The organism is Acinetobacter sp., from assembly GCF_039596015.1.
GTDB lineage: Bacteria > Pseudomonadota > Gammaproteobacteria > Pseudomonadales > Moraxellaceae > Acinetobacter.
In genome coordinates, this window is sequence record NZ_JBCNKN010000002.1 from 288,357 (window position 1) to 401,034 (window position 112,678).

At 40.5% G+C, this 112,678-nt stretch carries 95 protein-coding genes, 2 pseudogenes and 1 riboswitch (1 of these 98 running past the window's edge); of the genes and pseudogenes, 39 read left to right on the forward strand and 58 right to left on the reverse strand.

The window, feature by feature from the left end; all coding sequences use genetic code 11:
* Positions 1-114, forward strand: partial view of a class I SAM-dependent methyltransferase gene (locus ABDV70_RS03100; RefSeq protein WP_343595325.1) — the final stretch only. It extends 906 nt beyond the left edge of the window; the window shows 114 of its 1,020 coding nt (coding positions 907-1,020); its start codon lies beyond the left edge, outside the window; its stop codon occupies positions 112-114.
* 15 nt (positions 115-129) lie between these two features.
* Positions 130-1,593, forward strand: coding sequence for an amino acid permease (locus ABDV70_RS03105; protein WP_343595327.1), 1,464 nt, complete (start codon positions 130-132; stop codon positions 1,591-1,593).
* Positions 1,594-2,015: 422 nt separating this feature from the next.
* Here the strand turns inward: ABDV70_RS03105 and ABDV70_RS03110 are convergent.
* Together ABDV70_RS03110 and omp38 are read right to left on the reverse strand one after the other, a co-directional pair.
* Positions 2,016-2,138, reverse strand: a pseudogene (locus ABDV70_RS03110) (IS3 family transposase); the annotation flags it as partial.
* A gap of 166 nt (positions 2,139-2,304) precedes the next feature.
* Positions 2,305-3,375, reverse strand: coding sequence for an outer membrane protein Omp38 (gene omp38, locus ABDV70_RS03115; protein ID WP_343595329.1), 1,071 nt, complete (start codon positions 3,373-3,375; stop codon positions 2,305-2,307).
* A 362-nt stretch (positions 3,376-3,737) separates the two neighbouring features.
* Between omp38 and ABDV70_RS03120 the strand changes: the two genes are divergently transcribed.
* Positions 3,738-4,262, forward strand: coding sequence for a GspH/FimT family pseudopilin (locus tag ABDV70_RS03120; protein ID WP_343595331.1), 525 nt, complete (start codon positions 3,738-3,740; stop codon positions 4,260-4,262).
* A gap of 97 nt (positions 4,263-4,359) precedes the next feature.
* On the opposite strand, the gene ABDV70_RS03125 is transcribed toward ABDV70_RS03120, so the two are convergent.
* From ABDV70_RS03125 to ABDV70_RS03140, 4 genes are all read right to left on the reverse strand, one after another.
* Positions 4,360-4,845, reverse strand: coding sequence for a DUF934 domain-containing protein (locus ABDV70_RS03125; RefSeq protein WP_343595333.1), 486 nt, complete (start codon positions 4,843-4,845; stop codon positions 4,360-4,362).
* Complete coding sequence (locus ABDV70_RS03130; protein WP_343595335.1) at positions 4,838-6,481, reverse strand: nitrite/sulfite reductase; 1,644 nt, start codon at positions 6,479-6,481, stop codon at positions 4,838-4,840. Before ABDV70_RS03130 ends, ABDV70_RS03125 begins: the two co-directional genes overlap by 8 nt.
* Before the next feature lie 168 nt (positions 6,482-6,649).
* A complete protein-coding gene (locus ABDV70_RS03135; protein ID WP_343595337.1) occupies positions 6,650-9,058 on the reverse strand; it encodes a glucose/quinate/shikimate family membrane-bound PQQ-dependent dehydrogenase in 2,409 nt (802 codons plus the stop codon).
* Positions 9,059-9,289: 231 nt separating this feature from the next.
* A complete protein-coding gene (locus ABDV70_RS03140; RefSeq protein ID WP_343595485.1) occupies positions 9,290-10,483 on the reverse strand; it encodes a carbohydrate porin in 1,194 nt (397 codons plus the stop codon).
* A gap of 562 nt (positions 10,484-11,045) precedes the next feature.
* On the opposite strand from ABDV70_RS03140, the gene ABDV70_RS03145 reads away from it, so the two are divergent.
* Both ABDV70_RS03145 and ABDV70_RS03150 read left to right on the forward strand, forming a co-directional pair.
* Complete coding sequence (locus ABDV70_RS03145) at positions 11,046-11,996, forward strand: AraC family transcriptional regulator (RefSeq protein WP_343595486.1); 951 nt, start codon at positions 11,046-11,048, stop codon at positions 11,994-11,996.
* A 938-nt stretch (positions 11,997-12,934) separates the two neighbouring features.
* Positions 12,935-14,662, forward strand: a complete 1,728-nt coding sequence (locus ABDV70_RS03150) for a GGDEF domain-containing protein (protein WP_343595339.1) — start codon at positions 12,935-12,937, stop codon at positions 14,660-14,662.
* A gap of 42 nt (positions 14,663-14,704) precedes the next feature.
* On the opposite strand, the gene ABDV70_RS03155 is transcribed toward ABDV70_RS03150, so the two are convergent.
* Positions 14,705-15,922, reverse strand: coding sequence for a methyltransferase (locus ABDV70_RS03155; RefSeq protein WP_343595341.1), 1,218 nt, complete (start codon positions 15,920-15,922; stop codon positions 14,705-14,707).
* Between the two features lie 103 nt (positions 15,923-16,025).
* Here ABDV70_RS03155 and ABDV70_RS03160 point away from each other — a divergent pair, with 103 nt between their 5' ends.
* Entirely contained in the window at positions 16,026-16,670 is a 645-nt protein-coding gene (locus ABDV70_RS03160; RefSeq protein ID WP_343595343.1) for a hemolysin III family protein, read from the forward strand.
* A 160-nt stretch (positions 16,671-16,830) separates the two neighbouring features.
* Here ABDV70_RS03160 and ABDV70_RS03165 read toward each other — a convergent pair whose 3' ends face one another.
* Genes ABDV70_RS03165 through ppx form a run of 5 tightly spaced genes read right to left on the reverse strand, consistent with a single transcriptional unit; the run spans position 16,831 to position 21,950 of the window.
* Positions 16,831-17,400, reverse strand: coding sequence for a YggT family protein (locus ABDV70_RS03165; RefSeq protein WP_343595345.1), 570 nt, complete (start codon positions 17,398-17,400; stop codon positions 16,831-16,833).
* Positions 17,401-17,413: 13 nt separating this feature from the next.
* Complete coding sequence (gene proC / locus ABDV70_RS03170; protein ID WP_343595347.1) at positions 17,414-18,256, reverse strand: pyrroline-5-carboxylate reductase; 843 nt, start codon at positions 18,254-18,256, stop codon at positions 17,414-17,416.
* A 20-nt stretch (positions 18,257-18,276) separates the two neighbouring features.
* Positions 18,277-19,632, reverse strand: a complete 1,356-nt coding sequence (gene tilS / locus ABDV70_RS03175; protein ID WP_343595349.1) for a tRNA lysidine(34) synthetase TilS — start codon at positions 19,630-19,632, stop codon at positions 18,277-18,279.
* Positions 19,569-20,393, reverse strand: coding sequence for an acetyl-CoA carboxylase carboxyltransferase subunit alpha (locus ABDV70_RS03180; protein ID WP_343595351.1), 825 nt, complete (start codon positions 20,391-20,393; stop codon positions 19,569-19,571). The genes tilS and ABDV70_RS03180 overlap by 64 nt, the downstream gene beginning before the upstream one ends.
* A gap of 36 nt (positions 20,394-20,429) precedes the next feature.
* Positions 20,430-21,950 (reverse strand): exopolyphosphatase, encoded by a 1,521-nt coding sequence (ppx, locus tag ABDV70_RS03185; RefSeq protein ID WP_343595353.1) that lies wholly within the window; start codon positions 21,948-21,950, stop codon positions 20,430-20,432.
* 365 nt (positions 21,951-22,315) lie between these two features.
* Between ppx and trxA the strand changes: the two genes are divergently transcribed.
* The 3 genes from trxA to ABDV70_RS03200 all read left to right on the forward strand — a co-directional run bounded on the left by trxA (position 22,316) and on the right by ABDV70_RS03200 (position 24,885).
* Positions 22,316-22,639, forward strand: coding sequence for a thioredoxin (trxA, locus tag ABDV70_RS03190; RefSeq protein WP_343595355.1), 324 nt, complete (start codon positions 22,316-22,318; stop codon positions 22,637-22,639).
* A gap of 325 nt (positions 22,640-22,964) precedes the next feature.
* Positions 22,965-24,227 (forward strand): transcription termination factor Rho, encoded by a 1,263-nt coding sequence (gene rho, locus ABDV70_RS03195; protein WP_324625883.1) that lies wholly within the window; start codon positions 22,965-22,967, stop codon positions 24,225-24,227.
* Between the two features lie 409 nt (positions 24,228-24,636).
* Complete coding sequence (locus ABDV70_RS03200) at positions 24,637-24,885, forward strand: hypothetical protein (protein WP_343595358.1); 249 nt, start codon at positions 24,637-24,639, stop codon at positions 24,883-24,885.
* A gap of 302 nt (positions 24,886-25,187) precedes the next feature.
* On the opposite strand, the gene ABDV70_RS03205 is transcribed toward ABDV70_RS03200, so the two are convergent.
* Genes ABDV70_RS03205 through pheS form a run of 3 tightly spaced genes read right to left on the reverse strand, consistent with a single transcriptional unit; the run spans position 25,188 to position 28,885 of the window.
* A complete protein-coding gene (locus ABDV70_RS03205) occupies positions 25,188-25,487 on the reverse strand; it encodes an integration host factor subunit alpha (RefSeq protein ID WP_343595359.1) in 300 nt (99 codons plus the stop codon).
* A complete protein-coding gene (gene pheT, locus ABDV70_RS03210; RefSeq protein WP_343595360.1) occupies positions 25,484-27,865 on the reverse strand; it encodes a phenylalanine--tRNA ligase subunit beta in 2,382 nt (793 codons plus the stop codon). Before pheT ends, ABDV70_RS03205 begins: the two co-directional genes overlap by 4 nt.
* Positions 27,866-27,904: 39 nt before the next feature.
* On the reverse strand, positions 27,905-28,885 hold the full coding sequence (pheS, locus tag ABDV70_RS03215) for a phenylalanine--tRNA ligase subunit alpha (protein WP_343595361.1): 981 nt from the start codon (positions 28,883-28,885) through the stop codon (positions 27,905-27,907).
* Between the two features lie 157 nt (positions 28,886-29,042).
* Here pheS and ABDV70_RS03220 point away from each other — a divergent pair, with 157 nt between their 5' ends.
* Together ABDV70_RS03220 and ABDV70_RS03225 are read left to right on the forward strand one after the other, a co-directional pair.
* Positions 29,043-30,044, forward strand: coding sequence for a hypothetical protein (locus tag ABDV70_RS03220; RefSeq protein ID WP_343595362.1), 1,002 nt, complete (start codon positions 29,043-29,045; stop codon positions 30,042-30,044).
* A 29-nt stretch (positions 30,045-30,073) separates the two neighbouring features.
* Positions 30,074-30,547 (forward strand): hypothetical protein, encoded by a 474-nt coding sequence (locus ABDV70_RS03225; protein ID WP_343595363.1) that lies wholly within the window; start codon positions 30,074-30,076, stop codon positions 30,545-30,547.
* A gap of 40 nt (positions 30,548-30,587) precedes the next feature.
* Here the strand turns inward: ABDV70_RS03225 and rplT are convergent, their stop codons facing one another.
* The 3 genes from rplT to ABDV70_RS03240 form a co-directional block, all read right to left on the reverse strand.
* On the reverse strand, positions 30,588-30,947 hold the full coding sequence (gene rplT, locus ABDV70_RS03230; protein ID WP_343595365.1) for a 50S ribosomal protein L20: 360 nt from the start codon (positions 30,945-30,947) through the stop codon (positions 30,588-30,590).
* 12 nt (positions 30,948-30,959) lie between these two features.
* Positions 30,960-31,154, reverse strand: a complete 195-nt coding sequence (rpmI, locus tag ABDV70_RS03235) for a 50S ribosomal protein L35 (RefSeq protein WP_001096359.1) — start codon at positions 31,152-31,154, stop codon at positions 30,960-30,962.
* A 124-nt stretch (positions 31,155-31,278) separates the two neighbouring features.
* Positions 31,279-32,145, reverse strand: a complete 867-nt coding sequence (locus ABDV70_RS03240) for an alpha/beta fold hydrolase (RefSeq protein ID WP_343595367.1) — start codon at positions 32,143-32,145, stop codon at positions 31,279-31,281.
* Between the two features lie 193 nt (positions 32,146-32,338).
* On the opposite strand from ABDV70_RS03240, the gene ABDV70_RS03245 reads away from it, so the two are divergent.
* Positions 32,339-33,592 carry an MFS transporter gene (locus tag ABDV70_RS03245; protein WP_343595368.1) on the forward strand — a complete coding sequence of 418 codons (1,254 nt, stop codon included), beginning with the start codon at positions 32,339-32,341 and terminating at the stop codon, positions 33,590-33,592.
* A gap of 33 nt (positions 33,593-33,625) precedes the next feature.
* On the opposite strand, the gene ABDV70_RS03250 is transcribed toward ABDV70_RS03245, so the two are convergent.
* The 6 genes from ABDV70_RS03250 to thrS form a co-directional block, all read right to left on the reverse strand.
* Entirely contained in the window at positions 33,626-34,054 is a 429-nt protein-coding gene (locus ABDV70_RS03250; protein WP_343595370.1) for a YqaA family protein, read from the reverse strand.
* Between the two features lie 68 nt (positions 34,055-34,122).
* Positions 34,123-34,743, reverse strand: a complete 621-nt coding sequence (locus tag ABDV70_RS03255; RefSeq protein ID WP_343595371.1) for a glutathione binding-like protein — start codon at positions 34,741-34,743, stop codon at positions 34,123-34,125.
* A gap of 200 nt (positions 34,744-34,943) precedes the next feature.
* Positions 34,944-35,360 carry a hypothetical protein gene (locus ABDV70_RS03260; RefSeq protein WP_343595373.1) on the reverse strand — a complete coding sequence of 139 codons (417 nt, stop codon included), beginning with the start codon at positions 35,358-35,360 and terminating at the stop codon, positions 34,944-34,946.
* A 32-nt stretch (positions 35,361-35,392) separates the two neighbouring features.
* Positions 35,393-35,728, reverse strand: a complete 336-nt coding sequence (locus ABDV70_RS03265) for a hypothetical protein (RefSeq protein ID WP_343595375.1) — start codon at positions 35,726-35,728, stop codon at positions 35,393-35,395.
* A gap of 241 nt (positions 35,729-35,969) precedes the next feature.
* On the reverse strand, positions 35,970-36,521 hold the full coding sequence (gene infC / locus ABDV70_RS03270) for a translation initiation factor IF-3 (RefSeq protein ID WP_343595487.1): 552 nt from the start codon (positions 36,519-36,521) through the stop codon (positions 35,970-35,972).
* Positions 36,522-36,526: 5 nt separating this feature from the next.
* Positions 36,527-38,449: a threonine--tRNA ligase gene (gene thrS / locus ABDV70_RS03275; RefSeq protein ID WP_343595376.1), complete on the reverse strand. Its 1,923-nt coding sequence runs from the start codon at positions 38,447-38,449 to the stop codon at positions 36,527-36,529.
* A gap of 316 nt (positions 38,450-38,765) precedes the next feature.
* Between thrS and ABDV70_RS03280 the strand changes: the two genes are divergently transcribed.
* Positions 38,766-40,409: an acyl-CoA synthetase gene (locus tag ABDV70_RS03280; RefSeq protein WP_343595377.1), complete on the forward strand. Its 1,644-nt coding sequence runs from the start codon at positions 38,766-38,768 to the stop codon at positions 40,407-40,409.
* A gap of 37 nt (positions 40,410-40,446) precedes the next feature.
* Here the strand turns inward: ABDV70_RS03280 and yjgA are convergent, their stop codons facing one another.
* From yjgA to cysM, 12 genes are all read right to left on the reverse strand, one after another.
* Positions 40,447-40,995, reverse strand: a complete 549-nt coding sequence (gene yjgA / locus ABDV70_RS03285) for a ribosome biogenesis factor YjgA (RefSeq protein ID WP_343595379.1) — start codon at positions 40,993-40,995, stop codon at positions 40,447-40,449.
* A 2-nt stretch (positions 40,996-40,997) separates the two neighbouring features.
* On the reverse strand, positions 40,998-41,267 hold the full coding sequence (locus tag ABDV70_RS03290; RefSeq protein ID WP_343595381.1) for an HPr family phosphocarrier protein: 270 nt from the start codon (positions 41,265-41,267) through the stop codon (positions 40,998-41,000).
* Positions 41,264-42,118, reverse strand: coding sequence for an RNase adapter RapZ (gene rapZ / locus ABDV70_RS03295; protein ID WP_343595382.1), 855 nt, complete (start codon positions 42,116-42,118; stop codon positions 41,264-41,266). The genes ABDV70_RS03290 and rapZ overlap by 4 nt, the downstream gene beginning before the upstream one ends.
* 34 nt (positions 42,119-42,152) lie before the next feature.
* Complete coding sequence (gene panC / locus ABDV70_RS03300; protein WP_343595383.1) at positions 42,153-42,998, reverse strand: pantoate--beta-alanine ligase; 846 nt, start codon at positions 42,996-42,998, stop codon at positions 42,153-42,155.
* 3 nt (positions 42,999-43,001) lie between these two features.
* Positions 43,002-43,811 (reverse strand): 3-methyl-2-oxobutanoate hydroxymethyltransferase, encoded by an 810-nt coding sequence (gene panB / locus ABDV70_RS03305; protein ID WP_343595385.1) that lies wholly within the window; start codon positions 43,809-43,811, stop codon positions 43,002-43,004.
* Positions 43,808-44,338, reverse strand: a complete 531-nt coding sequence (folK, locus tag ABDV70_RS03310; RefSeq protein WP_343595387.1) for a 2-amino-4-hydroxy-6-hydroxymethyldihydropteridine diphosphokinase — start codon at positions 44,336-44,338, stop codon at positions 43,808-43,810. Before folK ends, panB begins: the two co-directional genes overlap by 4 nt.
* The gene (gene pcnB, locus ABDV70_RS03315; protein WP_343595388.1) at positions 44,335-45,795 is read right to left on the reverse strand and encodes a polynucleotide adenylyltransferase PcnB; all 1,461 of its coding nucleotides are present in this window, start codon (positions 45,793-45,795) and stop codon (positions 44,335-44,337) included. The genes folK and pcnB overlap by 4 nt, the downstream gene beginning before the upstream one ends.
* A gap of 462 nt (positions 45,796-46,257) precedes the next feature.
* Entirely contained in the window at positions 46,258-47,013 is a 756-nt protein-coding gene (mazG, locus tag ABDV70_RS03320; RefSeq protein WP_343595390.1) for a nucleoside triphosphate pyrophosphohydrolase, read from the reverse strand.
* Positions 47,014-47,105: 92 nt separating this feature from the next.
* On the reverse strand, positions 47,106-49,406 hold the full coding sequence (locus ABDV70_RS03325) for a bifunctional (p)ppGpp synthetase/guanosine-3',5'-bis(diphosphate) 3'-pyrophosphohydrolase (RefSeq protein ID WP_343595392.1): 2,301 nt from the start codon (positions 49,404-49,406) through the stop codon (positions 47,106-47,108).
* A gap of 20 nt (positions 49,407-49,426) precedes the next feature.
* Positions 49,427-50,830 (reverse strand): 23S rRNA (uracil(1939)-C(5))-methyltransferase RlmD, encoded by a 1,404-nt coding sequence (rlmD, locus tag ABDV70_RS03330; RefSeq protein WP_343595393.1) that lies wholly within the window; start codon positions 50,828-50,830, stop codon positions 49,427-49,429.
* On the reverse strand, positions 50,827-51,669 hold the full coding sequence (locus ABDV70_RS03335) for a 3'-5' exonuclease (RefSeq protein WP_343595489.1): 843 nt from the start codon (positions 51,667-51,669) through the stop codon (positions 50,827-50,829). The genes rlmD and ABDV70_RS03335 overlap by 4 nt, the downstream gene beginning before the upstream one ends.
* A gap of 9 nt (positions 51,670-51,678) precedes the next feature.
* A complete protein-coding gene (cysM, locus tag ABDV70_RS03340) occupies positions 51,679-52,608 on the reverse strand; it encodes a cysteine synthase CysM (RefSeq protein ID WP_343595395.1) in 930 nt (309 codons plus the stop codon).
* 148 nt (positions 52,609-52,756) lie between these two features.
* On the opposite strand from cysM, the gene ABDV70_RS03345 reads away from it, so the two are divergent.
* The 5 genes from ABDV70_RS03345 (at position 52,757) to rsfS (ending at position 58,664) form a co-directional block, all read left to right on the forward strand.
* The gene (locus tag ABDV70_RS03345; RefSeq protein WP_343595397.1) at positions 52,757-55,576 is read left to right on the forward strand and encodes an ATP-binding protein; all 2,820 of its coding nucleotides are present in this window, start codon (positions 52,757-52,759) and stop codon (positions 55,574-55,576) included.
* A gap of 128 nt (positions 55,577-55,704) precedes the next feature.
* Positions 55,705-56,493, forward strand: coding sequence for a crotonase/enoyl-CoA hydratase family protein (locus ABDV70_RS03350; protein ID WP_343595399.1), 789 nt, complete (start codon positions 55,705-55,707; stop codon positions 56,491-56,493).
* A gap of 9 nt (positions 56,494-56,502) precedes the next feature.
* A complete protein-coding gene (locus tag ABDV70_RS03355; protein WP_343595400.1) occupies positions 56,503-57,396 on the forward strand; it encodes an NAD(P)-dependent oxidoreductase in 894 nt (297 codons plus the stop codon).
* The gene (locus ABDV70_RS03360; protein ID WP_343595402.1) at positions 57,389-58,177 is read left to right on the forward strand and encodes a TIM barrel protein; all 789 of its coding nucleotides are present in this window, start codon (positions 57,389-57,391) and stop codon (positions 58,175-58,177) included. Before ABDV70_RS03355 ends, ABDV70_RS03360 begins: the two co-directional genes overlap by 8 nt.
* A 79-nt stretch (positions 58,178-58,256) precedes the next feature.
* A complete protein-coding gene (gene rsfS, locus ABDV70_RS03365; protein WP_343595403.1) occupies positions 58,257-58,664 on the forward strand; it encodes a ribosome silencing factor in 408 nt (135 codons plus the stop codon).
* Between the two features lie 137 nt (positions 58,665-58,801).
* Here the strand turns inward: rsfS and ABDV70_RS03370 are convergent, their stop codons facing one another.
* The 4 genes from ABDV70_RS03370 to ABDV70_RS03385 all read right to left on the reverse strand — a co-directional run bounded on the left by ABDV70_RS03370 (position 58,802) and on the right by ABDV70_RS03385 (position 64,123).
* The gene (locus ABDV70_RS03370) at positions 58,802-60,889 is read right to left on the reverse strand and encodes a TonB-dependent siderophore receptor (RefSeq protein ID WP_343595404.1); all 2,088 of its coding nucleotides are present in this window, start codon (positions 60,887-60,889) and stop codon (positions 58,802-58,804) included.
* Between the two features lie 309 nt (positions 60,890-61,198).
* Positions 61,199-62,656, reverse strand: a complete 1,458-nt coding sequence (locus tag ABDV70_RS03375; RefSeq protein ID WP_343595405.1) for an NAD(P)(+) transhydrogenase (Re/Si-specific) subunit beta — start codon at positions 62,654-62,656, stop codon at positions 61,199-61,201.
* Complete coding sequence (locus ABDV70_RS03380; RefSeq protein WP_343595406.1) at positions 62,657-62,983, reverse strand: proton-translocating transhydrogenase family protein; 327 nt, start codon at positions 62,981-62,983, stop codon at positions 62,657-62,659.
* A gap of 12 nt (positions 62,984-62,995) precedes the next feature.
* On the reverse strand, positions 62,996-64,123 hold the full coding sequence (locus ABDV70_RS03385; RefSeq protein ID WP_343595407.1) for a Re/Si-specific NAD(P)(+) transhydrogenase subunit alpha: 1,128 nt from the start codon (positions 64,121-64,123) through the stop codon (positions 62,996-62,998).
* A gap of 220 nt (positions 64,124-64,343) precedes the next feature.
* Here ABDV70_RS03385 and ABDV70_RS03390 point away from each other — a divergent pair, with 220 nt between their 5' ends.
* Both ABDV70_RS03390 and greB read left to right on the forward strand, forming a co-directional pair.
* Positions 64,344-65,273: a DMT family transporter gene (locus ABDV70_RS03390; RefSeq protein ID WP_343595408.1), complete on the forward strand. Its 930-nt coding sequence runs from the start codon at positions 64,344-64,346 to the stop codon at positions 65,271-65,273.
* A gap of 151 nt (positions 65,274-65,424) precedes the next feature.
* Complete coding sequence (greB, locus tag ABDV70_RS03395) at positions 65,425-65,922, forward strand: transcription elongation factor GreB (protein ID WP_343595409.1); 498 nt, start codon at positions 65,425-65,427, stop codon at positions 65,920-65,922.
* A 65-nt stretch (positions 65,923-65,987) separates the two neighbouring features.
* Here the strand turns inward: greB and gcvT are convergent, their stop codons facing one another.
* The 3 genes from gcvT to gcvH are packed head-to-tail and all read right to left on the reverse strand — an operon-like array spanning position 65,988 to position 70,343.
* On the reverse strand, positions 65,988-67,103 hold the full coding sequence (gene gcvT / locus ABDV70_RS03400) for a glycine cleavage system aminomethyltransferase GcvT (RefSeq protein ID WP_343595410.1): 1,116 nt from the start codon (positions 67,101-67,103) through the stop codon (positions 65,988-65,990).
* A gap of 2 nt (positions 67,104-67,105) precedes the next feature.
* A complete protein-coding gene (gene gcvP / locus ABDV70_RS03405) occupies positions 67,106-69,952 on the reverse strand; it encodes an aminomethyl-transferring glycine dehydrogenase (protein ID WP_343595491.1) in 2,847 nt (948 codons plus the stop codon).
* 16 nt (positions 69,953-69,968) lie between these two features.
* Positions 69,969-70,343, reverse strand: a complete 375-nt coding sequence (gene gcvH / locus ABDV70_RS03410; protein WP_343595411.1) for a glycine cleavage system protein GcvH — start codon at positions 70,341-70,343, stop codon at positions 69,969-69,971.
* Positions 70,344-70,728: 385 nt separating this feature from the next.
* A riboswitch (glycine riboswitch) is annotated at positions 70,729-70,819 on the reverse strand.
* Between the two features lie 93 nt (positions 70,820-70,912).
* Here gcvH and ABDV70_RS03415 point away from each other — a divergent pair.
* Positions 70,913-71,312, forward strand: a pseudogene (locus ABDV70_RS03415) (iron-sulfur cluster-binding domain-containing protein); the annotation flags it as partial.
* Between the two features lie 21 nt (positions 71,313-71,333).
* Here ABDV70_RS03415 and ABDV70_RS03420 read toward each other — a convergent pair.
* From ABDV70_RS03420 to mhpT, 3 genes are all read right to left on the reverse strand, one after another.
* The gene (locus ABDV70_RS03420) at positions 71,334-72,044 is read right to left on the reverse strand and encodes a GntR family transcriptional regulator (RefSeq protein WP_343595412.1); all 711 of its coding nucleotides are present in this window, start codon (positions 72,042-72,044) and stop codon (positions 71,334-71,336) included.
* Between the two features lie 102 nt (positions 72,045-72,146).
* Positions 72,147-72,590 carry a MarR family transcriptional regulator gene (locus tag ABDV70_RS03425; protein ID WP_343595414.1) on the reverse strand — a complete coding sequence of 148 codons (444 nt, stop codon included), beginning with the start codon at positions 72,588-72,590 and terminating at the stop codon, positions 72,147-72,149.
* A gap of 55 nt (positions 72,591-72,645) precedes the next feature.
* The gene (gene mhpT, locus ABDV70_RS03430) at positions 72,646-73,869 is read right to left on the reverse strand and encodes a 3-(3-hydroxy-phenyl)propionate transporter MhpT (RefSeq protein ID WP_343595416.1); all 1,224 of its coding nucleotides are present in this window, start codon (positions 73,867-73,869) and stop codon (positions 72,646-72,648) included.
* Positions 73,870-74,136: 267 nt separating this feature from the next.
* Between mhpT and ABDV70_RS03435 the strand changes: the two genes are divergently transcribed.
* The 6 genes from ABDV70_RS03435 to ABDV70_RS03460 all read left to right on the forward strand — a co-directional run bounded on the left by ABDV70_RS03435 (position 74,137) and on the right by ABDV70_RS03460 (position 81,613).
* Positions 74,137-74,970, forward strand: a complete 834-nt coding sequence (locus ABDV70_RS03435; protein WP_343595417.1) for a p-hydroxycinnamoyl CoA hydratase/lyase — start codon at positions 74,137-74,139, stop codon at positions 74,968-74,970.
* Positions 74,971-75,004: 34 nt separating this feature from the next.
* A complete protein-coding gene (locus ABDV70_RS03440; protein ID WP_343595418.1) occupies positions 75,005-76,456 on the forward strand; it encodes an aldehyde dehydrogenase in 1,452 nt (483 codons plus the stop codon).
* A gap of 82 nt (positions 76,457-76,538) precedes the next feature.
* The gene (locus ABDV70_RS03445; RefSeq protein WP_343595419.1) at positions 76,539-78,425 is read left to right on the forward strand and encodes a feruloyl-CoA synthase; all 1,887 of its coding nucleotides are present in this window, start codon (positions 76,539-76,541) and stop codon (positions 78,423-78,425) included.
* A gap of 74 nt (positions 78,426-78,499) precedes the next feature.
* Positions 78,500-79,639: an acyl-CoA dehydrogenase family protein gene (locus ABDV70_RS03450; RefSeq protein WP_343595420.1), complete on the forward strand. Its 1,140-nt coding sequence runs from the start codon at positions 78,500-78,502 to the stop codon at positions 79,637-79,639.
* A 258-nt stretch (positions 79,640-79,897) separates the two neighbouring features.
* Positions 79,898-81,148: an OprD family porin gene (locus ABDV70_RS03455; RefSeq protein ID WP_343595422.1), complete on the forward strand. Its 1,251-nt coding sequence runs from the start codon at positions 79,898-79,900 to the stop codon at positions 81,146-81,148.
* 33 nt (positions 81,149-81,181) lie between these two features.
* Positions 81,182-81,613: a PaaI family thioesterase gene (locus ABDV70_RS03460; RefSeq protein ID WP_343595492.1), complete on the forward strand. Its 432-nt coding sequence runs from the start codon at positions 81,182-81,184 to the stop codon at positions 81,611-81,613.
* Here ABDV70_RS03460 and ABDV70_RS03465 read toward each other — a convergent pair.
* From ABDV70_RS03465 to ABDV70_RS03490, 6 genes are all read right to left on the reverse strand, one after another.
* On the reverse strand, positions 81,579-81,989 hold the full coding sequence (locus ABDV70_RS03465) for a hypothetical protein (protein WP_343595423.1): 411 nt from the start codon (positions 81,987-81,989) through the stop codon (positions 81,579-81,581). The two genes, ABDV70_RS03460 and ABDV70_RS03465, sit on opposite strands and share 35 nt — an antisense overlap.
* Positions 81,990-82,454: 465 nt before the next feature.
* Entirely contained in the window at positions 82,455-82,919 is a 465-nt protein-coding gene (bfr, locus tag ABDV70_RS03470) for a bacterioferritin (protein ID WP_343595424.1), read from the reverse strand.
* Between the two features lie 243 nt (positions 82,920-83,162).
* Positions 83,163-85,196 carry an NAD-dependent DNA ligase LigA gene (gene ligA / locus ABDV70_RS03475; protein WP_343595494.1) on the reverse strand — a complete coding sequence of 678 codons (2,034 nt, stop codon included), beginning with the start codon at positions 85,194-85,196 and terminating at the stop codon, positions 83,163-83,165.
* Between the two features lie 73 nt (positions 85,197-85,269).
* The gene (locus ABDV70_RS03480; RefSeq protein WP_343595425.1) at positions 85,270-86,268 is read right to left on the reverse strand and encodes a cell division protein ZipA C-terminal FtsZ-binding domain-containing protein; all 999 of its coding nucleotides are present in this window, start codon (positions 86,266-86,268) and stop codon (positions 85,270-85,272) included.
* A gap of 1 nt (position 86,269) precedes the next feature.
* Positions 86,270-89,722 (reverse strand): chromosome segregation protein SMC, encoded by a 3,453-nt coding sequence (smc, locus tag ABDV70_RS03485; protein WP_343595427.1) that lies wholly within the window; start codon positions 89,720-89,722, stop codon positions 86,270-86,272.
* 322 nt (positions 89,723-90,044) lie between these two features.
* A complete protein-coding gene (locus ABDV70_RS03490) occupies positions 90,045-90,584 on the reverse strand; it encodes a MepB family protein (RefSeq protein WP_343595429.1) in 540 nt (179 codons plus the stop codon).
* A 410-nt stretch (positions 90,585-90,994) separates the two neighbouring features.
* Here ABDV70_RS03490 and aspT point away from each other — a divergent pair, with 410 nt between their 5' ends.
* A complete protein-coding gene (gene aspT / locus ABDV70_RS03495) occupies positions 90,995-92,680 on the forward strand; it encodes an aspartate-alanine antiporter (protein WP_343595495.1) in 1,686 nt (561 codons plus the stop codon).
* A 54-nt stretch (positions 92,681-92,734) separates the two neighbouring features.
* The gene (locus tag ABDV70_RS03500; protein WP_343595431.1) at positions 92,735-94,333 is read left to right on the forward strand and encodes a bifunctional aspartate transaminase/aspartate 4-decarboxylase; all 1,599 of its coding nucleotides are present in this window, start codon (positions 92,735-92,737) and stop codon (positions 94,331-94,333) included.
* Between the two features lie 232 nt (positions 94,334-94,565).
* Here the strand turns inward: ABDV70_RS03500 and ABDV70_RS03505 are convergent, their stop codons facing one another.
* The gene (locus ABDV70_RS03505) at positions 94,566-95,369 is read right to left on the reverse strand and encodes a sulfite exporter TauE/SafE family protein (RefSeq protein WP_343595433.1); all 804 of its coding nucleotides are present in this window, start codon (positions 95,367-95,369) and stop codon (positions 94,566-94,568) included.
* Between the two features lie 30 nt (positions 95,370-95,399).
* Between ABDV70_RS03505 and ABDV70_RS03510 the strand changes: the two genes are divergently transcribed.
* A complete protein-coding gene (locus tag ABDV70_RS03510) occupies positions 95,400-96,161 on the forward strand; it encodes a biotin--[acetyl-CoA-carboxylase] ligase (protein ID WP_343595435.1) in 762 nt (253 codons plus the stop codon).
* A 5-nt stretch (positions 96,162-96,166) separates the two neighbouring features.
* A complete protein-coding gene (locus ABDV70_RS03515; RefSeq protein WP_343595436.1) occupies positions 96,167-96,892 on the forward strand; it encodes a type III pantothenate kinase in 726 nt (241 codons plus the stop codon).
* Positions 96,893-97,037: 145 nt separating this feature from the next.
* On the opposite strand, the gene ABDV70_RS03520 is transcribed toward ABDV70_RS03515, so the two are convergent.
* The 3 genes from ABDV70_RS03520 to ffh form a co-directional block, all read right to left on the reverse strand.
* On the reverse strand, positions 97,038-97,796 hold the full coding sequence (locus tag ABDV70_RS03520) for an SDR family NAD(P)-dependent oxidoreductase (RefSeq protein ID WP_343595438.1): 759 nt from the start codon (positions 97,794-97,796) through the stop codon (positions 97,038-97,040).
* 186 nt (positions 97,797-97,982) lie between these two features.
* Positions 97,983-98,372, reverse strand: a complete 390-nt coding sequence (locus ABDV70_RS03525) for a tautomerase family protein (protein ID WP_343595440.1) — start codon at positions 98,370-98,372, stop codon at positions 97,983-97,985.
* A gap of 61 nt (positions 98,373-98,433) precedes the next feature.
* On the reverse strand, positions 98,434-99,843 hold the full coding sequence (ffh, locus tag ABDV70_RS03530; RefSeq protein ID WP_343595441.1) for a signal recognition particle protein: 1,410 nt from the start codon (positions 99,841-99,843) through the stop codon (positions 98,434-98,436).
* A gap of 144 nt (positions 99,844-99,987) precedes the next feature.
* Here ffh and ccsA point away from each other — a divergent pair, with 144 nt between their 5' ends.
* The 4 genes from ccsA to ABDV70_RS03550 all read left to right on the forward strand — a co-directional run bounded on the left by ccsA (position 99,988) and on the right by ABDV70_RS03550 (position 103,926).
* Positions 99,988-100,794: a cytochrome c biogenesis protein CcsA gene (ccsA, locus tag ABDV70_RS03535; RefSeq protein WP_343595443.1), complete on the forward strand. Its 807-nt coding sequence runs from the start codon at positions 99,988-99,990 to the stop codon at positions 100,792-100,794.
* Positions 100,795-100,934: 140 nt separating this feature from the next.
* A complete protein-coding gene (locus ABDV70_RS03540; protein WP_343595445.1) occupies positions 100,935-101,693 on the forward strand; it encodes a hypothetical protein in 759 nt (252 codons plus the stop codon).
* A gap of 14 nt (positions 101,694-101,707) precedes the next feature.
* On the forward strand, positions 101,708-102,760 hold the full coding sequence (locus ABDV70_RS03545) for a linear amide C-N hydrolase (RefSeq protein WP_343595447.1): 1,053 nt from the start codon (positions 101,708-101,710) through the stop codon (positions 102,758-102,760).
* 233 nt (positions 102,761-102,993) lie between these two features.
* Positions 102,994-103,926 (forward strand): tRNA-dihydrouridine synthase, encoded by a 933-nt coding sequence (locus ABDV70_RS03550; protein WP_343595449.1) that lies wholly within the window; start codon positions 102,994-102,996, stop codon positions 103,924-103,926.
* Here ABDV70_RS03550 and ABDV70_RS03555 read toward each other — a convergent pair.
* The gene (locus tag ABDV70_RS03555; protein WP_343595451.1) at positions 103,898-104,809 is read right to left on the reverse strand and encodes a LysR substrate-binding domain-containing protein; all 912 of its coding nucleotides are present in this window, start codon (positions 104,807-104,809) and stop codon (positions 103,898-103,900) included. The two genes, ABDV70_RS03550 and ABDV70_RS03555, sit on opposite strands and share 29 nt — an antisense overlap.
* Positions 104,810-104,908: 99 nt before the next feature.
* Here ABDV70_RS03555 and ABDV70_RS03560 point away from each other — a divergent pair, with 99 nt between their 5' ends.
* The gene (locus ABDV70_RS03560; RefSeq protein ID WP_343595453.1) at positions 104,909-105,505 is read left to right on the forward strand and encodes a glutathione S-transferase family protein; all 597 of its coding nucleotides are present in this window, start codon (positions 104,909-104,911) and stop codon (positions 105,503-105,505) included.
* 68 nt (positions 105,506-105,573) lie between these two features.
* Here the strand turns inward: ABDV70_RS03560 and ABDV70_RS03565 are convergent, their stop codons facing one another.
* A complete protein-coding gene (locus ABDV70_RS03565; RefSeq protein ID WP_343595454.1) occupies positions 105,574-106,773 on the reverse strand; it encodes a multidrug effflux MFS transporter in 1,200 nt (399 codons plus the stop codon).
* Between the two features lie 134 nt (positions 106,774-106,907).
* On the opposite strand from ABDV70_RS03565, the gene yccS reads away from it, so the two are divergent.
* The 3 genes from yccS to ABDV70_RS03580 all read left to right on the forward strand — a co-directional run bounded on the left by yccS (position 106,908) and on the right by ABDV70_RS03580 (position 112,487).
* Positions 106,908-109,079: a YccS family putative transporter gene (gene yccS / locus ABDV70_RS03570; protein ID WP_343595456.1), complete on the forward strand. Its 2,172-nt coding sequence runs from the start codon at positions 106,908-106,910 to the stop codon at positions 109,077-109,079.
* A gap of 74 nt (positions 109,080-109,153) precedes the next feature.
* Positions 109,154-109,714: a hypothetical protein gene (locus ABDV70_RS03575; RefSeq protein ID WP_343595458.1), complete on the forward strand. Its 561-nt coding sequence runs from the start codon at positions 109,154-109,156 to the stop codon at positions 109,712-109,714.
* Between the two features lie 169 nt (positions 109,715-109,883).
* Positions 109,884-112,487: a sulfite reductase flavoprotein subunit alpha gene (locus ABDV70_RS03580; RefSeq protein ID WP_343595460.1), complete on the forward strand. Its 2,604-nt coding sequence runs from the start codon at positions 109,884-109,886 to the stop codon at positions 112,485-112,487.
* Positions 112,488-112,678 lie beyond the last annotated feature (191 nt).

Below are 112,678 nucleotides of genomic sequence, written 5' to 3' on the forward strand. Positions count from 1 at the left end.
GTGGCAAACCGTTTTTTAAATTACCCCATTTTAATTGAACAGCATTTCGGACATTGTACTGTCAAGGCTGACCAGCAAGGCTTTAAAGTATTGCATGCCTGCGCAAAACAGTAACGAAAAGGAAACTGGATGAGTGACACAAATCAAACTGAGCACCTACAACGAAGGTTAGGTGCTCGCCATCTGAATATGATTGCTATCGGTGGCTCAATTGGCACAGGCTTATTCTTGGCTTCTGGGTCAACAATTGCAACCGCAGGTCCTGGTGGTGCATTACTGGCATATGCCTTAATTGGTCTCATGATTTATTTCTTAATGACTAGTTTAGGTGAATTAGCAACACATAACCCGACATCTGGTGCATTTTTTACCTATGGTAATAAATATGTTGAAGAAGGTTTTGGTTTTGCTTTAGGCTGGAACTATTGGTACAACTGGGCGATCACGGTTGCTTTTGAGCTCGTCGCTGCACAATGGATCATGGGTTTTTGGTTTCCAGATATTCCAGGTTTTTGGTGGAGTGCCCTATTCTTAATTATCATCTTTATGATCAATGCCATGTCCGTTAAGGGCTTTGGTGAAAGTGAATTTTTATTCTCACTGATTAAAGTTTTGGCAATTATCACTTTTATCATCATTGGTTTAGCAACAATTGTAAAAATCTTTCTCACGCCAAACATGCATGCTTTTGCAAACTGGACATATAAAGACGCACCTTTTGTCGGTGGTTTCCAAGCCATGATTGGCGTGGCAATGATTGCCGGTTTCTCTTTCCAAGGGACAGAAATGGTTGGTGTGGCCGCAGGTGAATCAAAAGACCCTAAAAAAACCATTCCACTTGCCATCAAACAAATTTTCTGGCGTATTCTTTTATTCTATATCGTTTGTATTTTCATTATCGGTACTTTAGTTAGCTATGATGATCCACGTTTAATTCAGGCAGCAACAAATAACAATATTGCGCTTTCACCCTTTACATTACTTTATGAAAAAGTTGGATTGGCATTTGCTGCAAGTCTAATGAATATCGTCATTCTTACTGCCATTCTGTCGGCAGGTAACTCGGGAATGTATTCTTCAACCCGTATGCTTTGGGATATGGCAAAAGAAAAACGAGCGCCAAAGTGGTTCTCACAACTCGATAAACGTGGCGTACCGATGCGCGCCTTGTATGCTACAACAACGATTGCAGCTTTGTCTTTGCTCACTAGCTTTATTGGTAAACAAGAAATTTACAACTGGCTACTAAACATGTCAGGCATGTGTGGTTTTATCGTTTGGCTTGGTATCGCGATTTCACACTATCGTTTCCGCAAGGGATACATTGCCCAAGGACATAAACTCGAAGATCTTGCATACCGTGCAAAATTTTTCCCTTTTGCACCTTGGTTTGCTTTTATTCTATGTACAATCATCATGCTGGGGCAAAATTATCAAGCTCTACTTGGCTCAAAAATAGATTGGCTAGGATTACTTGCAACTTATATTACACTTCCATTGTTCCTAATCATTTGGTTAGGCTATAAGTGGAAATATAAAACCAAGCTTATTCCATACACAGAAATGGATGTTAAACCACAAAAAGATGACTAAACCAAAACTTTGATGTCATACGAAACGCAATCTACGGATTGCGTTTTTTTATTTTCGACAACACACCATGTCGATATATCACGACTTATAATGTAATTTATGTATTGTATAAGGCAAAACTTTTAAATATTTCAAAATCGAAATAAAAGCCAAGACCCAGCATTTTACTCACTCAACAATGAATGATCTCCATCCATTTGCAAAAGCATAAAAATCTTAATCACCTTTAAATTTACAATTTTGAGTACATAATCGATATGCTTTTTTGGGGAAATCGCTCCCACATTTGTTATCTAGATGATAGAGACACCTTCCACAAATTCAGTCTTTAATTTCCCTTTTGCCAATTATTTTTCTAATTGAAGAATTTTTTGTTGTGGAGTGAATTGACGTTTAGAGGATTTTGGCATGATTTTAGAAGTCCAATCTTGCTGTCCAAACCTACGAAGCCAGACAAGAACTATTGATCTTCCTTGCATACCATATTTTACTTGAACTTGCTTGTAAGTAAGTTACCCTTTTTCAACTTCCTGTATCACCATCATTTTAAAGGCAAAGGAATAATTTCTCTGAGTACCTTGAACCCTCTGGCTTTGTTCACGTTCAATAAAATAAGTCTTCTATGTGTAAACTCACTTCAGAACGGTAGATAACCCACATAAAAAAAGCGACCCATCAAGAGTCGCTTTTTTAAGCATCAACGATCAATAATTATTGAGCAGCTGGCGCTTGTTGAGTAGGTTGAGCTAGAACTGTACGGCTACCAGTGATAGTAGCGAATACACGACGGTTCATTGCACGACCTTCTTTTGTATTGTTGTCAGCGATTGGTTGATCCCATGCAAAGCCTTGAGTAGACAAGCGAGATGCATCAACGTTGTATTCGTTTACAAGAGCTGATTTAACAGAGTTAGCACGAGCTAAAGATAAACGTTCGTTTAACTTACGTGGACCAGTGTTATCAGTGTGACCTTCGATACGAGCAGTTGCATTTGGATATTCAGCCAATTTTTCAGCAACTTTTGCGATTTCAGGTTTGTACTGAGGTTTGATGTTAGATTTGTTTGTATCAAAGAACACACGAAGTTCCATGTTCAAATCTTCAGTCAATTCTTGAGGAGCTGCCTGAACTGGTGCTGGTGCAACAGGTTGAACGTCAACAACTGGAGCAGCAGGTTTCAAGTGACCACCGATCACTACGTTTAAACCAGCAAGTGCTGTGTAGTTCCAGAATTGCTCATCAATGTTATAAGTCGCACGTGCTTCTGTACGAAGAGACAAAGCATCGTTCAAGCGCCAGAAAGCACCTAGACCAACGTTACCTAGAGTACCTTGTTCAGTCAAACCACGACCTGTACGACCGAATTGATCAGGAGTAGCGCCATCAAATTTGTATTTATAGTGACCAGCACCTAACAATACATATGGTTTGATTTTGCTGTCATAGTTTTTAGTGATCAAATCAGAAGTAACATAGAAGTTACCGTTGATTTGTTGTTGCTTATATTGAGCACCAGAAACAGTACGATCAACGTCACCTTTTACTTGCATGTATTCGGTTTCGAAACCTAACCAAGGAGTTAATTCAACACCAAGTGCTGCACCAACTGCAAGGTCATTTTGCATTTCTGCAGGGCCTGTTGATAGGTGATCACGGCCATTATTGTGTTGAGTGTCTTGGAAAGTGTAACCAAGTAACAATGGAGTTACTGTAACACCTGCATTTGCAACAAATGGAGAAGCTGCAAGCACTGTAGCAAGAGCAATACGACTCAATTTCATGGATATCCTCCAGAGATAACAATTTGTTTTTAAGCGTAGCTTAAAATTTTTGTCAATTTACTGAAATAATACTTTATTCCAGTTTGTTCTTTTTAAGCCATCATTTTGCATGAATCAATCACAATAAACAACAACACAAGTGACTGATAATTCTAAGTAAGCGAATTATTGACAAAAATTCTTACAATTTCCGTTGTAATTCGGTAACTTTTCACTCAACTCTTACAAAAGAAAAGCTTATGGCTATTTTGATTCACATTTTAACAGCAATCTATCATTTTTCGTATTTTTTTATCATTTAAAATTTCAATATACAACCTTATAATACAAAAATATTATATATCCAATATTATTAATCATTTATGCATTTTAAAAGAAACGATGGTATTACATTATTTGAATTAACAATCACGATCGCAATTTTTACTATTTTATATTCGTTAGCAGTTCCTTACTATCACGACTTTAAAGCTAAGCAAGAAGCGCAATATCTCCCATCCCTTTTGCAGCAATATCTTTCTCGGGCCAAACACCTCGCTTTAACTCATCATAATAACCTTGTGATATGTTCTAGCCCCGACTTAGAACAGTGTGGGCAAGATCATTGGGGTTATGGCTTTATTCTATTTTTTGATAAAAATCAAAATAAAATATTAGACAATAATGAATCATTGATTGCCAAACATCGTACAAATATCACATATGGCACGTTGTCTTGGAAAGGAAGCTTAAAAAACTCATCTATTACATTTCAGGGAGATACGGGTTTACCAAGAGGTTCTATTGGCAGTTTTTATTATTGCTCATCATCGCTTAATATACAGCACAGAGTCATTTTAAATATGGTTGGTGGTGTTCGACACGAATCTCAATCTACCACATGCTAATAACAAATACGCAGTACGCTACCTAGAAACACTTAAATAAAAAACCCTTCAAAAAAGAAAGAAGGGTTTTTTATTAACATAATTTATTTACAACACATCAAACACCGGTTTGGTAACCTGCTTGCTGATTTGCAGTAGAAATCTGGTAAGGGTTTACAAAATCATTCAGCCCTGCCGCAGCCTCATGGATATCCTTACCTTCTTTAATCACAAAACTATCAAAACCTGAGCGTTTTAAATAATTTAAAATATCTTTAAACACATCGCCGACTGCTCGGAGTTCACCTTTAAAGCCTTGTCTACGCAATAAAGCAGCAAAGGAATATCCACGCCCATCATTAAACCCTGCGAAATCAATAAAAATCGCATCAAGTTCATTCAAAGGGAAGTCATGATCCTCTGGTGAGACATCAACAGTGACAAAAAGTGCCTTTTTACCTGTAATTTGGCTCAATAGTTGTAATTGATCTGCTTTTACAACCACATCGCCTGCTGGAATAACACCCTCTTCGCTCACAACCTGATAATGATTGTCTGCAATCGTGCCATCTTTATAAAGCACTTGTAATAAAGGATTAAGCATATGCGCGCTCCTTAAATGGCTGGATTCCAACTCGACGATAGGTATCAATGAACTCTTCACCTTCTTGACGTAAATCAAGGTATGTATTCAAAATTTCGTCGACAACATCTGGCACAACTTCAGCAGCAAACGATGGCCCTAAGATATCACCAATTGAGGCATCATGGTCTGAATTACCACCAAGTGTTATTTGATAGAATTCTGCACCTTTTTTATCGACACCTAAAATACCAATATTGCCGACATGGTGATGCCCACATGCATTCATACAACCTGAAATATTTAAATCTAGATGACCTAAATTATAAATCGTATCCAAATCATCAAAACGGCGCGAAATGGCTTCAGAAATTGGAATTGATTTTGCATTCGCCAATGAGCAGTAATCACCACCAGGACAACAAATGATGTCGGTAATAAAGCCAATGTGTGGACGTGCCATATTGGCTTTGTCTAATGCCTGCCATAACTCAAAGAGATCTTTTTGTGGTACATCAGCCAAAGCAATATTCTGCTCGTGCGTTGTGCGTAACTCACCAAAAGTGTATTGATCCGCAAGATCTGCAATAAAGTTCATTTCTTCGGTGGTCATATCACCCGGTGCAACGCCAGCACGCTTCAAGCTAATAGTAACAATACGATAGCCTTGTACTTTATGTGCATGTGTATTGACATTAAACCATTGTTTGAACTTGGGATGCTGCGCAAAAAGTTCTGTAAAGTCTTGGTCTTTTAAATCTTTATAATCAAAAGGTGTAAAGACATGATCCATTTTTGCTAAAAGCTCTGGCTTCACTTGTAAGTTTTGGCGTGTATATGCAAATTCAGCTTCTACTTTCTCAGCAAAAACTTCTGGTGTCATTGCTTTTACCAAAATTTTGATTCGTGCTTTATATTTATTATCACGACGTCCATGCAAGTTATAAACACGTAACACCGCTTCTAAGTAAGCAATTAAATCTTCTCTTGGTAAAAATTCACGAATCACACTACCAATGATTGGTGTTCGTCCAAGTCCACCACCCACTAAAATTTTATAGCCCATTTCGCCAGCAGCATTTTTCACAATGTACACGCCAATATCGTGAAATGCTGTTGCTGCACGATCTGTTTCTTCTAATGCTGAAACGGCAATTTTGAACTTACGTGGCAAGAAAGCAAATTCAGGATGGAAGGTACTCCACTGACGGATAAGTTCACACGTTGGACGTGGATCCGCAATTTCGCCAGCAACAACACCTGCATATTGATCTGTTGTTGTATTACGAATACAGTTTCCAGAAGTTTGAATTGCATGCATTTGTACAGTTGCAAGTTCTGCAAGAATATCGGGCACATCTTCTAATGCAGACCAGTTTAACTGGATATTCTGACGTGTTGAAACATGTGCGTATCCACGGTCATATTTTTTAGATATTTCTGCGATCTTGCGCAACTGCTTTGAATTCATCAAGCCATAAGGCACTGCCATACGCAGCATTGGTGCATAGCGTTGTACATATAGACCATTTTGCAAACGTAAAGGACGATATTCATCCTCTGTCAGCTTGCCCGCTAGGTAGCGTTCTGTTTGGTCACGGAATTGTGCAACTCGTTGATTCACCAGTTGCTGATCGAAATCAGTGTATAAATACATGGCTTTTAGCTAGTAAGTTTAATTTTAACTGATATAGCATAAAGTGGTTTGTTTCATCAATAAAATGTTTTTTTTACATATTTAATAGCGGTTTTATTGATAAAGATTTATTTCAGATATAAAAAAGCCCAGCCGAAGCTGAGCTCTCTTACAAAGTTGAATCAAAAATTACTTTTTATCAGGTAATGCATAAGCAACAAGATAGTCGCCCATTTTTGTACCGAATGAACCATGACCACCAGCCATAATCACAAGGTATTGCTTACCATTGATTTCATATGTCATTGGTGTTGCTTGACCGCCCGCAGGTAAACGAGCTTCCCACAACTTATCACCATTGCTTACATTGAATGCACGGATATAGTCATCTTGTGTCGCAGCAACAAACATCACATTACCAGCAGTTGAAATTGAACCACCTAAACCAGGGACACCAATTTTCAATGGTGGCAATTGGAACAGATTTGGCAAGCTATCACGAACCGTACCAATACGTTTTTTCCAAACGATTTGATGTGTATTTAAATCAACACCTGCCACAAAGCCCCAAGATGGTTGTTTACAAGGTAAACCAATTGGCGATAAGAATGGTTTAATTTCTACACCGTATGGTACGCCATACATTGGTTGAATACCTTGTTCTGTACCAGAACCTTTGGCTGTTTCAGGACGATTTGGATTTTCAGGAATCAAACGGCTCACAAACGGTAAACCAATCGGGTTCATTACAGCAACCTGACGGTCTGTATTTACAGACATTCCACCCCATTCAAACACACCAAGGTTTCCAGGGAATACCAAAGTACCATTTTCAGACGGTGGTGTATAAATACCGTTGTAGTTCAATTTTTTGAAGTAGATACGACATGCTAACTGGTCAAACATTGTGGCACCCCACATTTGTTTATCAGTCAATTTGTCTTTTGGTGCTAAATCAAGGTCAGAGAACGGTTGAGTTTTTGAATACCACTCACCTTTTGTTTGCGGACCATGTTCAACTGTTTGAGGAACTGGACGCTCTGTAATTGGTACAATTGCTTTACCATTACGACGGTCTAGAACAAAGACATTACCTGTTTTTGTTAACACGTAAATAGCTGGAACCATTTGACCAGACTTATCTTTCACGTCAGCCAAAGAAGGTTGTGATGGTACATCCATATCCCACAAGTCATGGTGAGTTGTTTGGAAGTTCCACACCAATTTACCTGTTGTACCATTTAATGCCAACATTGAGTTTGCATAACGCTCTTTCAGCTTATCGCGGTCACCACCCCAAATATCTGGTGTACCCACACCTGTCGGCACATATACGATATCTAATTTAGAATCATACGCTAATGGTGCCCAAGCATTTGGAGAGTTATGAACAAATTTTTGACCAGGTCCAGGAATCGCATTCGGATCTTGCGCACCTGTATCAAATACCCATAACAATTTACCAGTATTCACATCATAACCACGGATAACACCTGATGGCTCTTTTGTTGAATAGTTATCTGTTGTAGAACCTGCAATGATAATTGTAGTTCCTGTCACAACAGGCGGAGAAGTTGGGTTATATCCACCGTCATAGGCATATGGCATATCTTTTTGTAGATCAACTTCACCATTGTTACCAAAGTCGGTACAACGCTGACCATTGTCTGCATTAACTGCAACCAAACGACCATCGTTCACAGGTAAAATTACTTTACGTGGACATTGTGTTGACGTAGATTGTTTATGTTGCAAACTTGCAGCAAATTCAGTCGTATTATTTGCATCAAAATAAGACACACCACGACAAGTTAAATGCTGGAAGCTTGGATCTGATTTCAACTTCGGATCAAAACGCCATTTTTCTTTACCAGTCGCAGGATCAAGTGCCACTAACTGTTGATGTGTTGTACACATGAACATATTGTTGCCAATTTTAATTGGTGTAACCTGATTAGTCACTTCACCCGGATCATTTGCTGTTTTTAAGTCGCCTGTACGGAATGTCCAAGCAACTTTCAAATCTTTGACGTTTTGATCATTGATTTGCGTTAATGGTGAATAACGAACACCACCCTGTGTACGGCCATACGCAGGCCAGTCACTCTCTGATACGCCTGCAACAGCTTGTGCTTTTTCAGGCTGTTTACTGGTGATCGTACCATTGATTTCTTGTGGATCATTAAAGATCGAATACACCATGACTAAAATAGCAAAAGCCAAGGTTGCACCGAGTGCCATGCGCGCACTAGATGCAGGTTGTTGAATACCACGTGTCGCAACTGGCACTAACAACCAAATACCCAAAACACCCAACACGCCTAAACGTGGTGTTAATGCCCAAAAGTCTGTACCAACTTCCCATAATCCCCAAATGGTTGTACCTAAAATTAATACGGCATAAATCCATAAAGCGGTTGTAGAACGTCGAAATAATAAGATTGCTGTAACGAGCAGGAGGATACCTGTAATTACATAATAAATTGAACCACCGAGAATACCGAGCCAAAGCCCGCCACCCAGAAGAATCAAACCAATTACTGCTAGAACAATAGCAGTAAAGGTTCTTATGCCTGAACTCTGTGAGGGTTGAGTCATAAAAACACCTCTGTATTTGCAATAAATAAAATAATTCAACACAAAAAAGCAAGACTCTTTTTTGTGTTATATCATTCAAAAAAATGAGTTATCTTTTCATAAAAAGAACACATCACCACGAACTAGCAAAGCACTAATTTGTTTGTTTTTTGTTCAGAACAAAAAACAAACCGTGGTGATGATAAGTTTAGAGTTGTGAGTTTAATCACGGAGATAAGAAAACACTTTCACTTAGAATGCAGTGATAAATTTCACACCACCAACCCAAGCATTATTTCCATCTTTTAACGCACCAACATGACGAACATATTGTACATTTGGACGTACTGTTAACCAGTTAGTTGCAGCAATACCATAGTAAATTTCTGAGTTATACTCAGTATCTACGTCTTTGCCTACATAAGCATCTTTATTCACATTAATTTGAGAAAAACCAATCGCTAACTCGTCTTTTGGACGTGCATCAAACAAACCTTTGTATGCTACTGATAAGCTTTGCATGTTTTTCACACGGCTTGTATCTGCATCAAAGAATGCAGCTTGACCAGTCACACTTAAACCACGTGAAGCATCACCATTTACACTGGTTAATTGCTGTGTAAATGAAACCCAACCACCTTGGCCATGATCTGTTTTTGTCGTATTTTTAACGACAGAAGCATCAGCTGTGCTGTAGTAATAACCTGCACGGTATTCACCAGGAAGCCCATTCACAGTCGATTTTGGCTGCCAAACAAGTTCTACAGGTAAAATAGCACCGTGAGAACCATCTGTACTTAAATTAAAACCTTTACTACGTTTTAAGTTTTCAGGGTTATATTCATACACCCCAACTTGAGCAAAAACTTCAGGTGTAAAGTTATATTTTACCCGTGCCGCCCACTGGCTGACTGGCCAGTTATGGATTTGATCCCCAGCATCCCAGTTACCAATCTGACCGCCACAAAGTGCAAGGTTTTGGAAGTCACAGGCTGCGCTGTTAAAGTCTTCACCTTCACCAAAACGACCAACTTTTACATCTAACTTTTGATTAAGAAATTTTTTCTTGATCCACATGTCAGTTAAACGTGTCGTTTGACCGCGACCATAAACTTCTTGACTTGAACTTAATTGACCATCTAAAGCGTCAGCCTCATTCTTCACATCATGCCCATCACGATTGGTGATGGTAATTTGCGCTTCAGTGTCTTGCCAACCTAAGATTTTTTGTAAATCAAAGTGCGCGCCCACAGCAACTTGGCCTGTGTAAGCCGTACCATGATTTGAGGTATTTTTAGAATCAAGAATATTGGCAACTTCACCAGTATAACCAAATGAAAAATCATAACCTTGATTTTTCAATGCTGTGCGCTGACCATTCCAGTCACCTAGCATATATGGGCTATCGGCATCAAATGCATTTGCAGCATGGGTTTGACCAGCCATTGCAAGTGCCAATGCACACAGGGATAAACGAAAAGATGGAGAGAATTTAGTCACAACTGTAATCCTTTGAGCTTGCGAACGCGCGTAGGATACTATTATTTTTGTAAAAAATGTTAGGTATTTTGTTAATTTATTGATTTGCTTTTATTTAATCCTGATTATTCTATAAAAAAATACCCAATATTCCAAGTATTAAGCTTCAAGTTGTTTATTATGCACGCAATTTTAAATTAAAAGACTAAAAAACAAACAAAGTATATATCATTTAAATAAATATCAATGCACTAACATGTGTCGACTTTTATTTTAGCAAAATATCTATAAAACCGGTGTTGGTCTGTTCAAATATGTACAAAATAATGTCATATTCCGCCATTTTAGTCGCAATTCCCTACATTTAAAATGCTTGAAAGCTTTACAGACCATGTAAATTACCTTAATAATTCTTTATCTCCATTTAGGTCAATTATTTGTGAATATCAAAACGATTGAAGGAATCAATGTCAGCCGTGACACCATTAGCATTCATTTTGTGAATGCAGCGCTCACTGGTGTAAAAAAAATGGGCATGGATATTGAATCCTTACTTTCACATGTTGGAATCGAAGCCGAATTACTAAAACAACCCAAGGCACGAGTTTCTCCTGAACAATACACGCGTTTTATTCAAATGTTGTGGATGGTAACTCAGGATGAACATGCTGGTTTTTCTCCAGAGTCTCGACGTCTCGGTAGCTTCGCGATGATGTGCCAGCTGATTATTCACGCAAAAACACTTGGTCAAGCTTTAGAACTATCTGAACAGTTTTATCGTTTATTCAGAGATGACTGGTTTATTGCTATTGAGCGCGATAAACACGAGGCACGTTTAATTCCACTCATTCCAAAATCACAAGATCCAGATCATTTTATGACAGAGAGTATGTTGATGATTTGGCATGGTCTGGCTTCATGGCTAATTGATCGTCGAATTTCGCTGGAACGTGTCAATTTTGACTACCCTCGCCCTGAACAGGCAGATGAATACGATGCTTTATTTTTTGCACCATTAATGCAGTTCGATACAGCTCGTACAGAAATCACTTTTGCAGCAGACTACCTAGATCTTCCTATTCGTCAAAATGAAGAAACGCTAGAAGAATTCTTAAAAGCAGCACCTGCACAACTTTTAGTTAAATTTAAGAATACCAATTCATTAACTTCACGTATTCGTGATGTTCTAAAAAGCCACATTGGCGAAGAAATGCCAACATTAAATGATGTTGCATCCATGTTATACCTTTCACCACAAACTTTACGTCGTCGTTTAGCGTCAGAAGGGAAAAGTTATCAAGGTGTAAAAGATGCGCTTCGTCGGGATGCTGCCATTCATTTACTCTTACAACCTAAACTCACATTAGAAGATGTCGCTCAACAAGTCGGTTTTAGTGAAACCAGCACTTTCCATCGCGCATTTAAAAAATGGACAGGTGTAACACCAGGTCTATATCGCCAGTTGCATGGTGCTTTATAAATCGACGCAAATTGGTGCATGATCAGAATCATTCTATCATGCATCTTAATCCCCCTTCCGATTCGTCGATATCTTAAAAAATTATTCCAAGACCTTCTTAAACTTCATTTTATGCCTGATTCAAGTTGCTCAAAACAATAATATATATAAATATTTAATTTAATTGACCAAAAAACAATCAAATTATTTTTTTATTTTTCCTATCGTAAATGAACTTTTTTAATATTTTTTTTATCTTAATAATGACAATTATTGTCACTCAAAAACCTATATTAAAATTAAAATCTATTAAATATATATCCAGCATCATTTCACACTTTATCTTTTGATCAAGAAAAACTGTCATATTCTTAAACTTTAAATACTATACATTAAAAGAATATATTAAACCATGATTTAATCACACTATATAATTGAATTTTAAAAATTTTCCATGATTGACATCATCATTTTAAACTCTATAATCCAAACACAAGTTCAAGCAATCATTTAGATTTAAATGATATAAAGATTTTATATTTTGTTTTTAATTATGCTTTTATAGCATTACAGAATAGTCTTCGGTGGGTACTATGGGGCCTGGAAATTTATCAGCTATAAAAATTTCATCTGATATTCCAGTTGTACCTACCGAAGCCTTAAATACCGATCATTCAATGGATAATTCAACACTCCAAATTAAGAAATCCCAACCAATCAAATCTGGCAATATCACACTATGAATTTGTATTTTTAAAAGAGAACTAAATTTTTCTTAAGTTCTCATATTTACATCAAGTGAGTAGAACTCACCCCTATTCACTCTTCACATTATCTATCTGGATTTAATTTTGATCGCTAAATTTCAGTTCAATAGAAGTAAAGGTTTATTGACAAACAACCTTGATTCAAAACAACTGAATTGGCTATCATTGCGAAAAGATTAAAAAGAAGTAGCCATGCCTAAGTTGTTCATCGGGAAAATTAGTAAGCAACTTTTTGCTGCTATGCTTGTTATTGTTCTTACTTTATTTATTATTGCGATCCCACTGATTTTAACCAGCTATAAAAACTACCAACTAGCAATTCAATCTCTACAACAAATCAAAATTTTACAATCTCTTACGCTACTTTCTAACAAAATTAGCCGTGAACGTGGCCCCAGTAATTTCGCTATGTCACAGCCAAACAACCAGAAACAGCCTTCTATTATTGCTCTGAATAAATATAGGCATGAAGTCGATTTACAATTTGATCAGACCATTACTGAGCTTAAAAACCAAGGTTATGATGATTTAGCGGCCAATATTTCAATTCAAGTACGCCCAAGTCTACTTAAAGCGCGCCAACATATTGATGCTTACCTTGCATTACCAGATCATCAACGTACTTCTGCACAAATGTATCATGCAATTATCGATATGTTTAATGTTTGGAATAGCAACTATACTGTTTTAAAACAATATTATTATCAAACCAATCATTATAGCCAAAATATTTCGGACAGTTTTACACTGATTTTTATACTTGCAGATTTAAGAGACCAATCGGGTCGTATTGCCTCAAATATTATTGCACCTGTGACATTTAACGAACCTATTCCGGAAATAAATAAAGAACGTGCCTCTAATAATCGGCAAAATATTTTATATCTCTGGAATATTATTCAAGCTATTAATGCTCAAAAACGACTTCCAGCTGAATATTATCAAAAACAAAAAATTGCTGAATATAGATACCTGCGTAAAGGTTTAACAATGATTGAGCAGGAAATTAAACAAGGTAATCATCCTAAATATATTTTTAATGGCCCTCAGCTTACTGAATTATTTGTCGATAAGCTTGGTAGTATTGTCGACCTACAAAGTTATATTTTAAAATATAGTATCGATACAGTAAATAAAAATATCCATTCTGCAAAATTACTCTTTTTAATTACCTTATTTCTTTTATTGGTTGCATTAAGTATTTTAGTTTTTATTATTTTTTATATTCATGCACATGTATTTTCACCATTATTAAAAGTCAAAGACATTGTTTTATCACTTGCAGAACAAAAACAGCCCATTACACATATCGAGTTCCCAAAAATCTCACAACATAATGAGTTCTATTCATTATTTGAAGCACTTGTAGAACTTGAGCATAGGCTAGAACAACGTAAAATTTTAGAACAAGAACTTAATCAAATTGCCCATACCGATTCGCTCACCAATATCAATAATCGCCTTGCTCTTGAAAATTACATTAATTTTTTAGAAAAACACCCTGCACAATTTTTAAAAACGGGACTAATTATTATCGATGTCGATAACTTTAAAGATATTAATGACTCTTATGGACATGTTATTGGTGATCAAGCTTTAGTTTTCGTTGCAACTCAGTTGAAAAAATATATTCGACCTGACGATCAGGCTTTTCGCTATGGCGGGGATGAGTTTTTAATTTTATGTGATCAGGTTGATGCTCAAACTCTACTCTGTTTAGCCAATAAAATAAAGCAGGCTTTTTCGGACAAATATTTAGAAGTTGATACTCAACCACACAAATTGCAGTTGTCAATTAGTATGGGCATTGCACTTAACTGTACGTCTTGGATTGATTTAATATCTAAAGCAGATCAATCTTTATTTGTTTCAAAAACACAAGGTAAAAATCGGATTACCTTTTTACCCACGGACATATAATTATCACGATATTGGCATCACCAATACCGTGATTTTAAGCGTTTAACAACGGCAGCCTAGACGTTCCTGATCGACTTGTTCATCTTCTAATAGGCGCTGTAAACTTTGTTTTTCAATGCCATACATTGCTTTAAGTGCTTCAATTTGTGCCATGATTTTTGGATCTGGCTGATCCAGTTGTTTACGCTTAATTGCCAAAATCATTTTGTTTTTACTGGTATGCTCAAGTCCAATAAATTCAAATACTTTCGTTTCATATCCATACGCATTTAACAATAAAGCACGTAAGGCATCTGTCAACATTTCCGCTTGTTGTGTTTGATGAATACCATATTGCAACATGGGTTTTAGAACTTCTGGACTTTTAAATTGTGGACGCAATTCTTTATGACAACATGGCGCACACATAATCATAGAAGCATTTAATCGAATACCACAATGAATTGCAAAATCTGTCGCAATATCACAAGCATGTAACGCAACCATCACATCTAGTTTTTCAGGTTGGTAACTGCGGACATCGCCCTCAAAAAAACTTAAAGACTGAAAGCCATTCTTTTGTGCAACATCCTGACAAAATTCAACTAAATTATGTCTTAATTCAACACCAGTAATATGTGGTTGCCAACCTTGTTGCTGTAAATAATCATACATCGCAAAGGTGAGATAGCCTTTTCCAGACCCAAAATCAACAATTTGAAGCTCTTTTTGCTGTGTCGGCAAATCTGCAATTGCATTTGAAAAAATTTCAGTAAATTTATTAATCTGCTTCCACTTTTTCGCCATGCTTGGAATTACTTTGGCTTGCTGGTCAGTAATCCCCAAGTCTTGTAAATATGGCTGTGTCAATTGTAAATAACGCTGCTTTTCACGATTATGTGTATTGGCTTGCTGCTGATTCACCTGCTGTCTTTTGCTCTGGATAAGCTGTACTTTCTTCTTATTCTTTTTGAGCTGTAACTCAGCATCATTCAATAATAAATTTGCTTGCTTACACTCAGACAATAGCTGCTGGATCTGCTGTAGCGCCTCTTCAAAGCTATAATTTTTTGTAATATCTTGTGTTTTATATCGATAAATACAACTCAACTTCGCTTGTTGCTGTAATGCGACAGGTTTAAAAATAATTTTCTCAAGGTCGGTTTGTTCACCATGATACTGGCTCAAGATTAAGCGTTCAAAACGCTGCTCTGCCAAAGCCTGTTCCAATGCTAAAAACCATTCTTGTTCTTGCTCAGAACTTTGTTGCCATATCGACATAAAAACCACAACCTGTATCAATTTACAAATCAATTGTAAATGTTCTTACTTTAAAAGCAAAATTAAATTAATATACAAGTGTATTTTTAATATAAGTTTTCATATGAAGGCCACCACCTTAGCATCCTATGATGCAACAGAAGAAAAACTCAATGTCCTAACCCATGGTTTGGGCTGTCTGATTGCCGTGGTCGCAAGTATCTTTTTGCTTGCACAATCGATCTCTCTTCCACTTGGTCAATGGCTCAGTCTGTGGGTATATGGTGTAAGTCTGATTCTTATGCTTGCTAGCTCTACGCTTTATCACTGGTCTAAAACCGAACAAAAACGCCACTGGTATAAAAAACTCGACCATATTGCCATTTATTACCTGATTGCAGGGACATACACACCTTTTTTAAGTATTAATATTCCAACAGCAAAAGCACATTATTTACTGATTGCCCTTTGGAGTATTGCTGCAATTGGAACCATCTTTAAACTTGGCTTTGCACATCGTTTTGAGAAAGTATCTCTTATCGCTTATTTATTAATGGGATGGTTTGCTGTTCTGATGATAGATGACATGCAGCGTTATCTTGCCTCAGACTGCCTAAAACTTTTAGTAATTGGGGGCTTGGCTTATACCATTGGTGCTATTTTTTATGCTTTAAAAAAAATTAAATACACCCATGTGATTTGGCATGTTTTTGTATTGATTGGCGCAGCAGCGCACTTTTTAGCTGTGTTTTTATATGCAAAACCATAATTAAAATCGGCAATTTTTACAATGGATCTCAGAGATCTGCTGATAAAATAACGGCCATGCACATTCATCATTGGTGTGAAATTATGAATTACCTCAAGATAAAACCATAAAAAAACCAGCAATCATGAATGAGTTGCTGGTTTTTCATTTATTCAAACACTTATAAACCGATTAACAATACTCTTGCCACTTCATTCATCAACACTTCAGCAATATATAATGCTAAAAATGCTAAAATTGGTGATAAATCAATCATCCCCATATTTGGCATTAAACGACGAAATGGTGCAAGTAGAGGTTCTGCAAGCTCCTGAACCACCTCGATATAAGGTGAACGGGACTGGGTAAACATCACCACCCAACTTAAAATAATGGTCGCAAAAATCAGATATCGACAGATGCGAATTAATGCCTGAATCATACCCACGAAGGTATAAATAAGCAGGTAAAGAGCACTTCCTGGAGGGCTACCCGCCAAATACATCTCACCAAAATTCTTTAAAAGGCATAGAACAATAAGTAAAACCAATGCCGCCAAATTAACTCGCCCTTTACCTAAGGTTGGGAAAATTCGGCTAAAGATATCCACAATTTTTGTGGACTTCATTGTGGATAAAACGACTGGGTTATATGGATTTACTGCCGCCAATTGCATTAAGAAGCGAAAAAACACTAATAATATTGCGACATTCATCAAAATATTAAAAATTAGCGCAATATTTGCACTCATCAGCTCATTTCCTCTAATTTTTAAATTGCTGGACTTTATCGCTCAATTCCTGAGCCAACTCCTGACTCCGTTTCTGAGCAGCAGCCAATGCGGTTTGGATATTTTGAGAAATTTGCGCCCGATCAAACACTTCCAAGGCGGCCTGTGTAGTCCCATTCGGAGAGGTCACATTTTGACGTAATTCCGATGGAGATTTATCACTACTAATTGCCATTTGCGCTGCACCAAGTGCAGTTTGCAAGGTCAAGGCTGTTGCAACTTTTTCATCCAAACCTAAGTTTTTTCCTGCTCGAATCATACTTTCCATCAAATAGAAAAAATATGCAGGGCCTGAACCAGAAACAGCGGTGACTGCATCAATTTGGGACTCTCGCTCAACCCATAAGCCCAATCCTGTTGCAGCCAAAATTTGGGTTGCAAGCTGACGGTCTTCTTGAGACACGCTGCTTTCTGCATACATACCATGCGCACCAGTTTGAACCAATGCTGGTGTATTTGGCATGACTCGAACAATACGCGTAGCGCCTGTAAGTTGACGAATAAGATCAACCGTCACACCTGCCACAATCGAAATAATCAGTTTATTTTCAAATGCCCCATGTAACGGTTGTAATACATTTGCCAAAACTTGTGGTTTCACCGCTAAAATAACAACATCTGCGGGCGCAATTGCTTCAGCATTCTCAGAAAAAACCTCTATATTTTTTTCTCGTAAAATATTACGTGTTTTTTCCGATGGTGCAGAAACCCGAATTTGAGACTCAATAAACCCTCTCGAAATAAGCCCGCCAATTAAGGCCTGAGCCATATTCCCACCACCAATAAAACTAATATTACAATTTAAAGCGACACTCATATTCACGCTCGACAATGTTTTTATGACTCAGGTATCCGTTTCGGTTGCCATCCACCCAACTGACAATAAGGCGATTGAGCCAACCAGAATCCTTGAGGGGTAAATACTCCTAGAATAACATCATCTTTCAATAAAATTTGAACTTGATGACGCAACCATGGAAAAATTTGTGCCTCTTGAATTGCTTTCTTTAAAGGCCAAGTCCCAACACGACCATAGAGATGAATCTTCTCTCCACCTTGGCGTGGCTGAAGCCTTAAAGACTGTTGCAATAAGGTCGTTTCAAGCCCCATACCAGAAGTCCGTTCAATCTGATACATCCCCGAAGCAACAGAAATGTGTTGATCCAAGGAACAAAGCAATTGTATTTCTTCTGGCTTATGTCGCTGTTCTGCCAAATATTGCTGTGCTGTTAAGCGATAAACTTTTTGCTGATAACGTACAAAATAAAAAGGCTTTAAAAAGAGCATAGCTTTCGCATCTGCTTTAGATTCAATTACTTCTATTTTTAACCGTTGTACAGCATCCAGACTTGGCCGATAAACCGACTCGCCTTTCATCCAAAGCGATAAGAGCTGTCGCTGTCGTGCCTCAGATAAAGTCGCAAGTCTTGTCAGATCAAGATATTCTGTATTTCCACATTGGCGCCAGTCTTGTTGTGCAACATCAAGTAAAATTTCATTTGCATCTTGCATCAGCAGTGCTGTACGAGCCAAAGCATCCTGCATTTGAGGGAACCGCTGCTGCAAAACAGGCCATAATGTTTCCCGACACCACGCGCGGTCATAATGCTGATCTGCATTTGTCGGGTCAATAACATAAGGTATATCGAGCTGCAAAATCCACTGTTCAATTTGTTGTCGACTCATTTCCAACAACGGACGCCAAATCAGCACATCATCACGGATATCGTGACCTTGCATAGCAGACAATCCTGTAACGCCAGCACCTGAAAGTAGCCGCAATATGACCGTTTCTGCCTGATCTTGTTGATGGTGAGCCAAAACAAGTACTTCATCTTCTGCAATAATTTGCTTATATGCAGCATAACGAGCATAACGTGCTTGCTGCTCTAAATTACCTTGCGCAATTTGCACAGGCATTATCGAACATGGAATTTGAGATTGAAGACAATATTGATTGACCAGATTTCCCCAAGATGCACTCGGTACCTGAAGTTGATGGTCGATATAAACTGCGCGGACACGCTTGGGAAATAATAAAGACATCAAATGCAATAGCAACATGGAATCCATGCCGCCACTGCATCCAATAAGAAAGTTTTTTTGGGAATAACGAAGTTCAGCTTCTTTTAAGAAGCTAAACCTAAATTGCTGCTGCCAAATTTCATTAAACGTTGATAACGTGCTTCGCATCGTGCTTCTGCATCCATAGCTTGTAATTCGGCTAAAGTTGTTTTTAGCACTTCACGAAGATCATTCATGACTTGCTCAGGATGCAAGTGAGCGCCCTCACCTTCGTTTACCACAGATTCAACAATACCAATTGCTTGAAGTTTATCCGCAGTTAATGCTAACGCCTCACTTGCCTGTTCTGCTTTTTCGGCAGTTTTCCACAAAATAGAGGCACAGCCTTCTGGAGAAATAACCGAATAAATACTGTGTGACAACATAATCACACGGTCAGCAACACCAATACCAAGCGCACCACCAGAACCACCTTCACCCAACACTGTTGCAATAACAGGTACTTTTAAACGTGAAAGTTGTGCAAGGCTCGTCGCAATTGCTTCTGCTTGACCACGTTCTTCTGCACCAACACCAGGGTATGCACCCATTGTGTCAATAAAGGTCAATACAGGTAAATTAAAACGCTCTGCTAAATCAAGTAAGCGTTGCGATTTACGATAACCTTCAGGGTTTGCCATACCAAAGTTATGTTGTAAACGTTCACGAGTAGTACGACCTCGATGCTGCCCAACCACCATTACGGGTTGACCTTCAAAGCGAGCAAGACCACCAACCATTGCACCATCATCACCGAAAACACGGTCACCATGTAAAACATCGAAGTCATCAAACAGTTCACTCGCATAATCTAAGAATTGCGGGCGTTGAGGATGACGTGCGATTTGCACAGTTTTCCATGCTTTAGACTGAGCAGCTTTATTTTTCATAGGTCGAGTATTATCCTTCAATTAATCAACGAGGCGTTAATCAATAAATTTTTCCGACTGAATGACCAAATCAATATCCCAATGCTTAAATTGCTCTTGCTCATCATGCAAATCAGCAATTAACAACGGCCATTGTTTCGCATCACCAGAAACAGTTAGATGCCATTGTTGCTCATTCACAACCTTCAATTCAATGGCAGGAAGCATCTGATCACTACGACTATGATTGAGTAAAACTGCCAATCTTAAAAGTAGACTTAAATAAACTAAAGACAGCCCACCCACCTTTAAAACATCATTTTTAGTTTCAATTCGAAGCTTACGACGATGGTGTGCCACTAAATGAGATAGGTGATTTTGATCAATTTGTGAGAAACCAGGAATATCAGAATGCTGCAATAAATAAGCACCATGACGATGATAACCACCATGACTAATCGCTAAACCGATTTCATGCAAATAAGCAGCTCGACGCAATAAGTCACTGTCTTCATTCGTTAATTTCAAATCTTTAGCAACAGAATCAAACAGTTTCTGAGCCGTTGTCACCACACGTTCAGCCTGTTTTCCATCTGCATTGTAACGGCCAATTAATGCCTGAACACTACGGTCTCGAATATCTTCATGTTTAAAACGTCCCAGTAAATCATACATCACGCCCTCTCTTAAGGCGCCATCTGAATACATGAGTCGATCAATATCCAAAACTTCAAAAACAGCGTACAAAATTGCCATACCAGCTGGCAAAACTGCTCGCCTATCTTCTTTTAGCCCATCAAAATCGATGTCAGAAACATGCTTGAACTTAAGCAATCTATCTTTTAATTTTTCTAAACCTTCACGTGTGACACTTTCTTGTTCATCACTCAATCCCATATTCACCATAATCTGGCGACAAGCTTTAATTGTTCCACTCGAACCAACAACAGTGTCCCAACCTTCTTGTTTATAGGTATTTGCAATCGCAGATAATTCTTTGCAAGCCGCAACAAATGCCTTATTAAAGTTCTTAACGTTAATTTCACCATCAGGGAAATACGTTTTTGTAAATGAAACACAGCCCATTTGTAATGATTCAGTATAAATGGGTTCAAATTCCTCACCAATAATCAACTCGGTAGAACCACCACCAATATCCACCACCAAACGACGACCACCATTGGCCATAGTATGTGAAACACCTAAATAAATGAGGCGGGCTTCTTCACGTCCTGCAATAATTTCAATCGGTTTTGGTAAAATCTCGGCTGCTTTTTGGATAAATTCATGTCCATTTTTAGCCTGACGCAAAGCATTGGTTGCAACTATTCGTAAACGGTTCGGTTGAACTGAGCTTAAACGCCCCACAAAACGTGCAAGGCAAGACAATCCTCTTTGCTGTGCAGCTTCTGTTAAGTTCTTATTCTCATCCAAACCTGCTGCAAGCTGCACTTTTTCCGACATTGAAACAACTTTTTTTACTTCGCCATGATCTACACGGGCAATTGCAAGGTGAAAGCTGTTTGACCCCATATCAATGGCAGCGAGCAATTCTTCATCAATCAAAAAATCAGACATTGTGCACAAACGAATCAAATTTAATTGCCTCTAGAGTAATTCACTCGTCTGCAATTGAAAAGCGCTTTTCCCTACGAATACTAAGATTTTCAGTCGAAAAAAACAGATTATCCATATTTTCACATTTTAAATTGTTATAATATATCACCAAGCCAGCGAAAAGATATAACAGGCTCAACAACGCCATAACAAATCAAAGGGTTAAGCAAGAACCATAGCTGGAAACGATTGAGAACATCGCAATACTCCATTAGACAAAGCGTCCCTCTCTGTAGATAATCACGCAATTCTACTATGCTGTTGAAATTTGCTATGTAATACTTATATATAAGACAAGCATTTTTCAAATATACTGGAGTTCATTCATGTCAAATCTTATCAATACATCAGATGCCGACTTCCAAAATGATGTTCTAAATTCTGAAACACCAGTTCTTGTTGACTTTTGGGCAGCTTGGTGTGGTCCTTGTAAAGCCATTGCACCTGTACTTGAAGATTTATCTCGTGAATACGATGGTAAAATCAAAGTCGCAAAAGTTGATGTTACTGCAAACGAAGAAACTGCTGTGAAATACAATATTCGTAACATTCCAGCATTACTTTTGTTTAAAAATGGCGAAGTCGTTGCTCAGCAAATCGGTGCTGTACCTCGCTCAAAACTCGTTTCTTTTATTGACGAAAATATCTAATTTTCATCAATGTATTAAAATTGACGAAATACACCTATTTTTTGGTGTATTTTGTCTATCTTAAATTGACAATTTCTTCTGTGTCGCTTATATTCCAAAATCAAGAGAGCTGAAGCCTTCGGCACACGCTTTCTTAAAACACACAACACATAAGATCGCCGCTCGGCACTGCAATTGTTATCTTAACCTTCGAAACAATTAACCAGATATCTGCGTTTGTATTGTGCAATTTATTTTGCTCAGTCCTCACAGCATGCGGCTGACTTTTGCATTTTTTTATTCTCTAGATCGATACTCCAGACGTTCTTATATCAACTGACCACCTATGAATCTAACTGAACTCAAGAAAAAACCGATTGGCGAACTCATTAAAATTGCTGAGTTTATGGGCCTTGAGGGGATGGCACGTAACCGTAAACAAGATATCATCTTTGCAATTCTAAAACGTCATGCCATGAATGGCGAAGAAATCTTTGGCGATGGTGTTTTAGAAATTCTTTCCGATGGTTTCGGTTTCCTACGTTCTGCCGCTGGCTCTTATCTTGCTGGGCCTGACGACATTTATGTAAGCCCTTCTCAAATCCGTCGCTTTAACCTTCGCACAGGCGATACCATCACGGGAACTATTCGCCCGCCAAAAGAAGGCGAACGTTATTTTGCTTTATTGAAAGTTAATCAAATTAACTACGATACCCCTGAAAACTCACGTAATAAAATCTTATTTGAAAACTTAACCCCACTCTTTCCAACTGAACAATTGATCATGGAATTGGGTAATGGTTCAACTGAAGACTTAACTGCTCGTGTCGTTGACTTAATTGCACCTATTGGTAAAGGTCAGCGTTCGATTATTGTTGCTCCGCCAAAAGCGGGTAAAACCATGCTGTTACAGAACATTGCGCAATCGATTGTTCGTAATAACCCAGAAGTATTCCTTATAGTCCTTTTAATTGACGAACGTCCAGAAGAAGTGACCGAAATGGAACGTACTGTTCGTGGTGAAGTGGTTGCCTCAACTTTTGATGAAGCACCAGCCCGTCACGTTCAAGTTGCCGAAATGGTTATTGAAAAAGCCAAGCGTTTGGTTGAACACAAAAAAGATGTCGTGATCTTACTTGACTCAATCACCCGTTTAGCACGTGCTTATAACACTGTCATTCCTTCCTCTGGTAAGGTTTTAACAGGTGGTGTTGATGCACATGCACTTGAACGTCCAAAACGCTTCTTTGGCGCAGCACGTAACATTGAAGAAGGCGGCTCACTTACCATCATTTCTACTGCATTGATTGAAACAGGCAGTAAAATGGATGATGTCATTTACGAAGAATTCAAAGGTACAGGTAACCAAGAGATTACACTTGATCGCCGTATTGCTGAAAAACGTGTCTTCCCTGCCATGAACCTGAAAAAATCAGGTACACGTCGTGAAGAGCGCTTAATGAGTGAAGACAACCTCCGTAAAGTATGGATCCTGCGTAAGCTGTTACATCCAATGGATGAACTGGCAGCAATGGAGTTCTTACTTGACCGTATGAAAGAAACCAAAACCAATGACGATTTCTTTGAACAAATGAAACGTAAACAATAAATTGGGTTTTACCGTCGGTCATTTTCTATAAATGATCGGCGGGTTGACATAATTTACACTAAAATAACAAACACTTAGTTCTGATGTTACTTTCTATTTCTTGATTTCATTCCTTTATTTTTAAGCAGAATAAAACTTTTTTTATTTTGAAGTATTTAGTTCATCATTTATCCAAATATAAAATCATTTTTAATTGTTATTTTCTGTTAAAAATAAGCCGAAAATTTCGTTTTTTTTCGTTTTTTTTTGATTCTCTAGTAGTAATTCGATATGCGCAGTGATAGCATATTGACATGCCAGTTAATCTGCTCCAAGCGTTGTTACCTATCGAACGTGTAGGGATAATTAAAGCACAAACAGGTTAGCTTTGGTTTTTTTATGTCTTATGACTTAATTTGAGAGTGATGCCATGTTATTCAAAAAATTCGCTATCGTAGCTGCAGTTGCTACAACTTTAGCTTTCGTTGGTTGTGCAAAAAAATCTGCTGAAAGCACTGCTGCTTCTGCTCCAGCTTCTGAAGCTGCTGCTGCTGCATCTGAAGCGACTACTGCTGCTTCTGAAGCTACTGCTGCTGCATCTGAAGCTACTGCTGCTGCATCTGAAGCTGCTCCAGCTGCGTCTGATGCTGCTCCAGCTGCATCTGAAGCTGCTCACTAATCGATTACTCGATTTAGTAGAAAAAGGGAACCTTTTAGGTTCTCTTTTTTTATGCCCAAAATAAAGTAATCAACTTATATATTACTTTACTTTCTTACATAGCTGAATACTGCTCATTACCCTACATTACCTGTCACATCCACCTAGCTGCGTTTTCCTATCCCCTTTACCCCACATCCCATAGAATACCGCTTTACTGCTTAGATTAATGTGCCCATACGTTACGCCACTTCCTACTTTTTTTAAAAGCAAAAAAATAAGGGGGATTCATCAATCCCCCCTTATTCTCCCAAAACTAAATTTTAGTCTTGTTCAATCTCGTTACCCACACGCTGTCTAAACTTTTGTCCTGCTCGGAAAGTTACAACGCGACGTGCTGAAATCGGAATCTCTTCTCCAGTTTTTGGATTACGACCAGGACGCTGACGCTTATCACGTAGTTCGAAATTACCAAACCCCGATAGTTTAACCTGTTCGCCTGAAATTAAAGCTTGACTGATTTCATCAAAAAATAGTTCAACCATTTGTTTTGCTTCACGACGGTTTAAATTCGTTTCTGCACTTAAATGATCTGCCATTTCTGCTTTTGTTAATGCTGTCATGACGCCCTCAATGTTGCCTGATAAGTGTTTTCCAACACTTCAATAATATGATCCATACCTGACTTAATTTCAGCATCTTCTAATGTACGTGAAGGATGTTGCCATAGTAATGCAAATGCCAACGATCTCTTACCAGCCTCAACACCTTGTCCTGTATATACATCAAACAACCATGTTGAATCGAGAAGATCTCCACCAGTTTTTTGAATAAGTTGCTGAATCTCTTTTAACTCAATCTTATCACTAATTAAAAGCGCAATATCACGTCTAACCGACGGAAAACGTGATAATTCTGTAAAATTAGATACATAAGATTGCAAAACGGCCTCTTGGTCAAGTTCTGCAACCCAAGTTATGCCCAAATCAAGCTCACTTTCAAGTGATGGATGTAAGCGACCTAAATAACCGATTATTTGTCCATCGACAATAATATCAGCAGATTGTCCAGGATGTAGCCATTCACGTGTTGAGCGCTGATATTCAACTTTCACACGACCTGCTGCCAAAATCTGTTCAACCTCTCCTTTTAGATCAAAGAAGTCCATTGGTTGAGTTTTTTCATGCCATTGTTCTGGGTCTTTTGAACCCACAGCAATCAGCGCCAATGTCGGAATTTGTTTTAGATCATCAATGCTCTGTGCATTCTGATAGTCAAAACGCAAACCTAGCTCAAAGAAACGAACACGCGACTGTTGACGGTTTAGATTGTATTGCACACATGGAATCAAACTGGATAACAAGGTGCTACGCATCACCGCCAAATCACTTGAAATTGGATTTGCCAATGCCAATGGGTTTACTTGTGGATTTAACTGCTTTTCGAGTTTTAAATCGGCAAAGCTAAAGCTAATCGCTTCTTGATAGCCGAGTGTTGTAATGGTTTGACGTAATTCAGCCAAGTCAAAATGATCTTGATATTTTGCCAATTTCACATCAATTTTTGGCAAACTCATCTGGATATTGTCATAACCATGAATACGTGCAATTTCCTCAATCAGATCTTGATAAATTACCATATCATAACGGTGTGATGGCGGAACAACCAACCACTCACCAGCAGCCTTAACTGTCACGTCACAACCTAAACGCGTTAAAGCATCGGTAATAAAGTCGCTTTCAACTGCATAACCAAGTAATTGATCAACTTGATGTTGTGCCAATGTAATCGCTTCACGTTTTGGTAATTGGTCTGCTTGTTCTGCAACTGTTACAGGGCCAAATTCACCGCCTGCAATTTCTTGAATCAATTGTGATGCACGATTCATCGCCAACATTGGCAATTCAAAGTCGACACCACGTTCAAAGCGTTGTGATGAGTCTGTATGCAAACCAAAACGACGCGCACGTCCTGCAATGGCAAGCGGTGCAAAGAATGCGCTTTCAAGGAAAATATCTTGCGTATCATCTGTTACGCTTGAGTCTAGTCCCCCCATAATCCCTGCGATTGCAAGTACTTTGGCATCATCAGCAATCACCATCACATCTTCAGACAGTTCAACTTCCTGTTCATTTAACAGGGTAAGTTTTTCTTGTGCATTTGCCTGACGAACCTGAATATTGCCTTGCAGTTTTGCCAAATCAAATGCATGCATCGGTTGACCTAGCTCCATCAACACATAGTTGGTTACGTCAACCAATACGCTATGTGTACGGATACCAGAACGTGTTAATGCCTGTTCCATCCATTCAGGTGTCACAGCTTTTACATTTACATTTTTAATTACACGACCCAAATAACGTGGCGCGCCTTGTGTCGTCACCACAACTGCTTTTTCATCTGCAATCGTAGCAGTAACTTCTGTTACGTCAGGTTGAGTCACCGCAAGCTGGTTAATCACACCAATTTCTCGTGCTACTCCACGAACGCTAAAGCAGTCACCACGATTTGGCGTGATTGAAATATCAATAATATGGTCATCTAATTTCAAATATTCACGGATATTCACGCCAACAGGTGCATCTTCTGGAAGTTCGAGTAAACCATCAATTTTGTCTTCAAGATCAATCTCTGAAGCACCACACAGCATACCGTGAGATTCAACACCACGAAGTTTGCCTTTTTTGATTTTAAAATCACCCGGTAAAACAGCCCCAACGGTTGCCATAGGTGCTTTCATTCCAACACGTACATTCGGTGCGCCACAAACAATTTGTAATGGTTCGCCCGTACCGATATTGACCGTCGTTACACGTAAACGGTCTGCATCTGGATGTTGTTCAACAGTGAGAACTTCACCCACCACAACCCCCGTAAATGGTTTGGCAACAGGTGCAAGTTCATCCACTTCCAGACCTAACATGGTCAATTGTTCTGACAATGTTTCACTATCAATGGCTGGATTAACCCACGTGCGTAGCCAATTTTCGCTAATCTTCATCTCTATAAACCTTAAATCACTAAATCTTGAAAAAAATGGTTAAGCAAATTGGCGTAAGAAACGCACATCGTTTTGGTAGAACATACGCAAGTCGTTAATGCCATAACGTAACATTGCAAAACGCTCTACACCTAAACCAAACGCAAAACCTTTATATTTTTCAGGATCAATACCTGCTGCACGTAATACATTTGGATGCACCATGCCACATCCTAAAACTTCTAACCAACGACCACGCTCATCCATAATATCCACTTCGGCACTTGGTTCTGTAAATGGGAAATAAGATGGACGGAAACGTACTTTTAGATCTTTTTCAAAGAATTCATTTAACAGATTAACAAGTAAGCCTTTTAACTCAGCAAAACTGGTATTTTCTGCAACGTATAAACCTTCAATTTGATGGAACATTGGCGAATGAGTTTGGTCTGAATCGCAACGGTACACACGTCCCGGACACACAATACGAATTGGTGGCTGTGTCGTTTCCATCGTGCGGATTTGCACACCAGAGGTATGAGTACGCAACAAATGACTCGCATCGAAATAGAAAGTGTCGTGCATGGCACGTGCAGGATGGTGCCCCGGAATATTCAATGCTTCAAAGTTATGATAGTCATCTTCAACTTCAGGCCCTGTTGCAACCGTAAATCCAGCTTTAGTAAAGAACTGGCAAATACGCTCTTGCACCTGAGTCACGGGATGGATACTTCCCATACTCTGACCACGACCCGGCAAAGTAATATCAATTGTTTCGCTTGCCAGTTTTGCAGCTAATGCTTGTTGTTGTAATGTTGCTTGTCGTTCAGTTAACGCATTGTTAATTGATTCACGAACAGCATGAATTTTCGCTCCCTCAACTTTACGTTGTTCAGGATCCATTTTTCCTAAAGCTTTTGACTGCTCTGCAAGTTGGCTCTTCTTACCTGTAAACTGCACCCGTACTTGGTCAAGTGTAGCCATATCTTGTGCCGCAGCAATCGCGGCCAGTGCTTCAGTGGTCAGGGCTTCCAGTGACATAATTACTCTCAAAGCATGAATGTTAAAAAAATTTAATAAACTTTCCATTCTACCAGTTTTTAGTCGCGTTGATGAAGCTTTCCCTATGATGAAAATTGTCTAGCATACTGATTTATAAACGAGATAAAATATTCAGAGCTTAATGCAGAGAATAACTATGGCGCTTGATCCAATTTGGCAGCAACAACTGACACTTGTTTGTTATGGTAATGAGTTTTTATCTCGTGAATTCAGCATACAACAATGGAAACAACACTCCATTTTTAATCAAAACGTATTGCGGTTTAGAGATCTTCTTTCTCAGCATTTACTGGCACAACACTTTCAGGTTTGGCTCGAACATTTGAAACAACAAGGCGTGACACGTTTAAGCCTACATAGTTCTAGTCTTTTAAATGAAGAGAAAAATCCAAACCCAAATGTAGAACTGTTGCCATACGCTCATTTTATTATTAGCCATAGCCCACAAAAGGCGACAGCATGGATTTGCGGTAATGAACTTGCCGAATGGTACAGTGCAGATAATGAATATGAGTTTCCGACAGAACAGCAAATCAAGCTTCGAGTAGAAACATTATGGAGTTTTGAACTCTCGAGTAAATTGGCAAAAAAAGCTTCGGCGGACTTACAAGCCCCCGACTGGGAAAAAATTGAAGGCTATTTAAATGATGAACTCTTTCATACAACTTATGCAGCTCAATTAGAATTTCCTCAAAATCAAGATTATATTGGCAATGCTACCCTGCTACCTTCCGAGTCAAATATCCCCCAAGCATTGTTACCGCCACAGTACCATGCACAACTCGCCAATGATTTATTTTTTAAATTAAGTGCATTACAAGAACGGCTGGCTCAACAAAAACAGATTCAGCGCACTGAAGGATCGACATTGTCATCAACCGAAGAACAACGGGAAATCCAGCACTTCTCAGAAAAGGTCGATGACTTATTTGCCAAACTGATTGTCAAAATTGCAAACCATTATCAGTCGGCACAACGAAAAGTCGTTGCAACGCCGCTCGATCAAGATACAGATAATATTGTGAAGTTTAAGTCTAAACCTAGCCAAGGGCAGCATCATGTTTCAGCAAAAAATGTCATCACGCTGATTCTAGTCACGGTCATCATTTGTGTGGCTGCTTATTATTTTGGATTCTAAAAAACTCCAGAACATACAAGGATGTAGTTATGAAATCACCGTACTTTTTGTCTCTTGTACTTGGGCTAAGTTTGGGTTTTACAAACATGGGGTTTGCCCAAACGACAATCAAAGCCTCGCCAGACAACACCGAAGATGTCAATCAACACTTAAAATTTCTGTATGGAAGTTACCAACCTTATCAAAAATTTTTAAAAGATCTGCAAACAGCACTTGATCAGGACAATCGAGCAAAAGTGGCATCCATGATTCACTATCCGATTCAGATCAATATCCATAATCAAAGACATAAAATTCGATCTACTCAAGAATTTTTAAGTTATTATGACGAGATATTTGATCCGATGCTCACCCAAACCATTAAAAAACAAAGTTATAGTAATTTATTTGCAAATACGAAAGGGATTATGGTGGGGGAAAATGGTGAACTATGGTTTACAGGGTTTTGTCAGGATAAAGCCTGTAAAAAAGTAGTCGTTAAAGTGATTGCCATAAACAAATAAAAAAAGACCGCAAATGCGGTCTTTTTTCGAATCTCTAAGCTTATGCAGCTAAAGCAGATTTAGCTTTTTCAGCCAAAGCAGCGAAAGCAATTGCATCATGCATAGCGATGTCAGCTAATACGCGACGGTCGATGATCACTTGAGCTTTTTTCAAGCCATCGATCATGCGGCTGTAAGACAAGCCGTTTTGACGAGCACCAGCGTTAATACGCGCAATCCATAAAGCACGGAATTGACGTTTTTTCTGACGACGGTCACGGTACGCATATTGACCAGCTTTGATTACCGCTTGGAACGCTACGCGATAAACGCGTGAACGAGCACCATAGTAACCTTTAGCACGAGCAAGAATTTTTTTGTGACGACGATGAGCCACTACACCACGTTTTACACGAGCCATTTATAAATCTCCTTAGATGTATGGGCACATACGACGAACTGAAGCAACGTCACTTACGTGAACCATTACACAGCCGCGCAATTGACGAATACGCTTAGCAGATTTTTTGGTCAAAATGTGGCGTTTGAACGCTTGTTTGCGTTTGAAACCGTTTGCAGTCGCTTTGAAGCGTTTAGCTGCACCACGGCGAGTTTTTAGCTTAGCCATAGTAACCTCTTTTAAGCACCTGTTCGGCATGTTTGCACCATTGCAAATCAACCTGCAGGTAAGGAAGGCGACATTTTATAGTAAACGAGCATAAAAAAAAAGCATTTTGCTGTTTAATTTAAAATTAGACTAAATCGAGTTCTTTGCGGATCAACTGCCATAAATTTTGATGAGATCTTTTAAAAAATCCCATATGTCCAATATATGGATGCCGCCATGCTTCAGGCTCAAGTCGAATCGTCTTTTTCTGTGCTTGTGGATATAAACGTAATAAATCTTCAACATTAGCCTGCGTTGCAATTTCATCATCCGAGGCGTAAATGATTGTCATGGGGATTGTAATTTGAGAATGAAAATCCTCAGAAATCGTTTTTCCTATTGCATTTTCAATATATCCCGCATGCTTACAAAACGCTCGCCATTGATTTGCAACATTTTTAGGTAAATTCTCCCCCATACCCAAGATCTGTATTGCCCCATATCCCATAAAATAGTTAGAAATTGGAAAAATAAAATCAAACATGACAGGCGCTAAAATTTTGGTCTTGCCTTTTAATTTTTTGACATAACCTGTTGATGCAGCAACCCCGATGAACTTAGCCACTTTGCCATAATTGGGCACAACGCCCAGTAGCTGCCCACCAGCACTATGTCCAATTAAAATTACTTGTGTTTGTTGCGTTTTCGCCAATACATAGTCAATTGCAGCAGGAATATCCAGCATCCCCCAATCTTGAATACTGGCTTGGGAGTTTTTAAGCTTTCCATGTAAAGATTTTCCAATTCCCCGAAAATCAAATGTCAGAACATCAAAGCCTTGTGCTGCAAGCCAACAAGCAAAATGCTGATAAAATTTTTGCAAAATGCCAGTTGCAGGACAAATCAAAATTGGTAATTTTTGTGAAAATTCGCCCGCATGTGGATAAAAACAACCACCAAGCTGATAACCATCCTGACAATAAATTGAAACTGACTCTGAATTCCCTTGCATTGTACGTTCCAAACAAAACAATGATCATCAATATACAACGATAGATAAAATCATTGTTTGATAAAGCCTGACCGATCTGGTCATATTTTTAGCTGCCAAAAATCATTATTTTTATGCAAAAATCTCAAATTATGAGAGAAATTAAACCTATACAACGCTATACTCATTTTCTTTATCGCCAGATTCTACTCTTATGCATTCAGAACAGAGTCCTTTTGCAGCATTACGTTATCGAGATTTTTCGATTATTACGCTGAATCAACTTTGCTTAACGCTAGGCATTCTGATTCAGGAAGTCATTGTTGGATATAGTCTTTATCAAATCACCAAAGACCCTCTAACCCTCGGGATGATTGGTTTAGCCGAAGCCATTCCATTTATTGGATTGTCATTATGGGGCGGTTATTTTGCTGATAAGTTTAATAAGCAAACCATTATGAAAATTTGCCTATTTTTCTCGTTCCCTCTCCCGATTGTGCTATGGCTTTTGTTTCATGCTTATGGGCTTCAACATATTTCTGTCAATGGATTAAGCTGGGGAATTTATGCCGTTATTTTCTGTTTTGGGTTAATCCGTGGTTTTTACTCGCCTGCGGCAACATCGCTAAAACCATTTTTAATTCCACGCGAGTTGTATACCAACGGTGCAACATGGACAACGATTGGTTGGCAAAGTGGCGTGATTTTAGGCCCAATGCTTGGCGGTTTTATGTTGGCTTTTTTAGGCAGAGAAACCAGTTTATGGGCGGTTGCGATTCTTCTATTTATTTGCTTTTGTCTGGTTAATCTTTTACAAAAACGTGAGTTTCCGACATTACAACATGAAAATATTTGGGAAAGTATTCGTGAAGGATTCCAGTTTATATGGAACACCAAAATTGTCCTTTGGTCTATTTCACTTGATTTAGCATCGGTTCTTTTTGGTGGTGTGGTTGCACTTTTGCCAATTTTTGCTTCAGATATCTTAAAAATAGGCCCAGAAGGTCTCGGTTTGCTTCGTGCTGCACCATCTATTGGTGCGCTTCTGACCATGCTAGCATTAACCCGTTTTCCACCAACTCAACATGCTTGGCGGAATATGTTGCTCGCTGTTGTTGGTTTTGGTTTATTTACGTTAGTCTTTGCTTTTTCCCAACATCTTTGGTTGTCACTGTTTTCTTTAGCAATGACAGGCGCATGTGACAGTGTATCGGTTGTGATTCGCCAAACCATTTTACAGCTTTATCCGCCTGAAAATATGCGAGGTCGAGTGGCCGCTGTAAATGGCATGTTTGTTTCATCAAGCAACGAGCTTGGTGCGTTTGAATCGGGTCTGGCGGCAAAATATATGGGAACAATCACAGCAACCATTTTTGGTGGCTGCATGACCTTATTGGTTGTGGCATTTTGCTACTTTAAAACCTCAGAGCTATTTAAAGTCGATGTCACCAAAAACTCAGAACATTAATCAAAATCAAGGGGCGACCATAGTGTTACCCCTTCATTGATAAAGTAAGAATGCAGCATAAATAAATAGATAACGCCCTAGCTTAGCGATAGTCACCAAAACTAAAAAACGCATAAAGTTTTCTTTTAAAACGCCAGCAACCAGTGTGATCGGGTCGCCAATCACGGGCAACCAACTCAATAAGAGGGAATAAAATCCATAACGATGATAGATATTTTGTGCCTTTAGCAGATGTTTTTCGGACACAGGAAACCATTTTTTATGCTTATAATGCTCAAGTTTTATGCCTAACCACCAATTCACACAAGAACCCAATACATTTCCAATGGTTGCAACCAGTAATAACCCAACGGCAGCATGGGGCTTTAAAACAAGAAGTGAAAATAAAACCGCCTCTGATTGAAGCGGTAATAGTGTTGCAGCACCAAACGCACAAATAAATAAAGTGATATACCCCATCATGGAAAAAACATCAGCACTATCATTTCACCCTTCACTTTATTTGTAGCTTCAGCCAGATTGTTAAAACATTATGCAAGCTGAATAGACAATGCTTTTTGCACCGCAGGTCTGGCCTGAATACGTTCGATATAGGCTTTTACATTTGGAAATTCATCCAAATCGATACTCTGCCATTCATAGCGCAATAACCACGGGACTATCGCCATATCCGCAATGGAATAATCACCGGCGACATAGTTTTGTCCAACAAGCTGTTTGTCTAAAACACCATATAAACGCTTTGTTTCAGTCACATAACGCTGAATGGCATAAGGAATTTTTTCTTTGGCAAATTTATTAAAGTGATGGTTCTGCCCAAGCATCGGCCCCAGCCCTCCCATTTGCCACATCAACCATTGTTCAACCTCAACACGAGATTGCTCATCTGTTGGATAAAATAAGCCTGTTTTTCGACCTAAATATTGCAAAATTGCGCCCGACTCAAACACAGAGATGGGTTTTTGTTGCGGCCCGTTCTGATCCACAATGGCAGGGATTTTATTGTTTGGGGAAATATTTAAAAAATCTGGCTGAAACTGGTCATTTTCTAAAATATTGATAGGGAAAATCTGATATTCAAGACCCATCTCTTCAAGTGCAATCGTGATTTTATGGCCATTGGGAGTTCCCCAATAATAGAGGTCAATCATGTCAATTCCTTTATTTTATTTTCAAACCGATTGAAAGTCTTCGCTGTTATATCATGAATTTTTCAAAGCAATCAGCCATCTCACTAAAAAATACAAAAACTCAGATTTGATGCTTAATTAGAAGATACATGTTTTGACTTAAATTTGCCTGAAATAAAAATAATATGGTCTATTAAATATCAATACTTCTACCTGTATTCTTAGAAAACAGTTGGCTGTATCTTATGCGTTGCATTGCCATCAAAACCGACTCTGAATGTCGCAGTTTTTTTTGAGGTTAGATCAATCTGTAATTCAACAATTCCACCACCACAAATACCTTGAGGCACAGAACTAATAATATGTTGCTCAGGTGATAGATATATCATGATCTTTTCAGACATCCTTAAGTTCGCAACAGGGCTTCCATCAATTAAGATTTGCGTTGTACACGCTGATCCAACATAGCCTTGATCTCGTTTTATTATTACAAATACTTTGCTGTCATCTTTAATAAGATAACGACTATTTAAAATTCTTTTATTCGGGACGTTTTTTGCATTTTCATTAGTTACAGGTTTAATTGCACACCCAGTTATCAATAAGATAAACAAGGCTAAGTAAATATTTTTTAGCATAACTAAAAACCCAAACTATATTTTTATTAAAACTATTTTTTACATACAAACGTATAGAGATCATATTTACTAGAACCAACAACCAGATCATACCATGCAGTTGGATTAGGCTTAATTGCTTTTGCTGATACCTCACTATATCCAATTTCTTGAATTTGCTTAGTTTTACAATTTACTTTTGCGGAGGTATATCCCACACTATCAACACCGACTCTTTTATGTAGGGTAGAAACAATATTTCCAGATTTTGATTGTCGAATTAAATAATATCGACCTTTGTCACCAGGAACACTTCTTGGAATCAAAACATCAGCAAATAACTGACTAGAGATAAAAAACATAGTAAATACAAACAATATTTTATTCATACAATTTCCTACTAAAAAGTTTTAATATGCCAGTTAATAATTTAATTTTTTTAAATATATCATTTATTAGCTGTGATAAAACAGGTAATTCAAAACCCTCCATTGAACTTAAGAAGTTAGCATAAGATAGAAGTTAAAGTTTATGTAATGATAATAAAAATAAATCTATTTATATTAATAACTTACATAATAAAAAAGCACTGTCATGACTGACAGTGCTTTTTTACATCAAACAGAGATATTACTTTTTCTTTTTAGGTCCAAGTAACATACCCATTTGGCGACCTTCCATTTTTGGCGCTTGCTCTACGACACCGTATTCAGATACATCACCCTCAACTTTTTGTAATTGAGCGAGACCTAACTGTTGGTGTGCCATTTCACGACCACGGAAACGTAAAGTAATTTTTACTTTGTTTCCTTCTTCCAAGAAGCGAATGATCGCACGAAGCTTAACTTGGTAATCTCCGATATCTGTTGCAGGACGCAACTTGATTTCTTTCACTTGCACCTGATGTTGCTTTTTCTTCGCTTCTTTTTGCTTTTGTTTCAGGTCAAACAAGTGTTTGTTGAAATCCATGATTTTACAAACAGGTGGCTCTGCATTTGCAACAATCTCAACAAGATCAAGATCGACTTCTTCTGCAGCTCGTAATGCTTCAGCAAGTGAAACAATTCCTTTTTGCTCCCCATCTGCATCAATGAGCCGTACTTCTTTCGCACGAATCTCAGTGTTTAATGCAGGACGATTGTTCTTACCACCTTGTTGTTGGTTACGTTCAGGCTGTTTAATCTTTCTTACTCCACAATGTACCGGCCACGTTCGGCTACGGCAGACTTCACTAGGTCAACGAATGCGTCAATTGACATAGTACCTAAATTTTTTCCTGAGCGAGTACGAACATTAACAGTACCTTCTTCTACTTCACGGTCACCAAGAACCAAAAGGTACGGAATACGCTCAAGTGTACGCTCACGAATCTTAAAGCCGATTTTCTCATTTCTCAAGTCTGAAATTGCACGAAGGCCATTTTCTTTGAGTTTCGCCACAACTTGTTCACATGCTTGTGCTTGAGAATCTGTAATATTCATGACACACGCTTGAATTGGTGTTAACCAAGGTGGCATAAAACCGGCATAATGTTCAATAAGTATACCAATAAAACGCTCAAAACTGCCAAGAATTGCACGATGCAACATAACAGGTTGATCTCGTTCATTATCTTCTGTCACAAAAGAAGCATCTAAACGCTCTGGTAAGTTAAAGTCACATTGAATTGTACCGCATTGCCATACACGTCCAAGACAATCTTTTAAAGAGAATTCAATTTTTGGACCATAGAACGCACCTTCGCCTGGTTGTTCTTGCCATTCCAGACCTGCTGCATCTAACGCATCTGCCAATGACTTCTCTGCGATATCCCAAAGTGCATCATCACCCACACGTTTTTCTGGACGAGTAGAGAGTTTCATTTGGACTTCTTCAAAGCCAAAGTCTTTATAAACATCCAAAGTCAATTTAATGAAGTCTGCAACTTCCTGACCAATTTGTTCTTTGGTACAGAAAATATGTGCATCATCCTGAGTAAAGCCACGAACACGCATGATCCCGTGTAAAGAACCTGATGGTTCATTACGATGACAAGAACCAAATTCGGCTAAACGAATTGGTAGGTCACGGTAAGATTTTAAGCCCTGATTGAACACTTGTACGTGACATGGGCAGTTCATTGGTTTTACTGCATAGTTGCGGTTTTCTGAATGCGTTGTAAACATGTTTTCAGCATAGTTTGCTGCATGTCCAGAGCGTTCCCACAAAGAAAAATCAACAATTTGCGGTGTACGAACTTCTTGGTAACCATGATCCTGTTGTACTTTACGCATATATTGCTCAAGTACTTGATAAATCGTCCAACCATTTGGATGCCAGAACACCATACCTGGTGCTTCTTCTTGCATATGGAACAAATCTAAGGCTTTACCAATTTTACGATGGTCACGTTTTTCAGCTTCTTCAATACGTGTGATATACGCAGCAAGCTGTTTTTTATCGGCCCAAGCAGTACCGTAAATACGTTGTAACTGTTCGTTTTTCGCATCTCCGCGCCAGTAAGCACCAGAGATTTTTGTTAATTTAAAGTTTTTTAAGAATTTGGTATTTGGAACATGTGGGCCACGACACATGTCCACATATTCTTGATGATAATACAGCCCCATTGCGGTTTCATCTGGCATATCATCAATTAAACGTAATTTATAGCTTTCACCACGTTCTGTGAATACTTTGATTACATCTTCACGTGGTGTCATTTTTTTGATGACATCATAGTCTAGATCAATCAATTGTTTCATACGTGCTTCAATCGCTGCCATGTCATCTAATGTGAATGGTTTCGGACTGAAAATATCGTAATAAAAACCTTCTTCAATGACAGGTCCAATCACCATTTGTACGTCTGGGAACAATTGTTTTACTGCATGTCCAACCAAATGTGCAGATGAATGGCGAATGATCTCAAGACCTTCTTCATCTTTTGGTGTAATAATTTGAACTGTAGCGTCTTCGGTGATTAAGTCACATGCATCAACCAAGCGACCATTTACACGACCTGCAACCGTGTTTTTCGCAAGTCCAGGCCCAATACTTTGAGCGACTTCCATAACAGATACAGGTTGATCAAAAGTTTTTTGATCGCCATTTGGCAATGTGATAATTGGCATAATTAAATCCTTAAGGAGTGATGCCCCATACATCGGAGCATATCACCGCGAGATTAATATCGAGGAAAACCTCAAAATAAAAACGGTGGGGTAAAAAATCCCCTACAATTTTACACGTCTTAACCAATTTAAGGAACCTCTGTCACAACATAAGCGACGAATCAATCACTTCATTTCATTATTTTTTTGCATTTTTAAAAATAATGACTCATCGACAGTTTAAGACTAAAGCACAACAGATTTTTGTTCATTCATTCGCCTACTCTTGGGTAAAGGATAAATTTCATAAAACAAGAAGACCAATAGGAGTAATGACATGGCTGTCAGTGCATATGATACGTTACCAAAAACTCAGGCAAATTTTGTCGCATTATCCCCGCTGCGTTATTTAGAACGGGCTGCCCATATTTACCCACAGCAACCTGCAATTATTCACGGTTCAAAGCGCATTACATGGCGGGAAAAGTATAATCGTTGTCGGCAATTTGCAGAACAGCTACAAAAACTGGGTGTCGGTAAGAATGATACTGTTTCGGTGCTGCTTCCCAATACGCCAGCCATGATTGAAGCGCACTTTGCTGTTCCTATGACAGGTGCTGTTTTAAATACCTTAAATACTCGGCTAGATGCAAAAACCTTGGCTTTTATGCTTGATCATGCCGAAAGTAAAGTACTCTTGGTCGATAGTGAATTTTCAACTTTGGCACAAGAGGCGCTGGCACAAATCCATCATCCAGTGATCATTATTGATGTTCATGACAATGAATATCAGGGGATGGTTCAGGATATTGGATTTATTGAATATGAAGCATGGTTAGCTGAGGGAAACCCTGACTTTGAATGGCATTTACCCCAAGATGAATGGGATGCCATCAGCCTCAATTATACCTCTGGTACGACAGGAAATCCGAAAGGTGTGGTCTATCATCATCGCGGGGCATATATTAATGCTGCAAGCAATATCATTGCCTGTGGGATGACCCCACGCGCCACTTATCTATGGACACTTCCGCTATTTCACTGCAATGGCTGGTGTTTTGCATGGACAATGGCCGCCAACGGTGGTACCAGTATTTGCCTACGCAAAGTAGATGCTGAACTGGTGTTTAAGCTTATCGCTGAACATAAAGTCGATTATTTTTGTGGTGCGCCGATTGTCCTGTCAATGCTCATTAACACACCTAAAGAAAAACAAATTACATTTGAGCATCGTGTCGAAGTAATGGTGGCGGGGGCAGCCCCACCTGCTGCAATTATCGAAGGAATGCACGATATTGGCATCAGTCTCACACATGTTTATGGTTTGACTGAAACATACGGCCCTTCTGCCTTATGTGCATCGCAAGCGGGATGGCATGATCTGTCCATTCAGGAACAAGCTCAACTTCACTCCAGACAAGGCGTGCCTTATCCGTTACAAGATGGTATGAAAGTTCTTGATCCTGAAACCATGCAGCCCGTTCCTCATGATGGTCAAACCATGGGCGAAATCATGTTCCGTGGCAATATTGTCATGAAGGGCTATCTTAAAAATCAGGAAGCCACTGAGCAGGCTTTTGCGGGAGGATGGTTTCATACGGGTGATTTGGCTGTTTGTCAGCCTGATGGTTATGCAAAAATTATGGATCGTTCAAAGGATCTGATTATTTCAGGTGGAGAAAATATTTCATCATTGGAAATTGAAGATGTTCTGTATCAGCATCCTGCTGTTTTAATTGCTGCCGTTGTGGCCAAACCAGACCCTTATTGGCAAGAGGTTCCCTGTGCATTTATTGAATTAAAAACGGGTTATGAAGCAACGCCTGAACAGCTCATCGAACACTGTAAACAGCATCTTGCACGTTATAAACTCCCTAAAGATGTTGTGATTGCTGAAATTCCCAAAACATCAACAGGAAAACTACAAAAATTCATCTTGCGAGAATGGGCAAAACAACGTGCTGAACAGCAAAACCAATAAATTAAAATAAAACAGCGACCAATTTGGTCGCTGTTTTTTATCTCGCTTTGCCCTGATCTGACAATAACGCAACTTGCTGAACATAGTTCATAATTCTCTGACGTGCTACGTACAGCTCTTCAGGTGTTGCTTCCAAGCCTTTATCACGATGATAGCGCAATACATGCTGACGCAAGGTATGTTTATCCGTTGCATTATATTGTTTGCTAAATTCGTGAAGTGCACTGTCCCCCTGTTCGATCATACGATCAACCCAGCGTTCTAATTGTGCTTGCTTTTTAATGCCTTGTTGCGGTGTCAAATAAGACAAAATAACGGTTTCATCTTCATTCCGTAAGAGTTTTCCAATACGCTGGAATTGTCTACGGCGCGCTTCAAAAGATGAAATTGATTGAACATCAAGCAAAGCATCAATCAAGCGTTCTTCAACAGGAAGCTGTTGAATTTGCTTGGTTGAAAGTTTGGCTAACTGTTCACCTAAAGCTGCCATGCGTTGCACCGCTTTTTTTTGTTCGGTTTTACTCGCACGACCTTCTAAGGCGTCAAAATCATCATCGGTATAGCGTTGTTGCGGACGTCGTGCCACGTTTAATCTGCCTCATAAAATTTTGCGACAAAAAGCGCCTGAACTTCCTCGAGCGCTTTTTCTTCATCTGAACCATCAATCACTAGGCGTAAAGTTGTTCCTTTACCTGCACCTAGCATCAGCAAGGCCATGATATTCTTAGCATCGATTAACTTATCACCCTTACCAATTTGGATAGAAGAGCGAAATTTTGTGGTTACTTCAATGAGTTTGCCAGAGGCACGTGCATGTAAACCAAGTTTGTTAATTACATCTACTGTTGTGTCAATCATGACCAATGCTTCATTTCTCTATGTAAAACCTGAATCGACCAATCATCCGCCTCAAGCGCTTTTTTAAGTCGATCCACCATATAAACCGAGCGGTGTTGTCCACCTGTACAACCGATTGACACTGTAATGTAATGTCTATGCCCTTCTGCAAAAGCAGGTAGCCATTTCGCTAAAAACTGGTAAATATCTTCAAACATATGGGTCGTCTGTTCAAAGTCACTTAAAAATTTCTGTACAGGCGCATCCAAACCCGAAAGTCTACGCAATTCCAAATCCCAATGTGGGTTTGGTAAATGTCGGACATCAAATACATAATCGGCATCTAATGGAATGCCATGCTTATAGCCAAAAGATTGTAAAATCACAATCAAATTGTCACTTTGCCCAAGCCTAGATAATAATGTGTGTTTTAAGTCATGTACACTTTTATCTGTCGTATCGATATTCACTGTCGCACGGAGTTGAATCGGAAGCAGTAATCCTTTTTCTTCCTGAATACATTCATGCAAGCTCGTCCAGCGCCCTGCAAGTGGATGCGGGCGACGTGATGCACTAAAACGTGCAATCAATTCCTGATCTTGCGTGGTCAGATAAATAATATCGACTGAACCATATTTTTGTAGTTGTTCAAAAACCTGATCAAATTCCTGCAAATCAGCTCGGGTACTGCGTACATCCACCCCCAATGCCAGTTGCTCGAGGTTATTTTCCTGATCAAGCTTCCCTACAATTTCGGGCAGTAGCGCCAACGGTAAATTATCAATACAATAATAACCCAAATCTTCAAGAACCTGTAAAGCCGAAGATTTTCCAGAGCCAGATTGACCTGTGACAATTAGAATCCGTTTCATGACGATACTACTCTCATTGTATTATAAAGGGAGTTTACTCGATATATTTGACAAGTAAGTTATCAATTAAGCGCGTTGAACCTAGTTTTGCGGCAACAAATAACATCGTATCTTGCTCAAATGCCGTTACTGGTTGCAACTGAGGAGTACGTGCTTCAACATAATCCTCTTCAAAACCTGCTTCGGTTAAACTGGTTTTGATGGTTTGCAGAACATCACTTAATGCCTGCCCTTCATGCAAATTTTGTTCCGCCTGTTTCAAACTACGATAAATGGCTGGAGCAGCAGCACGTTGTGCTTCTGTTAAATAACCATTACGTGAACTGAGTGCCAAACCATCTGCCGCACGAGTAATCGGTACACCAATCACTTCTAACGGAATATTAAGATCTCGCACAAACTGACGGATAACAGTCAATTGTTGATAGTCTTTTTCGCCAAAAAAAGCATAATTTGGCTGAACAATATTAAATAATTTGGTTACAACCACCGCAACGCCATCAAAATGTCCAGGGCGTGAAGCGCCACAAAGATCTTGAGTGATGTCAGCTACAGAAATGTTGGTTAATCTTGGTTGTTTACCATACATTTGTTCTACTGTCGGCGCGAAGATAATATCGCATCCCACATCGGCAAGTAATCGGCTGTCTTGCTCTAGTGTTCTTGGGTAGTTTTCAAAGTCTTCATTTGGTCCAAATTGAATTGGATTGACAAAAATACTGACCACAACCACATCACATAATTTACGTGCTTCACGCACCAAATTAAGGTGACCTTCGTGCAAATTTCCCATAGTTGGAACAAAACCAATGATTTTACGTGATGCACGAGCAGGATTAAGTGACGCTGTTAATCCTTGTATGGTGGTTTCTGTTTTCATGGTTTATAGCTCAACTTGGAAAGTATATTCTGATGAAGGAAAACTTTGGTCCTGAACCGCTTGATGATACGCTCGGAAGGCATCTAAAATGGCCTGTGAACCTGATTGTTCTGTCATAAAGTTACGCACAAATTTTGCGACTTTACCCATCGTTAGTCCTAGCATATCTTGCACGACAAGCACCTGACCATCGGTTTCATTGCCTGCACCAATCCCAATCACAGGAATATGTGGAAAGGTTTCAGCAACTTCTTTACCTAACTGGGCAGGAACGCACTCAAGCAATAATATTGCTGCACCAGCATTCACCAAAGCATGACAATCATCTAAGAGTTGATCCGCAGCTTCGCGTGTTCTCGCCTGTAATTTATACCCACCAAAAACATGTACAGACTGTGGTGTTAATCCCAAATGCATACAGACAGGAACGCCATTTCGGGTCAAAACTTCAACCGTTTCAGCCAACCATGCTCCGCCTTCAATTTTAACCATTTGTGCGCCTGCCTGCATGACCGCACGTGCATTGGCAATGGCGTCTGGCACAGTTGCATAACTCATAAAAGGTAAATCAGTCATAATAAAAGCATGCTGATTGGCACGGCGTACTGCTGCGGTATGGTAAACCATATCAGCCACACTAACAGGGAGTGTCGAATCATGTCCCTGAATCGCCATCCCCAATGAATCACCGATCAGAATAGAATCAATTTCTGCCACTTCCATGACTTTGGCCATGCTTGCGTCATAGCACGTCAAACACGAGAATTTTCTTCCTTGAAGTTTGAATTGTCTTAAATCGTTCAGACTAATCATTTCATTTCCTCTACATGTTTTTGAACCACAACTTCACCATCAACACTGGCCCAATTTTCTGACTGTATAGGGGTTAATGTAGACGTTTTGACAACAGGCAATGTTTTGAGTGCATGCTGTGCAACCTGTAGTTCAGCATCTAAATCCAACAATGGAATAATGACAAAATCTCGTTCTAGCAAACCAACATGCGGCACGGTTAAGCGTTCATGTTGAATATTTTGCTGACCATAAAGTAACAAATCCAGATCCAGTGTCCGTTCGCCCCAACGGCGTAAACGAACACGTCCCGAATCCTGTTCAAATTGCTGTAAGCGGTCGAGTAACTCAAGTGGTGCTAAATCAGTTTCTAGTTCAACTACTGCATTTAAATAATCAGGTTGATCTTGCGGCCCCATGGGTGGTGTGCAATAAAGTTTTGAAACTCGCACCATTCCTAGCGTTTTTAACTGCGCAACCGCATGCTGCAAAATTTGCAGTGAATCGCCAAGATTACTCCCCAATCCGATATATGCTTTGACTGTCATTGTGTCGGCCCAAAAATCACCTGACTTAAATCACGTTGTACACGTTTACGTTTCAAAATTGGATGGTTTTGGTCAAGATCCGATAACGTTGTATCTGGACGTTCAGGACGTTTGGTCTGTTGCGCCTCGCCACGGTTTCGTGAAGGACTACGTGAACGACGACGCCCCTCTCTTTCTTCAACCAATGGTGTTATTTCAGTATGGGTTTCAGATTCATCTGCGACAACAACGGCAGTACGACGTTTTTTCGCACGCTGACGGTTATATTGCGCAATCACTTTTTCTTTCTCATCAGTGGTCATATTCTGATAAGCATCCCACCACTGACCCATGCCTTCGGTTGAACGATCACCCGATTTTTCACGAAGCAATAGAAAATCAAACCCTGCTCTAAAACGGGCATGCCCCGCCAAAGCCTGAATTTGTTGTGGTTTTGGATTTAATAACCGCGTTTGCATTTCCCACACTTCACGAATGAATGTTTCGGCAAAACGAGGAATCACGGTACGTGTCGACTGACGTTTTAATACATCCAAGGCAGCTTGAGCACGTGCTTCAGCAGGTACGACGCCTTTTTTGTAATAATATTCACAACGCTCTAGAAAGTTATCCCACAACAAAACAGCATAAAAGAATGCAGGGTTGATGGTTTTTCCAATCTGAATTCGCTGATCTGTATTTTTAGCAGCCAACTCAATAAAGTCGGTTACCTGTGGACGAACTTCTGCAAACAGTTGTTTCCATACCCCAAAGTCGATTAACAATGGCAGCACACGTTGTAAGTGCCCCATGGTAAATAATTTCTGGGATTCATCATATAGACGATGCGGTGAAACATCCCGCAAAAGCTGCGTCATTTCAGGAGTAAAAATATCTACAATTTCGTCTGCTATTTCAAAATTCAGTTTTGCTGCAAAACGCAAAGTACGCAGCATACGCACAGGATCTTCTTCAAAGCGTAATGCAGGTTCGCCTAATAGACGTAAGGTTTTTTTCTTAATATCATGAATAGCTTCACAAAAATCAAGAACCTGACCTTTGCGTGGCTGGTAGTACAAGGCATTAATTGAAAAATCGCGTCGAGCAAAATCTTGTTCTATTGTGCCCCAGTTATTGTCACGCAGGATCATACCTTGCGCACTGGTGACGGCTTTTTTAGGAGGTGCACGAAAAGTTGCAACTTCAATTAAATCACGTCCAACATACACATGAGCCAGCTCAAAACGTCGACCAATAATCCGACAACGTCGGCCAAAGACTTCTTTTACCTGTGCAGGCGTGGCATTGGTTACTGCATCAAAGTCTTTAGGGTGTAATCCGAGCATTAAATCACGAACGCCTCCCCCGACGATGTATGCATCATAACCTGCTTTGGTCAGGGCATCGATCACTTCAACAATGGAAGATGGTAATTGTTTGATGGATAAACCATATTTTGACGCGCGTAAGGTGTGCAAAAGACGCTCTCTCCTACGTCTGGAGTTAATATTATGAATCGTCGCTAATCATAGTGCATAGACTGACAAAGGGCAATTTGAATCTTGCACCTAAACTTTTTAATGCGGATCAGCTACGCATTACTGGACTTATTATAAACGTAATCTATTCGAATTTTTCTTAAAAGTTGATCTTCAATACCTTTTATATTTATAACACTGCCATATATTTGCATTCGTCAGGTTGCTGACGATATCCAACATGACTTATATTTTTTATCGCCAACACCAAGTAATTTCTGCTGCAAGTTCAGAACTAAAGCCCGATTTATATTTGTACTTTAAGCAAAATTTGATTGGCTATGCTTTCCTTAATTGGGTAATACTGCTTGTTATCTCGCTTTCCACTGAGCATAAATCTCATCAACATTTGATGTATTTCAACCACAACAGCAATAGCCCAATTATGCTTCCAACAGCAATTTATCCATCTAATCTGCCAGCTTTTTCTTGCTCTTTTGCTTTATCCCACAAGGCATCCATTTCATCCAAACTCAGCGTTTCAACCTCATAAGCAAAACGCTGTCTAAACTTACGATTAGTTCGCAGCAATGCCATTTCACCTGACAAGTGTAATTTACGCCCTACATTAATCAGGGAAAATAAACAGTCGCCAAATTCAGCTTCAATTTGGTCGGTTTCCTGACTTGCAATCGCTTGCTGTAACTCTTGCCATTCTTCATGAAACTTTTCGATAGCACCAGTCGTATCAGGAAAATCAAAACCTATTTTCGCTGCTGTTTTTTGAATTTGTTCTGCCTGAACCAATGTTGGCCCATGCTTTACACCATCAAGCAAGGATGTGGTTTTACCCTGTTTTTCCTGTTGCTTGATTTGCTGCCATAACGCAGTCACTTCGTCCGCAGATAGATTTGAAAATTGTTCTGTTTGAAATACATGCGGATGGCGGCGGATCAGCTTTTCAATTAAAGCTTCCACCACGTCATCAAAGGTAAATGCGCCTTGTTCCTGATACATTTGGGATTGAAACACCACCTGTAATAACAAGTCACCAAGTTCATTACGGATTTCATCCAGACTTCCTTTTTGAACAGCATCCTCAACTTCATACGCTTCTTCAATGGCATATTTGGTCAGGCTTTGTGGTGTTTGTTTTTGATCCCACGGGCATTTTTCTCGTAATTCCCGCATCACTGCCAATAACTGTTCAACTGCCATGAAGATATTCCATTTGCTTTAAAAATGATTCAAATAAAAAAACACCCGATTCGTCATACCGTTGTATAACCAATCGGGTGCTCATTGTGAACTTAGTTTCCTTGAACTAAACGTCGCGCACTAATAATGCCAGGCTGTTGCTCAAGTCTTGCCAACAAACGTGATAGTTGTGCCAGACCTTTTACTTCAATCAAGAGCTTCATGTTGGCAATACCATCCGATTCAGAAATAGTATTCACCTGACGGATATTGATTTGATCCGCAAAAATTACCTGTGTCAGATCACGCAACAAACCACGGCGATCATACGCTTCCACCACAATTTGTACACTTTGACCACGGGTAGGCTGTAGTTCCCAATCCGCATCTACTGCACGCTCTGGTTCTTGCTTGATCATACGTTGATAATCTGAACAACCGACTTTATGAATGCTAACACCACGGTTTAAGGTGATGTATCCACCAATCGGTTCGCCATGCACAGGCTGACAACATTGAGCAATATGCAGCTCGACATTGTCCAAACCATCAATGAGTATGCCATGTGCAGACAAGGTATGACTGGCACGTGGGTTCAATGCAGGCTTCAAGACCAGCTCTGGCTCATCCTGATCGATATTCATGTGACGGTTGACTTGATTCATCAGCGCATGCAGGCTGATATCACCATTCACCAATCCAATCAGAATGTCATCACCCGATTTCACATTGAAGTGATTACAGTATTCGTTTAAGTCGATACTTTTTGGATGAATCGCCAAGCGTTGTAATTCTTTGGTGAGAAGCTCACGTCCCACCTCCAGATTTTTACTACGGTCTTGTTGTCTAAACCAATGACGTAACTTGTCACGGGCACGAGCCGTTTTGATATAACCTAAAGAACTTACCAACCAGTCACGGTTTGGCTCGCGGTCTTTTTTGGTTAAAATTTCAACTTGTTCACCTGTTTTTAGCGCATAAGTCAACGGCACATAACGCTGGTTTACCCTCGCGGCATAACATTTGTTCCCCACTTGGGTATGCACATGATAAGCAAAATCCAGTACCGTTGAACCACGTGGCAATTCTTTAATATCGCCATCACGGCTAAAGACATAGATTTTTTCAAAATCTTCAAAATCCTGAATCTTTTCAAAATCATCTTCATCTTTAGGATGAGCACTACTTTCGTTACGTTCCTGATAATGTTCAAGCACCGCACGTAAAGAATGCAAACGATGATTAAATGAAAAATCAGTCGTTTTAGAACCTTCTTTATAGTTAAAGTGAGAACATACCCCAAGCTCAGCTTCTTCATGCATTTCAGTGGTACGAATCTGCACTTCAAGTGATCGGTTTTCCGCAATCACAGCCGTATGCAAAGAACGATAACCATTGGCTTTCGGGTTGGTAATATAGTCATCAAACTGATGTGGAATATGCCGCCAAATCTGATGAACTATGCCCAACACATGGTAACATTCAGGGACATTTTTCACTAAAACACGCAATGCGCGAATATCATATAACTGGTCGAAACTGAGGTTTTTACTCTTCATTTTTCGATAAATCGAATAAATATGTTTCACTCGTCCAGTAATGTCTGCTTCGATATCAGCATCTGCCAATTCCGTTTTTAAACGGTTCATGACCGACTGAATATACTGTTCGCGTTCTAGACGTTTTTCATTGAGTAAAGTTGCAATTTCTTTATAGCGTTCAGGCGCTAAATAACGAAAAGCGAGATCCTCAAGTTCCCATTTCAGTTGAGCAATGCCCAAACGGTGTGCCAAAGGGGAATAAATGGTCAAGATTTCTCGTGCTACCCGTTCCTGACGTTCTTTCGGTGATTTTGCCAGTTCCCGAAGCTCGTAAGTACGCTCGGCCAACTTGATCAAAACAACACGAACATCTTCGGTAACCGAGATCAGCATTTTATAAATACCAGTTAAATGTTCTTGCTGGTTATTATTAAAATGGTCTTCTAAACGCTTGTTTTGTTCAATGAGCTCTGAAAGTTTACCCATTGACAAAGTCCCCTGAACAAGGCTCAGGACATTCTCACCATAGAGTTCATGAATTTCTTCTAAAGAGGTTAATCCTTCTCGGACACTTCGATATAATACAGCGGCAATCAGGGTGTCTTCATCAACATGAAGATGCGCCAAAATATTCGCCATACCAATACCCGTAGCAAAAGTATTACTACGATGGTTCAATGTTGTTTTTAATTCTTTTTCTAAGGTAAGACGTGCAACCTGTTCAAGTTTAATGAGCTTAGCCCCATCTAAATGATGACGGACTCGATCTAGCCATTCTTCTAGATCCTGCTGTGCCTGTAGGGCATGTTCGACAGTCGTTTCTTCTGACAACTGAGTTAGTCGTTCAGGTAACTGTTCACGTACTGTGACCATACCTATCTCCTATTATCGTGTCATTCATTATCGTCGTTAATTTGTTCTGTTTTTTCAAACAGGGTAATTGATTCTACATGACCCGTATGTGTAAACATATCCATCACTCCCGCCTTCTTCAATTGGTATCCCTGTTGTGTAAGTATACCTGTATCTCGGGCAAGTGTTGCTGGATTACACGAAACATAAACTATTCGCTTTGCGCCAAAATTTGAAATGTAATGCATGACCTCTTCAGCCCCCGAGCGAGGAGGGTCAATTAATAATGCATCAAATCCTTGTTTGGCCCAAGATTGACTTGAAAAGTCTTTTGTTAAATCCTGTGAAAAGAACTGTAACTGTGTGAGATTGTTTTGCTCAGCATTTTCTGCACCACGCAAGACCATCTCTGCACTTCCTTCCACAGCAATCACCTGTCCAGCTGCGCCAACACAACGCGCCAAGGGTAAAGAAAAGTTTCCTAACCCACAAAACAGGTCTAATACGCGCTCACCTAATTTCAAATCTAGCAATTCACATGCCAAATGAATCATTTGCTGATTTACGTCCGCATTGACCTGCGTAAAATCAAGCGGTGAAAACGCAAATTTCACCTCAAAATCATCCAAGGCATAATGCAAACGTGCAGGCGCTTTTTCCAGATCTACACGCTGTAGCGTTTGGGCATCACCTGACTGTAAATAAAGTTGCCAGTGATGTTGCTGCACAAAGGCCAATAGCTTGGTTTGATCAGACTTGCTTAACGCTGCGGTATGACGTACCAAAAGTGCGATGTCTGTATCGCCCATCGCTAATTCTATATGACCAATATCAGCCTTGCCTGTTAGACTTTGGAGTAGTTGCTTTAATGCAGGCAATTGTTGGTCTAGTTTCTGATCTAAAATAGGACAGTGTTGAATATCAACTAGACGATTACTGTTACGTGCACGAAACCCGACCACAAGCTGATCTAGTTTAGGTAAATATCTCACACCAATACGTGCACGACGGCGATAATCCTGACGTAATGAACGAATAGGCGATAACCATTGTTCTGGTGCTACACCAGCAAAATGTTGTAAATGAGAGGCGAGAACCTGCTGCTTAAATGCAATCTGTGCATCAGGATGCATGTGTTGCAGGTTACAACCACCACATTGTTCAAAGTGTTTACAAATGGGTGTCACACGGTCTTTCGATGGTTCACCTAAAATTTCTATCGCATCTGCTTCATCTAGCCGTTTAGACTGATGGGTGATTTGTGCCCGCACCTGTTCTTCTGGCAAAGCAAACTGGATAAATACTTTTTTCCCTTGCTTTGCTTCAGGATGCCCAAGTGCAGCCTGATAAAGTGCGATGCCTCGCCCTTCATGCGAAAGTGACGTAACCTGAAAAACATGCTGTTCTGGCGTTGTAGCTGCACGTGACTTTATATGTTTTTTCAAATTTGTACCCACGATGATTGTTGTACAGGAAATGCACCCGCACTAAATGGCGTTGCTTGTGCATTTTTTTTCCAAATGGTTAAAAAATCTTGATGTTGCGGCTGAGTTTTCAAAAATGCAATAGTGTTGGCAATCAACTGCTGATGATCCTCAAGTAACAATTGTCCTTTAAGAAGCATCCAGCGCAGATAAATTAACCATGTATTGAGCACATCGCCTTCGCAATAACAGGTTAAATCGGTCCAAGCCTGTTGTTTGACCTGTTCAGGAACAAGGTAGCCTGCACCTTCACGCTTACCCGGAAACCCGAGTAATTGTGCAATATCATCGAGTTTCTGGAAGTTTCGCCCATTAAACATCGCCATAGCATCCATCAAATCAACATGTTGTTGATGGTAACGGTTCTGATAATTGCTAAAGCGTTTTTGACGATTAACTTCACCCTGATCGAACAGGTTCGGTGCAGATAAACCATGTAACATGGTACGAAATAAAATCACAGGCAAATCAAACTGTATTCCATTCCAGCTCACCAACACTGGAGTTCTCTTGTCAAAAATAGACAGAAACTTTTTCAGTAATTCGGCTTCTGTATATTGAGCCTGACTAAATGAAAACAGCTTGAATCCTTTTTCATCGACCCATAATCCTGAAATACACACGATTTCATGCAATGGCAAACGCTGAAAATCGGTTCCGCTTTCCTGACGACGCAATTTATTTAATGCAGACTCTACATCTTCATCAGAGAGATCCTGCAACTGATACAAATGCGCTCCCGCATTTAAATCGGTAATGGTTTCGATATCAAAAACTAAAATCGGTAAGCGCACGTGTATCCTCAAGTGTTATTCTTTATCCTGCACAGAGAACAGACCCGTAGACAAATAACGGTCGCCTCGGTCACAAATAATGCAGACAATGACAGCATCAGGTTGTTCCTGCGCAATTTGAAGGGCTGCCCAAACTGCGCCACCCGAAGATGTTCCTGCGCTAATGCCTTCATTTCTTGCAAGTTTACGCATCATTTTTTCAGCCTCAATTTGAGGAATATCAATAATACGATCTACCCGCGATGGTTCAAATATCGTTGGCAGATATTCTTTCGACCAACGACGAATACCTGCAATGCTTGAACCTTCACCTGGCTGTAAGCCTACAATTTGAATATCAGGGTTTTGTTCTTTTAAATATTTTGACACGCCCATAATCGTGCCTGTAGTTCCCATTGAACTTACAAAATGGGTAACCTTACCGCCTGTTTGCGCCCAGATTTCAGGGCCAGTTGTCAAGTAATGTGCATTTGGATTGTCAGGGTTACCAAACTGGTTCAGCACTACCCCTTCACCACGTTCCTGCATTTGTAATGCAATATCCCGTGCACCTTCCATGCCTACTTTTTGTGTTACTTCAATCAGTTCTGCACCATAAGCCAACATCGCATCTTTGCGTTCTTGACTCATATTGTCTGGCATGAGTAATTTCATTTTATAGCCACGCATTGCCGCAACCATCGCCAATGCAATACCTGTGTTACCACTGGTGGCTTCAATGAGTGTATCACCAGGCTTGATATCACCACGTTTTTCAGCCTGCATAATCATATTGTATGCTGGTCGATCTTTAACAGAACCCGCCGGGTTGTTTCCTTCAAGTTTCGCAAGTACCGTAGAATTCGTACAACAACCTAAACGCTGTAAACGAACCAACGGGGTTTTCCCTACATAGTGATCTAATAAAAACTCGTCTGCGAAAAAATCTGGATTGTGATTACTCATAGCCTATACCTTTATTTAGGTGCGCCTATTGTATGAAAAAATGTGGCTTGCTGCATCCATTTCCTGATTTTTATAATGCCAAGTAATGCACAATTCCTTTAAAAAAACATGCTAATATGCAGCGGATTAGGAATAATTTGCAGCGATCATGGCGAAACTAAAAAAATCCATATTCCAACGCTTACAACTCAACCATGCTTATGGGCAGCTCGTTGCGCTTATTTTTATTCCTATTGCAATTATTGCGGCTGTAGGCAGTACCCTTGTACTTCAAGAAACCTCTGCTGCCGCCCGTAGCCAACAACGCCATGTTGCCATTGCGATTTTATCTCGTTACCAAAAAACTGCTGAATTACTGGCATATACCTTAGAAAAAGACCCTAAATCAAAGCAAAAAGTCCAAAATATTTTACTACGTATGCTCAGTGAAGCCTATTTACAACGTGCCAGTATTGCCGATGCCAACGGACAAACAAAAATTAGTATCGGCTATCAATCCCAATTGGCTTGGCCTAAAATTAACAGCAGCAGTGGTTTTATTGGCCCAATTCATTTACATCACAACACTATTTATGCCATCAAACTCACGCCTGCTTCTGCTCAGTCCGGCTGGTTACTCATTGAACTTGACAACAAACCGCTAGAACTTGCGCATTATCGTGTTTTAACTGTCCTGATCATTACTGTATTTATTACACTTTTGCTGTTAATGATGTGTCTGAATTTTTATACACGTCGTTGGATTGCGCCATTATATGAAATTCGCATGCAGCTACAACGGCTCAATGCGGACAATCTGGATCAGCCCGTTTCACTCAACAGCAGTGGAGAACTGCGCTTATTGCAAAAAGATATTGCCAACTTACTCAAACGCTTACATTACAGTTTTCTTGAACTCAAAGAACACACCGAACAGACCGAAGATGATTTACGTCGTACACTCGACACCTTAGAAGTTCAAAATATTACTTACCGTCAGGCACGAGATCAGGCAATTTCTGCCAACCAGTCCAAGTCGGTTTTTCTTGCCAATATCAGCCATGAACTACGTACACCGTTAAACAGTATTGATGGCTTTATTCATTTAATGCTGCGCCAAAATAATCTAAATACCGAACAAAATCTTTATCTACAAACCATTCGCAAATCTTCGGCACATTTATTGGCTCTGATTAACGATGTTCTTGATTTTTCAAAAATTGACGCTGGGAAACTTGAACTGGAAACAGCACCTTTTGAACTTGAAAGTGCCATGTTTGATTCGATGGACATGCTGTCACCACTAGCCGCACAAAAAAATATTAACATCGCCTTTTATTTCGCTTATGACTTACCACATCAAGTCATTGGGGATGTGCTGCGCTTTAAGCAAATTTTGACCAACCTGATTTCAAATGCGATTAAATTTACCCCCGAAGGTGAAATTATTGTCCGCGCACGAATGGAACACGATGACATTGGCGAATGCACCATTCATTTTAGTGTGCAAGACAGTGGGATTGGGGTACATGGCAATGACCGTAAAAAGTTATTTGAATCGTTCTCTCAAGGGGATGCTTCGGTCACTCGCCAGTTTGGTGGAACAGGGCTTGGGTTAGCCATTTCCAAACAGTTGGTTCAGCTCATGCATGGGCAAATTGGTTTTGAAGATAATCAGGAACGTGCACCAACCGAAAAAGGGTCTACTTTCTGGTTTACAGCTAAGTTTTTAGTTGATGAAGAACAAGAGCAACTGCACTTTAACTTTAACCAAGTTCATGCCGTATCGTTCTTGTCGCACCCTGCTTCTGCCAATGTACTGCGTCATTATCTCGAAAATTATCAGGCTCAACATACCGAAGCAGTTTCTTTACTGGACTTGTTTAGCCGTTTAAATAATTTGGAAAACAGCGAAAATACGTGGGTGATTGTCGATCATGGTGGCGATACACACGCTTTACTCAAAGAAATTCGCAGTCGTTACCAAGGCAACCTTGCTGTGTACGGCTATCAGATGTCAGTCGATCCGAACATGCTCAGCGAGTTCCGTGCAACATCGTTATATCAACCATTAAGCCGACACGCACTGGTTCAACTCTTAAGCAACCAAATTCACTTTGGAGATGAAGAATCTCAATCATTTGATGGCCAGGGTTTACATGTATTGGCCGTCGATGATCACCTACCGAACCTGATTGTACTTGAAGCACTCTTAGGCGAATTAAATGTAAAAACCACCAAAGCCCTAAGTGGCCAAGATGCCATTACCCTGATTCAGCAACAGCTTGATCAAAAACAAAAGCCGTTCGACCTGATTTTCATGGATATTCAAATGCCTGTCATGTCAGGCATTGACACGACCCGTGCCATTCGTTCACTCGAATCGACCATGGAAAATATCCGATTCCCGATCATTGCATTAACAGCACATGCTTTGGCAGACGAAAAACAAAAATTACTGGCTGTGGGTATGGATGACTATGTGTCCAAGCCAATTCAAATTGAACAATTGATTCAGATTTTAATTCAATGGACAGATCAACAGTTTGAAAACACCACTTCTTTACCTGCTTTAAACAAAGCCAATAAAGATAAAGATGAAATTGATCTCGAAATTTTAGACTGGCAACTGAGTTTAAAACTTGCTGCGAACAAAGAAGACCTCGCTTTAGACTTACTCAAAATGCTGGTCGATAGTTTCAAAACTGAACTCGATGAAATGCAGCAGCTCATTGAACTAGAAGACTTCCCTCAACTCGAACATGTATTACACCGTCTATATGGCGCAACCCGATATGTCGGCACACCCAAACTGCAACAAGTCACAGGCGAGTTTGAACAATTTGTTTCGACACTGCGTAAAGAACAACGTCGCGCAGATGATACCTTTACCCAAGGCGTCTTAAAACGATTTGATGATTTGATTTTAGTGATCAGTCGTACACGTGACACCGCTCAACATGTGTTACAACAACATTCAAAATCTTAATCAGTCAATTTCTTTAACTTTTGATGACAGCATTGTCAGTCTACAAATTTTGACTCTGCTGTCCACACTCAGAAAAATAAAACCTGCTAAGCTGTAAAAAATTGCCACTTCTTCAAGGATACGAAGCAATGAGCTTATTGCGTATAGAAAAGAACAATAACATTGCCACGATATATCTGAGCCGTGTAGAAAAACGAAATGCCCTGAACTTTAGACTTTTACAAGAGCTCTATGACACAGCCAGAAAACTCAAAAAGGATCGTCACCTTCGAGCAGTCATTCTGACAGGCGAAGCACATATTTTCAGTGCAGGTATTGACCTCTCCGATCTCAACTCCTCTTCAAAACGCGCGTTTGCCCTGTGGGAACTCATCAAACCATCACAAAGTTTATTTCAAAAAGCTTGTCTTGTTTGGCAAGACCTTCCTGTTCCCGTCATTTGTGCCATTGAAGGTTATTGTTTGGGTGCAGGGTTACAACTTGCTTTAGCAGCAGATTTGCGCATTTGCCATCCCCAAACGCAGCTTTCGATTATGGAAAGCCGTTGGGGACTCGTGCCTGATATGGGACTAACCCAAAGTATTCGCGGACTTGTCAAAACTGATGTTTTAAAAGAACTGACCTACACCGCCAGAATTTTTGATGGAGAATATGCTCACAGCATCGGACTCGTCAGCCATCTTTCCGAACACCCCTTGCAACATGCACAAGCCCTCGCAGAAGAAATTGCAAACCGTTCACCTGACGCAATTCATGCCGCAAAACAAGTGGTACAAGCCATCGTTCGCCAATCGCCATGTAAAACACTTCACTTAGAAAAAATCTGGCAACTCAAGCTAATTCTTGGTAAAAATAGTCGTATCGCACGCTTAAAAGATAAAAATACCAACTTGCAATATCAGACTCGTCAATATTAGGGATCATTCATGGATGTAAAACACAAAGTTGCTTTTATTGGAATGGGGTTAATGGGCAGTCGTATGGCAACACGCCTGTTAAATGCAGATTTTGAAGTTGCCGTCTGGAACAGAACCAGCACTGCGTGTGCACCTTTAGAAAAAATGGGCGCAAGTCTTTTAGACTTTACCAATATTTCGGATTATCCGATCATTTTATTTTGTCTGGCCGACGACACCGCCGTTCAGTCAGTTTTCAACCAGATAGAACCCTATTTGCAGTCTGGTCAAATTTTGGTTGATTTTTCTAGCCTATCGGTTGAAGCGACACAACAACTTGCACAAGCTGCCCAGAAAAAACACGCCATCTGGATTGACTCTCCTGTTTCAGGAGGTACAACTGGCGCTGAACAAGGCAGTCTGGTTATTTTTGCTGGTGGCGATGAACAGATCATTACATCTCTTGCTGCTGTCTATAAGCCTCTGGCTCAGCGAGTCACACGCATGGGGGACTCAGGCACAGGACAAGCCACTAAAATTTGTAACCAACTCATTGTTGCAGCAAGCAGTACCCTAATTGCTGAAGCGGTTGCACTTGCCGCACAAGCAGGCGTCAACACACAGCTTCTTGCACCAGCATTGGCGAACGGTTTTGCCGACTCAAAACCCTTTCAAATTTTAGCTCCACGCATGGCAGAACACAGCTTTGAACCTGTCCAATGGAAAGTCCAGACGCTCAGCAAAGATTTGACCAATGCCGTACATCTTGCACAGCACTATCAACTCGATATTCCTGTTGCACAAAAAGCATTACAACAACTCACAACACATCAACACGCAGGCTATGCACAACAAGACCTATCAACACTAATTGAACACGTTGAACATCCATCGACATTACCGCAGGAGAATAAAAATGATTAAACTTGCCGTCAATCTTTCCATGATTTTTACCGAAGTTCCTTTAATTGAACGCTTTGCCTTAGCCCGAAAACATGGCTTTGACCATGTCGAAATCCAGTTTCCCTATGAATTGACTGTAGAACAAATTAGAACGCAACTCGAACGATACAGCTTGAACCTTTGTCTGATTAACCTCCCTGCGGGAGATTTAATGCAAGGTGGTGCAGGTTTGGCTGGGGTTCCGGGCAAAGAACATGAGTTTTATCAGGCCTTACAACTTGGCTTACGCTATGCCACACTACTCCATGTACCTAATGTCAATATTTTGGCGGGCAAACAACCGCTTGATACCGACCTTCTCCCTTGCCTAAACACTCTGGCGAGCAATCTAAAACTAGCAGTACAGGCACTTGCGGATTATCACATTCAGCCTTTAATTGAGATGATTAATGGCACAGATATGCCTCGTTTCTTAATTCAGAATATTGCACAGGCACAAGATATTTTAGATGCGGTGCATCATCCTGCACTCAAACTCCAATTTGACTGCTATCACATGGCAATGATGGGTGAAGATATACTCGAAACTTTGCAAGAAAATATTACACAGATTGGACACATTCAATTTGCCGATTGTCCAGATCGACATGAACCGAATACAGGTTCAATTCATTACAAAAAAATCTTTAACTGGATCAAGCACTCAGACTATACAGGGATTACCTCTGCCGAATATAAGCCAAAAACCTCTTCGGAACTGAGTTTTGCATGGAAACAACAATTTTTTGATCATATTGAATAATCCTTACACAAGGAATTGAATTTTTTGCTTAAAAAGACTATATTAGATGATGAGTAATTGTCAGGAAAATTAACCTTATATGAATTTAGAACCATCGCCCAGCGCTTCTAATTCGCACGAACTCTCTATGAATAATACAGATAAGCACAATGTACAGGCTTGCTTAGATGTCGTTCATGAAGCCTTAACAGATGTAAAAGCAAAAGATATTCTTGAACTTGATGTAAGCCATATCAGCAATGTCGCAGATGCAATTATCATTGCAAGCGGCACATCAACTCGTCACGTCAAAGCCCTTGCAGATAACGTCGCTGATGAAGCACGTAAAGCAGGTTTCCGTCCTATCGGAATCGAAGGTGAACGTGATGCCGAGTGGATTCTCATTGACCTTGGTTATGTTGTTGTACACGTAATGCTGCCTACTGCCCGTAAGTTTTACGACCTAGAAAGCTTATGGCGCGCTACACCAGATATGTCTGTAGCATAAAAGCTTTTATACAGAACGATATCTGTATAAAACAGCTATAAGCTATAAAAAGAAGGAGGACTCAGTCATGATTCCTCCTTTTTTACGAATAACCAAATTAACTTTAGACTTATTCAATAAATACGAACACCAACAAATTAATATTTAAATTTCACATTAAAACGAATCATACGTGGATCCCCCCAGTTCACTAACTGTGCATTTGGAGTCGTTCCTGCAAGATAATCACGATCAAATAAGTTTTTAATACTTAAACCAGCTCCCCAATGTTTAGCCTCATACCCTGCATTTACATCAAATACAACATAGCCTGGCAAATCAACATATGCCGTTCCTCGCTGTGCAGTTCGATCCCCCTGATAACGAAGTCCTGCACCAACATTCCAACCTAGTTTATCTGAGTCAAAATAATATTGAGTGGACAACGTTCCTGCATTTTTAGGGACAAAATTTGTCCGTTTTCCGATATCATTGGCGGTAGTACTTGCAGTGGTTTTTGCTGTCGGAATATAACTATAGGTCGCTGACACATTCCATTGGTCTGTTAATGATGCTGTAAGTTCAGTTTCAAAGCCTTTAGTCTTTTGTTCACCTATCTGGACATAATAATCGCCGCTAATATCTGGCTCAGTGACGTTTTGACGAGTCAAATCATAATACGCCACATAACCTTGTAAACGCTGAGCTAACGCCTGAAACTTCATCCCTACTTCAGCTTGCTTACCTTTTTCAGGATTCAGTAATTCACCATTTTCACCTGAGTCTGTCACAGGCATAAAAGATGTTGAATAACTGACATAAGGTGCAAACATATCATTAATGTGATACATCACTGAGGCACTGCCCGTAAAGGCATTATCTGAATTTTGAGTACTCGTATTTTTTAGAACATTATCAATTCGTACTTGAGTCCAATCATGGCGACCAGATAAACCGACAATCCATTTATCATCAATCTTAATCGTGTTACGAAGATACAGCCCTGCGTATTGGCTATAAGTCAATTCTTTGGTTGGTGTGCCAATTGTTGTACTAGAAATAACATCACTTGGGTTATTTACATTAAACGCATTTATCGTATCATTACGGCGATAATAATTACTACGCTCATGCATCATATCCAAACCAATCATCACATCATCGGTGATATGTCCAAAATCGAGAGTGCGCTGTAAATTACTATCCAGTGCAAAATTTACGTCTTGCTTATCTTGATTATTAATTGCACGCTTAATTGTAGGTAGTGTTGCACCATTTTGTGCTAAAACAGGATTACCTTGTAAGTCAGTTTTGGTCACTGCAAAGTTTTGCTTAAATGTCCAATTGTTATCAAAATAATGTGCATAGTTTGCGCCTATGCGATAAACATTAACATCGTAACCATAACCAGGTACACCAAAGAAAAGGCTATGTGAATAATTTTTATAATTTCCGTTACTATATGGTATTCCTTGTTGGCGGATATATTCACGATGCTGATAGCTCGCAATGACTGACAAATCGTCTTTTTCACCGAGATCAAAATTATAAGATGGCGCAATGTAGTAATTTTTGAAATACACGTCATCTGTTGGATCATCTTGATCTGCGACTCGACCCACGACACGAAAAGCCCCTTTTGCCGTGTTATTGGACGCATAGTTAATATCGAACGTACCTTCTTTTAAGTTATAGCTGCCATAACTTAATGTTGCTCGATTAAAGCTTTCAGCTTGCGGACGTTTAGTGGTTAAATTGACAAGTCCACCTGGCAACGCCATACCAAATCCAACGGATGTCGGACCTTTAACCACATCAATAGATTCGATACCTGAAATATCTTCAGAGCGTAAAACATTGTCCGATGCTTGGATGCGTAAACCATCTATGTAGGTTTGATTACTCGACACTTGCCCACGAATAATAAAATCATCCCAACCACGGCGACCATACTGCCCTGATGTGACCCCAGCTACACCCTCTAACGCTTCTGAAACAGTTTTTGCTTGTTTTTGTTCGATTTGTTGATGTGTTACAACACTAATAGATTGTGCTGTTTCAAATAATGAGGCATCTGATCGAAGTACTGCCGTTGCCGTAGTTGCAGCATAAGGATCTTGCTGATGATTTTCTTTTGCCTGAACCTTGATCGTGGACAACGTGATATCATCTGCAAATACGGGCTGTATCAGCGCAGATAAAGCCAGAGCCAAACTGCTTTGCATATAAAAATGAGTCTTTTTCATAAAGGGCAACAACTGTTCAAACAGATAAAAACTATTGCAAATAGTAACTGTATTAATAATCTTTCTCAATAAAAATGTAACAATTTTTTAAGTGCAACTTATTAAATGTATGAGTATTTCTTAAACCTATAAATTTATTGGTTTTTTGTATACCCTTTAAAATAATGATTCGCAGATTATCTTTTAAAATTACCAATGGGGATCATTTTCGCAAGCATTCCCATCAGGTTGTCACTCCCTCGAAACGTCTATAGATATAGAAAAAGCCATCCTAAAATGACTTTTATTTCACTCTCATCACACTGTTGGCTAATGCCCACCGCCATTAATCGATTTGGTCATATCCTCAACAACTTTTTTCGCATCACCAAAAATCATCATGGTTTTTTCGCTATAAAATAAGTCATTATCTAAACCTGCATAGCCTGTTGCCATTGAACGCTTAATGACCATAATAGTTCGGGCTTTATGTGCTTCTAAAATCGGCATGCCGTAAATAGGTGAACTTGAGTCGTCTTTGGCTGCGGGGTTAACCACATCATTTGCACCAATCACCAGTACAACATCCGTTGCGGGAAAGTCTGAGTTGATTTCATCCATTTCCAAAATGTCTTCATAAGCCACATCTGCCTCGGCAAGCAGAACATTCATATGTCCCGGCATACGCCCTGCAACAGGATGAATCGCAAAGCGAACAGTGACACCCTGTTCTTTTAGAATTTCACAAAGTTCCTTCACCGCATTTTGTGCGCGCCCTTGTGCCATTCCATACCCCGGTACAATCACAACACTATCGGCATTGGACATCAGGAATCCTGCATCATCCGCTGAACCTGAACGGTAGTTACGTTGAACTTGCGCACCATCTGTTTTTGCACTTGATACAGCAGTACCCCCCATTGCACCGCCAAATAACACATTGATGATATTTCGGTTCATGGCATTACACATGATGTAAGACAAAATTGCACCCGATGAACCCACCAAGGAACCTGCAACAATCAACATGTTATTTTCAAGGGTAAATCCAATTCCTGCTGCTGCCCATCCTGAAAATGAGTTCAGAAGTGACACCACTACAGGCATATCTCCACCACCCACAGGCGCAATCCACACCCAACCAAAAGCAAGTGCCAATGCTGTCATTGCCCAAAATGCAGACATATTTTCCGTTAGGAAAAAGCTAACCCCACACGCCAACATGGCAATAAACAATACAAGTTGTACAGGTTTAACCCAAGCACCTTTAATGGTTTTCGCCCATTGTTTCGCAGCGAGTTTGCCATATGCAAACACCGAAGCCGTAAAAGTAATTGCACCGACAAAACATCCTACAAACAGCTCGAACAAATGAACTTTACTCATGTGAACATGCTGCACGTTTGCCGAAGTCAACGCTGCTTCATTTTGTGTAAACAATGCGCTGAGCTGGTTATTATGTAAAATCGCTGCAATCGCAATCAATACCGCAGACAGCCCCACCAAAGAGTGCATTAACGCAACCGTTTCTGGCATTTGTGTCATTGGAACGGTTCGCGCACGTACAATCCCAACAATTGCACCCAAAACCATTGCCGCAACAATCATCCACACCACAGGATGGTCTGCCACGAAAAAAGTGCTCAATACCGCAATCGCCATTGCAATCATGCCGTAGCGATTGCCCTGAATGGCAGTTTTAGGACTTGATAAACCACGCAGCGTTAAAATAAATAGGACTGAACCAATGAGGTAAAACCAGTCTGCATTTGCACGAACAAATTCCATTTAGCCACCCTCTTTATTTTTCTGCTTTGGTTTAAACATTTCCAGCATTCTGGCAGTCACAGCAAAACCACCAAAAATATTAATACTGGCAAGAAAAACAGCGACTGCACCCAACACACTGACAATATTCATGCTTTGAAATTGCACATTAGCCTCTATACCCAAAACAGGTAATCCCACCGTTTGAAGCATGGCACCTACAATGATGATAGATGAGAGCGCATTCGTCACAGCCATTAATGGCGTATGTAAGGCAGGTGTTACCCCCCAAACCACGTAATAACCCACAAAAATTGCTAACACAAAAATGGTAATGGTTTCGACCATGAGAAATTCTCCTTATCCACGCTTAAACAGCAATGTGCCACCATGTGTGATGAGCAATGCTTTTTGAATGTCATCATCCTGATTAATCACAGGCTGTTTGTTGTCATCAAACAATGTTTCTAGAAAATTAAAAACATTGCGGGCATACAGTGCTGAGGCTTCAGTTGCAATGGTGGATGGAATATTGGGGATACCTAAAATTTTGACTCCATTTGCAGTCATGACGATTTCACCGACTTGCGAACCTTCAACATTGCCGCCTGTTTCAACTGCCATATCTAAAATGACAGAACCCGCTTTCATTTTGACAACTGTTGCTGCATGAATCAGTCGTGGCGCATTACGCCCCGGAAGGAGTGCTGTGGTAATCACAATATCAGCATTGGCAACTGCTTTATCGACAATGGCAGCCTGATCTTTGATGTACTGTTCGCCCGGTGTCCAACCATAACCATTTTTTACAGCATCGGCAGCACGTTGTTGTTCTTCGGCAGACATCGGCACATCAAGCCATTTTCCACCTAAAGACTCAACTTGCTCCTTTGCAGTTGGGCGTAAATCAGTTGCTTCAACCACCGCACCCAATCGTTTTGCCGTTGCAATCGCCTGTAGTCCCGCAACCCCAACACCCATGATCACCACACGTGCAGGTTTGACTGTACCTGCGGCAGTCATCAACATTGGGAACATGCGTTGATATTCATTTGCTGCCAACAAAACTGACTTATAACCTGCCAGATTAGCTTGGGAGGACAACACATCCATGTTTTGCGCACGTGACAAGGTACGAGGCAACAACTCCAGTGCAAATGCAGAAATTCCCTGCTGTGCAAACTGCTCCAGTGCTGTGTTGCGGTATGGGTCAAACATTGCAATCACAATCGTCTGAGCTTTGATTTTGCGAATTTCTTCGCCTTGCGGTGCATGAACTTTTAAAATAATGTCACTTTGAAGATAAGCATCTTCCACTAACGCTGCCCCAACTTGCGTATAGGCATCATCAAGATAAGCTGCTTTTTGACCTGCACTATATTCAATGACAACTTTATGTCCTGCCCCGACCAGCTTTTTTACAGTTTCAGGTGTCGCTGCAACACGATGCTCGCCAACCACCTTTTCCACAGGAATTCCGATCTGCATGCGTATCCCCCACTCATGTTAATGTCAAAAAGCATTATTGAAATGCCTTTCCCTTTTGGTGCTAATTTAATCGATTCTAATAAATATTTTTTTTAATGCTATATATCATTTATTTAATAAATGATGATTTTGAAAAAACTTAGCACTTGGAATGGATCAAAATTTCATGGAATAATTCGGATTCTCATTTTTTCTTTTTGCAGAATTTCTGTACTCTCCTATGAAAATAGCCTTCACCAAAATCCAAATCGGCTCTTTCTTTGCACTCTGTTCTGCATTTTTATTTAGTTCAAAAGCCATTTTTATCAAACAAGCCTACGCCTTGTCAGATCAAGTCAATGCAACTGTACTTATGGCATTACGCATGGGCAGTGCACTGCCGTTTTTCCTGCTTATGGCTTGCTATTTTCGCAACCAAAAACAACACCAGATATCGACTCAAGACTGGGGGTTACTGGTTGTCGCAGGTTTAATGGGCTATTACTTTGCCAGTTGGCTAGATTTTTTAGGGTTAATGTACATTAGTGCTTCATTAGAAAGGATTATTTTGTTTCTTTACCCAACACTCACCGTTTTAGCCTCTAGCGTCATTTATAAACAAAAAATACGACTAAAGACCAGTGTCGCCATTTTGCTAAGTTATGGAGGAACGGTATTAGTGCTACTTCAGGAGCAAAATCATGCACCATTACAGAACAATTTTTGGTTGGGTGCGAGTTTAGTTTTTGCCAGTGCTATCGCTTTTGCTGCTTATTTACTTTTAACGCCTCGGCTGATTGCCAAATTTGGCGCTTCAAATTTTACAGGTTTGGCTTTAAGTGTTGCTTGTATTGGCACACTCATCCATTACTGGATTGCCACACCACAGGCATTCACCACAATTACAACCTTGCCAGCAACCGTCTGGCTATATGGCATTGGTTTAGGAATTTTTGTGACCGTTGTTCCCACTTTTTTACTCATGCAAAGTATTGCTCGCCTAGGTGCGGCTCAATCAGCCATGATTGCCGCAATTGGCCCGATTTTAACGATTTTATTGGCGGTTATCTTTTTAAATGAACATTTAAATATATGGCAATGGCTTGGTTGTTTACTCAATATTGCAGGCATTTTAATGATTAGTTTCAGTAAAAAAGCCTTAAAACATTAGCGCCATTTGTTTCACTCTACCGTCATATCATAGGTGAGGTTATTCAACTCACTGACATTCCTAACACGTTCTGTCCATTGATCTTTTGATAGATCCGCTTATGATAGAACAGCCAAAATTTCGATGATCATACCTTTTGAACCCGTTGACTATGAACCGTAAATTATTAACTGCCGAAGGCTATCAAAGATTACAAAATGAACTGAATGATCTGGTACGAAAGGAACGCCCTGAAATCACCAAAATTGTGTCTTGGGCAGCAAGTCTCGGTGATCGGTCTGAAAACGCAGATTACCACTATAATAAAAGAAAACTACGTGAAATTGACCGCAGAATTCGATACTTAACCAAACTTTTTGAAGTCGCTCAACGTGTCGATTACCACCCACAACAAGATGGAAAAGTGTATTTTGGTGCTTGGGTTGAACTTGAAAATGATGAAGGTGAAAAAGCGTCTTTTCGTATTGTCGGGGATGAAGAAATTTATGGTCAGCCGAATCATATTTCCCTACAAGCCCCTATCGCCAAAGCATGTTTAGGCAAAAGTGTAGATGATGAAGTTTTTGTTCAAACGCCAACGGGAAAAAAGGCTTGGTATATTTTAAATATTGAATATCAGAAATTAGACAAATTGCCTGTAGATGATTGAATCAGGCATTTAAAAAAAGAAAAAACCAGACTGATCGAAACCAAGTCTGGTTCGATACATCGGGTTTATCCGCGATAGTAACGCTGTGCTACAAATGGCATTTTGGTGACTTGTACTGGCACCAATTTACCACGTACTTTGGCAAAAAGTTCTGTTGCATCAGCAGCATAAGCTGTTTCAACATAGCCCATTGCAATCGGGCTTGCCAGACTTGGCGCAAAACCACCACTGGTCACATGTCCCACGACTTTCTCATCTTGAGTTAAGATTTCAGCCCCTTCACGCACAGGCATACGGTCAAGCACTTTAAAACCGACACGTTTTTTACTCACACCATTTGCCATGTGTTGCTGGATGATCTCTGCACCCAAATAACCTCCCGCACGTGAGCCACCTGCACGGCGATTTTTTGAAAGTGCCCATACCAGACTCGCTTCAACAGGCGTTGTGGTCTGATCCATATCATGTCCGTACAAACACAAGCCTGCTTCTAGACGTAACGAATCACGTGCGCCCAAACCAATCAGTTCAACCTCTGGTTCGACCAGTAACGCTTTTGCCAAAGACTCGACTGCTGTACTCGGAATCGAAATTTCATAACCATCTTCACCCGTATAGCCTGTCCGACTGACGATACATTCCACACCGCCCAACAATAGACGTTTAATTTGCATAAAATGTAGTTCAGCCACTTCGGGGTTAAAACGAGATAAGACTGTTACCGCTTCAGGGCCTTGCAATGCCAATAAAGCACGTTCTTCAAACTGCGGTAGGATGTTGCATTTTCCAGAAAGGTGCTGCTTTAAATGAGCCAAATCCTGATCTTTACATGCAGCATTCACCACCAGATAAAACTCATCCTCAGCCAAACGTGCAATCATCAAGTCATCTAAAATACCGCCCTGATCATTGGTAAACACCGCATAACGCTGCATTCCTACAGGCAAATCAATCACGTCAACAGGAACTAGCGTTTCAAGCGCCTGAGCGGCTTCTGCACCTGTTAGAAAAACTTGCCCCATGTGCGATACATCAAACAATCCTGCATGTTCACGGGTATGCAAATGTTCTTTTAGAACCCCTGCATATTGCACAGGCATGTTATAACCTGCAAATGGAACCAGTTTGGCGCCTTGCTCTACATGCAATGCAAGCAAAGGAACATTTTTCAATTCAGACATAATTAATCCTCATACTCGCTGATGCTTGGACATGCGCAAACCAAATTACGATCTCCATAGACGTTATCGACACGACCAACCGCGGGCCAATATTTATTTGCAACCAGTTCAGGTAGCGGATAAACCGCTTGTTCACGTGAATATGGATGTGTCCACTCCCCTGCAATTTCCTGTGCAATATGTGGTGCATTTTTTAACGGGTTATCGGTTGCATCGAGTTGTTGATCTGTCACTTGCTGAATTTCTTCGGCAATTTTAATCATGGCATCAATGAATCGATCCAACTCATATAAGCTTTCGCTTTCAGTCGGTTCAACCATCAATGTTCCCGCCACAGGGAACGACATAGTTGGTGCATGGAAACCAAAATCGATCAGACGTTTGGCAATGTCATCGACCGTAATACCACTCGTGTCTTTTAAGCCACGCACATCCAAAATACATTCATGTGCAACCAATCCATGACTTCCGCTATACAATACAGGGAATGCATGACCTAGACGTTTGGCAATATAGTTGGCATTTAAAATAGCCACAGCAGAAGCCTGACGTAAGCCACTGCCCCCCATCATGCGAATATACATCCACGTAATCGGTAAAATACTCGCACTACCAAACGGTGCGGCACTCACAGCTCCAACCTGACGATCTAGATGTTGCTGATGCCCAGGTACAAACGGTTTTAAATGTGCTTTTACCCCGATTGGGCCAACACCCGGCCCACCACCACCATGCGGGATACAGAATGTTTTATGAAGATTTAAGTGAGAAACATCACCACCAAATTGTCCCGGTGCACAGAGTCCCACCATCGCATTCATGTTTGCGCCATCGATATAAACCTGTCCGCCATGTGCATGCACAATGTCACAGATTTCGGTCACAGCATGTTCAAATACACCATGTGTTGATGGATACGTAATCATCAATGCTGCAAGATGTTCGCTGTGTTGTTCTGCTTTGGCTTTTAAGTCCTCTACATCGACGTTGCCGTTTTCATCACAACGAACCACAACGACATTCATGCCTGCCATGGTTGCAGTTGCAGGATTTGTCCCATGTGCCGATTGTGGAATAAGACAAATATTTCGATGCCCTTCTCCACGACTGATGTGATAACCTCGAATCGCCAGTAAGCCTGCATATTCACCTTGCGAACCCGCGTTAGGTTGCAATGAAATCGCATCATAACCTGTTGCAGCGCACAGCATTTGCTCAAGCTGGTGAATCATTTCCACATAGCCTTGTGCTTGTTCTAGCGGTGCAAATGGGTGCAATTGAGTAAATTCAGGCCATGTAATCGGCAGCATTTCACTTACTGCATTGAGTTTCATGGTACATGAACCCAATGGAATCATACTGCGATCTAACGCCAAATCTTTATCTGCCAATTGACGCAAATAACGCATCAATTCAGTTTCGCTGTGATATCGATTAAACACTGCATGTTGTAAAATTTGACTCTCACGACGTAAAGCCTCTGGCAATACACACTGATCCTGAGTTGCAAAAGTCTCAAAATCAGGCACATTTTGACCATTGGCAAATAATGCCCACAACGCCACAACATGTTCAGGCGTGGTGGTTTCATCTAAAGAAATTCCCACTTGCGTTGCATCAATCTCACGTAAGTTAATGCTTTGTTCACGTGCTTGTTGGAGCAATGCAGGCGCATTAATTCCACCAATCGTCAAAGTATCAAAATAAGCGGAATGAGCGACCTTCACACCTAATTTTTCTAACCCTTTCGCCAAAATCACAGTCAAGGCATGAACACGTTCTGCAATGGCTTTTAACCCTTGCGGGCCGTGATAGACCGCAAACATGCTGGCAATATTTGCCAATAACACCTGAGCTGTACAGATGTTACTGGTGGCTTTCTCACGACGGATATGTTGTTCACGCGTTTGCAAAGCCAGACGTAATGCAGGTTTACCCAAACGATCTACTGATAAGCCGACCAAACGTCCCGGCATATCACGTTTATAAGCATCTTTGGTTGCAAAATAAGCAGCATGTGGGCCACCAAAGCCCATTGGAACACCAAAGCGCTGCGCTGTACCAATTGCAACGTCTGCACCCCATTCACCTGGTGCTTTTAAAACAGTCAATGCCAACAGATCAGCAGAAACAGCCACCAACGCACCAACAGCGTGCACTTTTTCAACCAGTGCAGCATAATCGCTCACTTCACCTGTGGTCGCTGGGTATTGCAACAACACCCCAAAAAATTCAGCAAAGTCACTGATTTTTTGCTCATCGCCCACCACAACCTCAATACCTAATGGTGCGGCACGTGTTTGTAACACGTCTAATGTTTGTGGATGGCAATGAATCGAAGCAAAGAATTTGCCTGCTGTTTTATTTTTTGAGATACGTTTACAAAAAGTCATGGCCTCAGCACAAGCCGTTGCTTCATCTAGTAATGACGCATTGGAAACTGGCAGTGCAGTCAAGTCACAAATCAGGGTTTGGAAGTTAAACAAAGCCTCTAAACGACCTTGTGAAATTTCAGGTTGATATGGGGTATAAGCCGTATACCAAGCAGGGTTTTCCAAAAGATTCCGCAAAATCGGAGCAGGTGTATGGGTTGGATAATACCCCTGACCAATATGACTTCTAAAAATCTGATTTTTTTGAGCCAGCGCCTTCAGCTCAGCCAAAGCCTGCTCTTCGCTCACGCCATCGGTTGCATCTAAAACACTGGTATTTTTAATCGCATCTGGAATCACATCTGCCAACAACGCTTCAAGCGTGTCATATCCCAATGTTTTTAGCATTGTTGCTTGTTCTTGTGCATTTGGCCCAATGTGCCGATGCACGAAACTGTTGTTATTGTTAAAATTCATACTCATGATGCCCCCCTTAAGAACGAATAAATGCTTCATAAGCATCATGATCTAACAATGCCTCAAACGCTTGCATGTCATCGGCTTTCATGCGAAAGAACCAGCCCGCGCCTGTTGCATCTTCATTGACTGTTTCTGGCGCAGCTTCAAGTGACTCGTTCACTTCTAAAATTTCACCATTTAATGGCATATCAATATTGCTTGCTGCTTTTACCGACTCAATCACAGCGACTTCTTCACCCTGAGTATAGGCTTTGAGTTCAGGTAATTCGATATACACCACATCCCCTAAAGCATCTTGTGCATGTTCAGTAATTCCTACCGTAATGCTGCCATCGTCTTCTAAACGCAACCACTCATGCTCAGTTGTAAAACGAATTGTAGATGCCATTTCAAACTCCTTGATTTCCAGCTTAAATAATGATTTTTAAAACATTTACTCAAATCTCAGATCATCAAACACACGTGATGATCATCGATATTTTCAAAAGCCTGTTTTGGTTTTAAGCTGCGATTTCAAGATTGATATGCACAACAAACCCGTAAAGGCTTTTGAGAACCAATCATTGAGATGCAAATGGGAAAGTCACGAAGCGGTCAAAATGACACTTGAACTTTTTGATTGAGATATACGGCATATAACCACCCAACTCCATAAGTGAGTAAATATGCCCCATCTGTATATGTACCTGAGATCTTCAATGCACAGCACACGCTGACACATTTTCTTCCTTCGGTGAACCATGCGGATGCTGGTTGCTCTCCAGATTTTTGTTATATAAGTTACAGTCCTTTTGCCTGAGAGATTCCGGGGTCGTTGCTCCTTCGGCGAGTCTAAATACTAGACTACTCTCCTGTAATCATCCGATTTAAGCACAGATTGTGCCAGTTTTCCAATATAGACCTTGGTGATATTGTTATCTATTTTTATCACTTTATTTTAAGCTTTATTCCAACACCATAAGCCCTTTATATGTTTGTGGTCCAACAGGGTTTATGAATTTTGTGATGGAAAATGCCAAGGCAACAGGTTGGGAAGATAAATAACCACATCAGGAACACTTTGCAGCACAAACAACGCATACTGAACACGATCAGGCATTTACCATTAAGGTATTAGGTTTAGACCGGAAAATTCAGCTGCAGCCTCACCAAAGTGCAACCAGAGCCCTACTTGAGCATAGTTTTGACGTGCCCATATCTTGCGAACAAGGCATTTGTGGTACATGTTTAACACGGGTGATTCAGGAACATTAGAGCATCACGAGTATTTATGACGCCCGAAGAACATGCCATGAATGATCATTTTACCCCTTGCTGCTCATGGTCAAAAAACCAAACACTGGTGATTGAGCTTTGAACCAAATCATCATGGTCTATTCTATGCTTTGACCAAAGTCATACACTCATGATGATCTTCTAAAATAGCTCGCACGGTTTCTCCTAAAATATTGACGCAACTGTGTTCACGCATCAAATCTTCGGCTCGCCCTGCCTGACGATTCATCAGTGCATCATAAATCGAACAATGCTGTAAATGCGCATAATGCAAGCGGTGATATTCAGATAAAGCCCGTTGCTGGTCATAAACGATCGCTTGGTTAGATGCCAAGGGTAACTGATTGTTTTTGCTTAGCGCCTGTCTTAACGCAAGGTTATTTGCACCTTGAAGAATGGTTTCATGAAAAATCAGATTATAATGATGATAGCGTTCTAACTCTAAATCGCCAAATTCGGTTTTATCGGCAAAAAGCTGATCAATTTCTTTGATACAGTGGAGTAAGCTGTCCTTTTGCTGCTCCGTCAACCCCTGCTCTGCCACGGTTTTAGCAGCAAGTCCCTCTAAAACTCCACGAACCTGTAAAGCATCTGTGACTAATTTTTCCGAAATTTCCCGAACAATATAACCTCTGGTCGGGCTTTTAATAAGTAAACCTTCTTGTTCCAGCAACCGAAATGCAATACGAATAGGCTGTCGGGAAACGCCAAGACGTTCAGCAGTGGGGATTTCTGCAATCCGATGACCACCTTCCAACTCGCCTGTAATAATCATTTTTCTGAGTTTAAGTAGAACTTGTTGTCCTGATGACATTGCAAATCACTTTTTTTAAATCCAGTTTTTATGCTACCTATCCCTGTAATCCGATGCAACTCTCGCGGTAAAAATACATCTAGAACATATGATTACTTTTTGCTATTTCAGATTACTCACCATAATTTCCAGATTGTTCCGAATCAGCATCGCCAGATTCATATCAACCCCGACTAACATTTTTTGTTCTAATGCTTCAACCACTTGGTTGCATTCTGATAATTTTGCATAACCTGCATCCGTCAACTGTATCAATATTCTACGACCATGCGTGGGGTCGGCATGGCGTTCAATCCAGCCTAAAGACAACAAATCCTGTAAAATTTTATTGGCAGATTGCGGTTTAATAAAAGAGCGTTCTGCGAGCTTGGCGTTAGATAGCGAGCCTTTTGCAGCCAATACAGACAGTGCGGTGTATTGCGGTAATGATATTTGTAGTGGTTTTAAAGTTTCGTTGAGCCTTTTACTAATCACTCGATCAATACGAGCGATCATGTAACTTAATTTGGGTTGTGATGTGAGAGATGTTGTTTGAAGCTTGTCCATATTTTTACACAAAAAAAAGTATGACCTATTTAGATCATACTTCTCTAAATAAATGTCAGGTTGTTTTATAAGTGACAGTCGGCGTTATTTTGGGTTTACGCACCAACATTAACGCTGAAATTGCGGCGATAAAAATCACTGGAATACTTGCACCAATCACAATGGTTGAACTACTGCCGATTGAAAGTAACATTCCAGCAAATAAAGGACCGACAAATGACCCGATGCGCCCTACAGCGACTGCCGTTCCCACGCCCGTTCCTCGCATTTCAGTTGGATAAAACAGCGCTGCCAAAGCATACAAGACTGCCTGCCCACCAACGATAAATATACCACATCCAACTGCTGCGACAACCAATAACGCCACGGTTGGTGAGATTGCAAGACAACAGAGTGCCACCAAAATTCCGATATAAATAAATTTCACCACGAGGCTCATGCGTAGCCGATCTAGCAACATTCCCATCATGATTGAACCTACAATACCGCCAAGGTTATAGCCCATTTGTACGTAATTTGCCTGTATTTTAGATAAGCCTTGAGCCCCCATCAGCAATGGCAACCAGTTCAACAGCAGATATAAAACAACCAAGGTACAAAAGAAGCTTAGCCAGATTTGCAATGTATGAAAACGGCGTTCTTTGGCAAAAATTACCTCTAAAAATGGGGTTGTCGAAGAAGTAACATGGCTTTTTATATAAGCCTTGGACTCTGGTAAAAATTTTAAAAGTAATGGAATTAACAATACTGGCGCTAACCCGCCAATATAGAAAATATGTCGCCATTCAGTATCCCCTGTCAAAGCCATGGCAACAAAGGACGTCATCATGCCTCCAAAGGGTATACCGCTATACATAATACTGACCGCAAGACCTTTTTGATGATCAGGCACAGCTTCCGATGCCAGTGTAATCATCATCGGTAGCGCACCGCCCATGCCCAGTCCCGTACAAAACCGAATGAGCAACAACATGTTATAGTCACTGGCAAATGCAGTTAAAACTGACATCACACCAAACAGTAAAATACTAAAGATTAAAACTTTTTTCCGCCCAATTTTATCTGCCAGACGTCCCCCCAGAACAGCGCCTGGTAAGGTACCCAATGTTGCAGCACTAAAGGCCCATGCCATGTGTGCATTATCCAATAAAAACTCTGCCCGCATTCGGGGTGCGGCAACCCCCATCGACTGAAGGTCGAAACCTTCAAAAATTGCGATTGCAAAACAGAGCAATAAGGTAATCTTGACCTGCCCTGAATGCATGACTGCTTGATTCATAGTCTTTTCCTTGTTCCTATCGATTGATCTATCCATTCAATCCTTTTTTATTCATGCTTATAAAAACACGACTTAAAAAATATCAGCTAAACTGATTTAAAATGCAATGATTTTATTTAAACAAAAATTGTATAAATAATTTTTAATTAAAATTTCAAATACTTATTTAAATTTTCAAAAAAGAATGAAAAAAGACTTGAATGTAAGTTTAACTGATATTAAATTAATTAAAACGACCGAATTTTGTCATTCACAAGGAGTAAGACGATGACATATCAAAACCGCTGGAAAACTGTTGATGTTCAAGTTGAAGCAGGGATTGCATGGGTGACGTTTAACCGCCCTGAAAAGAAAAATGCCATGAGCCCAACACTCAACAGAGAAATGATTGATGTTCTTGAAACACTCGAACTCGATGCAAATGCAAAGGTTTTGGTCTTAACTGGCGCTGGTGACTCATGGACTGCTGGCATGGACTTGAAAGAATACTTCCGTGAAGTTGATGAACAGCCTGAAATTTTTCAGGAACGAATTCGTCGGGACTCGTGTCGTTGGCAATGGCAACTGTTACGCATGTATTCAAAACCGACTATCGCGATGGTCAATGGCTGGTGTTTTGGCGGTGGTTTCTCTCCTCTTGTAGCATGTGATTTAGCCATTTCAGCCGATGAGGCAACCTTTGGCTTGTCTGAAATCAACTGGGGAATTCCACCGGGCAATTTAGTCAGCAAAGCGATGGCTGACACGGTTGGTCATCGTACTGCCTTGTATTACATCATGACGGGAAAAACCTTTAGCGGTAAAGAAGCTGAAGCAATGGGACTTATCAACAAAAGCGTTCCATTAGCTGAACTTAAAGCTGAAGTCACTGAACTTGCCAATATCTTGCTTGAGAAAAACCCTGTGGTAATGCGTACTGCAAAAAATGGCTTTAAACGCTGCCGTGAACTGACATGGGATCAAAACGAAGATTATTTATATGCCAAATTAGACCAATGTATTCAACGTGATACAGAAAATGGCCGTCAAGAAGGCATGAAACAGTTCTTAGATGAAAAATCCATTAAACCGGGTTTACAAAGCTACAAACGTACAGGCTAATGGAATAGCACTTTATTTTGGTAAGGATACCCTCATGCAACATGTACAATTACTCATTGGTGGTCAATCGCTAGATGCATCAGATCAAAATACCTTTGAACGGATCAGCCCCGTCGATGGTCAGGTCGCAACCGTTGCAGCGGCTGCAACCTTAGCCGATGTAGATCATGCCATCGAATCAGCACAACAGGCATTTAAGATCTGGTCAAAACTTTCCCCGACTGAACGGCGTTTACGCTTGCTCAAAGCGGCTGATCTTATGGATCAAAATACTGAACGCTTTATCGAAGTGGGAATGCGCGAAACAGGTTCAACTGCAACATGGTATGGGTTTAATGTGTATCTTGCTGCCAATATGTTGCGTGAAGCGGCTGCCATGACCACACAAATCGACGGCAGCCTGATTCCTTCCGATGTTCCAGGTAATCTTGCGATGGGGGTTCGTGTACCCTGCGGTGTGGTGGTGGGAATGGCACCGTGGAATGCACCCATCATTTTAGCCACACGCGCCTTAGCCATGCCGCTTGCCTGTGGTAACACCGTCGTCCTAAAAGCCTCAGAAGCCTGCCCTGCCACGCATCGACTCATTGGTGAAATTTTAAATCAGGCGGGTTTGGGCGATGGTGTGGTCAACATCATTACGCATGCTGCTCAAGATGCACCAAAAATTGTCGAGCGTTTGGTCGCACATCCTGCGGTAAAACGCGTTAATTTCACAGGTTCAACCAAAGTTGGAAAAATTATTGCAGAAACGGCTGCCCAATATTTAAAACCAGTATTACTCGAACTCGGTGGTAAAGCACCCGTTATTATTTTAAACGATGCAAATTTGGATGAAGCTGTAAATGCCGTAGCCTTCGGTGCATTTTTTAATCAAGGACAAATCTGTATGTCCACTGAACGAGTTCTGGTTCAAGACCAGATCGCAGAGCAATTCATTGCCAAACTGATTGAAAAAACACGGTCTATTCAGGCAGGTAATCCTTTTCACACCCAATATGCGTTAGGCGTTTTGGAAAGTACTCGTGCTGCGTCACGTATTCAACATTTGCTTGAAGATGCTCAAAACAAAGGAGCAGATTTACCGCTCGGAATTCAAATCCAAGAAACGACCATGCAACCAACGGTGGTACTCAATATTCAACCTGACATGTTACTGTACCGTGAAGAGTCGTTTGGCCCAGTCTGTACCGTACAGCGCTTTAACACCGTTGAAGAAGGTATCGCTTTAGCCAATGACAGTGAATTTGGACTCTCTTCGGCTGTGTTTAGCCAAGACCTTGCACTGGCGCTAGATGTTGCAAAACAGATTGATTCAGGGATTTGCCATATTAATGGTGCAACGGTACACGACGAAGCACAAATGCCTTTTGGCGGAACAAAATCGAGCGGTTATGGCCGTTTTGGTAGTAAAGCTTCGGTCTCAGAATTTACCGAATTACGCTGGATCACCATTCAGACTCAGCCACGCCACTACCCCCTTTAACCCATCATTCAGTCAGATATAAACAATAAATATTGCATGAGGCAATACAAAAAATGTGCGGTGATGCACCACTTTCCAAGGAGTGAAAGCAATGCAAATTAAGGCGACCCAAACACAAGACCGCGAAAGATATGTGAAATTAGGGCGGCATGAAATTGATTATGCCTATCGTGGCGATGTGTTATACATCAATCCACGAGAAAAATTGAAAAATTATCCGCAAAAATTAACGGATCGTTTAATTCATTTTGCACAAACCCAACCTGATCATATCTTTGCGGCAAAACGTAATTTACAAGGTGAATGGGTCAAACTCAGCTACGCTGAAACATTACAACGTGCATGGCATATTGCACAGGCATTGCATCATCGTAACTTGAGTCAGCAACGCCCCTTGGTGATTCTTTCGGGAAATGACCTAGAGCACTTGGTTTTGTCGATGGCAGCGATGTTGGCAGGCGTGCCATTTTCGGCTGTTTCCCCTGCCTATTCACTCATTTCCAAAGATTTTGGCAAGCTCAAACATGTGTTTGAAGTCCTCACCCCAGGCCTTGTTTTTGCCAATGAGGGTCAGGTATTTGCAGCAGCTATTGAAGCTTGTGCTGGTTCTGATATTGAAATTGTGACCAATACGGGCATTGTGGGTAGTCAAACCTGTACATCGTTTCAGTCTTTGCTAGACACTCCTGTAACCGATGTACAAAGCTATTATCAGACTTTAGATGAAAACCAGATTGCCAAGTTTTTGTTCACATCGGGTTCAACTAAACTCCCTAAAGCAGTCCCGACAACCCACCTAATGCTGTGTGTCAATCAGCAAATGCTGTTACAGACGTTCCCCGAATTTGAAGAAACGCCACCCGTACTTTTAGACTGGCTTTCTTGGCATCACACCTTTGGTGGCAGCCACAATGTCGGTATTGCACTTTACAATGGCGGTACCATTTACATTGACGATGGCAAGCCTGTTGCAGGAAAATTTGATGAAACCATTCAGAACCTCAAAGAAATTTCACCAACGGTTTACTTAAACGTCCCTAAAGGCTGGGAAGAACTAACCAATGCCTTAGAGCAAGATGCACAACTGCGAGATCGTTTCTTTGCCAAAGTCAAAATTTTATTCTTTGCAGGTGCAGCCCTATCTGAAGCAGGATGGAACCGCCTTGATCGAATTGCACAACAGCATTGTGGCGAAAAAATCCGAATCATGAGTGGACTCGGCATGACTGAAACTGCACCTTCTTGTGCCTTTACCACAGGGCCACGAGTCATGGCGGGGTTCATTGGCTACCCTGCGCCAGGCTGTGAAATCAAACTGGTTCCGCATGGTGACAAACTCGAATTTTGTGTTCGTGGCAAACATGTCATGAAAGGCTACTGGCGTTTAAAAGAAGACCAAAACAGCACCATCTTTGATGATGAAGGCTTTTTCCATACGGGCGATGCAGTACGTCTGGTCGATGCACAAGACCCAACCCAAGGCTTGATGTATGACGGGCGCATTGCCGAAGATTTTAAACTCAACACAGGGACATTCGTCAATGTTGGTACTTTGCGGAATAAAGTGCTGATTCAGGGGAATTTACTGATACAAGACGTGTGTATTACTGGTTCTAATCTTGATGCGATTGGTTTGCTCATTTTTCCTAAACTCGATGCCTGCGCACACTATGCCGATCTTTCCATTTCTGAGCATAGCCCGAAAGAAATTTTGGAAAACCCAAAAATTCAGCAATGGTTCCGTCAATTTCTCGTTGGCTTTAATAAAGATGCAACGGGCAGTTCAAACACGGCTTCAATGTTGTATTTAATGGTCGAACCACCGCAACTCGATACAGGTGAAATCACCGACAAAGGCAATCTAAATCAGGGCAATATTGTGAAACGACGTGCGGATCTTATCCAGACGTTATATCAGAAACAAAGTGATAACCCATTGATTATTCGTATTCCGATCATCAAAAACTAACAGATAGATAAAACAAAAAACTCAATTTTTTAATTTGGGTTTTCTTGGACTTTGCCAAAAATTAAAGGTCAGATATGCAAAACGAAAGCGAATTTGAACTGTTCCGAGACAATTATCGACGGTTCTTAAATGAACATGTTGCTCCCTATTATGAACAATGGGAAGAACAAGGTTTTATGCCACGCGAACTCTGGAACACACTTGGGGAAAATGGTTTTTTGTGTGTAGATGTCCCCGAAGAATATGGTGGCTATGGCGCACCTGTTGAATATTCATTGATGCTGGTACAGGAAACCGCGCAGGCAGGTTTTACAGCATTGGCCGTTGCGATTGGTGGACAAAACGAACTGGTATCACCCTATTTACAAAACATCGGCACCGAACAACAAAAGCAATATTGGCTTCCCAAAATGGTTACAGGCGAAGTGGTCACTGCCATTGCCATGACCGAAGCCAATGCAGGTTCAGACTTACAAGCCATCTGCACCCAAGCCATTTTAGAAGGTGATGACTATGTGATTGATGGCTCAAAGACCTTTATTTCAAATGGTTTACACGCTGACCTAATCGTACTGGTGGCTAAAACTGATCCGCAGGCACGAGCCAAAGGCATTTCAATCCTCTTGGTCGATGCTCACCTAGATGGCGTAACCAAAGGTCGTTCACTCAAAAAAATTGGACTGCATGCGCAGGACACGGCTGAACTATTTTTCGATCAAGTTCGAGTCCCTGTCACTCAGCGTCTAGGTGAAGAAGGCAAAGGCTTTGCCTATCTGATGCAGGAACTACCTCGTGAACGGCTTAGTATTTCAAAAATGGCGCTCGGTTCTATTTTTGGTGCCATTCAACTCACCACAGACTACATTTTACAGCGCAAGGCTTTTGGGCAACTGCTCAGCCAAATGCAAAACACCCGCTTTGTCATTGCCAATGCGCAAATTAAAGCCAAAGCAGCACAGGCATTTGTCGAGCAATGTGTAACGCTTTATCGCGATAACCAACTCAGTGTCAGCCATGTTGCGGCATTAAAATGCTTTATTACCGATACCCAATGTGAGGTGATTGACCAATTACTCCAGCTTTTTGGTGGTTATGGCTATATGCAGGAGTACCCGATTTCACGCTTTTTTGTCGATGCGCGCGTCCAAAAAATTTATGGAGGAACCAACGAAATTATGAAGGAGATTGTTGCAAGAGAAATTTTAGGGAAATAAATCCATTCAGTTGATCAAAATAAAATCAAATGAATGAAGTTAAAACAATAATCTAGATACTGCTTATCATTCATCTGACGCAACACAGGGAATGTTGCATCATGTTTATCGGGTTGTCACTAAAATAACCTCAAACCTAGGGAAAGGATTGAGCATGGTCGTGCCATTCTAAAATTTAGAATCACGTCCTCATTTTAGCCTACAACATCAACGACTGATGAAATGTCAGCAGATTCTCATTTTTCAGGATGAAAAATAATGTACAAACCATGGATCTACTCAACACTAATACTCTCTAGCTCTGCATTTGCTGGAGATTTTATCGACAAAACCACAATTGAACTCACCACACGAAATTATTATTTTGATCGGGATTTTCAGGAACAATCTGCTTATCCCGCAGCAAAAGACTGGACACAAGGTTTTATTTTCAAGGCAAACTCGGGCTATACCGAAGGAACCATTGGCTTTGGTGTTGATGTTTTAGCAACAGCAGGCTTTAAACTCAGTGCCGATGCAAAATATGCAGGTACAGGCAACTTACCTCGTGACCCTGTGACCAATAAACCGGCAGATTCTTACGGTGAAATCGGCGTAACAGGGAAAGTAAAAGTCAGCCAAACTGAAATGAGAGTGGGTACATTACTGCCAATGACGCCTGTGCTGGTCGCATCCCCTGCGCGCTTGCTACCACAAACCTATCGAGGCGTTTCATTAGATTCAAAAGACATTCAGGATCTAAACATTCAGGCAGCTTATATTAATCAGGTCAACCAGCGCGATTCAACCAACTATGAAAATATGCGGATTTCTGGGGTCAATGGTCGCTTTAAATCGGCTGAAACCAATGGGCTGTATTATGTAGGTGGCTACTATCAGTTGATGCCTCCTGTCAAGCTGACTGCCTTTTATATGAGTGTCAACAACCTCTATCAACAAACGATGGTGGGTGCAAGCTATCTATATAAATTTTCAGATCAAACCAGTCTGAACTCTCAGCTACGGTATTATCGCAGCCGAAAAGACGGTCAGGCAAAAGCAGGACTTGTAGATAACGACTTATACCATTCAAATTTTGAACTTAAACACCAAAACCATAAATTTATATTCAGTACGTTTCATCATTTTGGCAGCACCGCATTTCCGTATTTGACAGGGGGCGAAACAGGTTTACTAATCGATACATGGCCAGCAGAATTTTTAAATCCGAAAGAAAAAGTCTATAGCTTCCGCTATGAATACGATTTTAAAAACTATGTTCCAGGGTTACGTTTTATGACCCGCTACACGATGGGACGTGATATTTATGCACCCAACTTAGGTGGCACACACATGAAAGAACACGAAACCGATTTTGATATCGGCTATACCATTCAAACAGGCTGGTTAAAAAATTTGGGACTCCGTGCGCGTTATGCCATGTATGACAACAATATGTCAGCCAAAGCCAATATTAAACCTGCCAATGAAACTCGTATTAATATTGACTACACATGGAAATTTAAATAACGCTTGGCTAACAAGATCATGGACAAAACTGCTATGGATATTTTAAACAACTTACCCCCAATTCACCATTTACTTGGCGGTCATGATATTCAGTGGAATGCCGACACCTGCGAACTTGGAATTCGCTATTTGGCGCTGGAAAGCTTTACCAATCCACGTGGCACCATTGAAGGCGGCATGATCTGTGCCATGCTAGATGATGTCATGGGGTTGTTTTCAGTCCTTGCCAATCAGGGTAAAGCGGCAACAACCATTAACCTCAATACCGACTTTTTTCGTCCATGCCATGTAGGAGAAGTGATCACCAAATGCCGTTTTATTAAACAAGGCAATACCGTGTTAAATATTGAAAGTACTGCATGGCAACAGCAAAAACTCATTGCACGAAGTACTGCCAACTTTATGGTATTGCCTCACTCAACCCCTGAGGTTATCCATTCAACGAAACAATCTGGCACGGAATAAGTGTATCTTCATCATATAAATACACTGCACATAGTCGATGATAACCATCGGCTATGATTAAACGTCGCAGTTTCGTATCCCGCACCAATAACAAAGGCGATAACGACTTATTTTGGTTAATTTTGCTCAGATCATGCGCCACATGATAATTATGTTCATCAAGTAATGGTAACTGTGCTGCACGTAATAAATCTTTAGATTTAAATGTCACCACTTTGGCATCTTGCAAATCCGCAGTCAGTTTCTTGACGCTATCGCTGTCCAAAATAAGATTCAAATACGAAGCCGCAGCAGGATAATCATGATCCTCTGGCTTATTCAACCACTGTACTGCTGGTTTATCGGCTTTTTTACTGCTGTTATTATTACTGTCCATTTTTAAACCACCTATTTTCTGCCTGTTATATGTTCATGATATAACCATACTGCTTTTTACAGTTAAAGTTACATTCAATTTCTTTTAAAATGGATTGCTCTTGGATTTCAATTTTCTCATCCAAATCTCAGGCAAACGCGCACGGCACTTTGCCTATTCAAAAGTCCCTAAGCGTTCCCTGACTGTCCTTGCGCCAGTTTTTGTTGCATTTTAACTTCAGGTACCATTCTTGCCTGTTTCATGCTACTCAGAAAAATATCTGAATCAGAATATTGTATGCTCAATCTATCATCCTGATGTATAACATTTTTAATCACATCATTCATACATCGGACAAAAATCATAAACTGAAGGCCAACCCTTCAAAAGTGCTTCTTTACGATTTTTTATATGCGTCTTGTTTTTTTTATACGGCAATAAAAAAGGCAGTATGTTGAAATACTGCCTTGCTTTTTAGCGTTTAAATTAGATTTGAGACTGGATGTAATTTTGAAGTCCCATTAACTCGATTAAACGGATCTGTTTTTCTAGCCAATAAGTATGGTCTTCTTCAGTGTCAGCCAATTGCTTGCGCAACATATCACGGCTAATAAAGTCACCTTTTTCTTCACACAACTTAATGCCTTGCGCTAATTTTTCACGCACATGATATTCAAGTGCCAAATCCGCTTTTAAACAGCTCACAACATCCGTACCGACTTCAATGTCTTCACGGTTCATATTTGGTGTGCCTTCAAGGAACAATACACGACGAATAATCGCATCGGCATGGGCTGCTTCTTCTTGCATTTCATGATCAATACGTTCGTAGATTTTACTGAGTCCCCAATCTTCATACATACGAGAATGAATCAGATATTGATCACGAGCAGCCAGTTCGCCACCGATCAACATATTGAGATAGTCAATGACCTCTGGATTACCACGCATAATTCTTCTCCTGTTTCTGATGGGATTATTATGCTGTTTTTTTGACTGTTTTGCAAAAATTATATTTTATTAAGTACATGATTTTTATCAAATTAAAATGAGAAACATACCCATTAGCAATTAAGTTTTGTGGCTTTTTTAAATAAAAAAGAAGCCTTTAAGTAAATTTAAAGGCTTCCGTATACATCAATTTAACTCAAAAAAGGAGCTAAATGGATTTGTAACCAAACATATTGGGTAGCATTAAATGGCTTGTCCATAGTCAGCCATCAATGCAATAAACGCCTCTTCAGAAATGACGCTAATACCCAATTTTTCAGCTTTTTCCAGTTTAGAGCCTGCTTTTTCGCCAGCAACAACACACTTAGTTTTACTTGAAACACTACCACTGACTCGTGCGCCTAATGCCTGTAACATTTGTGTCGCCTGATCTCGGGTTAAATGTGCCAATGTACCTGTAAGCACCCAGCTTTCACCATTGAGTGGCTGACGTGTTGGAGCTGTTGGTGCATCCCAATGAATCCCTGCTGCCCGTAACCGATCAACCACTTCAATGTTATGTGTCGCCTGGAAGAAGTCCACAATCCATTCTGCGGTAATATCCCCAACATCAGGCGTTTTTTTCAAATCATCCATATTGGCCTGACGCAAGGCATCTAGGGTTTGGAAGGTCGTGGCTAACATCCGTGCTGTGGTTTCACCCACGCCACGAATTCCCAACGCATAAATAAAACGTGCAAATGTGGTTTTTTTGCTGCCCTCAATGGCATCAATCAGGTTTTGAACCGATTTTTCACCCATTTTTTCAATACCGAGCAAAGTTTCTCGATGCTGATGCAATTGGTAAATATCAGAAACATCATTCAATAAGTTCAAATGTAATAAAGATTCAGCCCACCGATCACCCAAACCTTCAATGTCCATGGCTTTACGTGAAACAAAATGACGAATCGCCTCGATACGTTGCGCTGCGCAATACAAACCACCCGAACAACGTGCCAAAGCTTCCCCTTCTGGCATCACCACAGGCGAATCACAGACAGGGCATTTTTCTGGTAAATAAACTTGTATCGCGTCTTGAGGACGAACTGCTGCCCAGACCCGTTCCACTTTAGGAATTACATCGCCACTACGATAAATACTGACCTGATCTTTAATATGAATATCTAAACGGTGAATTTCACCAATGTTGTGTAGCGTGACATTCGATACGGTTACACCACCTACCGATACAGGTTTTAAACGTGCAACAGGGGTTAAAATGCCAGTACGTCCCACTTGCCAGTCAATATTTTCAACTGTGGTCAACGCAATTTCTGCAGGAAACTTATATGCCGTTGCCCAACGCGGTTCACGACTTAAAAATCCGAGCTGTTGCTGCTGTTTTAAGTCATCAACCTTTATCACCATGCCATCAATTTCAACCGATAAGTCAGGACGTTGTTGCTGAATCAATTCATATTTTTGTTGTACTTCTTGAATCGATTTACACAAGAACTGACGTTCAGCAATTTCAAAACCCAGTTTTGTCAGCCAGTGTAAACTGTCATGCATGGTCGTCAAACCATGATTTGGCTCACATTGGGCAATTCCATACGCATAAAACGCCAAAGGACGTGATGCTGCAATTTCAGGGTCTAACTGTCTTAAACTTCCTGCGGCAGCATTACGCGGATTGGCAAAAGTTTTTTCGCCCTTGGTTTCTTGTTCTGCATTTAAACGCTCAAAGCCTGATTTTGGAATCAGGACTTCACCACGAACTTCAAGCAATGCAGGTATTTCGATTTGATCGCTTAATAAAACTTTTGGCAAATTACGAATCGTTTTCACATTTTGAGTAATGTCTTCGCCTGTTTCACCATCACCACGGGTCACACCACGAACCAAAACGCCATTTTCATACCACAGTGAAATCGCCAGACCATCTAGTTTTAATTCAACATCATATTGTACCGCCTGATTAGGCAAGCGTTCCTCAACACGGCGGGCAAAGGCAAATAAATCTTCCTGATTAAACACATTCCCCAAGGACAGCATCGGGACAGCATGGGTCACTGTTTCAAACTTTGACAAGGCCTTGCCACCTACTCGCTGCGTCGGTGTATCCTGTTGCACCAAGTCGGGATGCTGCTGTTCTAAGGCTTTGAGTTGATGAAAAAGTTGGTCATATTCGCTATCGGCAATGCTAGGCTGATCCATGACATAATAGGCATGGTTGTGCTTTGCAATGATTTGAATCAGTTGTCGCATTTGTGCCACAACAGCCTTTGTTTCCACCATAATCAATTTCGCCATATAAAAAGGCGGATCTGCTCCGCCCTAGATGTTTAAACAATCAAATTTTTAAAAATTAAGCCGATGCTGCCTGTGATTTATAGTCAATCACCTGATGGCGCCAATGTTCTTTTAACTGTTGCGTAAGTTCACAGTTATTTTCATCAAACACTTTACCGTCAATATCTCGCGCAATTAAGCCTGCAATACTCACCATCATGTCAAAGCCAGTTTGTGCATGCGGTGTAGGCAATGCCAAGAAGAACGACAAACCTTGCACTTGTTCAGCAGACAAGGTTTCAAGGTCAAAACCTGAAGGTCCTTCATCGGTCATACGCAACACAGAAAACATCAGCGGACTTGGCTCTTCAGTTTTTTCATAACGATGAAAACAAGAAAGCTCACCAAAACGTAAACCGTATTTAAGCAACACTTTCAGCGCTTTATCACCAGATAAAACTTTACGCGGGTTCGGAAATACGTTTAAAGCAATAATGTATTCGGCATTGGATAATGCACTTTCATCATCGTAGCGTTGCTGTTCGTGTAAATGAATATCCAGAATTGAACTTTCATCTTCAAACGCTGCAATTTCTGCTGTTTCAATTTCGGGGTTTAAACGCAGCTCAGGCGCTGGTTTGACCGAAGCAGTTGCTTCTGCATCTTTGGCAACATCTTCCTGAGATGCTTCTGCTGTATCTGCCGCTGATACTGTTTCAACCTGTTCAGCGGCAGGTTGCTCTGCACTTGCTGGTTGTGCTTCAGTTGCAACTGGTATTGCCACATCTTTAGCCAAAGGTTCAGCAGTGCTGAGCATTTCGGCTTTGTCTTTATCTTGATCTACATCTTCAACATGTGGCTTCGCTTGTTCTACCACAGACTCAGGTTCTTGCTGAACCTGAATCAGTTGATCCCGAACAAACCGTGGAATAACTGGCTGATTCGTTTCAGGGTTAATATGTAATTCTGATTCTAATGACGGTACATATTCTTTTGGCTTTCTAAATAATAAAACGATACCAAATACAATAATGATCACCGCGACAACAATACCCGCAATGGTCGAGATTTCCATCTTATGACTCCGCTACTAACCCGTATTCTTTCGCTTCTTCTAAATTCACAGTGACAAGTTTCGATGCACCCGGTTCAGGCATGGTTACACCTAGTAAATCGGTTGCCATCGTCATTGCAAGCTTATTATGTGTAATGTAAATGAATTGCACCTGTTCTGAAAGTTCTTTTACCAAATTACAGAACCGTTGCACATTGGCATCATCCAAAGGAGCATCCACCTCATCTAAAACACAAAATGGCGCAGGATTCAAACGGAAAATTGCAAAAACTAATGCCAATGCAGTCAGTGCTTTTTCTCCACCTGATAAAAGTGCCAATGAACTGTTACGTTTACCCGGTGGTCGCGCCATGAGTTTCACACCAGATTGCCAGTCATCTTCTAAACTTAAACTGGCTTCGCCACCATTAAACACTTTTGGAAATAAGTCTTTTAATTCAGCATTGATCTGGTCAAATGTGGTCATAAACAGTTTTTTGGTTTCTTGGTCAATACTCTTCATTGCCTGTTGCAATTGTTCAACGGTATTTTCCAAATCCTGCATTTGATGTGTCAATTCTGCATGGCGTGCCGAAATATCCTGATACTCTTCCGAGGCAGCCAAGTTCACCGCGCCCAGTTTGGCAAATTTTTGTTGGGCAGTCTGTAAGCGTTGCTGATGCTGTGCCAGATCAATTTGAACCTCTGGCAATTTTTTTGCCTCCAGTTCAGCCAATTGTGCGGTGTAATGCTCTAAATCAGACTTTGCCGCTTGCCAAGCCAGTCGTTTTTGTTCAAGTTCAGCGCGTAATTGCTCATCTTGCTGTTGGTATTCATGACGTTTTGAGGTGAACTGCTGCTGACGCTCTTGCACACTATTTAACTCAGCTTGCCACTGGCTCCACTGTTGCTCAAGTTTTTCGGTCAATTGTGTTTGTGTGTCTAACTGGCTCGATAAATGCGGTAATTCAAGCTGAATAGGATCTACAAAATTTTGAGCCAGCCCAATTTGCTGCTGTAGCTGTTGCTGCTGCGTCGTGAAAAAGCTTTGGTCTTTTTGCAACAACTCAATTTTCTGATTCACCTGTGACAACTGCTGACGGTTTTCATCTAAATGCTGTTGGCTAAATTGTTGCTTTTCTTGCTGCGCCATCACATGAATTTCAAGCGTTTCAACTTTGGTTTGCAACTGTTTATGTTCAGGTAACCACTGATCTAGCTTTAACTGCGCTGCATGCAGATCAATTTCCAGATCATCTTTTTGCATGGCATCTTCTTCAAGCTGCTCGGCAAGTTGTTGTAATTGCTGTGTCAGTTGTTGCTGCTGTACAGCAAATGCCTGATGGGTACTTTGCGTTTTCACAATTTGAACATCAAGCTGCTGTTGCTGTTGCTGCTGTTCTTTCAACTGTTGTTTTAATTGTTGCTGTTGCTGCTGACAAAGGTGTAGCTCTCGTTCGCAATCCGAAATTTGCTGAACAAACTGCGTTAATTGCTGCTGTAGCGGTATTAATTCTTGTACAATTTCATCCAGACGAACCTGATGGCTTAATGCGCCTTGTGCTGCCTGACTGCTTTCGTCATAGAGCAGGCCGACTACCCAATCCTGCCCAACGTGGTAACCATCCAAAGTTAAAATACTTTGCCCTGTTGCCAACTCGGCTTGTAGCGCCAAAGCATAGTCCAGACTCGGTGCAATCGCCACATGTTGCCACAGTGAAAGTTGTGGTTCAGCAATCCATGTTGCCAAACTCGGCAGTCCAACGACTTCATTATTTATCGTTGTCGATGCGACTTTGACCTGTCGTGCCTGTGCAGTCTGAAATGACATGGAGGATTCCAGCATGGCGGCCGAAAGCCATTTCGCCAAGAATTTTTCCACCAGTTCCGCATGTGGTTTGCCCTGCGGGTCAAGCTGTAATACTTGCAATAACTGTAAAATCGGCTGCCGATCTGTTGGCAACTGCTGCGCCATAAGCTGTTGTAAATTCTTTTGCTCACGCTGCAAAATTTGAATCTGTGACTGAACTTCGGTACGTTGCTGCTGCATTTCAAGCAACTGCTGTTGCTTAATCTCTCGCTGTACCTCAGAGTCAGCCAGTTGTTGTTCAATTTGGCTTAACTGTTGCTGCCCTTGTTGTTGATGTTGCAACAAATCCTGAATCTGCTCATCTTCAACCTGTGTATTCACCTGTTGCTGCTGTGCCTGCAAAGTTTCTTTTTGATGTTCCAGACGTAACAGATTTTTCTGTAATTGCTCTGTTTGTGACAATAAATTGGCATGTTTCTGACGCTGTTGTTCAACCTGCACTCTCATTTTTTCAAATGCTTGTTGTGCTTGTTGATATTGAACTTTTAAATCGCCACTTTGTTGCAAATCTTGCTGATTTTCAGATTCATATTGCTGAACTTGCTGTTGCAATTGTTCCTGTTGCTCTAGCAGATCATCCAACTGAATTTCGATCAGTTGCAGACGTTCTTTATTGTGTTGTTTCTGCTCAATAAACTGGGTCAATTGACCACTGTTTTGCTGTAACAAGGCTTGTTTTTGTTGCAGCATCATCTCTAATTCAGCACGTTTTTTCTCGGCAGTTTGCCACTCAAGCTGTAATGGCGAAGACTGCTGAATCAGGCGTTGAAACAAATCATTGGTTGAAGTTAAATCGTGTTCAAGCGTGGTGAGTTCAGAACGAACCAACTTAAACTGTTCACCCAAAGTGTCCATCTGCACATGATATTCCTGCTGCAACTGGGTGCTTTGCTGGCATTGAAAAGACAAAATTTCAACTTTTAACGTATAGATTTGGGTTTCGAGTTCTTTATACTGAATTGCAGTTTCAGCTTGGCGTTTAAGCGTTTTTAATTGTCCATTCAGTTCATGTGCAATGTCTTCTAAACGAGATAAATTTTGTGTGGTATGTTCCAAATGCTGCAAAGTTTCACGACGACGTGCCTGATAACGTGAAATTCCAGCCGCTTCTTCAATATAAACCCGCATATCTTCAGGCTTGGCATCGACCAGACGGTTAATCATGCCTTGTTCAATAATGGCATACGAACGTGGCCCAAGACCCGTACCTAAAAAAATGTCGGTAATATCACGGCGGCGGCAACGAGTACCATTTAAAAAATATTCAGACTTTCCTTCACGTGTGACCTGACGACGCACAGAAAGTTCATTATAGGCATTATAAGCACCGCCTAATTTTCCATAGGTGTTTTCAAAACGCAATTCAACACTGGCCACTCCCACAGGTTTACGTTTGGCCGTACCTGTAAAAATAACATCCTGCATATTGCCACCACGTAACTGACGAGCATTTGACTCGCCCATCACCCAACGTACAGCATCGATGACATTGGATTTTCCACAGCCATTTGGCCCCACAATCGCACTACGATTGGCTTTAAAATGTAAAGTAGTACTATCGGCAAAAGATTTAAAGCCTGAAAGTTTTAAACTGCTTAAACGCATAATGTCCTAACTGAGTGAACCACAAGTCGCATTGTTTTCTTCAACCCAACCTCAAATCGAGGTTCTGATTTTCTTTAAACGACGTGTAAGAAATTGCTTAAAAACACAAGCCGCAAGTGTCGGTAAAAAACGAACATAAATAAAGTAGCTTGTTGCAATTTTCGGCTCAAAATATAAACAGTTGTTCGACTTCATCCATGCTAGAACAAATTCATAGGCATTTTCTTATCATTTTAATGCTTATTCATCGCTCTCAATATCGCCCTAGAAACCAAATATTCTTGGCCCTTTAACACCTATACAATACACATTTATTTAAAACTCAGGTCAAAAGTGCTTGGGCTTTTTGAAGCATCATGTCGTTTTGTCCAAGTTCTACAAAGTTTAAAATTTGCCATTTTTGTGTTTGTACAGCCTGTTTCGCAACCGTTTTTACCCACGGTGCATAAACGCGTATTGCCCGTTTCCCTTCCACTTCATTCTTGGTAAAAATACCTCTTTCCTCAAGTTGTGCTTGATCAAATATAAAATATCCTTTTCGATTTTCATCAAAATTCGCAATGATGACACCATCAATTCCATCGTTCACTGAAAAAGGTGCAATATCCGAAGTTGGCGTCTCTCTTTTCCAAAGCGTGATAAATTGTCCAACTTTGGTGGGTGTTATTTTCGCCTGTCTAAAAATATACTTTTTATGATGATACTCAAATATTAAGCCGTGATATTCTTTTGCACCACGATCAATGCAAATATTATGAACCCCTCCAAACCCAAGCGCCTCGATGATCTGATTCAAAAATATTTTAAATGCATCAAAACCACTCTCAGATAATTCATTGTCAATTTTATTTAAATTTTTCATTCTAACCTTTATAAAAAATCATGATCTTTTCTAATGAAACATCCTCTGATCAAAATAACTTCCCATATTACATCATAAAATATAAAGCATTTTTATATCGCAGATGATCAGGCATGTACCAACTTTCGCACCGAAAATTTGGCAGCTATCAATAAAAAACTATGTCCAATTTCATAAGGAATTTATTATTTTTCCATCAAAACTACAATTTCAAAATATTTTATCTTTACATATTATATAGTTAAATAATATTGTTATTCAAATGTATATATTCAACGAATTGTAGTGTTTTTTTTGTACCATTATGCGCATGGGAAATAACTTTTTACTTGATTCAAAACATCCCTCATAAAGATCAAAAATTTCAACAACCCTTAAATTAAATAATCAGATAAATTGAGAGGTTAGAAATAATGGAATGGCTGCAAAGCATATTAAAACATAGTCCTGAAATTCTGCTGTTTTTATCAATTGCAATTGGTTCCTGGATTGGTAAATTCCAAATCGGTAAGTTCCAACTCGGCGGTGTTGCGGGTTCATTACTTGTGGCGGTGCTACTCAGCTTAATCGGTGTTTCTGTCGACAATGGTGTTAAATCTATTCTATTTGCATTATTTATTTATGCAGTAGGTTTCGAAAGTGGGCCACAGTTTTTCAAATCCCTCGGTCCAAGTTCGATTAAAGAAATTTTGCTTGCAATATTCATGGCTGTTTGCGGTTTAGTAACCGTGCTTGTTATGGCCAGAATATTCCATCTTGATAAAGGCTTGGCAGCAGGCTTAGCCGCTGGCGGCATGACACAATCAGCGATTATCGGCACGGCAGGCGATGCCTTATCCCGTTTAAACTTACCCTTGGCAGAAATCCAAAAACTACAGGCCAATGTCGCCATTGGCTATGCGGTAACATACGTCTTTGGTTCACTGGGTGCAATTATTGTTTGTGTGAATATCTTACCTAAATTTATGGGGCGAGAAATTCGCGATGATGCAATCAAGGCACAATCTGAACTTCTAAAAGGCGCCATTGAACTTGCACCTGGACAAGAAATGGCAATGCCAGAGATTGTGAGTCGTATTTATCAGGTTAAGCAGGCCAATGGGAAAACGATTCAAGATTTAGAATCTCAAATCGCCAGTATTACGATTGAAAAAGTAAAACGTAATGACCGTCTGCTCGATATCAGCGCAGATCTGACTTTACAAACCAATGATATTGTTCTTGTTGTTGGTCGCCATGCAAATGTGGTCGCAAGCACAGACCAGATTGGTAAAGAGCTACAGTTATCGAGTGGTATGGAATTAATCATGGAAACGACCGACGTTATCCTGAAAAATACCAAATATATCAATCGAACTTTAGGTGATTTAAAAGCGAGTACGCCCCCTTATTTAAGACACGGTATTTATATTTTAGGGGTGAAACGAAATAGTGAATCGGTCACATTGACGGACGACTATGTTCTCCATCGTGATGATGTGATTACTGTTTATGGTACTCAAAGTGACTTAAAACGAGTCATTAAAGAAGCAGGTCAAGCCCTTCCAGAAAGCTTAAAAACAGACTGGATTTTTCATGGCGCAGGTATTGCAATTGGTTTAGCCATTGGCCTGATCGTTGTTCGTTTGGGCGGTGTTCCTCTCACTTTGGGTGCAGGCGGTGGCGCGCTTCTTTCAGGTTTGGTTTTTGGCTGGTTCAGAAGTCGTGACCAACTGCATGGCAATATGCCTTTGGCAGCATCCCAACTCTTAAAAGATCTCGGACTGGCGGGTTTCGTGGCTGCCGTAGGGTTACAGTCTGGTTTACAGGCAATTCAAACCGTTAAAGACAGTGGTTTGTCATTATTTTTAATCGGTGTGGTTGTCACTCTTGTTCCCCTGATTTTAACCATGCTGTTTGGACGTTATGTGCTTCGATATAACAATGTTGCAGCCTTTACTGGGGCGCTATCTGGCGCGCGTAGCGCAAACCCTGCTTTTGGTGCCATTCTAGATAAAGCGGGTAACTCCATTCCAACCGTTCCCTTTGCCATTACTTATGCATTGGCAAACGTATTCCTCACTTTACTCGGCCCAGTCATTGTCGGTTTAGTCTAATCACTGGGCGATATAAATTTTAAACGATGTACAATAATTAAGGAGTTTTTCCGCATGTCAAACGTCGATTATTCAAAATACGCAAAACTTAGTCCATTCGAATTAAAAGATAATCTGATTGCTTTAGCACAAAGTAAAACAGATAGAATGATGTTAAACGCAGGACGGGGTAATCCTAATTTTCTTGCAACAGTTCCACGCCGTGCTTTTTTTCAGTTAGGTTTATTTTCAGCGACCGAATCAGAATTTTCTTTTTCTTATATGCCTGAAGGTTTAGGTGGGTTCCCCCGCCCAGTTGGACTACAACAACGATTTGACAACTTTGTGCTTGAAAACCGTGACAAACCTGGGGTTCTCTTTCTAGGAAAAGCCATCTCGTATGTACGTGACCAACTTGGCTTAGATGCCGATGCTTTTTTACTTGAAATGGTCGAAGGTATTTTAGGGTGTAATTACCCTGTTCCAGACCGAATGCTATCTATTAGCGAGTCCATTGTAAAAGAATATATTTTACGTGAAATGGGCGTACAAGGAATGTCGAAAAGCACCTTAGATCTTTTTGCTGTTGAAGGCGGTACTGCTGCAATGGCGTATATCTTTAACTCATTAAAAGAAAATAAAATCATTGATTATGGCGATAAAATTGCCATTGGCGCCCCTGTTTTTACACCATATTTAGAAATCCCAGAACTAAATGACTACCAGCTAAAAGAAGTTCTGATTCATGCCGATCCGAACATAGGATGGCAATATCCTGAATCAGAATTGCGTAAACTTGAAGATCCATCAATTAAAGCATTCTTTCTGGTCAACCCAAGCAATCCTCCTTCAGTAAAAATGAGCGATGAAGGTTTGGCAATATTGGCAGATATTGTCAAAAAACGCCCTGACTTGATCATTTTAACCGATGACGTTTACGGTACATTCGCAGACAACTTCAAATCAATTTTTGCAGTTTGTCCCAAAAACACTATTTTAGTGTATTCATTTTCTAAATACTTTGGCGCAACAGGCTGGCGTTTAGGCACAATTGCGCTCAGTAAAGACAATGTCATTGACCAAAAAATTGCAGATCTTTCAACGCAAGATAAAGCGGATTTAAAAAAACGCTATGGATCACTCACAACCGAGCCAGAAAAGATCAAATTTATTGACCGCATTGTGGCCGATAGCCGTAATGTTGCCTTAAATCATACTGCGGGCTTGTCTACCCCTCAGCAAGTACAAATGGTGTTGTTCTCATTATTTAATATGATGGATTCATGCCAAAATTATAAAAAAGCCGTTAAATCGGTTGTTCGTGAACGCAACAAAGCACTGTATCGCCAGCTTGGAATTGATTTACCTCAAGATCCAAACTCGGTTGATTACTATACTTTAGTAAATTTAGAAGATACATCACGTCAGTTATATGGGGATGATTTTGCAGATTGGATTATGAAAAATAAGAATCCAACTGAATTGCTTTTCCGTATTGCAGATGAAATCGGGGTTGTCCTTTTGCCGGGTTCAGGTTTTGGTGTGGAACATCCTTCGGCTCGTGCGTCTTTAGCAAATTTAAATGAATATCAATATGCTGCGATTGGACATTCGTTAAAACGCTTTGCCGACGAATCCTATCAAGAATATTTAGAATTCACCAAGAAAAAATAGAGCCGTTATTTCCTCTATTTTTCTTCAATTCTAAAACTCAATATCGCTGTATAACTTAATCTATCATCATCTGAAAATTAGAGATTTACTCTGATTTTCAGATGCCTTCAAAATCAGTATTTCATTCACTTTAAACAACATAAATATTTAAAAAATATAAGAATCATGACCAAATCAAATATTCATTTTCTTCAAATTTTTATCCCGATTTCACAGTCAATAACTGTCTTTTCTAATGAAAAATCCCCTGATAAATAAAATAACTGCCAATACTGCATAGCAAAGCACTGAAGCATTTTTTCAATACCGCAGGTGACACTGCATGCGCGACCTTCGCCCCCAGTTTTGCAGTTAGAAAACTCATGCAACTAATGCCTAAAAAAGCATAGAGATGGACATATCCCCACGTATGTGGAACCGAGACATGTTGCTGGTGCCCAAAGAAAATGAACCCTAGTGCGCCTGCTACAGCAATCGGAAAACCACACGCTGCCGAGGTTGCTACTGCCTTTTGCATCACCACACCATAATGGTTTAAATATGGAACCGTTAGTGAGCCACCACCAATCCCAAAAATTGCAGAAGCAATGCCAATCACCCCGCCTGCTAGTGTTTGGTGTGTTGTAGAAGGCAAATGTTTTGAGGTATCCACCACGGTATTTGCCCCCAGAAACATACGGGATGCCACCCAAATCGCAAAAATACCAATAATCAACTGCAAACTATGCCCTGAAAGCACATCTGCTATTCCTGCACCTAAAAAAGAGCCTATGACCAGTCCAGGAGCAAGATGTGCCACCACTGACCACAGTACCGCCCCTCTTTTATGATGTGCCATAATTGAACTTACAGAAGTCACCATAATGGTTGCAAGTGATGTCCCTAGTGCCAGATGCATAATAAGATCGGGCGCATAATGCTGCTGTGTAAACACGATATAAAGAATAGGGACAATAATTAGCCCACCACCCACACCAAATAAGCCCGCAGTAAAACCTGCAATTGCACCAATCAATAAATATATGATTAACTCCATGTTATGTTTTCCTAACACTTATTCAAAAATATGGACGCCCAAACCCGCCAATTACATCAATACCTTGAGCAAGCACAATGTATCCCAGATGTGATTTTATTAAAACAAAGTACCACCTCAACCAACGATGATATTCGCACACTGGCAGCACAGGGTATTTCAACAGCATTGGTCTGTAGCGAAACTCAAACCCAAGGGCGAGGGCAACGGGAACGACAATGGGTTTCTCCCCAAGGCAATATCTATTTCAGTACCCTGCTCAACACCACAACAGCATTAGATGGTCGTCTTGCACTTGAAGTTGCGCTGAACCTGATTCACATGCCTGCATTACAAGACTTGCAACTGTATATCAAATGGCCGAATGATCTCTACAGCTTACAAGGCAAATGGGGCGGTATTTTAGTCGAGCCACTTTCTACCCATCAGGCAATTGTTGGGGTTGGCATTAATTTAAAGTCTCTCCCCGAGTTACAACAGCTTGACCAGAAAACCACCTCACTTGAAGATTTAGGCTTGCAAAACACCACACGCCTTGGACTGATTGCCCAAATGTACACTGCTATTCAGCAAGCAGGTCAATGGTTTAATCATGGCAGTTTCAACCTTGCACAACGCTTTAACCATGTGGCTATGTTTAAAGATCAAAAAATTGAATTTGAACATTTGCAAGGCACGGTCACAGGCACACTGTTAGGTATTCAAAACGATGGAGCTGTCGTCATCGAAACCGAGCAAGGTATCTCCCCTTTTTACCAAGGTCGTTTGCGCCTTAGCAGCGAACAGGAGTGAGTTTGATGCGTCAATTATGGCTAGACCTTGGTAACACACGCCTGAAATACTGGATTACCCAAAATGAGCAAATTATCCAACATGGGGCTGAATTACACCTGCAATCCCCTGCCGATTTATTGCTCGGGTTAATCCATTTTTTTCAAGAAATGAAGATTGAAAAAATCGGAATTTCGTCTGTTCTAGATGCAAAAAATAATCAACGCATCAGCAAAATTTTGCAGCGCCTACAAGCCCCTGTGTCCATTGCACAGGTTCATGCTGAATATGCAGGCTTAATCTGTGGCTACGATAATCCCAAACAATTAGGAATAGACCGTTGGCTACAGGTGTTAGCAGTAGCTCAACCTGAACAAAACCTATGTATTGTCGGCTGTGGCACAGCGTTGACCATTGACTTAACCGAGGGTATGCAGCATTTAGGTGGCTATATTTTACCTAATTTATATCTACAGCGAGATTCTCTGATTCAAAACACTAAAGGCATTCAAATCCCTGATTCTGCTTTTGACCAGCTAACTCCCGGACGAAATACAGTCGATGGTGTGCATCATGGCGTTTTGCTTGGACTAATCAGTACTGTTGAAAAAATCATGCAGCAATCACCACGGCAACTCATTTTAACAGGGGGCGATGCTGCACTTTTTGCACGACATTTAGAGGCCTATCAACCCAAAGTGGAAGCAGATTTACTGTTAAAAGGCTTACAACATTACACCGCATATCTGTAATTTGTCTTTATATGGCCAAACACCTGTCTTGTCCGTGCCCATCACACAAACAAGGCTGGATATGATTCGCCCAAAGAATAGTTGTCATATCAAAATCAAAGTGTCGAAATTTAATGATTTCAATATTTTAATTTCCTATAAAACATCATTCAGCTTCGACCACTTTTAAAGGATTAAATGACTGTGAGGTTGGCATCATCTCAATACGGTTGATATTAATATGTGCAGGTTGTGATGTAACCCAAGCCACCGTGTTGGCAATATCTTCGGGTAAAATCGGATTTTTCTTGTCGTATAAACTTTTGACTTTTTCTTCATCGCCTTTAAAACGAACCAGAGAAAATTCTGTTCCACCACAAAGTCCCGGTTCAATGTTACATACCCGAACGCTCGTCCCCGCAAGGTCAGCCCGAAGGTTTAAACTAAACTGTTTCACAAAGGCTTTGGTCGCACCATAGACGTTGCCACCAGGGTAAGGATATGTGCCTGCAATCGATCCGATATTGATGACTAGGCCCGATTTTTTGGCAACCATATACGGCAACATCGCATGCGTCACCGTCAGCAACCCTTTAATATTGGTATCAACCATCGTATACCAATCTTCTAGTTTGGCTTGATCTGCTGGCTCTAAACCAAGTGCTAATCCTGCATTATTCACCAAAACATCAATCTGACGAATATCAAATGCTTCAGGTAGGTCTGACAATGCTGCTGCTAAATGTTCTGCCGTATCGGTAATATCAAATACCAACGGCAAAAACCGTTCTCCAAGTTGTTGTTGCAGCGCATTAAGATGCTCTTCCCGTCTTGCCATTCCAATCACGTTATAGCCTAACTCAACCAGTTTTTGTGCAATAGAAGAACCAAAACCTGACGATGCCCCTGTAACGAGCGCTAACATATTTATCTCCGTTGTTGAGTGTGCAACCAAACTTTATCTGTATCAACAAAGTCATGATATATTTCAAAATAGAGAATTTTATTGTGGCAAAACAGATACAGTTTTTATTAAAAATACAGTACAGCAAGGTTAAAATGCGGACTGTTTCCATTTTGTAAGAGCAAATGCAGTAAGATTTGAGTAGGCTTAAATCTCAACTTTATAGTTTAATTGCAACTCACTTGCGACCATGCCACGTATGCCCCAGTTTTCTTTTGGAGTTTCAAAAATCGTGATTTCGACACTATGCGCAGCAATACCACATGCCTGCTCAATATATTCAAAGATCAGATGAATTAGCTTCTTTTTGGCAACTGAACTACGCCCTTCAAACATCGAAATTTCAATAATCAAATACTGCTCAGTCCGATCTTCGGGGTAAATGAAATTTTCTGAGTCTAAACCAATAAATCGTTGAAATTTTTTATCGACAGGATAATCCAGTGCTTCTACCAATGCCTGATGGATAGCGATTGAAAGTTTTTCTCGGTGTTGTTTTATCGTGGTATTTAATCCATAAATTTTTATTTGTGACATTTGCTGCCCCCATTTATAAAGCCGCATAAAAAAGCGCTTGTACTCCAAGCGCTTAAACATCTTATTTTTTCTGGTCGCTGTTGCCAAATAGAGGCCCCATACCACCGCCACCACCAAATTGTTTCTGCAAGCCGCCCAATGAACGCATCATTTTGCCTAAACCCGATGGATTCGCAAATTTTTTCATCATTTTTGCCATTTGTGAATGTTGTTTGATCAGTTTATTGACTTCGGCAACATCCATACCACAACCTGACGCAATCCGTTTTTTACGGCTTGGGTTCATCAAGTCTGGGTTACGGCGTTCTTTAATGGTCATCGATTGAATAATCGCTTCCATCTTTTTAATTTGTTTTTCTGGGTTGGCTTGTTCAATGGCTTGTTGTAAACCTGCATTGCTCATGCCCGGCAACTTGTCCAAGAAGCCCATCATGCCGCCCATTTTATTCATTTGCTCAAACTGCATTAGCATATCTTCAAAGTTGAAGGTTCCGCCTTTTTGCAATTTTTTCGCCATTTTTTCGGCTTTTTCTTTGTCGATTTTGCGTTCAACTTCTTCGACCAAAGAAAGTACGTCACCCATACCCAAAATACGTTGTGCAACACGCTCTGGGTGGAATGGTTCAAGCGCATCGAGCTTTTCACCCATTCCTAAAAATTTAATTGGCTTACCTGTAATCGCACGAACAGACAACGCAGCCCCACCACGTGCATCACCATCGGTTTTGGTCAGGATCACCCCTGTTAATGCCAACGCATCGTTAAAGGCTTTGGCCGTGTTTGCCGCATCTTGACCTGTCATGGCATCGACCACGAACAAGGTTTCAGTTGGTTTTACCGCAGCATGCAAAGCTTTAATTTCATCCATCATGTCTTCATCGACATGCAAACGACCAGCCGTATCGACAATCAATACATCCGCAAATTTAATTTTTGCTTGTTCGATGGCACGATTGACAATATCAATTGGTTTTTCGTCTGCGCTAGATGGAATAAACTCTGCACCGACTTCGCCAGACACAGTTTCAAGCTGTTTAATCGCCGCAGGACGATATACGTCAGCAGAGACTGTCATGACTTTTTTCTTTTGACGTTCACTTAAAAAACGTGCAAGTTTCGCAGCTGTGGTGGTTTTACCCGCACCCTGTAAGCCTGCAAGAAGTACAACAACAGGCGGTTTTGCAGCAAGGTCTAGACTCTCATTCGCCTCACCCATCATTTTGGTGAGTTCATCATGAACAATTTTAACAAACGCTTGTCCTGGTGAAAGCTGTGTTAAAACTTCTTGACCTAATGCCTGTTCCTTAACCTTCGCAATAAATTCACGAGTGACAGGTAAGGCAACATCCGCCTCTAAAAGTGCCATACGTACTTCACGTAAGGTATCTTTAATATTATCTTCGGTCAGTTGTCCTGTGCCGGTAACATTTCTTAAACTCTGCGTGAGTCGTTCTGTTAAGGTATCAAACATTGCAAATTCCGCTTAAAATGGCCTGTTGCAAAAAATCTTTCTTAAAAATAGAAAATTTATGCATATAATGCTATAGGATACTTGAGTTCACTTCGAAATTATATCGCATAGCATGAATATTCATTACTCCAACAAAGGTTTGACATGATCAGTCTCCCCTTGGTGTACACAATACTCGCATTAATCGCTTATACCACAGGTTTTTGGTACTCCTTTTTACACCTTATTGCCAAACGCGAACCTAATCACTGGTTCATACGCGTCATTTTGGCAATTGGCTTAATTTTACATGCCATTGTCCTAGAACAAGACATGCTGACAACATATGGTGTCAACTATGACGTTTTCAACCTGTTGTCCTTTACTTCAGGATTAATGCTGTTGTTAAGCATAGTATACAGCAGCTATCGTCCTGTCACAGCATTGAATCTAATCGGGATTCCTGTTGCTGCAAGCGGTTTAATTTTCGGTTTTGCCTTTAGTCAGCCAAATCAATATGCCTTTGAACATGCCATTGGCTTAGATATTCATATCATTTTATCGCTTTCTGCCTATGCGGTATTGCTCATGGCAACCATCCAAGCGGTATTGATGTGGTTTCAAGACCGTGAGCTCAAGAAAAAACAACGGCGCTTATGGGTGAATTTACTACCACCCTTTCAGGTCATGGAATCCTTATTATTCGATATGCTGATTACAGGATTTCTTACCCTGAGTGTCGCCCTGATTTTTGGCTTTTTTATGGTCGAAAATTTCTTACAACAGCATTTGGCACACAAAACCGTGTTTAGCATTATTTCATGGTTTATTTATGGTGCACTGCTCATTGGGCATTTTAAATTTGGCTGGCGTGGACAAAAAGCAATTCGCTTTACCCTAATTGGCTTCTTTTTATTGGCGCTTGGTTTTATTGGCTCTAAATTTGTGCTGGAAATGATCTTGGGGAGATAACACATCTCCCTCACATAATATTTCATCGCACTCTAATCTTTATTTATTTGCAAAAATTTCAATTAAGCAACAAAAAATAACAAAACATTCAGTCATTTTACATAATCATAATTATTAAAATCATATATAAAGAGTAAACAATGCAATTTTACAAAACATCTGTTTTGATCAGTTCACTGTTATTCAGCCCATTGTTATTTGCGGCTAATGATTTAAGCAATTCTTTGGCTGGTCCTTTTCATTTAAATACTGATTTATATATATTTGCAGCCGACATTGATGGTTCAATTAGCGATGGAAACCTTGACTATAAGGTCCGACAGCCTTTTCATGAAACCGTAAAAAATTTAGACCATTTTTTTATGGGGCGCATCAATTTAAGTAAAGGTGACTGGGGAATTTATATCGATCAGCAACTGGTAAAAACAACTGAAAATAAACAAGTTCTTCAATATCCAATTGCACTAAAAACCAAATTAACGCAGACCAGCTATGGTCTTTACTATCAGGCTTACCGATCCCCTGTCGAGAATATAAATCAACGACCTAAACTCACGGTAGAACCTACTATTGGGATACATCATACCGAGGCAAAAGCCACATTGGGGGCATTTGGTTTAAGTAAAACAGCCGATATTAATTGGAATGAATTTTTTTGGGGAACACGTCTTCGCTACAACTTTGATTCCCCTTGGAACGTAGCATCCGAAATTACAGCAGGTGCGAAAGATACCCTTTTGGCACAAGCTTATCTTGGTTACAACGTTGCGGTCTTTAACCGAGACATCAACTTATATGCGGGTTATCGCTATTTCAAACAAGATTATCGTTCTGGAAATTTTCACTGGAATATTCATGAGCAGGGTCCTGTTCTTGGTCTAAATATTCCCATTTTTTAATAGGATAAAATTTAATGAAACATAAATTAAAAAAAATACTCTGTGCAACGTCACTTCTTTTAGTTGCCGATTGGACTATGGCTTGTACGCGTGTCGTGTATTTAGGTGACAATCAGAACGTTATGACAGCACGTTCTATGGATTGGAAATCGGATATGCAGACCAATTTATGGATTTTACCAAGTCAGGTTAAACGCTCAGGTATGGCGGGGCCAAAATCAATTCACTGGACATCTAAATACGGCAGTGTCGTTGCCACAGGCTATGATATTTCGACAACAGATGGTGTTAATGAAAAAGGTCTCGTTGCCAATTTACTTTGGTTAGTTGAGTCACAATATCCAGACCCAAAAACTGCGACAAAACCGCCTTTAAGTATTTCACTTTGGGCACAGTATGTTTTAGATAATTTTGCAACAGTCAATGAAGCTGTCGCCGCACTCCAAAAAGAACCTTTTACAATTGTGACCGATGCGATCCCAGGTGAAAAACGCCTTGCTACCTTGCATCTTTCAATTTCTGATGCCTCTGGAGATAGTGCCATTATCGAATATATTAATGGGAAACAGGTCATCCACCATAATCGCAGCTATCAGGTTATGACCAATTCACCAACCTTCGATCAACAGCTTGCACTCAACACATACTGGCAACAAATTGGCGGTACCGTCATGTTACCGGGAACCAACCGTGCTTCTGACCGTTTTGCACGCGCCTCTTTTTACACTCATGCCATTCCTAAAAATGCGCCTACAAAAGAAACTTTAGCCAGTGTGTTTAGTGTGATTCGAAATGCCTCCGTTCCTTTTGGCTTAAATACCGCAGAAGAACCAAACATTTCATCTACTCGCTGGCGCACAGTTGTAGATCATAAAAATAAATTGTATTTCTTTGAATCAGCAGTTTCTCCAAATGTCTTTTGGGTAGATTTAAAAGATATTAACTTTGCCAATGGCCAAACTCAAAAGTTAGAGCTTGGGCCAAATCAGGAAAATATCTATGCAGGTAAAGCCAACCGCTTCTTTAAAACAGCCCAACCATTTAAATTCTTAGGTCTAGCGGACTAACACATTGTCGCTTTAACCATTGCTAGGCGGTGTTGCTATTTTTAAATAGCAGCATCGTTCCCTCTTACTTTTGAGCCAAACACCATCTCAATCAAATCCTTGTTTTTCATTAAATTACTTCAAATAAAATCGTCACACCACATACAACGGCGGATTGGCTTCTTCTCCCCAACGACTAGACAACCCAACTAAAAAACCGTATAACGCTGTTTTTATTTTATGGGTATTACACCTTGAAACTGATTCTTGCACCGATGGAAGGCTTAACTGACCCAATCATGCGTGATGTCCTCACACATGTGGGCAGTTTTGACTGGTGCGTAACAGAATTCATTCGTGTAACCGACAGTGTTTTACCCGAACATGTCTACGACAGTTATTGCCCTGAACTCAAAAACAATGGCAAAACCTCCGCAGGCACTCCTGTTCACGTACAGTTTCTAGGCAATAATCCAGACATGCTCGCAGCCAATGCTGTTCGTGCGGTGGAACTCGGTGCGCCTGCCATCGACCTTAATTTTGGTTGCCCTGCAAAAACAGTCAATCGGCATCGTGGTGGTTCAGTTTTACTCGATGAACCCGATGTCGTTCATCTATTGGTTAAAGCCGTTCGCGATGCTGTCCCACAGCACATCCCTGTTTCTGCAAAAATGCGTTTGGGCTATTTAGATGAAAATCATACCCTAGAAAATGCCCACGCCATTGAAGATGCGGGTGCAAGCTGGCTCACGGTTCACGCACGAACCAAAGCCGATGGCTATACGCCACCTGCCTATTGGGAAAAAATTCTACCCATCGTAGAAGCCCTAAACATCAACATCATTGCCAATGGTGAAATCTGGAACACACAACACGCCAAACGCTGTCTTGAACAGTCTGGCTGTCACGATTTAATGCTTGGACGTGGTGCAGTCACCACGCCCGATCTGAGCTTATGTATCCGCCAAAATCGTGAAGATGCCGTTCTTTCATGGCAAGATTTGCTTGAATTGCAAATTCGCTTTTTAAATGGCCCAAGTAAAACCGAAATCGGAATGGTAGGTCGTTATAAACAATGGCTTGGGATGATGACCAAAGCCTATCCCGAAGCAAAATTACTTTGGGATGAAGTCAAACGTATTAAAGACTTAAATGAAGTTATCCAAAAGCTGCACAACTTTCTTTAATTTCTTGCTGTAAATAATACGCGACTTGTTCCTGTAACCACGTTAAAAACAGTGTGACTTCCAATGCAGGCTCTTTCCCTTCAGGAACCACACTCCAATATGCCCACGGATAGGTCACGACAATATCAGAGATCTTTTTAAGCTCGCCTGACTGTACCAAATCGAACACAATACTTTTACGTTCTAATGCCACACAAAAACCACGGCGCACCATTTCAATCACAACATTTGAATCATTCACCTGCATAAGCTCAGTTTCTAAAACAGGCATTCCTACTTTTTCACACCATAAATGCCAAGACTCTACCGAAGAAATCAACGGCGCTTTTAAAATATCCTCAGGTGAAAAGTAAAGTTGACCATATTGAAAATCTTGTGCAGCCACCACCCACAACTCATCGGCAAACAACTGCGCTTTTTGTGTGGCCGCCCAATCACCATTGCCCATACGAATCGCAATATCAATATTGTCTTGCTGTAAGTCCCTTAGCCCTAAACCTGCTGTCAGTTTCAATTTGATTTGTGGGTATTTCTGATAAAAATCAATGAGCCTTGGCGCTAGCCAATGTGCAGCAAAAGAAGGCGTGGTAGCAATGGTCAATTGTGTTTTTCGTGGATAATTTTGAATTTTTAATGTTGCTGTAGAAATTGCCTGTAATGCATCCCGAATTTGGATAGCATATAACCGCCCATCCTCAGACACAGCGACTTTTTTCCCACATCGGTTAATGAGATGACGACCAACATAATCTTCCAATGCCTTAATTTGTTGGCTAATCGCGGAATGAGAAACATGTAATTCTGCTGCTGCCCGACTAAAACTCCCCAAGCGGCTCACCGCCTCAAAACTTTTGAGCATCTGAATCGAAGGTAAATTTGCCATGTAAGCTACTCTTACAATTTTGGTTAGAAATGAGAAAACCAGTTCAAAAAAATCTGTATATGCTAAAACCTGATCAGTGAAAAAATATAGGTTTGTGTGATGAAATTATATGGCATGCTCGATTCTCCTTTTGTGCGTAGAGTCGCAATTAGTTTGGCAACCAAACAACTCCCTTTTGAGCATATTTCGTTATCAGTTTTTTCAACTTTTGATGAATTTTCAAAAATTAATCCTGTGGTCAAAGCCCCCACACTTGTACTCGATGACGGGACGTATTTAATCGATTCGACACTTATCTTAAATTATTTAGACCAACAACATGCTGGAAATTTAGGTTTTTTTAAACTTTCCGCACAAGAGTACCAACTGCTTGGTCTAGCTCTGGTTCTTGCCGAAAAGGCGGTTCAATATGTGTATGAAAGTGAATTAAGACCTGCTGAAAAACAAGTTCCACAATGGAAAGAACGCGTGCTGTTGCAAGCTCACCAAGCATGCCAACAACTTAATCAACATGTATTATTACAGCAGCTTGAATCACCTGCTTTAAATCAGGCAACCATTACTGTTGCAGTGGCTTGGCGTTTTGTACAAGAAAAATTTCCTGCTCTGTTTCCTGTCGCAGAATACACACAGCTCCACGCACTTACGCTTAAACTAGAACAAACAGAAGCATTCCAGCTTTATCCTTTTTCCTAATTAAAAATACAAAAGGTTGAATCATCATCATGATTCAACCTTTTTGGATAGATCTGCTTTTAACTCGCTTACACGGCTCTTCTTTTTACCACCTGATACATCGCCATTAAAGCACCACCACTACATAGCAGCATGACCAGTGCCATATTGAGCAACTCACCCCAAATCAAGAAGTTTAAAATCACGCCCCCAATTAGCCCTGTCATAAATTGCATACTGCCCATAATCGCACTGGCTGTGCCTGCTCGTGCGCCTTGTTCAGCCATCGCCAAAGCCATTGCATTCGGGCCTGTTAAACCAATACTCGATACCACAATAAACATTCCCAACATGACGCCCCACAACGGAAAATGCTCAAAAGAAGCCGCTACGATCAATAACAATGTGCCTAAAAATTGGATTACACCGCCCAATACCAAGCGTTGCGACACCGAAAGACGATTGGCACAACGCTTATTGATTGAAGACATTAAAGTAATCCCCAACGCATTGATGCCAAAAACATAGGCAAATTGCTGTTGGGACAAATGATATTGCCCCATTAAAATGACCGTGGCCGAATTAATATAGACAAACATTGCTCCGCCACTTAAACAGCCACAAAGCATGGGAAAGGTAAAACGCAAGTCTTGTAAAATGCTGCCATACAGCACTACAACTTGTTTGGCATTCAGATGTAAGCGTTTTTCAACGGCAAGGGTATCTTGAAAAAAGAAATGTACATTCACTAAACAAATTAGACCAATCAGCGCCAAACACTGAAAAATCATATGCCACGAGAAAAATACCAAAATCCAAGCCCCTAATGTCGGGGCAATCACAGGGGCAATCCCCATCACAATCATCATGCTTGAAAATGCCTGAGCCGAACCTTCAACATCTAGACGGTCTCGAATGGCTGCACGCGCCATCACCACACCAACACATCCACCCAATGCCTGAGTGATGCGTGCAATAATGAGCCCCCAATCACTATTGGCATAAACACATAGCAAACACCCTAAAATATAAAGCGTTAGACCAAAATATAATGGCTTTTTACGACCAATTCGGTCACTAATAGGGCCATAGATCAACTGACCAATGGCTAATCCAAAAAAATAAGCAGGCAAGCTATTTGCGATTTTTTGAGGTGTGCTATGTAGATCCTGTGCCATTTGTGGCAAAGCAGGCAAATACATATCAATAGACAACGGTCCAAGTGCCGTCAAGGAAGCAAGCAATAAAAGCCATGAAAGCGGATATGCTTTTTGCATTATATGTGACATAAAAATTCAATAATTGGGAGAGTAAACGATACAGACAAGCCTATACGACTAAAGTATAATCTCGATCAGTCAGATGGGATTTATCCCAAGACAGGTTGCACAGAATATCATCTTTTTGCAGTCAGGAAATCATTTTGAATCTCGGTTTAGCACGTATTCGTCAATTCACCTACAATGCATCATTCATGTACAACCTCCGTATGGCGATTGCTTTTACGGGAACTGCATTTGTGCCTTATTTCCTGAACTTTCAACTGGCAACCATCCCCCTCACTCTCGGGGTTGTTGCAGCAGGTTTAAGTGATATTGATGACCGTTTTACGGTCAGGCTCATGAACCAGTTCTATACCTACATTGGATTTTTCTTTGCGGCAGCTTCCATTCAGTTTCTATTTCCCCACCCTGTCATTTTTGCCTTTGGTCTAATTTTTGCCTGTATCGGCTGGATTTTACTCGGCTCATTGGGTAGACGTTACGCCACAATTTCGTATGGCTGTCTGGTCATTTCCGTTTATGCCATGTTAGGCGTACACTTGTTTGAACAATGGTACATGCAGGCAACCCTACTCGTCATTGGGGCAGTCTGGTACGGTATACTTTCCACTTTCAGTTTTTTACTTTTTCCCGTTCGACCTGTTCAAATCAAACTGGCACAAAGTTACTCATCATTAGGCGACTTTCTTTTTGCCAAATCCAACCTATTTGATGTCGACATGACAGCAGAAAGTTATCGTCAAAGCATGATTGATCTGTCCTTGGAAAACGGTAAACTGGTTTCCCTGTTCAATGATATGCGAACAGCACTCCTCACCCGCTTAAAAGGGGATCGGGGACAAAAAGATACCCGTCGCAGTCTGCAATACTATTTTGTGGCACAAGATATTCACGAACGAGCTAACTCTGCCCATATCGATTATCAGGAATTAACTGAATACTTTAAACACAGCGATATTCTGTTTCGCTTTCAACGCATTTTATCGTTACAAGGAAAAGCCTGTAAGGATTTAAGCGAGAGTATTTTAAAACATACCTCATACCAACATAATAAACGCTTTAAACATGCTTTTGAAAACCTCAAATACTCACTCAAAAAACTTGGGCAACAATATCCTGAAGACCCGATTTGGGTGAATGCACTGTATTCGCTATATCAAAATCTAAAATCAATTGATGGTCAGTTACGTAACCTTGAAGCAGAACGTGCCTTGAGTATCGACAGCACCAAACAAGAACATCAACTCAAAGATGACGACCTCAAAGGCTTCACCGATATCAAGATTCGGATCTTACAACACTTAACGCCTGAATCAGTTTTATTCCGCCATGCGGTACGACTTTCTATCGTATTATTTTCTAGTTATTTATTCGTTCAAATGACCGATATTAAATATGGTTACTGGATTTTACTCACTGCCCTGTTTGTCAGTCAGCCAAACTTCAACGCCACCAAACGTCGTTTACGCTTACGTATCGTTGGAACGCTGATCGGGATTATTATCGGCTATGGCATTTTATATTTTGTTCCTTCTACCGAAGGACAACTGTTGGTTCTGATCATTAGTGGTATTTTATTCTTCGAACTTCGCAGCAAACAATATGCTCAGGCAACTGCCTTTATTACCATTTTAGCCCTGATTAACTTTAACCTAGATGGACTGGGGCTAACTGCTGCACTACCACGCCTGATTGACACCCTCATTGGATGTGCATTTGCATGGGTTGGTGTAAGCTTTATTTTCCCAGACTGGAAATTCCGTCGTCTACCTCGGAGTATTACACGCGCACTGGTTGCACAATGTAACTACTTCGCTGAAATTGTTCAGCAATATCATCAAGGACGAAATAACAGCCTGAACTATCGGGTTGTCCGTCGTGGAGCGCATAACACCGATGCAGAGCTGGCTTCTTTAATCTCTACATTAGCGACTGAACCCGATATCGATCCACAACAAAAAACCATATCCTTTGATTTATTGTGTTTAAACCATACTTTTCTCAGCTATATTGCTGCGCTTGGGGCACATCGTGAAAAAATTGATGATCAGGATATATTAACCCTGTTAGATAAAGCGTTAGAAGATGTGCGTGGTGCGTTGCTTCATGATGAAATGCCAGACTTGTCGGCACAAAACATGCTGCAAGTCATCCGTCAAAGGCTTTCGCAAAACAGTGATCATGACCAACAATCCTTGATCATTTTACAACAGTTATCTTTGATGTTTAGTATTTTAAATCAACTTATGGCACTCAAACAAAACCTGAGTAACCCACATGATGATGCTGCCTCAGAATTTGCATCGATTTAAAAGCAGAGATTTTCGTGTAAGATATCGACATTTGATGCTAAAATTTTTCAGTTTAATCATTGTAACGACTCGCTATGACCGCTAAAACCTTATATGCATATACTTTGCAACCCGTAAATTATGAAATATCGGAAGCTGAACAGCGCCATGCGCAATTGGTGATTTGGCGGAGCACTAACACGATTAGCCTTAAAGCTTGGGCGATTATGGGCGCTGTGACATTACTTGCCATTTTAGGGCTTATTTTCATTAAAAATTATTCAACCGTTATTTGCTGGATTGCACTTGCCTGTGTCGCAATTTATCTGCTTGTTCGTAAGTTCGGGCTCGAATGGTATGTCAAACGTAAAATGAACGAATATCCTGTTCAGGAAATTAAAGGGATTCGTTTAGGTGTACAACCTCACGGTATCGTGATGCGCCAACAAATGGGCTTACAAGAAGGCGTGGGAACAATTTCATGGAAAGATGTTTATGAATGGTACAACACCTCTGAATTCTTACTTCTAAACTTTAAAGTAAAAGGTCAACAAGGAGCTTATATCCTGCCTAAACGCATGGATAGTAAAAACTTTCCTTTTGAAACTATTCGCAAGCATTTAAAAGAAACTGTCGGCGAAGCAAAACAAATCTAATTTTTGCAAGCCGAACCTCCCCCTCATCTCCTTGTGTGGTGCGGGGGTTAAATTGATAATTCTAACGATAATGATAATAAATATTAAATGAAAAACCATAACATTTACTAATCAATCCTGTGTATAATCTTGTGCAAATTTCCCCCTTTTCATAACGCTATTCACCGCCATGTTTAAAAAAGCACTATTCCAGATTCACTGGTTTTTAGGTATTACAGCAGGACTGATCTTGTCTTTGATGGGCATTACAGGTGCCATTTATTCTTATGATCAACAAATCTTACAATGGATCAATACGGACAGTTATGTTGTTCAAGCGCAACCACAAGCGAAAATGACACCTGCCAATCTTTATCAATATTTTCAACAGCACCACCCCGACATAAAAATTAATAGTATTACTGTTGCAGCCAGCCCTACCGAGTCCTCTACTGTCAATATTCAAAAAGAAGGTGAACGTCGTGGTTATAATCAAATGGTCAACCCATATACGGCTGCATTATTACCTGAAGTCAAAGGACGTGCATTTTTCCAGTTTATCCAACAATTACACCGTAACTTAACGGTAGGCGAAGTTGGTAAACAGATTACAGGCGCATGCACCCTGATGCTGCTTTTTTTTATTTTTAGTGGTCTATATTTACGTTGGCCAAAAAAACACTCGCTTAAACAATGGTTCGCAGTAAAACCAAAGCTCAAAGGGCGAAATTTTTTGTGGGACTTACATGCTGTGGTGGGGACATGGGTCGTTGCCTTTTATCTAGTATTTGCCATAACAGGACTATATTGGTCATACGATTGGTGGCGAGATGGAATGTACAATGTACTGGGTGTTGAACGTCCAGCAATGAAAGGTATGCAGTCAAAAGATGGTGCTGCTAAAAATGAACAAAAACAACCTAAAAAAGGACATTCTCCAAATCACGCACCACAAACCAATGAACAATCAGACCATTCACTTTCAAACCTACAAATTGAGCAAGCACTCGACCAATCTTGGATAGGTTTTAATCAAAAATATAAAACAGCTTATTCCTCTGTCACTTTGACGTTACCGCAAAAGCCCGAACAAGTTGAAATCAGCTTTGTAGATCCTGTTCCTCAAAATGAACGGGCACGAAATACTGCAATCTATAATCTAAAAGACCAACAGCTTGAAAAAGTAAAACTGTATAAAGATAAAAAACTCAATGAAAAAATCATGAACAGCATGTTACCAGTTCATAGAGGAAGTTTCTTTGGCCCAGTGTGGCACTTTATGGCAATGCTATCAGCACTGGCAATGCCACTGTTCTTCGTCACGGGATGGATGCTTTATTTAAAACGTCGCAAACAAAAAAAATTAACATTTAAAGCACGTCAAGCATTAGCCCCTATCGTTTCAACAAATCCCGATGCAACACCGTGGCTGATTCTCTATGCAACACAAACAGGCACAGCAGAACAACTGGCATGGCACACTGCAACCAGCCTACAACAGGCCAAACAAACGGTAACGGTACAACCCCTTCAAAAGACCACACTTGCAGACCTGCAACAGGCTCGTCAGGTTCTATTGATTGCCAGCACCTATGGAACAGGTGAGGCACCCGACCTTGCTGTTAGTTTTAGTAAAAATATACTTTCGCAACCTGCTCATCTATCACATCTGCATTATGCAGTGCTGGCATTAGGCTCTAAAGAGTACCCGCAAAGTTACTGCCAATTTGGACATTCTATTGATCAATGGTTAAAACAATCTCAGGCTCAAGCCTTATTTCCACTCATTGAAGTGAATAATGCTGCTTCAACAGATCTACAACAATGGAATAATGCTTTAAGTGAAATTACCTCACTTGAGCTTCAGTCTATTGAAATCAATAAGATCTTTGACAACTGGACACTTGTTTCAAGACAAGAAATTAATCCAAATAGTCTAGGATCCCCCATTTTTCATCTGCAACTAAAAACAAATAATGATGTTCTCTGGAAGGCTGGTGATATTGTTGAAATCCAACCATTTAATCATGCTGAACGAACAAGTAACTTTTTAAATAAAGTGGGCTTCACAGCTGACACATGGATTAACTCTTACGGATGTGACTTTGCGACAGCCTTAAAAGATAAAAATTTAACAACAGAAATTGCTACATTTGCCACACCAGATGAAATTTTAAAATTTCTGCCGACACTCCCTATTCGCGAATACTCTATTGCCAGTATTCCTGAACAAGGGCATTTGGATCTGGTCATTCGCTTAAAGCACGATGCCAATGCTGAACTTGGCTTAGGTTCAGGATGGCTATGTCAACATGCACCTATTCACAGCCCAGTTGCCTTACGTATTCGTACCAATGAAAGCTTCCACCTTATTGATGATAATCGACCAATTATCCTCATTGGTAACGGCACAGGCATTGCAGGGCTCATGAGCCTGCTTCAACAACGTGTGGCGCTTGGTTATACACAAAACTGGCTGATTTTTGGTGAACGACAACGTAAATATGACTTCTTATTTAAAGATACACTAGAGCACTGGTTAGAAATAGGCATGTTACAACAACTGGATCTCGCCTTCTCTCGTGATCAGGCACAAAAAGTCTATGTTCAGGATCAGCTTAAAACACATGCTGAACAGCTTAAAGCATGGGTTGAACAAGGTGCTGTACTTTACATCTGTGGAAGTATAGATGGTATGGCAATGGGCGTAGAACAAGCGCTGATTGACATCTTAGGTGAAGCTCAACTTGACCAATTACGAAATCAGGAACGTTACCGTCGAGATGTTTATTAAAGTTTAATTGCGTCAAAAAAAGCCCAGACCAATCAAATCTGGGCTTTTTTAACTGTATGTCAGAATGTCAGAATGTCAGAATGTCAGAATGTCAGAATGTCAGAATGTCAGAATGTCAGAATGTCAGAATGTCAGAATGTCAGAATGTCAGAATGTCAGAATGTCAGAATGTCAGAATGTCAGAATGTCAG

Bases quoted from the DNA above. Each gene is read 5' to 3' on its own strand.
- ABDV70_RS03580 (WP_343595460.1), top strand. From the start codon at position 109,884: ATGTTTAAAAAAGCACTATTCCAGATTCACTGGTTTTTAGGTATTACA.
- ABDV70_RS03480 (WP_343595425.1), bottom strand. From the start codon at position 86,268: ATGGAAATCTCGACCATTGCGGGTATTGTTGTCGCGGTGATCATTATT.
- ABDV70_RS03220 (WP_343595362.1), top strand. From the start codon at position 29,043: ATGGCGCTTGATCCAATTTGGCAGCAACAACTGACACTTGTTTGTTAT.
- ABDV70_RS03265 (WP_343595375.1), bottom strand. From the start codon at position 35,728: ATGAATAAAATATTGTTTGTATTTACTATGTTTTTTATCTCTAGTCAG.
- ABDV70_RS03240 (WP_343595367.1), bottom strand. From the start codon at position 32,145: ATGCAAGGGAATTCAGAGTCAGTTTCAATTTATTGTCAGGATGGTTAT.
- thrS (WP_343595376.1), bottom strand. From the start codon at position 38,449: ATGCCAATTATCACATTGCCAAATGGCGATCAAAAAACTTTTGATCAA.
- ABDV70_RS03160 (WP_343595343.1), top strand. From the start codon at position 16,026: ATGAAGGCCACCACCTTAGCATCCTATGATGCAACAGAAGAAAAACTC.
- ABDV70_RS03555 (WP_343595451.1), bottom strand. From the start codon at position 104,809: ATGGCAAATTTACCTTCGATTCAGATGCTCAAAAGTTTTGAGGCGGTG.
- ABDV70_RS03375 (WP_343595405.1), bottom strand. From the start codon at position 62,656: ATGGAATTTGTTCGTGCAAATGCAGACTGGTTTTACCTCATTGGTTCA.
- ffh (WP_343595441.1), bottom strand. From the start codon at position 99,843: ATGTTTGATACCTTAACAGAACGACTCACGCAGAGTTTAAGAAATGTT.
- trxA (WP_343595355.1), top strand. From the start codon at position 22,316: ATGTCAAATCTTATCAATACATCAGATGCCGACTTCCAAAATGATGTT.
- ABDV70_RS03425 (WP_343595414.1), bottom strand. From the start codon at position 72,590: ATGGACAAGCTTCAAACAACATCTCTCACATCACAACCCAAATTAAGT.
- ABDV70_RS03435 (WP_343595417.1), top strand. From the start codon at position 74,137: ATGACATATCAAAACCGCTGGAAAACTGTTGATGTTCAAGTTGAAGCA.
- ABDV70_RS03180 (WP_343595351.1), bottom strand. From the start codon at position 20,393: ATGAAAAATAAAGCTGCTCAGTCTAAAGCATGGAAAACTGTGCAAATC.
- ABDV70_RS03130 (WP_343595335.1), bottom strand. From the start codon at position 6,481: ATGTATTTATACACTGATTTCGATCAGCAACTGGTGAATCAACGAGTT.
- ABDV70_RS03545 (WP_343595447.1), top strand. From the start codon at position 101,708: ATGAAACATAAATTAAAAAAAATACTCTGTGCAACGTCACTTCTTTTA.
- ABDV70_RS03325 (WP_343595392.1), bottom strand. From the start codon at position 49,406: ATGGTCACAGTACGTGAACAGTTACCTGAACGACTAACTCAGTTGTCA.
- smc (WP_343595427.1), bottom strand. From the start codon at position 89,722: ATGCGTTTAAGCAGTTTAAAACTTTCAGGCTTTAAATCTTTTGCCGAT.
- ABDV70_RS03385 (WP_343595407.1), bottom strand. From the start codon at position 64,123: ATGCAGATCGGAATTCCTGTGGAAAAGGTGGTTGGCGAGCATCGTGTT.
- ABDV70_RS03360 (WP_343595402.1), top strand. From the start codon at position 57,389: ATGATTAAACTTGCCGTCAATCTTTCCATGATTTTTACCGAAGTTCCT.
- ABDV70_RS03515 (WP_343595436.1), top strand. From the start codon at position 96,167: ATGCGTCAATTATGGCTAGACCTTGGTAACACACGCCTGAAATACTGG.
- ABDV70_RS03150 (WP_343595339.1), top strand. From the start codon at position 12,935: ATGCCTAAGTTGTTCATCGGGAAAATTAGTAAGCAACTTTTTGCTGCT.
- cysM (WP_343595395.1), bottom strand. From the start codon at position 52,608: ATGAGTAATCACAATCCAGATTTTTTCGCAGACGAGTTTTTATTAGAT.
- ABDV70_RS03525 (WP_343595440.1), bottom strand. From the start codon at position 98,372: ATGTCACAAATAAAAATTTATGGATTAAATACCACGATAAAACAACAC.
- ABDV70_RS03510 (WP_343595435.1), top strand. From the start codon at position 95,400: ATGGACGCCCAAACCCGCCAATTACATCAATACCTTGAGCAAGCACAA.
- ccsA (WP_343595443.1), top strand. From the start codon at position 99,988: ATGATCAGTCTCCCCTTGGTGTACACAATACTCGCATTAATCGCTTAT.
- panB (WP_343595385.1), bottom strand. From the start codon at position 43,811: ATGATTAGTCTGAACGATTTAAGACAATTCAAACTTCAAGGAAGAAAA.
- ABDV70_RS03350 (WP_343595399.1), top strand. From the start codon at position 55,705: ATGAGCTTATTGCGTATAGAAAAGAACAATAACATTGCCACGATATAT.
- ABDV70_RS03250 (WP_343595370.1), bottom strand. From the start codon at position 34,054: ATGATGGGGTATATCACTTTATTTATTTGTGCGTTTGGTGCTGCAACA.
- ABDV70_RS03565 (WP_343595454.1), bottom strand. From the start codon at position 106,773: ATGTCACATATAATGCAAAAAGCATATCCGCTTTCATGGCTTTTATTG.
- rpmI (WP_001096359.1), bottom strand. From the start codon at position 31,154: ATGGCTAAGCTAAAAACTCGCCGTGGTGCAGCTAAACGCTTCAAAGCG.
- rsfS (WP_343595403.1), top strand. From the start codon at position 58,257: ATGAATTTAGAACCATCGCCCAGCGCTTCTAATTCGCACGAACTCTCT.
- ABDV70_RS03225 (WP_343595363.1), top strand. From the start codon at position 30,074: ATGAAATCACCGTACTTTTTGTCTCTTGTACTTGGGCTAAGTTTGGGT.
- panC (WP_343595383.1), bottom strand. From the start codon at position 42,998: ATGAAAACAGAAACCACCATACAAGGATTAACAGCGTCACTTAATCCT.
- ABDV70_RS03380 (WP_343595406.1), bottom strand. From the start codon at position 62,983: ATGGTCGAAACCATTACCATTTTTGTGTTAGCAATTTTTGTGGGTTAT.
- ABDV70_RS03200 (WP_343595358.1), top strand. From the start codon at position 24,637: ATGTTATTCAAAAAATTCGCTATCGTAGCTGCAGTTGCTACAACTTTA.
- ABDV70_RS03155 (WP_343595341.1), bottom strand. From the start codon at position 15,922: ATGTCGATATGGCAACAAAGTTCTGAGCAAGAACAAGAATGGTTTTTA.
- ABDV70_RS03450 (WP_343595420.1), top strand. From the start codon at position 78,500: ATGCAAAACGAAAGCGAATTTGAACTGTTCCGAGACAATTATCGACGG.
- mhpT (WP_343595416.1), bottom strand. From the start codon at position 73,869: ATGAATCAAGCAGTCATGCATTCAGGGCAGGTCAAGATTACCTTATTG.
- ABDV70_RS03245 (WP_343595368.1), top strand. From the start codon at position 32,339: ATGCATTCAGAACAGAGTCCTTTTGCAGCATTACGTTATCGAGATTTT.
- ABDV70_RS03260 (WP_343595373.1), bottom strand. From the start codon at position 35,360: ATGCTAAAAAATATTTACTTAGCCTTGTTTATCTTATTGATAACTGGG.
- bfr (WP_343595424.1), bottom strand. From the start codon at position 82,919: ATGCGTGGTAATCCAGAGGTCATTGACTATCTCAATATGTTGATCGGT.
- ABDV70_RS03205 (WP_343595359.1), bottom strand. From the start codon at position 25,487: ATGACAGCATTAACAAAAGCAGAAATGGCAGATCATTTAAGTGCAGAA.
- ABDV70_RS03440 (WP_343595418.1), top strand. From the start codon at position 75,005: ATGCAACATGTACAATTACTCATTGGTGGTCAATCGCTAGATGCATCA.
- rplT (WP_343595365.1), bottom strand. From the start codon at position 30,947: ATGGCTCGTGTAAAACGTGGTGTAGTGGCTCATCGTCGTCACAAAAAA.
- ABDV70_RS03145 (WP_343595486.1), top strand. From the start codon at position 11,046: ATGGGCATGGATATTGAATCCTTACTTTCACATGTTGGAATCGAAGCC.
- mazG (WP_343595390.1), bottom strand. From the start codon at position 47,013: ATGGCAGTTGAACAGTTATTGGCAGTGATGCGGGAATTACGAGAAAAA.
- ABDV70_RS03490 (WP_343595429.1), bottom strand. From the start codon at position 90,584: ATGAAAAATTTAAATAAAATTGACAATGAATTATCTGAGAGTGGTTTT.
- ABDV70_RS03455 (WP_343595422.1), top strand. From the start codon at position 79,898: ATGTACAAACCATGGATCTACTCAACACTAATACTCTCTAGCTCTGCA.
- gcvH (WP_343595411.1), bottom strand. From the start codon at position 70,343: ATGGCATCTACAATTCGTTTTACAACTGAGCATGAGTGGTTGCGTTTA.
- greB (WP_343595409.1), top strand. From the start codon at position 65,425: ATGAACCGTAAATTATTAACTGCCGAAGGCTATCAAAGATTACAAAAT.
- ABDV70_RS03505 (WP_343595433.1), bottom strand. From the start codon at position 95,369: ATGGAGTTAATCATATATTTATTGATTGGTGCAATTGCAGGTTTTACT.
- ABDV70_RS03460 (WP_343595492.1), top strand. From the start codon at position 81,182: ATGGATATTTTAAACAACTTACCCCCAATTCACCATTTACTTGGCGGT.
- tilS (WP_343595349.1), bottom strand. From the start codon at position 19,632: ATGCGAAGCACGTTATCAACGTTTAATGAAATTTGGCAGCAGCAATTT.
- ABDV70_RS03255 (WP_343595371.1), bottom strand. From the start codon at position 34,743: ATGATTGACCTCTATTATTGGGGAACTCCCAATGGCCATAAAATCACG.
- ABDV70_RS03105 (WP_343595327.1), top strand. From the start codon at position 130: ATGAGTGACACAAATCAAACTGAGCACCTACAACGAAGGTTAGGTGCT.
- ABDV70_RS03390 (WP_343595408.1), top strand. From the start codon at position 64,344: ATGAAAATAGCCTTCACCAAAATCCAAATCGGCTCTTTCTTTGCACTC.
- ABDV70_RS03140 (WP_343595485.1), bottom strand. From the start codon at position 10,483: ATGGCTGGTCAAACCCATGCTGCAAATGCATTTGATGCCGATAGCCCA.
- gcvP (WP_343595491.1), bottom strand. From the start codon at position 69,952: ATGAATTTTAACAATAACAACAGTTTCGTGCATCGGCACATTGGGCCA.
- gcvT (WP_343595410.1), bottom strand. From the start codon at position 67,103: ATGTCTGAATTGAAAAATGTTCCTTTGCTTGCATTGCATGTAGAGCAA.
- ABDV70_RS03290 (WP_343595381.1), bottom strand. From the start codon at position 41,267: ATGATTGACACAACAGTAGATGTAATTAACAAACTTGGTTTACATGCA.
- ABDV70_RS03560 (WP_343595453.1), top strand. From the start codon at position 104,909: ATGAAATTATATGGCATGCTCGATTCTCCTTTTGTGCGTAGAGTCGCA.
- ABDV70_RS03345 (WP_343595397.1), top strand. From the start codon at position 52,757: ATGGCGAAACTAAAAAAATCCATATTCCAACGCTTACAACTCAACCAT.
- pheS (WP_343595361.1), bottom strand. From the start codon at position 28,885: ATGTCACTGGAAGCCCTGACCACTGAAGCACTGGCCGCGATTGCTGCG.
- ABDV70_RS03575 (WP_343595458.1), top strand. From the start codon at position 109,154: ATGACCGCTAAAACCTTATATGCATATACTTTGCAACCCGTAAATTAT.
- ABDV70_RS03135 (WP_343595337.1), bottom strand. From the start codon at position 9,058: ATGACTCAACCCTCACAGAGTTCAGGCATAAGAACCTTTACTGCTATT.
- ABDV70_RS03165 (WP_343595345.1), bottom strand. From the start codon at position 17,400: ATGAGTGCAAATATTGCGCTAATTTTTAATATTTTGATGAATGTCGCA.
- ppx (WP_343595353.1), bottom strand. From the start codon at position 21,950: ATGTCTGATTTTTTGATTGATGAAGAATTGCTCGCTGCCATTGATATG.
- ABDV70_RS03420 (WP_343595412.1), bottom strand. From the start codon at position 72,044: ATGTCATCAGGACAACAAGTTCTACTTAAACTCAGAAAAATGATTATT.
- rho (WP_324625883.1), top strand. From the start codon at position 22,965: ATGAATCTAACTGAACTCAAGAAAAAACCGATTGGCGAACTCATTAAA.
- ABDV70_RS03355 (WP_343595400.1), top strand. From the start codon at position 56,503: ATGGATGTAAAACACAAAGTTGCTTTTATTGGAATGGGGTTAATGGGC.
- ABDV70_RS03280 (WP_343595377.1), top strand. From the start codon at position 38,766: ATGGCTGTCAGTGCATATGATACGTTACCAAAAACTCAGGCAAATTTT.
- ABDV70_RS03465 (WP_343595423.1), bottom strand. From the start codon at position 81,989: ATGGACAGTAATAATAACAGCAGTAAAAAAGCCGATAAACCAGCAGTA.
- ABDV70_RS03120 (WP_343595331.1), top strand. From the start codon at position 3,738: ATGCATTTTAAAAGAAACGATGGTATTACATTATTTGAATTAACAATC.
- folK (WP_343595387.1), bottom strand. From the start codon at position 44,338: ATGACAGTCAAAGCATATATCGGATTGGGGAGTAATCTTGGCGATTCA.
- ABDV70_RS03370 (WP_343595404.1), bottom strand. From the start codon at position 60,889: ATGAAAAAGACTCATTTTTATATGCAAAGCAGTTTGGCTCTGGCTTTA.
- ABDV70_RS03125 (WP_343595333.1), bottom strand. From the start codon at position 4,845: ATGCTTAATCCTTTATTACAAGTGCTTTATAAAGATGGCACGATTGCA.
- proC (WP_343595347.1), bottom strand. From the start codon at position 18,256: ATGAGTGTCGCTTTAAATTGTAATATTAGTTTTATTGGTGGTGGGAAT.
- ABDV70_RS03540 (WP_343595445.1), top strand. From the start codon at position 100,935: ATGCAATTTTACAAAACATCTGTTTTGATCAGTTCACTGTTATTCAGC.
- rapZ (WP_343595382.1), bottom strand. From the start codon at position 42,118: ATGAAACGGATTCTAATTGTCACAGGTCAATCTGGCTCTGGAAAATCT.
- ABDV70_RS03500 (WP_343595431.1), top strand. From the start codon at position 92,735: ATGTCAAACGTCGATTATTCAAAATACGCAAAACTTAGTCCATTCGAA.
- omp38 (WP_343595329.1), bottom strand. From the start codon at position 3,375: ATGAAATTGAGTCGTATTGCTCTTGCTACAGTGCTTGCAGCTTCTCCA.
- pheT (WP_343595360.1), bottom strand. From the start codon at position 27,865: ATGAAGATTAGCGAAAATTGGCTACGCACGTGGGTTAATCCAGCCATT.
- ABDV70_RS03520 (WP_343595438.1), bottom strand. From the start codon at position 97,796: ATGTTAGCGCTCGTTACAGGGGCATCGTCAGGTTTTGGTTCTTCTATT.